Source organism: Archangium violaceum (genome assembly GCF_016859125.1).
Lineage (GTDB): Bacteria > Myxococcota > Myxococcia > Myxococcales > Myxococcaceae > Archangium > Archangium violaceum_A.
Genome location: NZ_CP069338.1, coordinates 6491511 through 6603660, shown reverse-complemented (window position 1 = coordinate 6603660; position 112150 = coordinate 6491511). Strand labels below are relative to the sequence as shown.

The window sequence follows — 112150 nt, the reverse complement described above, 5'->3', positions numbered from 1 at the left end:
CGCGCTTCGTTCCCCTGGTGCACGCCCTCGCGGCGCTCGTCTTCCACGCCGCCCTGGGCTGCGCGCATGCGCCAGGCCCGACCGCATCTCCCCCCGTGGTGGTCCTGGAAGGCGCACACGTGTTCGACGGCGATGCCGTGAGCGGACCGATGACCGTGGTGCTCGAGGGCGAACGCATCCGCGCCGTGGGGCCTCGCGGCTCGCTTCAGGTCCCGGCCGGAGCGCGCGTGGTCGACTACTCCGGCAAGACGCTCATCCCGGGGCTGATCGCGGCGCACTCCCACGTCGGCAACGTCTCGGGCGTGGAAACGGGGCGGCGTTTCTATACCCGTGAGAACATCACCCGGCAGCTGGCCCGGTACGCCGAGTACGGTGTGACGACCGTCAACTCTCTGGGCCTGAACCCGCCCCTGTTCTACTCCCTGAAACGAGAGCTGAACGGCAACGCCAGCGGTGCGGACCTCTACGGCGCGGGGCCGGGAATCGGAGCGCCCCTGGGCACGCCGCCTGCGCGAGGCATGGGCCTCGAGGACGACCAGGTCGCGCGTCCCGAAACGCCCGAGGCCGCGCGCGCCGCGGTCCAGGACATGGCCAGGCAGGGAGCCGACATGGTGAAGCTGTGGGTCGACAGCCTGGGCGGCTCGGTCCCCAAGCTGAGCCCCGACATCTACCGCGCCGCCATCGACGAGGCGCACCGCCAGGGCCTGCGGGTCTTCGCTCACATCCACGACCTCGATGACGCCAAGGCGCTGGTCGAGGCGGGTGTCGATGTGCTCGGCCATGGGGTGAGGGATGCGCCGGTGGATGACGCCTTCGTCCAGGCCATGAAGGCGCGCGGCGTCTGGTACATCGCCACCATCAACCTGGACGAGGCGAACTACCTCTACGCCGAGCACCCGTCCTGGATGGACGAGCCCTTCTTCCGCGCCGCGGTGGACCCAGCCCTGCAACGCCGCTTCGATGACGCCACGTGGCGGCGCGAGACGCTCGCCAGCACGGGCACCGAGAAATCGCGGAAGGCGGTGAAGCTCAACCAGGAGAACCTGCGCACCCTGCACCAGGCCGGTGTGAGGATCGGCTTCGGCACCGACTCGGGCGCCATGCCCCAGCGCATCCCCGGTTTCGCCGAGCACCGCGAGCTCGAGCTGATGACCCAGGCCGGCCTGACTCCCGCCCAGGCCCTGCGTGCGGCGACACGCGACTCGGCCGAGCTGCTGGGCTTGAAGGACCGGGGCGCCATCGCGCCGGGCCTGGTGGCGGATCTCGTGGTGCTGGACGCGGACCCAACCCAGGACATCCGCAACACCCGGGCCATCCATGCCGTCTGGCGGCGCGGCGTCCAGGTGACCCGCCCCGCCGCTCCGCTCGACGGGCAGACCGTCAGACCTCGATGACGACCTTGCCGAAGTGGGCGCCATCCCGGAGGTAGCGCAACGCCTCGCGCGCCTCCTCGAAGGGGAAGGTCCGGTCGATGACGGGCTTCATCCGGTGCTGGAGGATGAGCCGGTTCATGTCCTCGAACATGACGCGGCTGCCCACGAAGATGTTCTCGATCTGGAGATTCTTCGACTCGGCGACGGAAGGGTCGGGCTTGCCGAAACTCCCGCTGAGCAGGCCGATGAGGGCGATGTGCCCACCGGAGCGTGAGGCGCGGATGGACTTCGGGAGCGTCTGCGCGCCGCCCACCTCGATGACGTGGTCCACGCCCTTCCCTCCCGTCAACTCCAGGACCTTCTCCTCCCAGTCGGGGTTCTTCTTGTAGTTGACGGTCCCCTCCGCGCCGAGCGCCCGGGCGCGCTCCAGCTTCTCGTCCTGGCTGGAGGTGATGATGACGCGCGCTCCCAACAGCCGGGCCAACTGGAGCGCGAAGATGGAGACGCCACCCGTGCCCTGGGCCAGCACCGTCTGACCCGCCTGGAGCCGGCCCTGGGGCACCAGCGCGTTCCACGCCGTGACCGCCGCGCAGGGCAACGTGGCTCCGTCCTCGAAGGAGAAGTGCTCCGGCAGGTGCACGAGCCCCTCCGCATCCAGGGCGACATACTCCGCCAGCACGCCGTCGGTGCTCCCCGCGCCGAGCGCCTTGTCCCGCAGATCCGCCGTGGGCTCACCGCTCGTCCAGGTCTGGAAGAAGGTAGGGGCCACGCGGTCGCCGGGCTTCACGCGGGTGACCCCCGCCCCCACCGCGACCACCTCACCGGCCCCGTCCGACACCGGGATGATGGGACGCGAGGTGGGCCCCATGTAGCGCCCCTCCACGATGAGCAGGTCCCGGTAGTTCAGGGACACCGCCCGGATACGGACCAGGGCCTGGCCCGGGCCGGGCCTGGGCTCGGGCCTCTCCACCTTCACCCAAGCGTCGATGCCACCCGTCTTCTGCAGCTCATACGCCTTCATGCGCAGCACTCCTGTCGCGTGAACGAGGTGCCGCGCTGACTAGCGAAGGCTCCCGGGCCCCGCCACAGAATCCCCTCGTCCAGGCATGGAGGGCTCCCACGACAGGGCTCTACCGAACAGGCGGGTGCCAACGGCTTGACGCATGCACCCCCACCGAGCCGACTCCTTCCGCGTTTGGGCCAACAGTGCCCCTGAACTTTGGTATGCCAGCCTCGCTGACTCGCTCGTTGAGTCCTGCGCGGTGCCATTTCCCCCTGGCGAACAGGCCGGAGCCTGATAACGCCATGGCACCTTGGGAGATAGCGTGGCGTCTTTGGGCCTACGAGTCATGTACGTCGAGGATGACCCGGACATCCGCGAGGCACTTCAAGAAGTGCTCGAGGCGGCCGGCTACCACGTCACGGTCGCGGCGACGGCGGGCGAAGGGCTCGAGACGCTTCGCCGCGAGCGGTTCCACCTCGTCATCACCGACTACAACCTCCCGGACTTCGACGGAGCCCGCATGCTGGCCCAGGCCGCCGAGAGCGGCCTGCTCAACTGCGAGTCCCTCGTCCTCACGGGGGCTTCCCACCTCGATGGCACGGCGGGCTACCGCGTCATCCGCAAGCCCATCGACGTGGATAAGTTCCTCTTCAGGATCCATGAAATCCTCGCTCCGGTGCGCGACCGAGAACTGGTTCGGACCAAGGAGAACCTGCAGCGCACCCAACAGAAGGAGGAGGGTGTCCGGGGCGTGAGGGTCGATCTCACGCTCTACATCAGCGAGGCCTCTCCCGCCTCGCTGCGCGCACTCCGCAACCTCGAGAAGCTGCTCGCGAACTATGAGCGGTCGCAGGTCCGGCTCGCCGTCGTGGACCTCTCGAAGGAGCGCCCCCCCTCGTTCGACGAGGACCGGATCGCCTTCACCCCCACGCTCGTCAAGCGCTTTCCCGCGCCACGAGCCTATTACCTGGGAACCCTGGACCAGTTTCAGGCAGTCACCGATCTGCTCAACGACGCGCAGGTCGCACGGAAGAGATGATCACGATGCAGAAGGTTCCAACAGGCGTACCCGGGCTCGACATCATCACGAACGGAGGTCTTCCCCGAGGACGAACCACCCTCCTGACGGGAAAGAGCGGAGCCGCGAAGAGCATCCTCGCCCTCCAACTCGCCAGTCACTTCGCCCGTTCGGGAATCAAGACGATGGTGTTCTCCGTCGAGGAGACCCCGGCGGATCTCACCGACACCGGAAATGGGCTCGGCTTCGGCACCTCGGAGCTCGTGGCGGAAGGCAAGCTCCGCTTCACCGACCTCACCCTCCCGCTCGACGCGAACACCATCATCACGGGTGACTACGACGTCGTCGCCCTGGTGCACCGCATCGAGGCCGCGGTCAGCGAGTTCGGTGCGCAGGCCATCGTCCTGGACTCGGCCACCGCCCTGTTCAGCCCCAGGCCTCCCGAGGATCGGCTCCGGCACCAGTTCTTCGAGCTGATCCGCACCTTCCGGCGGCTCGGGCTGATGGCGCTCGTGACGGCGGAAGCACCGGACGACTACGGCCCCCGGACGACGCTCGGTGTCGAGGACTTCCTGTGTGACGTGGTGCTCGTCCTGCGCAACCTGGTGGACGACGAGCGGCGGCGAAGGACGCTCGAGGTCCACAAGTACCGGCGCAGCGCCCACCAGAAGGGGGAGTACCCCTGCACCATCACCAGCAAGGGGGTGATGGTGTTCCCGTTCGGCCTGCAAGGCATCAACGACGTCCCCCCGGCGGAGAACCGCTTCTCGAGCGGCTTCGAGGGGCTGGACACGATGATGAACGGGGGCTGGCTCCGGGACTCCATCACGCTGGTGCGCGGCCCCTCCGGCAGCGGAAAGACGACGCTGGCCGGCATGTACGCGAGGGCCGGTGCGTCCCGCGGCGAGCGCGTGGCCTACTACGGCTTCGAGGAGACCCGGAACATCCTCCTGCGCAACTTCGCGAGCCTCGGGCTCCCCCTGGACGAGTTCGTGAAGAAGGGGAACCTGCGCGTGGAGTGCAGCTACCCCGAGGCCACCAGCCCCGAGGATCTCCTGGTGGAGCTGCGCAGGAGCCTCGATGAATACAAGCCGTCCCTCATCGTGCTCGACAGCATCTCCTCCATCGCGCACTCGACGTCCGCGCGGGGCTTCCGGCAGTTCATGGTCGGCTTCGCGGCCCTCGTCCGGGAACACAGCCGCAGCGCGCTCCTCTCCCAGACGCTCACGGTCCACGAAGACGACACGGCGGCACCGTTCCTCTCCACCATCCCCGACGCCATCATCTCACTCGATTACGAGCGGCATCAGAGAAAGCTCACCCGCACCATCAGCGTGGTGAAGATGCGAGGCTCGGCGCACGCGGAGGACTCCTACACGATGCACATCCGCCCCGGCGGATTGACCGTGGAGGCGCCCCGTAACTCCAGGGCAGAGGAAGAGAACCGGGCTTGCTGACACCTTCCCCGGAGGCTACGCCGCCCGCTACCCGGTCGCTCACGCCGGATCTCCATGCCTACTTCTTCCGGGCCTCGCGGGGCCCGGCGAAGTGCTCGGCGCCGTAGCGCGTCCTGCTCAGAAATAGCCGCCCAGGGTGGTGTCGATGCTGATCGACACCCCGCTGCCGTCCCCGGCGACGAAGCTCACCCGGGGACCCGCGCCGATGAAGAAGTGGGGCACCAGGTGGAGGAGAACGGGGGCGAAGGCATCGGCCACGAACGCGGTGCCCGACGCGCTTCCGATGCTCGAGTGCTGGATGCCCACGCTCAAGCGAGGCCACAGCGACACCTGCTCGCCGAGGGCGTGGTTGTAACCCATGCGCACGCTCAGCCCCAGGCTGGTGAGGTCAGGGCCCTCGTTGAAGCTCCTCGACAAGAGCACCGCGGCGCCGATCGAGAGGTTCTGTTGCAGGAAGTAGTCGACCGACGGGTTCAGGTTGATGAAGAACGCGTCGGAACCGGCCGTGGAGTACCCGATGCTCGCCGAGGCGTCGGAGCTGATGGCGATCTGCCCCGCCGCTCCGAATCCACTCCCCGCCGCGGGGGTCGTCTCCGCCCGCTGAGCCACCGCCACCGACGGAACCATGAGCCCAACCATCACGGTCCAGCCCGTCCAACCCAGTGCTCGATGCATGATGAAATTCCTCCGTGTCGCGCCCCGGCCAGACTCCTGGAGCGCCGGGCGGTTTATAGAGGAAGCGTCCGGAGAAGTCCGCCCTATACGACTCCTCCAACACCCTGCTCCGGGCTCACCGCGACATCCGGCTCGGCGCTCCGCACGAACGGAATCACTCCAGCGACGAAGCTCAGCCGAGGGGCCTGTCCGAGCGTCTTCAGCCGATCGTGGGCGATGACGATCAGGAGCGCGTAGAACCCGCAGGACACGAAGACGTGCCACCACGCGTGGAACTGGGGATTGGGGATTCCATACGCGGGAAGCGTTTCATTGAGCGTGGAGCAGAGGTGGATGTCGCTCAGCCACAGCACGATCGCGAGCCCATATGAGCCGACGCCGAGCTGGAAGACGCGTCTCGCCATCACGTCCTGGCCGCGGCGATGGATGAGGTAGACGCGTGCGAGGGCGAAGAACTCGAGCAGCGCGAAGCTCGCCTGGAAGAGGAAGAACTGGAGGCGCCCCCGCGTGAAGGCCGAGAGATAGGTCGAGAGCACCGCGTAGCCGAGCAGGGCGAGTGGGAATCCGATCCCGAACCGTCGCTCGGGACGGTTCTCCACCAGGATGTAGACCATCAGGAGGGCCAGGTAGAGCATCGGGAGCTCATCCAGCATCTGATGCTGGAAGAGGAGGGTCGCGTGGAACGCGATGCTCCCCAGCCCGACCACCGACACCATCGCGAACGCGAGCAGGAACCGGCGCTCCAGGACGCGGCGATGGAGGGCGATACCGAGCACGCCCGCGAACACCATGGCCAGGCTGGAGGCCGAATTGAACAGCTCGCAGATGTAGTGGGAGTGCTGGTAGTTCGTCTCGCACCAGTCCACCGTGGCGGTGTTCGCGCCCCAGAATCCCATCTTGAGTGACGACATAGGGACGCGGACGCTACCGACCCGTGGGGGGAGGCCGTCCAGGCGCGAGAAGGCGCACTGTCATCCCGAAGAACGTTCAGATGTCCGTATCGGGAGGTGTCTCGCCCGTCACCTTGCTGATGATGTCGATGCGCTCGGCCACTCCGGTTCCATCGCGCCGGAGCTCGTAGACCAACCGGACCTTGCGTCCGGGCTTGACCGCGCCCAGCTCGACCTCGGAGCCGTTCTCGAGAACGCTCGTCTGGGGCGGCACCCAGACCCGCACCTTCTTCTCCCAGGGCGCCATGGGATCGAACATCCACGCATTCCCCTCCTTGCCGATCCGGGTGAAGACGCCGATCTCCACCATCGGTTCGCCCACGAACACGCCCGCCGCCTGCCTCCGGTTCACCCCACAGGCCAGCCCCAGGGTCGCGGTCAGCACCGTGACGACCAGTACTCGTTTCCTCATGGTTCTTCCTCCTGCCGGATACGCGCGTCCGAATGAGCCTTGAAGAAGAAGCTGGCGTGGCCCAGGGAAGACGGCCACCGTCACGGCTGAACGCGGGACGGGAATGCCTCCTGGCGAACAAGCCCCTCCTGGCCTGATGGCTCGGGGACATCGAACCTGCTCAGAGGTCGGCGAAACACGGGAGCGAGGTCCCGCTTCGGCTCCGGCTCACTCCCCCCGGGACGCCTTGTCCTCGCGCCACCAGTGGCTCATCCGTTCGTGGATCTCCGCCTCGTGGCCCTCCTTGCTCGGCCGGTAGAAGACGGAGCGCTCCAGCGGCTCGGGGAGGTACGTCTGCCCGGGCGCGTAATGGTCCTTGTAGTTCCACGGCGGCTGATAGCCCTGCTTGTACCCCAGCTCCTTCATGAGCTCGGTGGGGGCGTTGCGCAGGTGGAGCGGTGGGGCCGCGTTGGGGTGGGCCTCCACGGCCGCCAGCGCGGCATCCATCGCCAGGTAGGCGCGGTTGCTCTTCTTCGCCGTGGCCAGCGTGAGGGTCGCATGGGCGACGAAGATCCGCCCCTCCGGCATACCGATGGAGTGGAAGCTCTCCTCGCACGAGCGCACGATGGTGATGGCCTCGGGCATCGCCATCCCCACGTCCTCCACGGCAATCACCTTGAGCCGGCGCCACAGCGCCGCGTAGTCCCCCGTCTGGAGCAGCCGCGCCGCCCAGAAGATGGCCCCCTGGGCGTTGGAGCCCCTGCACGACTTCTGGAGGGCGCTCAGGAGATCGAAGTGCGTGTCCCCGTCCTTGTCGTGCCGCGACAGCCGCGTGCCCGTCGCCTGGACGGCGGTCTCCCGGGAGATCTCCGCGCCATCGGCGGTGAGCTGGGCCGCGAGCTCCAGCGCGCCCAACGCCTTGCGCACGTCACCCCCGCTGCCCTCCGCCAGCACGGTGAGGGCCTCGTCACTGGCCGTCAACCGCCGGGCCCCGAGCCCCCGCTTCTCGTCGGAGAGCGCACGCAGGAGCGCGGCCCGGATGTCCGCGGGAGTGAGCTCGCGCAGCTGGAAGACGCGGCACCGGCTGACGAGCGCGGGCCTCACCTCGAAGCTGATGTTCTCGGTCGTCGCCCCGAGGAGGATGAGCAGGCCGCTCTCCACGTGCGGCAGGGCCTGCTCCTGGACGTTCTTCGCCCAGCGGTGGATCTCATCCACGAAGACGACGGTCCGCCGGTGGTACTGGTTGCGCAGGCGCTCGGCCTCGGCCACCACCTCGCGGATGCGGGGGATGCCGTCGGAGACCGCCGAGAGGATGACGAACTCCGCGTCGACGCTCGCCGCCAGCATGCGCGCGAGCGTGGTCTTCCCCACGCCCGGAGGCCCCCAGAACAGGGAGGAGACGATCGCCTTGCGCTCGATGAGCTGGCGCAGGGGAGCGCCAGGGCCGAGCAGGTGGGACTGCCCGATGAACTCCTCGGGCGAGCGCGGGCGCATCCGCTCGGCCAGGGGCGCGAAGCGGTTCACATCGACGGAGACGGAGAACAGGTCGGGTCCTGCGGTCATCGGGGCGTGTGTCGGGTAGAGCCGGAGGGACCCTAACAAACGCCCGGTCCTCCGGCGATGGTCGCGGATCCGTTCTACTCCTTCGCTCCCGGATGGCCCAGAATGCGCGGGATGGGCCTTCGGCCTCCATGAAGGACTGAGCACGCTGCATGCGGACCTCCACTGACTCGCCCGCCGACGCGGTCCTCCACGCCACCCGGCGCTACCTGCGCGCGTACCCCTCGGCTTCGCTGTGCGTGGGCATCACGCACCACGGAGAGCACCACGTGCAGGCCCTCCGCCGCGAGGGGCCGCTCCCCGCCACGAGCTCCCTGTACGAGCTGGGCTTCCTCACCCAGGTCTTCACCGGCACCCTCCTCGCGCTGTTGGTGGACCGGGGCGAGGCGAGGCTCGACATGCCGCTGAAGGACCTGCTCCCCCTGCCGCTCCTCCCGGACAAGCTCGCCGGCCGCATCACGCTCGAGCAACTGGCGACGCACACCTCGGGCATGCCGTACGACCCGCCGAACCTGCGAACCCCGCAACAGAACCCGGCCGACCCCTACGGCCACTACAGCGCGGAGCTGTTCGGGGCCTTCCTGCGCAACTACCACCCCCAGCACCCGCCGCCGCGAAAGTACGTCGAGTCCGTCATCGGCATGGGCGTGCTCGGCCACGTCCTCTCCCGCCGCCTGCGGCTCAACTACGGACATGCCGTGCGGGACTTCCTCTGCACGCCCCTGCAGCTCGGCGACACCACCTTCCGTCCCTCCGAGGAACAGGAGCGGCGCCTGCTTCCCGGCCATTCCGCGCGAGGCAACACGGTGCCGGGCTGGAGCTTCCCGGCACTGCCCGGAGCGGGGGCGCTCCGAGCGACGGTGCCCGACCTGCTGCGCTTCCTCGACGCGAACCTCGGTCATCACGATGCAGGGCTCGGACGGGCCATGCGGCTCGCGCACCTCCCGCGCGTGGAGACCCGAGGCGCACGCGTGGGGCTCGGGTGGAAGGTCTCCGACGTCGGTGGAAGGCCCCTGGTGTGGCGCTCCGCGGTGACGGGCGGCTACGCGGGCTTCATCGGCTTCTCGGCGGAGGCGGACACGGGTGTCGTCCTCCTGTCGGACCACGCATGGTCCTTCCTCGCATCGCTCCGCCAGCGCGTGCCCGTCGAGGAACCCGGGCTCACGCTCCTCACCCACTACCTTCGTCAGCTCTCCCCTCCTTCGAATCCATGACCTCCTCCTTCCAGCCCCTTCGCGAGTCCTTCACGAGCCCCTCCCTCGAGCCACGCCTGCGCTGGTTCCAAGAGCCGAAGCGATGGTCCGTACAGCCGGGACGAGCGGGGCTCGAGCTCACGCCCGATGCATCGACGGACTTCTGGCAGCGCACGCACTATGGCTTCCTGGTGGACAACGGGCACTTCCTCCACACGCAGGTGGAGGGGGACTTCGTGCTCGTCACGCGCGTCCGCTTCCAGCCCGTGCACCAGTACGATCAAGCGGGGCTGATGGTGCGCTTCTCTCCGGACTGCTGGCTGAAGACCTCGGTGGAGTTCGAACCGCATGGCCCCAACCGTCTGGGCTCCGTGGTGACGAACCAGGGTTACTCGGACTGGGCCACCCAGGACCTGCCCCAGGAGGTGGACGAAGTGTCCTTCCGCATCCGCCGGGAGGGGGCGGACTACCTCGTCGAGACGTCCCTGGATGGCACCCGCTGGTCGCAGATCCGCATGGCGCACCTGCACGAGGACGGGCCCCGGGTGATGGCCGCCGCGGGGCTGTATGCGTGCAGCCCCAAGGGGACCGGCTACGTCGCGCGGTTCCACTTCCTGAACCTGGAGCCCGGCCGACTCGGGTGAGTGGTTCGCGGGAAGAGACGCACCCCGCCCCATGTGCGTGTCAATGAATCGCAGGGTGTACTTCCGCACGGAGCCGGGCATGTGCCCAGGTATGTGGCCTGTTCGGGAGGATCGGGGTCCTGTATACAGACTCGTGCCTTCGGCACGCGCACCATGCAGGACTCCCTTTCCGGCCGCGCCACGCAAGGCAGCTTCTTCGAGGGGCTGTTCATCCGCTCGCTCCAGGCGAGTGGGGCCTTCGCGGACGCACTACGGGAGTGTGGCTTCGACCCGCGCAAGCCCAAGGCCATCTACCCCATCGAGGTCTGGAACGCGGCGCTCGAGGTCGCCTGGCGCTACTGCTACCCCGGGAAGGATCGCGAGTCCGCCTACCGCGAGATGGGCCGCAAGCTCGGTGAGGGATTCCTGCAGACGTGGATGGGCAAGGTGGTGGACATGGGCCTGCCCATGCTCGGCCCGGATCGCCTCTTCGCGCGCATCCCCAGCCTCCTGGCGCTCGACACCTACCGTTACGACGTGAAGGTGCTGCCAATCGGCTGGCACCACTACCGCGTCTCCTTCCGCAACGATCCGGACGCCAAGCCCGATCTCATGGCCGGGCTCCTGGAGGCGGGGCTGCGCAGGACGGGCGTCAACCCCACCGCCACGGTGACGATGCGGCGCGAGCGGGACTTCGACCTCGAAGTGACCTGGTGACGCGGTCCAGCCATGGCGTGCCTGGACGGCCGACAGGCACTCCTGGAGCCCTGGCGGGTGCCCGGGCAGGGGCCCGAGCTAGTGTGCGCCCAGCTGAGACTCGTGCGAGACGGAGGGGAGCGCACCCGGCTGGGTCAGCTCGTCCATTCCCCGAAGCAGCTCGTCGCCCAATCGCTCGAGGTGCTCGGCGGAGAGAAGCCGTCGCACCTGGGGAAAGAGCATGGACCGCTCCTCGGCCACGTGCGCTTCGACTGAGGTGCGGAGGCGGATCAGGGCGGGCTCGAATTGCATGTCGCTGACATCGAGGTGAAGCATCTGTGAGATCAGCGCCTTGGCCTCGGCATGGTCGTCATAGGAGTGCTGAACCAGATCACGGGTCTCCGCCAACTTCACCTCCGGGTAGAAGAACCGCTCTTCCAGCTGGGTATGAAGGGTGAGCAGCCAGGCGAGACGGCGGAACAGGACGGTCCGCTCGTCCCCGCTCACCACCGCCACCTGCTGGAACAGTCGCTCCGCTTCTTCGTGCTGCTGCGTCAAGAGTTCGATCGGGTCCATGCGGGGACGCTCCGCATTGGCGCGTCCATGGACAAGCCGCACATCCCTGAATGCCGGGCAGCCGGGCACCCTCGAAGCGAGGCACGGCGCGTGACGCGTTACCGGCCCGCCCAGCGCCTCGTCGTCATGGCGAGCGGCTGACCCGTCTCGAGCAGCGACTTCAGACTCGACAGGATCGCCGGCCAGCCCTGCGAGATGCTCTCGAGCATCTTGCCATCCTCGGCGAGCTCGTCGTGCATCACCGTCAAGCGCACCGCGTTCATGAACGGCTCGATGAGGAACGTGACCTTCGACGGCGGCCCGCCCGCGGGACTCCCCCAGGAGACGACCAGCTTCTTCGGAGGCTCGGCCTCCAGGACCTTCCCCTCGAGATGCACCTCGCCGGTTTCATAGTCCTGATGCGTCCAGCTGGAGCCGACCTTCCAGTCCGAGACGTTCTTGTGCATGCCCCAATACTGCTTCGTCATCTCGGGCTCCTGCAGGGCGGCCCAGACCTTCTCCGGCGTCGTCTGGATGTACGTGACGTAGACGAACTGCGGCTTACGGGTCGTCATCTCCTTCGAGTCCTTTCTTGAGCTCGTGCAGCGCGCGCAATCGCTGACGCTCGAACTTCCCGATCCACCGCTCGTGGATTTCATGCAGCGGCACGGGATTCAGGTAGTGCAGCTTCTCTCGGCCTCGCCACACGATGACGACGAGGTTGGCTTCCTCGAGCACGGTCAGGTGCTTCGTGACCGCCTGGCGAGACATGTCCAGGTGCTCGCAGAGCTCGCCGAGCGTCCGTCCATTCTCCAGGTGCAAGAGGTCCAGGAGTTGGCGACGGCTCTTGTCGGCGAGCGCCTTGAACACGAGATCCATGCTCATCCACCCGGAGAAATATGCAACCTTGGGGTTGCATGTCAAGACGCTGGCCGGTGAGCCGCCCGCGGGGAGAAGAGGTCCGTCTACTCAGCGGACCGAGGCTTCCAGGAGCGCAGAGGAGACCCACATACCGGTGGGCCATGGAGGCGCGGAAGGCGGCGGAACTCGATGAGCGGCAATTGAAACAGATGGGCAACGCGGGCGCATACGCCGCCCTGTCCGGATCACCTTGGGCCTGGGTTATTGTCGGCCCCCCGCATGGCCTCCGACAATACGCACACCACTCCTCCTGCGGTCCCTCCAGCCAGAGATGGAGGCCGCTCTCCTCTGCCCCGGGGAACCGTCATCGCGGGCCGCTTCCGCATCAAGGGCCTGGCGGGCCGTGGCGGTATGGGGTTCGTCTTCCGCGCCAAGGACCTGCACACCGGGCGGACCGTGGCCCTCAAGCAACTGCATGCCATCACCTCGCCAGAGGCGGCCTACCGCTTCAACCGCGAGGCCGTGCTGCTCGCCGAGCTGCGCCACCCCGCCATCGTCTCCTACGTGGCCCATGGTGTCTCCGAGGAAGGTCAGCCCTTCCTCGCCATGGAGTGGCTCGAGGGCGAGGACCTCGCCCGCCGCCTGCTGCGCCAGCCTCTGACCTGGTCCGAGACCCTCGCCCTGCTGCGCCGCGCCGCCGAGGGCCTCGCCACCGCGCACCGCCAGGGCATCGTCCACCGAGACATCAAACCCTCCAACCTCTTCCTGCGCGGCGGCCGCCCCGAGGACGTGGTGCTCCTGGATTTCGGCCTGGCCCGCCATATCGAGCCTGGCCTGCTGGGGGTGACGCGCTCCAACACGGTGGTCGGTACTCCGGGCTACATGGCGCCCGAACAGGCCTCCAGCCAGACGGAGATTCCTCCCAGCGCCGACATCTTCTCCCTGGGCTGCGTGCTGTACGAGTGCCTCGCCGGCCAGGCCCCCTTCAAGGCTCCTCACTTCGCCGCTTCGCTGGCCAAGATCCTCTACACCGAGCCAGAGCCGCTGCGTACCTTGCGCGCCAATCTGCCCTCCGACCTGCAGGCGCTGGTGGACCGGATGCTGGTGAAGGATCCCGAGCGGCGGCTGCCAGATGCCACCCACCTGCTCAATTCCCTCTCGGAGCTCGGGTCGGTTCTGGACCCGCGGGTGTCACCCACCGAGGAGATGACCCTCCCCTCCCGTTCCGCTGAGCCCGAGCAGCAGCTCGTCAGCGTGCTGTTGGTGTCCCGTCCTCCCGGGGCCGGGAGCGAGCAGGGAATGGACATGGAGCAAGAGCACGTGTTCCGCGAGTCGTTGCATACGACGCTCGCCCCCTATGGGGCCCGGGTGAAGTCGCTGGCGGATGGCTCGTGGGTGGTCACTCTGATGCCAGAGCGCGGGACCGCGACCGATCAGGCGGCATTGGCGGCCCGCTGTGCCCTCGCCATCAAGGAGCAGGTGGCCGGAGCCACGGTGGTGTTGGCCACCGGGCTCGGGATCCTCGACGGGCGCCTACCGGTGGGCGAGGCCATGGACAGGGCTGGCCGGCTGTTGCGCCAGGTCGAACAAATGCCCACCCGCTCCGTCGTGATGATGGACGAGGTCACCGCCGGACTCCTCGGGGCCGGCTTCCAATTCTCCCGCTCCAGCTCGGGGAGCTTCCTGCTGCAAGGAGAGCAACTCAGCGCCGACGCGGCCCGCCCCCTGTTGGGCAAGCCCACGCCGTGTGTGGGCCGCGAGCAGGAACTGGCCCTGCTCGAGTTCTCCCTCTCCTCCTGCATCGAGGAACAGACAGCCCAGGCCCTGCTGGTGATAGCGCCCCCGGGCATGGGCAAGTCACGTCTGCGCCACGAGTTCCTGCGCCGCATCGAGCGCCGGGAGCAATCGGTGCTCGTCCTCCTGGGACGCGGGGACCCGATGAGCGCGGGTGCCTCGTCCAGCCTGCTGGGCCAGGCGCTGCGGCGGCTCTGTGACATCGTCGAGAGCGAGGAATTGGAGGAGCGCCGCGCCCGGCTGTCCCGGCGCCTGGCCCCACACCTGCCCACGGACTCGACCCGGGAGACCCTCGAGTTCCTGGGGGAGCTGTGTGCCATCCCCTTCCCGGACGAGGACAGCTCCCGCCTGCGTACGGCACGCGGTGACCCGCGGTTGATGAGGGCCCAGATGAGCCGGGCCCTGGCGACCTTCCTGAAAGCGGAATGCGCCCACCATCCGGTGCTGCTGGTCCTGGAGGATCTGCACTGGTGCGATGCGCTCACCGTCAAGCTGGTGGATGATCTGCTGCGCGCACTGGCCGCTCAACCCTTCATGGTGTTGGCGCTCGCGCGACCGGAAGTGAAGACGCTCTACCCCAGCCTGTGGTCACGGTGCCTGCAGGAGCTGTCGCTGAAGGGATTGAGCCGGAAGGCCAGCGCCCAGCTGGTGCGCGATGTCCTCGGGTCCCAGGTCCCCGACGCCGTCATCCAGCGAGCCGTGGAGCAGTCCGATGGCAACGCGCTCTTCCTCGAGGAGCTCATCCGCATGCTGGCCGAGGGGCGCGGGGAAGCCGTGCCGGAGACGGTGCTGGCGGTGCTCCAGGCCCGTCTGATGCGGATGAAGCCGGGGGCCCGCCAGACACTGATGGCCGCCAGCATCTTCGGCCGCACCTTCTGGTCTGGCGGGGTGAAGGATGTGTTGCTCCGCCAGGGCTCGGGCGAGCCCGTGGACGAGCACCTGCTGCAACTCATGGAGCAGGAGGTCATCGAACCGCAGCCCGACAGCCACTTTCCCTCCGAGACGGAGTACCGCTTCCGCCACGCCCTGGTGCGGGATGCCGCCTACGGCCTCGTTCCCGACAGCCACCGGCTCATGGGCCACCGGTGGGCGGGCGCCTGGCTGGAGGGAATGGACGAGCCCGACCCGCTGGTGCTCGCCACGCACTACCATCGAGGCGAGCATCCCATACGAGCCGTCCATTTCTACATCCAGGCCGCCGAGCGGCTCCTCGAGCGGCATGATCTGCCGGGAGCACTGCGGCAATGCGTGGAGGCGGCGCTGGCCTGCGACATGACGGACCCGCAGCGCATCCGGCTGCGCGCGCTCCAGTCCGTGGTGGCCTTCTGGCTGTATGACTTCTCGAAGATCCTGGAGTTCGGCAGCACGGTGCTGGACGAGCTGGGGGTGGGAAGCCGGCTGTGGTGCTGGCTGGTGGGCGGGCTGATGATCGCCGACGTCTACTCTGGCGCGCAGCAGGGACAGTCGGCCCGGCTGACCCGACTCGTGCTGAGCACCACCCCGGAACCCGAAGCGGGCCTGGCCTACGCCTGGGCCATCGTCAGTATCGGCCTCTCGGCGGTCCTGTCCGGCGCACGCGAGGAAGCTCGGGCCGTGCTCGAACCGATGTGGTCCGTGAGCACCGGCGGCATGGCGCGAGGCTGGGCGAACTACGTCCAGGGCTTCTACCATCACCGCTTCGAAGCCAGACCCTGGCAGGCCTTCCTGCATGCCGAGCAGGGCATCCAGGACTTCCGCGAGCTCGACATGGAGCGGGACGTCCTCATCTTGACGACGCTTTCGGGGATGACCCTGGCCGCGCTGGGGGATGTGCCCGGCACCGCGGAACGGATGCGTTGGGTGTTGCGGGTGGGCCAGCAAGCGGGAGAGCACCTCGTGGTGAGCGCTGCCCAGCACTTCATGTATCAGGCGCTGGCCAACAGTCCCGACCCGGAGCACCGGCGAGAGGCCCATGACCGGGCACTCAAGTGGTTGGGCCAGCCAAACGCCTACGCCTTCGGGGCGGGGATGGGGCACGCCATCGTGGCGAAGGTGATGGCGGCCAGTGGAGCACCGCGCGAGGCCGAGCCGCATGCGCGCAGGGCCTGTGAGCTCCTGGCCACGTACCAGACCGAGTGGCTCTACGCCCACACCATCCTGAGTGCCGTGCTGCTCGCCCAGGGACGCCACGAGGAGGCCCGGCGGGAGGCGGAGCTCGGCGTGCGGCGGTTGGAGCAGATGGGCAACGCGGGCGTGCACGCGGTGTCCACGCGCCTGGTGCTGGCGGAGACCTGCTTCGCGCAGGCGGACACCGGTGCGGGGGAAGCCGCCCTGCGCAAGACCCTCGAGTGCGTTCAGGACCGGGCCAGCGACATCCCCGACCCCGCCCTGCGCGAGCGCTTCCTGAGCCAGGTGCCCGAGAACGCGCGCACCCTCGAGCTGGCCTACCAGCGCTGGGGCGCGCTCCCGGAATAGGAGGATGTGACTCGAAAGAGAAGGTGCCACCGGCTGACTTCCGAGGTAGAACGGAGGCAGGAGGCAGCCCATGGCGGACACGTCACACATGAAGGGCGGAAGAGTGGGGCCCTTCCAGATCGACAGGCGGTACAGGAACAATGACCAGGACGATCTCGGAACGGACCTCGGGAAGATCTACGAAGCCCACAACGTCCAGACGGGGGCTCCTGCCCTGGTGGTCGTAGCCGACCCGGTCGTGGGCTGGGAGCCCGAGGAGCCCTGGCAGGTGCGAGCCTACACACACTCGACGCCCGCCTACGTCGCCGTGGAGGTGGAGTACGCCCCGGCCTCGGGCCGGCTGACGAATATGGCCGAGATGCTCAACCTGCTCACCTGCGCCGTCGAGCGCCTGGAGCACAGAGAGGAAGCCCGTGCCCACCTGACGCGTGGCCCCATGGGACGACTGAAGCGATGGGCAGGACGATGGCGCCGGCTCCTGCGCGCCAGCCAGCGGGGGCTCGCCGTCGCGGCCTTCGCCGTGCTCGGCCTGGGTCTGGCGTTCTGGCTGGGCCCACGGGGAGACCCTCGTGGTCCCCAGGACGAGCGGCACGCGGCCCAGGGGATGGATGGGGACACGGCCCCGCGGAATGCGACCACCCTGGTCCAGACGAACGGCCCGAGCCCCTCGGACATCACCTATCCGCTTCCCGCGAAGCCCTTCGGCAATCAGGCCAAGGCCCCCTGCAAACCCAAGAAGGGCGAGGTGGAAATCAATGGCGGGTGCTGGGTGGAGCTGGCGAAACGCCCGCCCTGCTTCGACGACCAGGCCGAGTACCAGGGCAAGTGCTACCTGCCGGTCGCCGAGCGCAGCCCGCCCGAGCCAACCTCCATCCAACCGTGAGCCTCCGCGGTCGGCGTGCAGGGATTGTCGGAGTCCACCGAGCGCAACGACCCGTCCGTCGAGGCGGCCTTCCAAGCGGCCCCGGCGGAAATGGTGGCGGAGATCATCGACGGACAGCTGCACCTCAGCCCTCACGCAGCACGACCCCGCACCAACGTGGCATCCCGACTGGGCATGCGCATCGGAAGCCCCTTCATGCTCGGCAAGGGTGGACCAGGTGGATGGGTCATCCTCTACGAGCCGGAGATTCACTTCGGCCCCCGACCGGACAAGCTCGTACCAGACCTCGCCGGCTGGAGGCGTGAGCGCCTGCCGGACGCCCTTGGAGGGGACGAGGCGCCAGCACACTACGACCTTGCCCCGGACTGGGTGTGCGAAGTGCTCTCCGAGCGCACGCGGCACATGGACAAGGGCCCAAAGCTGCGCATCTACGCGCGGGAGGGGGTCCGGCATCTGTGGCATGTGGATCCGCTGGCTCGCACGCTCGATGTGTTCCGACTCGAGGGGAACCATTGGATCCTGGTCGAATCCTTCGCCGGAGATCAGCGGATCCGCGCCGAACCATTCGAGGCCATCGAACTCGAGCTGGCGCTGCTCTGGGCCAGATGAGTCCTGCATCCAATACGTCACCGCTTGGAGCGAGGACTCCGACTCGGACGCCTCTTTGGCTTCTGGATGACGATGTCGTACTGGGTCTCGCGAGTGGGGGAGCGGACAAACCCGGTCCCCTCCGTTGCCAGGAATTCATCCAGGAGACGGATGATTGCTTCGAGCGTGCGATCCAAGTCGCACGCGTTGGCTTCGTGGACTTGCTGGCCCCACCAGGTGGAAAGCTGCCGCCACTTTGGGTGCCGCGTGTAGATCCATTCCCTGAATTGCTCGTGCTGGCTTTTCTGCCCTGTATCACCAAGGGCACTCTCATAGCCGTAGATGAACATATGAAGATGATCGAGCGTGAAGTCCGGAGCGAACATCCTTGGGCGCAAACAAATGTGCCGCATGTGCTCGAACAAGCTTCCCGCGTGGAGTTGCACAGGGCTCATGGTAGCTCGCTCACCACCTGCATCGAGATCTGCCCGGGAGATAGAAGGCGCTTCGTATATTCGGTCACAGTCAACCCCGTGGGTCCAGTCATGGAGTCGTAGAAGCTCATGGATTTCAGAGCTGCAGAGGAAGCGAATGACGATGGTCCCATTGCAAGGGCTCGAGCGGCTGTTGGAGGCAATCAGGAAGTACAAGATCCAGGTGCGGACGAGCCCTCCGGCAGCCTGTGCTCGGAATCTCGGAGAGCCACTCCTGGGCCGCCCTTTCGATCCGATGCTCGCCGCCTTCTACAATCGACTGGGCGGGCTCTCGTTCCACCTGGATCTGTACATCGCCACCTGTGATGACCAGATGGATGAATTCCTCTTGGAGAACGAGGGCGTGCAGCCCTATTGGCCCGAGCCGTTCCGCACCCTCCTCGTCTTCGGAGGCCAGGAGGCGTTGGCCTATCGCTACGCCACGGTCCCGAGCTTGGCGGATGCGCAGGGCGTCCAACCAGTCGTCGAGGTCGACCCCTACGAGGACATCTACGCGCTCCCCATTGCATCCAACGTGGACCGCTTCTTCGACGCCTACACCCGCTACCTGGAGTTCATCTACGAAACACCCGAGCTCCGGGATGACCCTGATGCACGCCCCACCTTTCCGCGCGGCGTGCCGGAGATCATCGCCGCCGACCGGACGCTGGTGCGTATGCTGGAGGAAGGGCGCTTCGACCCCCTGCTGTTCCAACCTGAAATCCAGACCGAGGAGACACTCGAGTATCTCCGGGGGTGGGTGGCGAAGCTCCTCCGGGCCGCAGCGGGATAGGGGCGCACTTGAACCCCTCTTCTGGCAACACCGCGCGGGCTCGGGGCCCGGTTATGCTCGGGCACATGACACGAGACCTCTGGTTCCATGGCCGCTCCTGGCGACTGCCGCGATCCCTGTGCCGCGCCCTGCTCGTCCTCGCACTCGGGCCCCTGGGCCTCCAAGCGCGGGCTGCCTCCGCGCCGTCCGAGGTCTCCGCCCCGTCCCGCTCGCCATTCGTCCGCGCCTGCGCCGCGCTCGAATCCGGAAACCTGGACGGCGCGGCGAGCGACATCCTCACGCTGCGCCAGCTCCTTCCCGAGCGCCCCGAGCCGCGCCTGCTGCAGTCACTCCTCGACCTCAGGCGCACCCGGCCCGAGCTCGGCTGGCGCGACGCCTTCCTCCAGGCCTGGAATGACATCGGCCGACCCGACTTCAGGGACTCGCCCCTGCTCGAGGAGGACCCGGAGCCCGCCGCCACGGGCCCCAGCCCCGAGCAGGTCTGGCGGCGAGAGCTTTCGGCCGAGCAGCGCTTCGTGCTCGCCCTCTCCATGAGTCCGGATGCGGAGCGCGCCCGAGCCCTCTTCCAGCAGCTCCCCGAGTCCGCGCCCCCCGAGCTGCTCGTCGCCGCCGTCGAGTACCTCGAGCGCGACAAGCTGCCCGCCCCGCTGCGCGCCCGGTCCCGGAGCGCCCTGCGCGCCCGCCTCGCAACGCTCTCCGCACAGCACCCGGAGCCCATACTGCTTCGCGCCCTGCTCCTGCTGGAAGGGACCGACGCCAAGGCCCCCTTCACGCCCCGGGAGCTCCAGGAGCTCGAGGCCCTCTCGCAGCTCCCCGACTGGCGCCAGACCGGGTTCCTCTCGCTCTACCGGTACGCGCTCGGCCACCTGGAGGCCACCGGGGTTTCCGTCCCGAAGAACCACGCGTACACGCTCGCCGTCATGTCGCTGGTCAGCCCCGTGCCCGTGCTGCTCCAGCGCCGCACCGAGGCCTCGCGCGACGCGCTCACTCCCGCCGAGCGCCAGCGCCTGGCCGAAGCACTCTGGCGCATCGGCTCGCGCATCTCCGAAGAGTCCTCCATCGTCGAGCGATTCGTGGGCCTCTCGCTCATGAAGAAGGCCGCCACCGAGCTGGGGGACGACGCCCGCCTCCTGCAGGCCACGGAGGTGCTCGACGAGGAGCGAGCCGCCTACGCGGCCTTGGAGAGCGCGGCCACCACGCGCTGGCCCCTGCCCTCCCTGCGGCAAGCGATGATCGACTCCTCCATGAGCGATGAGGCTGCGCACATGCACGCGTTCCGAGCCCCCAGGGCTGGCGCGCGATAGGTCTGAGAGGGACGCAGTCGAGGTCGCGCTTGGAACCATGGTCATGGCAGCAGGCGAGGCCTTCGTCCCCACTCGCGCGCACTAATCCGGGCTCGAAAATGAAATACGCTCCCAACTTCGACGTCGACTCCATTCTCGACACCCTGCGCGCCATCAACGCGAAATACCAAGAAGGCTCACCAGAAGACGAATCAATCCGAGTCGCCGCAGTGGCGCTGTTTTACGTCCGTGAGAACCAACAGCTAGATGACTATCGCGAGTTCTTTCGGAAGTTCTACACACCCGCCGTTGACTACATAGTGCCCTCCCAAACGTTTTCGATGAGAGCGGATGCAGACGAATGGCTCTCCAGCGGGAAGGCAAAAGAAGGAGATCTCGTCAGAATCGCTGGAGAGGGTTTTCGTGTCATCCCCCAGCGAACCGGGCAGGGGTTGAGGTTTCGCCCGACGCCTCTTCCGGAAGAACTCATGAAAATGAAGCCTCCCGGTTCAGAGTAGGCGCGGAGGGAGAACTACGATTTCGAACGCAGTTGCATTCCCGCTGTTGTTATCCGAGCCACCTCTACCGTCCCGGATCCCTCTGATGCCCCTGCGCTATCCTCGAATTTGCCCCTACGGAATCAAACCTCAACGAACTTCGTTCCCGTGATGCGCTCCTCCTCCATGACTTGCTTGAGGCGCTCCGAAACGAGGAGGGCCACACTCCAACCCCAAGGACGGAAGATGTGGGAGTCGCCCACCTTGCTCGGTTCGATGCGCATGCCCGCAACGACACGGTACTGCCCCACCCTATCGGGGTCTCCATCCTCCAGACGCCAGTAGCGCACCTCTTCGCAACGCGCATCATCAATGCAACGGATGATGCGAAGCGAATTGAGAATGAAGTACGGCTCGGACTGGCCTTCCACCTGTGCGGGAAGGAACTGCACTTGCTGCTGTAGACCCAGGCGTTCACAAAGGGATACGACCCGGCCATGAACCACCGGAATTGTAAGGGTGGTAAAGCTGAAGTCGAGCGCGCTCCCTGGACGAACCTGGTGCAGTACGAGCTTGCCTTCAGGTTTGAGGAGACGACCCTTGTCGAACTGCCAGGGGTCGACCGCCTGTCCATGCGCATCGACGGGATCCGCGAGGACCCAGCGCCCAGGGAGGCGCATGTTACTGAGCAGATCGTAGTATTTCATGAAGCTCCTCCGTCCTGGCTTCAAGTCTTCGTCAACAAACGGTGGAGTCTGGTTCCGGGAGTGCAGACTTCATCTGAAATCCGTTTCAACTCATCCACCAACCTGGCTCGGCACAGTTGCTGGGTCCTACAGTCTTTGATGGCCTCCCTGAGTCGCCTGTGAACCTCCTCGTGATACTCCTCGGGGTGAGGACCTCCGTGGCCCTTCAGGAAGACCTGGTTCTCATCAGCATCCAGGGTCATTCCCGCTTGAGCGAAGATCGCCGTGAACAAGGGTGTCCAGGGACCACCTCTCAAATCAGATATCTCATTCTTGTTCGTAGCGAGGTGATGCCAGGTGAAGCCTGGCACCCTGAGTGAGCCGTCCTTGCAAGCACTGCGAAATACCTGAGCGGTGGTGCCGGCGGATACACCCGCTATTACCAAGGAGCCATCCGCCATGGCATGGACAGACGTGGCCTGAACGGAGACGACCTCGGTCAGTTCCATCCCACCCACCACGGAAAGGCGCCGCTGCTTGAGCCATGCCCAACCCCCGCCTGGAGGCACCCTCGGAAGCCCCTTTGCCACCCCCCAACTCGCCACCATCACCAATATTCGTAAACCCACACCGCCCATTGCCTTGCCAAACCGCTCTGCTGCGGCCTCGATCTCCTTCAGGGTGCGACGACCCTGGGTGTCCTGGTACAGACCCCAGGCGACAACACCCACATGGGCGATTTCCGCGACGGTGAAGACGGAGGCCAGCAGCACCGTGGCGGCCATGGCAAAGCTCTTGGTGAAAATGGGCTCGGGCGCTACCCAGGCGACGAGGTAGACGATCAACGCAATCGCAACTCCCGCGAGAAAGGCGGGGTCATTGAAGAGCGCTTGGGCGGCCTCACGCACGCCCACGGGCATGAACCGGGTGGACAGGCGCAGGGCCATGAACAAGGCACTGTCCTCCAGGCAATCGGGCAGTGGGACCAACGGAGTGCCGTAGCGGGCGATGAACTGCTCGCGCAGGGATTGCTCCCACTGAGTAGACCCTAGCGGACCTGCGCAGCCAGAGAACGAAATCGTCCGCAGGCTCCTGGGCGGATGACTGACCAGGACCGCCCGGAACCCGCGCAGCGCGCTCCGAGCCTCCTCCATGGACATACGTTGTAGAGCCGGCTCCAAGGATAGCGGCGGGGGGACAAGACGGAGCCTACCATCCGGCAGTTGGCTCACCTGCACATCCGGCCCTTTGAAATGGGAGGGAGCGCCGTCAGGAGAGACAACGGGCATCAAGCAGGCCTGAACCAGCAACAGACCCAAGGCGAGAGTCAGACGAAGAACCCGGTCATTTTCCATGAAACCGTCCACTGTCCGCTGCCCTTGGGAGAATGACAGCTCAGCCGCGCTGCGGCCTACGCCTCCGCATTCCTCTAGAGACCTGAAATGGAATGGAAAAAAACCGGGGCCGCTGGGAGGAGAGCGGCCCCGGTGGGGTACGGCAAGACTGCGGAGACTGACTAGAAGATCTCCTCGAGCCACTCGCGCATGCGGCCCTTGACCTTCTTGTAGACGTTCTCCTCGCGGATGCGGAACATCCGCCGATCCAGGTGCTTGGCCCCGTAGACCACCAGGCCCACGCCCGTCGCGTACATCGGGCTCTTCACCACGTCCACCAGCCCGCCAATCCCTCGCGGCATGCCCCGGCGCACCGGCAACCCAATCACTTCCTCGGCCAGCTCCGGCATTCCCGCCAGCAGCGTCGAGCCACCGGTAATCACCACGCCCGAGGCCAGCAGGTCCTCATAGCCGCACTTCTGGATCTCCCGGTGCACGAGCTGGAAGATCTCCTCCACGCGCGGCTCCAGGATCTCACACAGAATCTGCCGCCCGAGCACCCGCGGCTGCCGCCCACCCACGCTCGGCACCTCGATGGTCTCGTCCTTGTTCACCATGGACGCCAGCGCGCAGCCGAACTTCTGCTTGATGCGCTCGGCCTCGTGCGCCGGGGTGCGCAGGCCAATCGCGATGTCGCTCGTCAGGTTGTTGCCGCCCAGCGCAATCACCGCCGTGTGCACGATGGAGCCGCCCGAGAAGATGGCGATGTCCGTCGTGCCCCCGCCGATGTCCACCAGGCACACGCCCAGCTCCTTCTCGTCCTCTCCCAGCACCGCCTCGGCCGACGCGAGCGGCTGCAGCACGATGTCCGCCACGTTCAGGCCCGTGCGGTTGGCGCACTTCACGATGTTCTGCGCGCTCGACACCGCACCCGTCACGATGTGCACCTTCGCCTCCAGGCGCACGCCCGCCATCCCCAGGGGCTCCTTGATGCCGCCCTGGTCGTCGATGATGAACTCCTGCGGCAGGACGTGGATGACCTCCCGGTCCAGCGGGATCGCCACGGCCTTGGCGGCGTCGATGACGCGGGCGATGTCCGCCTCGCGGACCTCCTTGTCCTTCACCGCCACGATTCCCTGCGAATTGAAGCCCTTGATGTGGCCACCGGCGATGCCGGTGTACACGTGGGAGATCTCCGCACCGGCCATCAGCTCGGCCTCCTCCACCGCGCGGCGGATGGAGGACACGGTCGCCTCGATATTGACCACCACGCCCTTGCGGAGGCCCTTCGATGGGTGCGTACCGATGCCGATGATGTCGATTCCGCTGTCGGTCAGCTCGCCGACGATGGCGCAGATCTTCGTCGTGCCGATGTCGAGGCCGACGATGATCTCCCCGGACTTCTGCTTCGCCATGACAACCCTCCCAGGCCCCCCACTCTCGTGAAAGGGGCGCGTTCCTACTGCGAGGCCCCGTTCCTCTCGGAGACAGGGCTCGAAAGCTTCACCGCCACCCAGCCGGGCCGGGCCCGGTTCTCCAGGTGGATGACCTCCGCGGCCAGGCCGCGGGCTCGCAGCTCCTCGCGCACGCGCGAGAGCCGCTGAAGTTTGGCGTCCGTCTCCCCCTCCCCCATCCGCACCTCCATCCCGTCCGCCATCACCAACACCATCCCCTCCGCCACCATCCGCACCTCGCTCAGCCGCTCGCGCTTGCCGGGCTGCGTGGCCGCGTAGGCGTGCGCCACCGCGAGCGCCTGGCGGTAGCGCTCGCGCGTCTTCGCCTCGTCCGCGATGTAGTCCTCCCGGTCCACCCCCGTGACGAGCGGCAGATCCAGCGTGTCCCCGGGCTGCAGCCGCTTGAAGGGCTCGCCGTCCTCGTCCAGCAGGTACAGGTCTCCGAGCACCGCCAGCGCCGCCGGCGCGTGCTCCACCACTTCCACGGACACGCTGGCCGGGAAGTGCCGCCGCACCGCCACCTCGCGCACCCACGGGTGGGTGGACATGGCGCGCTCGAGCGCCCCCACGTCCAGCGCCCACAGGTTCTGCCCCACCGTCAGCCCGGACAGCTTGAGCAGCTCGCCCGGCGTGGCCCGCTGCAGCCCGCTGAAGGTCGTCTCCTTCAGGAGGAAGGTCGGCGAGCTCAGCGCCCAGCGCCGCAGCTCGATGCCGCCCCACACCAAGGCGACTGTCAGACCCGTCAGTAGGATGGCCTTGAGCAGGCCGGGTCCGTGCGTGCGCACGGCTCCCGTCACCGCCTCCTTCGTCTGGGCGGCGTCCTGGCGACGACGGTTCTTGGACTTACCGAATGCCATGGTGTGCGTCGGCGCATGCTGCGCGCGGTTGGATCTCCACGCCAGTTTTTCGCTACAGCGACGTCGCTGTAGCGCCCGGGTCCCGCTGAAGGGACCGGCAAGCCCTCATGATCCTTCGGGGGGTTTTCTCAAGCCTTGAGACTGGCCCCTAGCAGGAGACGCTCGCAGAGGCCAGGAAAGTCGATGCCCCGGCCCGCGGCGATCTTCGGCAGCAGGCTGGACTCGGTCATTCCCGGCAGCGTGTTGATCTCCAGCAGGAAGATGTCCCCGGACGGCGTCAGGATGACGTCCGAGCGGGAACCTCCACTGCACCCGAGCGCACGATGAGCGGCAAGGCAGAGCTGGTTCACACGCTCATACTGATCCTGCGGGAGGGGTGCGGGGAAGAGGTACTGGGTGGTTCCACCGGACTGGTACTTGGCCTGGTAGTCGTAGAACTCACGCGCGGCCACCACCTCGATGACGCCCAGGGCCTCGTTCTCGAGGACGCCGCCCTGCACCTCGCGGCCCTTGACGTACTGCTCCACGAGGATGGAGCCGGCGAGCGTGGAGGCGGCCTCCACGGCGGCGAGGTACTCCTCGCGCGTCTTGCAGATGGCGACGCCCACGCTGCTGCCCTCGCGGGAGGGCTTGACGACGGCGGGGAGGCCGAAGGGCAGCGAGTCCACGGCGGCCCGGGCCTCGTCGGCGCTCTGGAAGGCGCGGTAGGGCGGAGTGGGAATGCCGTGGGCGACGAAGACCTGCTTGGCGAAGACCTTGTCCATGCCCAGGGACGAGGCCATGACGCCGCTGCCCGTGTAGGGGATGAACATGCACTCGAGCAGACCCTGGATGCAGCCGTCCTCGCCGTAGCGGCCGTGGAGGGCGATGAAGGCCACCTCCACCTTCTCCGCCGTGAGGCGCGCGGGCAGGTCCTTGCCCACGTCGATCTCCACCACGTCGTAGCCGAGTCCCCGCAGGGCCTTGGCCACGGCGGCGCCGGTGCGCAGGGACACCTCGCGCTCGGAGGACAGGCCCCCGAGCAGCACTCCCACCTTCTTCCGCTTCAGCTCGTCCTTGGAGAATCCGCTCATGGCAGGAAGACCCCTACACGCTTGACTTCGGGTTGGAGCTCGACCCCCAGCTCCTCCCGCACGCGCGACCGCATGAGGGTGAGGAGGGAGAGGACATCGTGGGCGGTGGCGCCGCCCAGGTTGACGATCCAGTTGGCGTGCAGGGTGGACACCTGCGCGCGGCCGATGACGTGGCCCTTGAGGCCCACGCTCTCGATGAGGCGCCCGGCGAAGTCGCCCGGCGGGTTCGTGAAGACGCTGCCGAAGTTGGGCTGGCTGAGCGGCTGGCTGCGCTTGCGGTAGGCGAGGTCCTCGTCCATGGCCTTCCTGGAGGCCTCGATGTCGCCCTTGCGCAGCAGGAAGCGCACGCGTGTCACCACGCCGCCCGGGGGCAGCTCCGAGTGCCGGTAGCGGTGCGGAATGTCCGCCTTGGAGAGCCACCCGAGCCCGTCCGCGGTGGCCACCTCCACCGCCTCCACCACGCGGAAGCACTCGCCGTTCTTGGTGCCCGCGTTCATGGTGACGGCGCCGCCCAGCGTGCCGGGGATGCCGGCGAGGAACTCGGCGCCCACCAGCCCGTGGGAGCGCATCTGGTTGCAGAGCCGGACGATGGCCGCGCCCGCGCCGAGGGTGAGCCTCCCCTCCTCCGCGCCCACGTCGGCCAGCTCGGGGAACAGGTCCCCCGGCAGCTTCAGGGTGACGCCCGGAATGCCCCCATCGCCCACCAGGGAGTTGGCCCCGCCGCCGAGCACCGTGAGGGGCACGCCCTCCTCGCGCACGAAGCGCAGCAGGGCCACCAGGGCGTCCGGGGAACGCGGGCGCACGAGCGCCTCGGCCGGGCCGCCCACGCGCACACTGGTGAGGGGCGCGAGCGGCGCCCCCGCCGTCACGTCAATACCGGTCAGGCGCCCCAGCCGCTCGGGCAGAGACGATGTGAGGACCGCCGCCATCCGCTAGTCGCCCTTCACCGTGCCGTGCTGCTTGAGCAGCTCGACGAGCTCGGGGCCCACCTGGGTGATGTCACCGGCGCCCAGGGTGACGACGATGTCCCCCTCGCGCAGCCGGGGCAGCAACGTCCGGGCGATGTCCGTGCGCTTCTCCACGAAGGTGACGTCGCGGTGGCCGTGCGCGCGGACGGCGTCGACCAGCGCGTCGCCCGTGGCGCCGGGGATGGGCTCCTCGCCCGCGGCGTAGACACTGGTGATGAAGACGAGGTCCGCGTCGTTGAAGGAGGTGGCGAACTCCTTCAGCAGATCATGGGTGCGCGTGTAGCGGTGGGGCTGGAAGGCCACCACGAGCCGCTTGCCGAAGGCGCGCCGGGCGCCCGCGAGCGTGGCCTGCACCTCGGTGGGGTGGTGCCCGTAGTCGTCCACCACGGTGACGCCGGCCACCTCGCCGCGCACGGTGAAGCGCCGCTGCACGCCGCCGAACTCGGACAGCGCGCTGCGCACCACGTCCAGGGGGATGTCCATCTCCTCGGCCACGGCGATGACGGCCAGGGCGTTGAGGGCGTTGTGCGCGCCCACCATGCGGACGCGGAACTCACCGAGCGGCTCGTCGCGCCGGAAGGCCTCGAAGCGGGTGGTGAAGCCCTCCAGCCGCACGCCCTCCAGCCGGTAGTCCGCCATGTGCGAGCTGCCGTAGGTGACGAAGCGCTTCTCCAGCCCCGGCAGCAGCGACTGCACGTTGGGGTTGTCCAGGCACAGGACGTTGAGGCCGTAGAAGGGCACGCGGTTGCAGAAGGCCGTGAAGGCCTCCTTCAGGTTGTCCAGCGTGCCGTAGTGGTCCATGTGCTCCGGGTCGATGTTGGTGACCACGGAGATGGAGGGGTGCAGGTGCAGGAAGCTGCCGTCGCTCTCGTCGGCCTCCACCACCATCAGCTCGCTCTTGCCCAGCTTGGCGTTGGAGTCGAGCACGTTCACCTTGCCGCCCACCACGGCCGTCGGGTCCAGGCCCGCGGCGGAGAGCACGGTGGCCACCATGGAGGTGGTGGTCGTCTTGCCGTGGCTGCCCGCGACGGCGACGGCGTACTTGAGCCGCATCAGCTCGGCGAGCATCTCCGCGCGGGGGATGACGGGAATCTTCCGCTGGCGCGCGGTGACGACCTCGGGGTTGTCCTTGCGCACCGCCGAGGAGATGACGACCACGTCCGCCTGCACGAGGTTCTCCGCGCGGTGGCCCTCGAAGATGGTGGCGCCCAGCTTCTGCAGACGGCGGGTGATGTCGCTGGCCTTGAGGTCCGAGCCGGACACCCGGTAGCCCTGGTTGAGCAGCACCTCGGCGATGCCGCTCATGCCGATGCCGCCGATGCCCACGAAGTGGACCTGGGCGGCATGGCGCGTCTTGAAGAGGCTCGCGGGCCTGGCGGGGCGGGTGTTCGTCACGGGTGTCGTTCTCCTCAGACCTGCTTCTCGCTGCTGCCACCGGCCTGCGTCTCGCCGCTGCCGCCGGGCTTCTTCTCGCCGTCGTTGGACTTCTTCGGCTTCTTCGGGTTGGGGTCCTCGCCGCGGGCCTCGGCCCGGCCGTAGGGCCCGTACGTCTTCACCATCAGGTCCACCAGCACGTCCGCCAGCTCCTTGGCGGCCTCGGGGCGGCCCAGCAGGCCCGCCTTCTTCTCCATCTGCCGGCGCGCCTCCGGGTTCTCCTTGAGGCGGCGGATCTCCGCGGCCAGCCTCTCCCCCGTCAGCTCCGACTCGCGGAACATGAGCGCCGCGCCGGCCTTCACCAGCGCCTGGGCATTCACCTCCTGGTGGTTGTCCGTGGCGAAGGGGAAGGGAATGAGGATGCTGGCCTTCTTGGCCACCGTCAGCTCGGAGAGCGTGGTGGCGCCCGCCCGGCAGACGACGAGCTCCGCCCTGGCGTACGCGCTGGACATGTCCTCGATGAACTCCACCACCTGGGCCTGGTCGGCGAAGCCCTTGTCCGCGTAGCCCTTGCGCACCGACTCGAGGTCGTTCTTCCCCGTCTGGTGGACGATGTGGAGCTGCTCCTTGATGTCCTGGAGGTGGTCCAGCGCGTCGATCATCCGCTGGTTGATGCCGCGCGCGCCGAGGCTGCCGCCGAAGACGAGCAGGGAGAACTTCTCGTGCGCCACGCGCGAGCGCAGGAAGTTCTCCATCAGCTTGCGGCGGATGGGGTTGCCGACGAGCTGAACCTTGCGCGAGGGGAAGAAGGCGCCCGCCTCCTCGAAGGCGGTGAAGACGACGCGCACGAACCTGCCGAGCAGCTTGTTGGTGAGGCCGGGCAGCGCGTTCTGCTCCTGCACCGCGGTGGGGATGCCCATCAGCGCCGCCGCGAGCACCACGGGCCCGCTGGCGTAGCCACCCACGCCCACCACCACGTCCGGCTTGTGGCGCTGGAGGATGCGGATGGACGCGATGAAGGCCATGGGCAGCGCGAGCAGGCCCTTGATGAGGCCCACGAAGCCCTTGCCCTTGAGGCCCTGCGCCTGGATGAGCTCCAGGGGGTAGCCCTCGCGGGGCACCACGCGGGACTCCAGGCCCCGCTCCGTCCCCACGAACACCACCTGGTTGGCGTGGTGGCGCGTGACGACCTCTTCGGCCAGGGCGATGCCCGGGTACAGATGTCCGCCCGTACCGCCGCCCGCGATGAGCACCTTCACGCCGCCACCTCCCTCATGTCACCGCCGGAGCGCAGGGTCCGGTTGCCAGCGGGTTCCGCGCTGGCACTGAGCGAGAGCAATACACCGGCCGCCCCCATCAACACCACCAGTGAGGTGCCTCCGTAGGAGACGAAGGGAAGCGTCAGTCCTTTAGTCGGCAACAGCCCCATCGCCACGCACATGTTGACAGTGGCTTGAAAGGCGATGATGGACGTGAGGCCCAGGCCCAGGTACGTGCCGAACGTCTCCGGCGCCGCGAGGCTCGCGCGGATGCCGCGCCAGATGACGATGGCGTAGAGCGACACCAGCAGCACCACCCCGAGCAGGCCCAGCTCCTCGCCGATGATGGCGAAGATGAAGTCCGTGTGGGCCTCGGGGAGGAAGAAGAGCTTCTGCCGTCCGTCTCCCAACCCCAGGCCCGTGAGCCCGCCCGAGCCGATGGACATGAGGGACTCGGCCACCTGGTAGCCGATGTCGTGCCGGTGGGCCCACGGGTCCAGGAAGGCCAGCACGCGCTTCATGCGGTAGGGGCTGCTCGCGATGGCCGCGTACGCCAGGGGCAGCGCCAGCAGCACCGAGCCCACCAGGTAGCTCACCTTGGTGCCCGCGGCGAACAGCAGCGCGAAGAGCAGGAACACCAGCAGCACCGAGCTGCCGAAGTCCGGCTGCAGCATGCAAAGGCCCACCAGCAGGCCGCACAGCAGCAGGTGCGGGAGGAAGCCCACGGAGAAGGTGGCCACCTTCTCGCGCTTCTTGGCCAGCGAGTAGGACAGGTAGACGACCCAGGCGACCTTGGCCACCTCGGCCGGCTGCAGGCCGAAGCCCGGGAAGCGGATCCACCGCCGCGCGCCGCCCGCCGTGGTGCCGATGCCCGGGATGAGCACCAGCACCATCAGCACCAGCGTCACCAGCAGCAGCGGGTACGCGAGCCGCGCCAGCCGGCGCCAGCCCACCCTCATCCCCACCGCCATCGCCACCACGCCCATCCCGGCCGCCATCAGCTGCCGGTTGAGGAAGTAGAGGCTGTCGCCCAGCTTGTCCTGCGCCATGACGGCGCTCGCCGAGTACACCATCACCAGGCCGAGCGACACGAGCGACAGCACGGCGCACAGGAGCAGCGAGTCGAACCGTACCGGGGCCGCGGAGGGAGCAGTGGTCGCCTTCATGGACTCAGAGTTCCCTCACGAGGCGTTTGAACGTGTCGCCCCGGTGCTCGAAGTTCTGGAACTGATCGTAGGACGCACACGCTGGCGACAAAAGTACAGTGTCACCAGACTTTGCCAGGACCCTGGCCCGCCGTACAGCTTCGTCGAGCGTTCCGCAGGCGTACACGGGCGCGCTTCCCTCGTAGGCGCGGGCAATCGTCTCCGCGTCCTGGCCGATGGTGAGCACACCCTTCACCATGCCGCGGCCCTCGTCCACCAAGGGCGCGTAGGGGGCGCCCTTGCCCTTGCCACCGGCGATGAGGAGCACGTCCTTCTGGAAGGCGCGCAGGGCCACCAGCACGGAGTCCACGTTGGTGGCCTTGGAGTCGTTCACCCACTCCACGCCGTCCAGCACGCGCACGCTCTCCAGCCGGTGGGGAAGACCCGGGTAGCTGTCCAGCCCGGCCTGCACCGCCTCGTGCGGCACGCCGGCCAGCCGCGCCAGCAGCGCCGCCGCCATCGCGTTCTGCGCGTTGTGGCCTCCCCGCAGCGCGCGGTTGGTGAGGGTGAAGGACTCGCCCTTCTCCCCCGCCCCCTCGAAGCGGAAGCCGCCCGGCTGCGCCACCGCCATGCCGGCCAGCCTGGGAGCCGCGGCCACCGGACGCCCGGTGAGGCTGAAGCCGTAGACGGGCACCTTCGCGGCCTCGACCAGCCGCATCACGTCCGCGTCGTCCGCGTTCACCACGGTGAAGTCGCCCTGGGCCTGGTTGCGGAAGATGCGGGCCTTGGCCGCGCCATAGGCCGCGTGGCTCTCGTACCGGTCGATGTGGTCCGGCGTGAGGTTGAGGAGGGTGGAGCCGAGCGGCTTCAGCGTGTCGATGCCCTCGAGCTGGAAGCTGGAGAGCTCCACCACCAGTGCCTCCCACTCACCGGGAGACAGGGCCGCCTCGGCCAGCGGACGCCCGAGGTTGCCACCCACGAAGGTGCGCTTGCCGCTGCTCGAGAAGAGCTCCCCGGTGAGCGCCGTGGTGGTGCTCTTGCCGTTGGTGCCGGTGATGCCGATGAGCGGCAGGTGCGAGAGGTAGCGCCAGGCCAGCTCCACCTCGCCCCAGACGGGCACGCCCGCGGCGCGCGCCTTCTGAATCTCCGGCAGCGCCAGCGGCACACCCGGGCTCACCACCACGAGCCGCTGCGACTCCAGCAGCCCCGGCGGCGTGGGCCCGGAGACGAGCGTCACGCCCAGGGCCTTCAGCTCGTGTGCCGTCTCGCCCAGCGCCTCCTCGGTACGGGCGTCCAGCGCCGTCACCCGCGCGCCCTTCGCCCGCAGCAGGCGGATGGCGGCCAGCCCGCTCTTGGCGAGCCCGTACACCACTACCTTCCAGTCCTTCAGGTCGGGCGTCATGCGCACCACCCTCCACGGCCTACCGCAGCTTGAGCGACAGCAGCGCCACGCCTCCGCAGAGGATGGCGACGATCCAGAAGCGGACGATGATCTTCGGCTCGGCGATGCCCTTGAGCTCGAAGTGGTGGTGCACCGGCGCCATCTTGAAGACGCGCTTGCCGGTGAGCTTGAAGGACGTCACCTGGATCATCACGCTGAGGATCTCCGCGAAGAAGACCCCGTGGATGATGGCGGACACCACCTCGTTCTTGGACAGCACCGCCAGTCCACCGAGCGCGCCGCCCAGCGCGAGCGAGCCGATGTCGCCCATGAAGACGGAGGCCGGGTAGGCGTTGAACCAGAGGAAGGAGATGCCCGCGCCCACGATGCTGGCGCAGAAGACGGCCAGCTCCGAGCCGCCGGGCACCTCGGGGACGCCCAGGTAGCTCCACAGGGGCTCACCCACCACGCGCGCCACGCCCTCCACCGTCTCCACGGTGGCGATGCGCGTCGCGGAGCCCGCCGCGTAGCAGAGGATGGTGAAGGTGCTGGCCGCGATGATGGTGGGCATGATGGCCAGGCCGTCCAGGCCGTCCGTGAGGTTGACGGCGTTGGAGGTCCCCACCACCACCACCCACGCGAACACCACGTAGAACCAGCCGAAGTCCGGGTTGAACCGGTGCGTGGGCACGAAGGGCAGCGTCAGCTTCGTGTCGAGGAGCAGGTGCGGCCCGGTGAAGGAACCATCCGGCCCCGTCCACGTACACATGAGCCCGAAGACGGCCAGCAGGTAGAAGACCGTCTGGAGAATCATCTTGTACCGGCCGGCCAGTCCCTTGGAGTTGCGCTTGGACAGCTTCAGCCAGTCGTCCAGGAAGCCGATGAAGCCGTAGCCCAGCGTGAGCAGCAGCGCCGCCCACACCGCGCGGCTCCTCAGGTCCGCGAAGACGAAGGTGCCCACCGCGATGCACAGCAGGATGAGCGCGCCCCCCATGGTGGGCGTGCCCTTCTTCTTCTGGTGGGTGTCCGGCGTGTCCTCGCGCACGTTGCTCTGACCGTGCTGCTTGAGACGCAGCCGCGCGATGAGCCTCGGGCCGATGAACATGCCCAGCAGCAGCGAGGCCACCGCCGCCGCGACGATCCGGAAGGTGGGGTAGCGCAGGAAGTTCAGCAGCCGTCCCGCTTCCGTGTCCTTGATCCACTCGTAGATGAGGAGCAGCACCTAGTGGCTTCCTCCAGGCGCGGCGGCACCGGTGAGGCCCGCCACGACCCGTTCGAGCCGCATGCCACGGCTCCCCTTGACCAACACCACGTCCCCTGCCTTCAGCCGCGGCATCAACCAGGCCAGCAGCGGCTCCACCTCGGTGAAGTGCGCCGCGTTGCCACCCAGCCCCGCCGCCTCATGACCCTTGAGCGAACGCGGCCCGAAGAACGCCACGAGCTGCGCCTTGCCACCGGCGAGCGCGCCGAGCTGCGCGTGCTCCTCCAGCTCACCGGGCCCCAGCTCCAGCATGTCCCCGAGCACCGCCACCGCCCGGCCACCGGGCTGCACCAGCGAGCGCAGCGTGTCCAGCGCGGCGCCCATGGAGGCGGGGTTCGCGTTGTAGCAATCGTCCACCACGGTGGTGCCGTGCAGGCCATCCACCACGTTGAGCCGGCGCGCGTACGGCCTCGCCGCCTCCAGTCCCTTCACGCACTCCTCGGGGGAGTACCCGAGCGCCACCGCCAGCGCGAAGGCGCCCGTGGCGTTGAGGGCGTTGTGCTCGCCGATGAAGGACAGCTTCACCGGCCAGTCCCTGCCCGCGTGGTGCACGGTGATGAGCAGCCCTTCCCTGCCCCGCGGCGTCACCTGCGCGAGCCGCACGTCCGCGCTCGCGGAGCGTCCGAAGGTGAGCTTCTTCGCCCGGCTGCGAGCGGCCTGCCCGGGGATGAGCGCGTCATCCACGTTCACCACCGCCACGGCCTCGGGCGGAAGCTCGCGGAACATCTCGCCCTCGGCCTCGGCCACACCCTCGATGCTGCCCAGGCCCTCCAGGTGCTCGGGCTGCACCACGGTGATGAGGCCCGCGTCCGGACGGACCACCCGGGTGAGCCGGGTGATCTCTCCGGGCTGGTTCATCCCCGTCTCGATGACGGCCGCCACGTGCGAGGACTCCAGGCGGAAGAGCGTGAGGGGAACGCCCACCTCGTTGTTGAGGTTGCCCTCCGTCTTCAGCGCCGGGCCGCGCGTGGCGAGGATGGCCCCCACCATCTCCTTGGTGGTCGTCTTCCCGTTGGAGCCACCCACGGCCCCCACCGGAATCCGGAAGCGCTCGCGGTGCGCGTGCCCCAGGGCGCCGAGCGACGCCAGGGTGTCCTCCACCTCGTAGAGGGCCAGGCCCTCGGGGAGCTGGGGGAGCGCCCGGCCCTTCTTCACCACCGCCCCGGCCGCGCCACCGCTGGCGGCCTGGGCGAGGAAGTCGTGCGCGTCGAAGCGCTCACCCTGGAGCGCCACGAAGAGACACCCGGGCACCAGGGCCCGGGTATCGGTGCAGACGGCCGGGAACTCCGCCGCCGGCTTGCCACCGCGCCGGGTCGCCCCGGTCGCCTGCACCACCTGCTCATCCGTGAATCGTGCGGCCATGGAGGCTCAGCGGTTCTCTCAGGTGCGGATGGCGAGCGCTCGGGCCGCGACCTCGCGGTCATCGAAGGCGCGCTTCTCGGTACCGATGATCTGGTACGTCTCGTGCCCCTTGCCGGCGATGAGGACCACGTCGTCCTCCTTGCCCAGCGAGATGGCCGTCTCGATGGCGGCCTTGCGATCCACGTCCACCAGGTAGCCCTTCTCACCGCTCTTCGCCTTGCCGGCGGAGATGCGGCGCAGGCCCCCCTTCTCCAGGCCCGGGGTCACCTGGGAGATGATCTCCTCCGGGTCCTCGGTGCGCGGGTTGTCGCTCGTCACCACCGCGAGATCCGCGCTCTCGGCCGCCGCGCTGCCCATGAGCGGACGCTTGCCCGCGTCACGCTCACCGCCGCAGCCGAACACCACGATGACACGGCCCTTGGCCATGGTCCGCGCCGCCTCGAGCGCGCGCTTGAGCGCGTCGTCGGTGTGCGCGTAGTCCACGAACACCGCGGGCGCCTGCGCGGGCCCGTGGTTCTCCACCCGCTCCATGCGACCGGGCACGCCGGCCATGCGCTCGATGCCGAGCTGCACGTCCTTGCGCCGCGCGAAGCCCGCGCCCAGCGCCAGACCGGCCGCCGCGAGGATGTTCTCCAGGTTGTGCGCCCCGAGCAGCCGGCTCTTCACCGGGATGTCGCCGGCGGGCGTCTTCAGCACGCCCTTGATTCCCTGCAGGGAGAAGGACACGTCCGCGGAGGAGATCTCCCCGTTGCCCTGGCGGCTGAACTTCCACGCCATGCGCTTCTGGCCACGCAGCTCGTTGTAGATGCGGGTGGCGTAGGTGTCATCACCGTTGACCACCGCCACGCCGCCCTGCGCGAGGTTCTCCACGAAGAGCTTGCGCTTGGCCTGGAAGTACTCCTCCAGGTCCTTGTGGTAGTCGAGGTGATCCCTCGTCAGGTTGGTGAAGGCAGCGGCCTTGAAGGTGATGCCGTGCACACGCTCCTGCAGCAGCGCGTGGCTGGACACCTCCATCACCACCGTCTCCACGCCCGCGTCCACCATCTCCTTGAGGATGCGGTGCAACTCCAGCGGCTCCGGCGTCGTGTGGGCCGTGGGGTGGAACTGACCGCCCACCTTGTAGCCCAGCGTGCCGATGACCCCCGTGGAGGAATAGGCCGCGGTGGCCATCGCCTCGAGCAGATAGGTGGTGGTCGTCTTGCCGTTGGTGCCAGTCACTCCGAGCAGGGTGAGCTTGTCGGCGGGCCGGCCATGGAAGTTGGCCGCGATGATCGCCAGCGCCTTCCGGGCATTGGACACCTTGAAGAAGGGCACCTGTGAGGACAGGGCCTTCTCCGACACCACGGCCACGGCACCACGGGAGACAGCCTCGCCCACGAACTGGGCGCCATCCTCCTTCGTGCCCGGCACGGCGACGAACAGGTCGCCCGGCTTCACCTTACGCGAGTCCTGCGACACCCCCGTCACGTCGACCGGGGTCCGGCCGCCCGAGGTCTGCTCGGCACCACACCCTGCGAGGACATCCGTCAGCTTCATCGTTTCCCCTTCACATGCTTCCGCAAGCGCGAGGCCGAGCTCCGGTGCGGCCTCATTGCCGCGTTGCCAGCTCGAGCGTCACCCGCGCACCCTTCTCCACCAGCGAACCGGCGGCGGGACTCTGCGATACGACGCGTCCACTACCCAACAATTGAGGCTCCAGGGCCGCGGAGAGCAGCTTCGTCACCGCCTCACGACCCGCCTGACCCACGACATCCGGAACGCGGACGGAGCCAGGCTCCACGTTCTCGGTAATGGCTTCCTCCACCACGGACCGGACAGTCTCCGCCTTCGAGGGAGGCTGGGCCGCCGCCACCGGCAGGGCGGTGGACGGCAGCGGGACCTCGCGCGAGGGCGGCACGGCCAGATGGGCCATGGCTGCGGTAGCGATTTCCTTGAAGGCGGGAGCGGCCACCAATCCCCCGTACACGTCCGTCTTGGGCTCGTCCACAATCACGAGAATGACGGCGCGGGGATTTTCGGCTGGCAACACGCCCACGAAGGAGGCGAGCCGCTTGTCGGAGTACCCCCGGGCCACCGGATCCGCCTTCTGGGCGGTGCCCGTCTTGCCGGCCACCCGGTAGTCCTCCATGGCGGCCTTGGGAGCGGTCCCCCCCTTGGCCACCACGCTCTCGAGCATGGAGATGACCTTCCGGGCCGTCGCGGCCGAGACGACCTGGCGCACCTCGGTGGGCCGGTTCTCCAGCAACACCACCCCGTCCGGGTCCACCACCCTGGAGACGAGGTAGGGGCGCATCAGGACGCCGTCATTGGCCAGCGCGCCCCAGGCGGCGGCCATCTGCACCGCGGTGGCCGTCATGCCCTGGCCGAAGGACTGCGTGGCCAGCGACACCTCCGCCTTGGGGAAGGGAATGGAGCCCCGGGCCTCACCGGGCAGCGCCAGCCCGGTGCGCTCGCCGAAGCCGAAGTCATGGTAGGCCTTCACCAGCCGCTCGCGTCCCAGCTGCTGGGCAATCTTGGCCGAGCAGATGTTGGAGGACACCTGCAGCACGCCCTGCGTGGTGAGCCAGCCGTACTGGTGGGTGTCGTGGATGGTGTGCCTGCCGATGTTCCACGCACCGTTCTCGCAGAAGAAGGTGTCCTCCGGCTTGATGGCCTTGTGCTCCAGCGCGGCGGCCACGACGAAGGCCTTCATCGTCGAGCCGGGCTCGAGGGAGTCGAGCGCGGCGCGGTTGCGCATGCTGGCCCGCGCCTCCTTCTCCGGCGTGTTGGGGTTGAAGCGCGGGTGGTTGGCGATGGCCAGGATCTCCCCCGTCTTCGGGTCCAACACGATGGCCATGCCCGCCACCCCCTTGGAATCCTCCACCGCGCGGCTCAGGGCCTTCTCGGTGACGTACTGGAGGTGCCGGTCGATGGTGAGGGTGACGGAGGCGCCCTGGCGCTCCAGGGTGTCCGGGGCCCCGGTGACGAGCAGCTTGCGGCCCTTGGCGTCGCGGAAGCCGGACAGGCGCGAGTTCTGCCCGGACAGCTCGTCCTGGAAGGCCAGCTCCAGGCCCTCCAGGCCATGCCCGTCCAACCCCACCATGCCCACCACGTGCGCGGCCAGTTCCTTCTGCGGGTAGAAGCGCTTGGGCTCCTTGGTGAAGCCGAACCCCGGCAGCCCCAGGGCCTTCACCGCCGCCACCTCGCGGGGCGTCACCTGACGCTTCACCCAGGCGAAGCGCCTGGCGCGCGTGAGCCGGGCCTGCAGGTCCTCCACGTCCAGCCTCAACGCCCGGGCCAGCGCCCGCGAGGCCTGCTTCACGTCCGGCAGCATGGACGGATCCACCCAGATGGAGTCCACCTCCACGCTCTGGGCCAGGGGCGTGCCACGGCGATCGAAGATGTCGCCCCGGCGGGCGGGGATTTCAATCTGACGGACGTACTGATCCTGGGCGAGCCCGCGCAGCTTGTCCCGCTCGAACACCTGCAGGAACACGGCGCGGCCGAACGCGGCCAGCAACAGGGCGACGAAGAAGCAGGCCAGCAGCTTCACCCTCAGCCGCAGCCACTTCCCATTGGGCTCCGGGGCCCGCGCCGTCTTGAAATCCCTCACCGCGCGCCCTCCTCAGCGAGATCCGCCGCGCTCCGCCACGCGCACGGCGCGCGAGTCGCGGGCCTCGGCACGAGCGTTGCGTTTGGCGCCCGGCAGCCGCGGGGGCAGGGCGATGACGACCGGCCCCGAGGGCATGGCCATGCCGAGCTTCTCGCGCGCCAGCTTCTCCAGCCGCGCCGGGCTCTTGAGCGTGGCGAGCTCCAGCTTCAGCCTGTCGTTCTCCCGGGTGAGGGCACGCTCCTCGGCCTCGGCCCTGGAGAGGCGGTAGCCCATGTCCACCACCAGCACGCGGCTCGTCACGTGGAGGATGCCCACGGCGGCGAAGAGGGCGAAGAGGAACACCGCGGGGAGCAGGTGCAGCAGCACCCGGCCCACCGACACTCCACTCCCACCGGCACGAGAGACTGACTTGCTGCGGTTCATCGGACTTTCTCCACCACGCGCAGGTGCGCGCTGCGGGAACGGGGGTTGGCGGCGATCTCCTCGTCCGAGGCCGCGATGGCCTTGCGCGTCACCAGGGCGAAATCCCCCTGGCCGCCACAGGCGCACACCGGAAGCCCGGGAGGGCACTTGCAGGAACCCGCCAGGTCCCGGAAGGCCTCCTTCACCCTCCGGTCCTCGAGCGAGTGGAACGAGATGACGGCGGCGCGGCCCCCCACCTTCAGCAGCCGGGGCAGCGCGGCGAGCAGCGATTCCAGGGACTCCAGCTCCTGGTTCACCGCCATGCGCAGGGCCTGGAAGGTGCGGGTGGCCACGTGAATCTTGTTCGGCCAGGCCTTGCGGGGCACGGCGCGCTTGACGGCCTCGGCGGCCTCCAGGGTGCGCGTGGGCAGCGAGCGCTTGAGCTCCCGGGCGATGGGCCTCGCGAAGGGCTCCTCGCCGTACTCCTTGAGGATGCGGATGAGCTCCGCCTCGTCCTCCTGGGCGATGAGCTCGGCGGCGGTGCGGCCCGTGTCGCCCATGCGCATGTCCAGGGGCCCGTCCTTCTGGAAGGAGAAGCCGCGCTCGGCCACGTCGAGCTGGGGTGAGGACACGCCCAGGTCCACCAGCACGCCATCCACCGGCAGCACGTCCGCGGCCACGTCGAGCAGCTCCCCGAAGTTGCCCTGCCGGGCGCTGAAGGCCGGGTAGCCCGCGAGCCGGGCGCGAGCGGCCCCGAGCGCAACCGGATCCCGGTCCACCCCGAGCACGGTCGCACCCCGGGCGAGGAGCGCCTGCGTGTGGCCACCGCCACCCAGTGTGCCGTCGATGATCACCTTCCCCGCTCCCGGTCGAAGGGCGTCCACCGTTTCGTCGAGGAGGACGGTCTGGTGGCTGAAGTCAGCCAAGGGGCGCCCACATCAAACGAAGGGAGCCCGCGCGAGCGCGAAGGCGGCCCGGGCATCGTTCATATGCGGGTAGAGCTCGAAGACGTCGTGAGCGCCCGCGGCCCGGAAGATGGCGGCCAGGTAGGGGGACAGGCCGGACAGCTTGATGTCACCCCCGGCCTTGCGGAAGGCCTCGGCGCGGGCCACCAGGGGCTTCACCCCGCGGTAGTCCAGGTGGCTCACCTCGCTGAAGTCCAGCACCACGTTGCGCAGGCCCCGCTGCATGCGGCTCCCGAGCTCCTCGCAGACCTGGGTGAGGTCCTTCTCCAGAAGCTCCCCCTCGAGCATGAGGGTCTCCACGCGCCCACTGGATACCGCGCGAACGCCCTGTGCTTCGGCTGCCTGGTTCATGTCGCCACCTTCCCGGCTTTCCTGCTTCGCGTCGAAAATTCGGACTGCTACTGGCGCAACTCGGTGAGCACGCGCATGACATCCGCGCTGGAGGCTTCCTTGCGGGCCTCCTCCTGGGCCTTCGCCCACCCGTCACGGCTCCACAGCTCGATCACCTTCACCATCCCCGCCCACACCACGTCCTTGTCCAACCCCGCGTGGGCGCGCAGCGACGGCGGAATCAGCACGCGCCCCAGCTTGTCCAGCGGACACTCCTGCGCGCTCGCCACGTAGAGCCGCATGAGCGTCTTCACCCCCGGCTCCATCGGGTTGCGTTTGGCGAGAGCCGCCTCGAGCTGCTCCCACTCGCGCACCGGATAGGCGTGGAGACAGGGATCCAACGCCGTCGTGATGATGAGCCGCTCGTCATACGAACCCACGAGCGTCTCGCGCAGCCGTGCCGGGAGGCTGGTGCGCCCCTTCGCGTCGATCTGGTGCTCATAGACGCCTCGGAACACGCGGAGAGGTCCACCCTGTCAGCCCGGCCGATCCACATTACGCCACCCCTTCCCACTCCGATCCACTTGGGCGGCGGAAAATACGCGCGGCCCCCTACCCGGTCAAGAAATGCAACAGGCGCGTACAGACCCGTGTCTCTCAGCGGGAACATGGGCCCGGGGTGGAAGTGGGAAGAAGTGGAACGCCGGACGCGGCATTGACCCTGGAGAAGGGCCTCGGCATAACTCCGCCGCCGAGCGCCCCAGCGGGGCCTCTCACGCCTCGCGTCAAGGCCGGTGGGCGAGGCACTCCCTGGAATCAGAGGTGTACGCATGACCCGCTTCACTCGTCTGACGATGCTCTCCGCGATGACCCTGGGCCTGGCGGCCTGTGGAGGCGCGAAGCTCGGTGGTGGCAAGGAGGGCGCGGCCCAGGCGGCCTTCCAGGCCTCGCAGCCCGCGGGGCGTGGCAGCAAGACCGGGCAGTCCCTGGTGGAGAAGGCCCTGGCCAGCGGCGCCACCAGCCTCACCCTCACCGCCGACTGCGCCCGGGGCGGCACGGCGAGCCTGAAGCTGGACGCGAGCGCCAACCGGCTGGACGGCCTGTTGAGCTACAGCATCACCTACGACGCCTGTAACGAAGACGGGCAGAACGAGTACAACGGCACCATGGCGACCGCGCTGGGCTTCACCCTCGACCCGCGGTCCCCCGCCGGCGCGTTCACCATCTCGATGAAGGGCAAGCTGACCATCGACGGGGAGATCTCCGACTTCATCGACGTCGACGCGAAGCTGAACATGGACTTCGCCGCGACCTCGCTCCACACCGGCAGCGTGAAGCTGGTGGTGGACGGCACCATCGAGACCTCGGATGGCAAGTTCACCTACTCCCACGAGACCGTGGCCATCACCGCCGGCGAGCTGCCGAAGGCCTAGCCGCCCACCCGCTCCGTATTTCCGAGGCCGGACTTCCAGTTTGGAGGCCCGGCCTTGCTTTTGGCTTATGATCCATCCGCCCAGTCCATCCAGGGGAGCACCACAGCCATGAGCCAGACCGCGACGAACCGAGCCCAGGGTGAGGTCCGCCTCAAGGTGGCCTACAAGAAACCAGAGGCGCTGCTGAGCGAGTACACGCGCAGCATCGGCCGGGGAGGCGTGACGCTGCAGACGCGCAAGAGCCTGCCGGTGGGCACGCGCTTCGTCTTCGAGCTGCACAACCCCGGGGTGGCCACGCCCGTGGAGGTGGTGGGCGAGGTGGTGCGGGTGACGCCGCAGCCCGACGGGCGCCACATGATCACCGTGAAGTACGACCCGGGCCAGGACCGTGGCGGACTCGACGCGGTGCTGCAGCGTGTCTTCGACATGCAGGCGTTCGAGAAGCTGCGCCGCTACCCGCGCATCCCGCTGCACCTGCCGGCCATGGAGGAGGACACGCCCTTCGCGCCGCCCTTCTTCGTGCGCGACCTGTCGCGCGGAGGCGTGGGCCTCGAGGTGGAGGCGCCCGTGCTGCCGGCCTCGGTGAAGGTGGGCATGCCCTTCCTCCTGGAGATGGAGCTGACGCTGGGCACGCTCATGCTGCACGGCGATGTGGCGTGGACGTCCGCTGGTGGGCCCGAGGTGCTGCCCACCTTCGGCGTCAACTTCGGCACCCTGCGCCCGGACACGGTGGAGCGGCTGGAGAAGCTGCTGTCGCTGGAGTCCATGCCTCCCCCACCCTGGCGCGCCCGCATCTGCTTCGGCATGGATGCGGTGATGCGGATGCCCTGAGCCCGCTCCTTCGACAGCCTCCAGTTGTGCCACCGCACCGGGCAGGGTATGGCGCGGTGCACCAGGGCGGCCGTCGCGGCAGGCCCGCCCCATCTCAACCGAGTCGGACTCGCGGAGGACGTGACGACATGAAGCTGAGCTGGAACGTGCTGGGAGTGATGGTACTGGGACTGGGGCTCGTGGGCTGTGGCGCGACGGTGGGCGATGCCTGCACCACGGACGAGGACTGCGGAGACAAGGGCTTCTGCATCAACAACCGCGACTACACCCCGGGCGGCTACTGCTCGCAGTCCTGCGTGCCCGGCAAGGATGATACCTGTCCCTCGGGCAGCACCTGCGTGAGCGAGGGAGCCTCCAACGACGTGTCGGCCTGCTTCCGCAAGTGTTCGTCGCCGGACGATTGCCGGACCGGCTACCGCTGCGTGGGCGGCTTCAAGGGCAACCCCAACTCCGTCTGCGTCGCCGAGGGCTGAGCCCTTACCGTCCCGCCGGAGCTCCGGCCACGGAGGGAGCGCGGGGCGTCGGATAGACGAAGCAGAGTGTCTCGAAGAGCGGCTCGCCGGGCGCCACGTACACCCCGCTGAGCGCCCGCGCGGCCTGGGCCAGCTCCATGCCGAAGGACGGCACGAGGCAGATGTCCTCGGACGTGGTGAAGCGGCCCTTCAGCTTCCCGAGCCCCGTGCGCAGCGTGGCGATGTCCTGTCTTCCACCTCGCACGGGAACGGAGGGCCCATTGGCATCGGGCCCCGGCAGCTTCCCCACGCTGGTGGTGAGCTCGAAGCCATCCTGGCGCTGGATGATGCGCAGCTTGCCGGGGGCCACCTCGGCGAGCCAGGCCTGGAAGCCCTGTTCGTCGCGCAGCACCAACGGATAGGCGACCGGCGCATCCGGGTGCCGCAGCCACACCTCGCTCGCGGACTCTCGCAGGACGGCGAGCAACTCGGACGTCTGCGCGAGGAACGTGTCCGCGTCGGGAACGAGCAGCACCCCCTGCCCCTTCACGCGCTCGCGCAGCCGGACCTGGTCCTCGGAGCGCGAGGGCACGAACCGCTCCTCGCCGAGCCGCACGGACTCTCCCGCCAGCTCCACCCGCAGCGCCTTGCCCGGCACGGGCTCGCCGTACACCTCGGCCGGAGCCACCTGGAAGCGCGCGTCCTCCCCCGCGCCACCACCGCCCGTCTCCGCGACGACCCTCGGGAGCGGCGGAGGCGTGAGCGACGAGAGCGGCTCGACCGGTCTGTCCTCCTTCTTACAACCCACGACCAGCACCACGGCCGTCAGCAGAAGCCGTTTCGTTCTCATGCGCATCGCGGCCGGATGATACCCGCACGAGAGGGCACCCGGGACTTCTGGCGGCACGGACCTGTTACGTCCTGTAGCGGAAACACGCCCCCTCTTTCCCTCCAGCCCCCGAGAACCCGCCTGGTCGGATGCTCGAATCCCTGGAGACCGGACATGCTTCGCTGGTAAGTCGTGGCATCCGAAGAGGGTTGATGCTACGACCCTCTCTGCTCTCACGTTCACTGAGGGGGACATGCCAGAAGGCTCCGCGTCACTCCAGCTCGCGGTTGGCGACCGGGTGGTCTACCCCAACCAGGGCGTCTGTCGCGTCTCGGCCATCGATGTGAAGGAGGTGGCTGGACAGAAGCTCACCTTCGTCACCATGCGCCGGGAAGAGGATGGGGCGGTGGTGATGGTGCCCCAGGCCAAGGTGATATCCATCGGCGTCCGCAAGGTCGCGGGCCCCGAGGACGTCACCCAGGTCTTCGACTTCCTGCGCTCCGACAGCGACAAGGCGGACCTGGACTGGAAGCTGCGCGCCCGGACCAACCAGGACCGCATGGCGCAAGGCGGACTGTTGGGTCTGGCCGAGGTCGTCAAGGGACTCCAGGTGCTCAGCGAGCTGCGCCCGCTGCCCACCAAGGAGCGCGAGTTGTACGACAACGCGCGCCACCTGCTGGTGTCCGAGATGGCCGCCGCACTCGGCATCTCCGAGTGCAACGCCGAGGACAGCATCGACCTGGTCCTCTTCCCGCCCGGCCGCGAGCGCCCCAAGCGAACCGCCGCCGAGTTCAAGGCCCGCGACGAGGGCGACGAGGATCTCGGGCTGGACGCCGACCTCATCGGGCTCGACTCCGAGCTGGACCTGCCTCCGGACGAGGAGGAGGCGCCCCCGGAGGAGGAGGAGACCTCCGAGGAGGCCGGTGACGAGGAGGGTGAGGAGGGCGAGCCCAGGGCCCGCAAGAAGGCCGCGGCCATGCCCGCCGAGGGTGGCGCCGACGCCGCGCCCAAGAAGCGGGGCCGTCCGCCCAAGCCCAAGCCCGAGGGTGCCGAGGCCGCTCCCGCCGCGCCCAAGAAGCGGGGCCGTCCGCCCAAGCCCAAGCCCGAGGGCGCCGAGGCCGCTCCCGCCGCGCCCAAGAAGCGCGGCCGTCCACCCAAGCCCAAGCCCGAGGGCGCCGAGGCCGCCGCACCCAAGAAGCGCGGCCGCCCGCCCAAGGCGAAGCCTCCCGAGACCGAGGAGGCCGATATGAATGATGCCGACCTCGATGAGGACATCGGGGCCGATGAGTGACACCCGTCTTCCGAGGTGACGCACCGTGATTCGCGTCGTGACGCTGGACTCCTTCGACGAAAAGCAGATCACGAAGCTCTGCCAGACCCTCTATACGGCGTTCGGCGTGGGCAGCGAGCACTCCGGCCAGAAGGAGGTGCCCGAGGGCATGTCCGAGCCACTGGACGCCGAGAAGCTGATCTCCGAGATCAAGGGCGTGAGGGCCTACGAGGACGACAAGGTCCTCTTCGTCACCTCGCGCAAGCTGAAGGAGCGCGAGCTGGGGAGCGGCAAGGTCCCCACCACCGGTTACGCCCTGTACAACAAGGACCGGGCCATCATCAGCACCCACGGGTACAAGGATCTCGAGGCCGCCTTCAAACCCGTGGCCCGCAACGCGCTGCAGCAGATTGGCCACCTGTGGGGCCTGCACCACTGCCTGGATCCACGCTGCTCCATGTATCCCCCCTGGACGCCGTCGTTCGCCCAGGGTGAGCCCACCTTCTGCACCTTCTGCCGCGAGAAGAGCGAGCAGAAGCTCCGCCTTGCGAAGTCCTAGAACGCTCCCGCGAGCCCTCCCCCTGGTGGAGCTGGGGGGATTGCTGCTCGTCGCGCTCGCCTGCCTCGTCTTCCAGCTCCGACTGCCCGGCCGCTTCCCCTCTGACGCGGACTACCGCACGGTGGTGGAGCGGCTGCGCGCCGAGGCCCGTCCTGGCGACGCGGTGCTCCTCTTCCCCTGGTGGACGGAGAAGGCCCGGCTCCACATGCCGCCGGAGCTGCCGGTGTACGGCTACCTGGGCTCGGACCAGGACGATCTGAGCGCGCATCCCCGGGTATGGGTGCTGGGCCAACCGGAGCTGCCGCGCGCCGATGAATCGGGCTTCCGGGCCGCCTTCCTTCCCAGGCGCACCACCGTGGGCGCCCCGCTCCGCGCGGGAAACCTGGAGCTGACGCTGTACGAGAACGGCCGTTACCGGCCCCGGCGCTTCGTGGCCTCGGAGGCGTACGCGAAGGCCCGCGTCTACCTGGAGTCGCCGGATGGCACCCGGAGCGACTGCCCCTTCGACGGGCGCGTGCACCGTTGCCCCGGGCCGCCGCACCTGTACGTGGCCCCCGAGTGGCGGGAGATCCACTTCCAGCCCCGCCACTGCCTGTGGATGCACCCGCCCGGAGGCAAGCAGCGGCTGGTGGCCGAGTTCGACGGAGTGCCCGCGGGCACGGAGCTGCGGCTCGAGGGCGGCATCATCTTCGAGCACGCCTCGCGTCACGAGCCGCATCTGACCACCGCGCGCTTCGGCGTGGAGGACGCGGCCAGCCACGAGTCCCTGCTGGAGATCGCCCAGCCGCCGGGCCTGGAAGGCGTGCTGAAGGACTCGCGCGTGCTGCCGCCGGGTGAAGCGCGCACGGTGAAGGTGTGGGTGCAGGCGGACAACGCGGACACGCGGCAGGTGTGCCTGGACGTCTTCGCGCTCGGGGACGGGGCCGTCGTCTCCAGGGAGGGCACATGACGGCGGGCCGGGCCGCGACACGCGACGAGCGTTGGCTGGCGTTGGGGCTGTGGGTGCTGGCCTTCGGGGTGTTGTGGGCCACCGAGGCCGCGGTGGGCTTCACGCGCGACGAGAGCGTCTACTTCTACGCGGGCGAGAGCTACGCACGCTGGTTCCAGCAGCTCTTCCGCGACCCGGCGCGCGCGCTGACGGACACGGCCATCGTCCGCGCCTGGGACTTCAACCACGAGCACCCGGTGCTGATGAAGGTGCTCTTCGGGCTGTCGCACCTGCTCTTCCACGACACGCTGGGGTGGATGCGCTCGGCGACGGCCTTCCGGCTGCCGGCCTTCGCCATGGCGGCGCTGGTGCCGGCCCTCACCTTCCTGCTGGGCAGCGCGGTGTATGGCCGTGCCCCGGGCCTCTTCGCCGCGCTCTCCTTCCTGCTGGTGCCGCGTCACTACTTCAACGCGGAGCTGGCCTGCTTCGACATGCCCATCGCGGCCATGTGGCTGCTGGTGGTGTACGCCTTCTGGCGCGCGCTCGAGGACAGGAACTGGGGCGTGCTGTGCGGCGTCTTCTTCGGCCTGGCGCTGTGCACGAAGCACAACGCGCTCTTCCTCCCCTTCCTCCTCGCGCCCTTCTCGCTGTGGCGCGCGTGGGTCTCCAGCGAGGGCCAGCCGGAGGCACGGACAGGCCTGTGGCGCGTGCTGGGGCTCTTCGCCGCCGTGGCGGTGCTGTACGCGCTGCTGGTGGTGAGCCTCGGGCCCGAGGGCTTCCAGCGGAAGTTCTTCCTGCTCAGCCCCCACACGCTGCTCTTCGTGATTCTGGCGGTGGGCTCGCTGGGGATGCTGCACGTGCTCAACCAGAAGCACGCGCCCACGGCGCTCGCCCTGTTGCCGATGGCGACCATGGCGGTGAGCGGGCCGATCATCTTCTACCTGCACTGGCCCTACCTCTGGCACGCGCCAGTGGATCGGACGGCCTGGTACCTGAACTTCCACGCCACCCACAACCACTACGCCTGGTTCTACCTGGGCAAGGTGCTGCGCGAGCCGCCCTTCCCTCTCGCGTACGTGGTGGTGAAGACGGCGCTCACCGTGCCCACCAGCCTCTTCGTTCCGATGGTGACGGGCTGGGGAGTGCTCGCCGGGCGTACGGTGCTGAGCCTCTTCGAGCGCACGCGCTCGCTGGTGCGCGCGCCCTCGATGGCGGAGGTGCTGGTGGGCGTGCACGCGGTGGCCTCCATCCTCATCATCAGCCACCCCAACGTGCCGCACTTCGGCGGGGTGAAGCACTGGCTGCCCTCGATGCCGTTCCTGGGCATCCTCGCGGGAGTGGCGGTGACGCGGGGCTGCGAGGCACTCGTGGAGCGGCTGCGCACGCGCTGGCCCGGGCTGTCCCTGGCGGCGGTGGCGGCGCCCGTCTTCGCGCTGCTGATGCTGCCGGCGCTCATCGGACTGGTGCGCGTGTTCCCGTACGGGACGAGCTTCTACTCGGAGCTGGCGGGAGGCGTGCCGGGCGCGGCGTCGCTGGGGATGCAGCGCCAGTTCTGGTCGAGCAACGTGACGGCGGTGCTGCCGTGGATCAACGAGCACGCGCCGCGCAACGGGCGCGTCTTCCTGCACGAGGTGAACGGCTACTCGTTCCGGGACTACCAGCGCAACGGGATGCTGCGGAGCGATCTCCGGCCGGGCGGGCCGTTCGACTCGGACGTGGCGGCGTACCAGTACCACCAGGAGTTCCGTGAGTTCGAATTCGAGCTCTGGCAGTCCTACGGAACGAGGACGCCGGTCACGGGGCTGTACCTGGACGAGACGCCGCAGGTGGTCGTCTACCAGAGACGCTGAGTCATGCCGCGGTGCGTAGTAAGGAAGAAGACTGTTCAAGCGCGGACGACGACGAGCCCCCCCGGGCGGGAATCCCGGATTCCGGGCTACGCTGGGGAGACGACCGTGGTTGACGTCTCCAGGAGGGACACATGACTCGGTGGCTATGTGCCGTGACGGTGGTCGCGATGGGAGCGATGGGCTGCCAGGAGGAGCAGAAGCCCGTGGTGCCAACGCGCGCGGAGCTCAGGACGGTGAGCGGCTCCACGGTGGAGTTCATCCCGAAGGAGGGGCAGCTCCCCTACTGCCTGCTCTTCACGGTGTCGGAGAAGGGCGTCATCCGGCAGCTGACGATGACGCGCGAGAACCGGTCCATCAAATGTGACGCCGGCAAGCGCATCTACAACTCGAGCTTCCGCGTCCCTCTCGAGGAAGGGAAGGTCCGGGCCTATATCCTCTTCTCGGACCAGCGCATCCAGGCGGGCTCGGTGGCGCAGCAACTGTATGACCTGCGGGACAAGCAGCGGCTGACGGCGATGGACTTCCGGCTGCCGGGCGCGGTGGCGGTGGAGATGCTCGAGTTCACGCCGAAGCCGGGAGGCGAGCCGGTGACGGGCGCGGTGGTGGGCACCACGGACATCACCGAGGGAGGACAGGCCGAGGAGTCGGAGGCCGAGGTGGAGGAGCCCGGGCTGGACCTGGCGCCGCCGAAGGAAACCCCGCCGCCGAGCGGGAGCGGCACGACGGCGGCCGAGGCCCCCACGAAGTAACCCCCTCTCCCTCTCTGGGAGAGGGTCGAGGGAGCCCTCCGTCGGGAACGAGCCCGCCGCCTAGAACGACTCGCGGAGCATCGCGAGCAGCTCCTCCAGGGTGCACGGCCGCGGATTGCCGCGGTGCGAGGCATCCTGGAAGGCCTTCTCGGCGATGCGCTGCAGGTCCTTCTCCTGCACGCCCGCGTCGCGCAGGCGCGAGGGGATGCCGATGGTGGCGTTCAGCTTGCGCACCCGGTCGATGGCATTGCCCGCGAGCACCTCTTCACGTGCGTTCGAGCTGTCGCCCATGGCCTGCGCCACGCGCGCCAGACGCGCGGTGCTGGCGGGGCGGTTGAACTCCATGACCACGGGCAGGACGATGGCGTTGGCCAGACCGTGGTGCACGCCGGAGATGGGCGTGAGCGCGTGCGCCAGCGCGTGGCAGGCGCCCAGGCCCTTCTGGAAGGCCATGGCGCCCTGCATGGCGGCGACCATCATGTCGGTGCGGGCCACCAGGTCGCGCCCATTCTCCATGACCCTGGGTAGCGAGCGCGCCACGCGGGCGATGCCGTCGATGGCCACGGCGTCCGCGAGCGGGTTGAAGCCGTTGGACAGGTAGGCCTCCAGGCAGTGCGTGAAGGCATCCATGCCCGTGGCCGCGGTGGGCCCCGGCGGCAGCCCCAGCGTCAGCTCCGGGTCGCAGATGGCCGCCTTGGGCATGAGGAACGGGCTGAAGATGACCGTCTTGCGGCCCGTGTCCGAGAGCGTCGCCACGCCCGAGCGGCTCACCTCCGAGCCCGTGCCCGCGGTGGTGGGGATGGCGATCAGCGGCGGCATGTTGTCGCGCACGTACTGATCTCCGCCCGTCGCATCGTCGTAGCGCGACAGCGGGGGCTCGTGCGTGGTGAGCACCTGCACCAGCTTCGCCGCATCCAGCGGGCTGCCGCCGCCGAGCGCGATGATGCCGTCGCACGTGTTGGCCCGGTAGGCGTCCAAGCCCGCGAAGGCATCGCGCTCGGTGGGGTCCGGCTTCACCTCCTCGAAGGTCGCGAAGGAGACGCCGGCCTCCTTCAGCACGGCGTACAGGCGCTGGGCCAGTCCGGCCCTCACCACGCCCGCGTCCGTCACCACCAGCGGGCGCTTCATGTTCAGCCGCGCCACCTGGGCGGGGAGCCGCCGCAGGGCACCGGCTCCGAGGACGATCTTCGTGGGCCAGGACATCTCGGTGATGCGTGGCTCGCCCGGCATATCGAACGGTTTCATCGGTGCCTCCTAGATGAGCTCCATGTAGCGCTCGAGCTCCCAGCTCGTGACGGCGCGCTCGTACTGCCGGGCTTCCCAGTCACGCGTGCGCACGTAGTGGTCCACGAACTCCTCGCCCAGGATCTGCCTCGCCCGCTTCGAGTCACTGAGGAGCGACACCGCCTCCTTCAGCGAGCGCGGCAGCGGCGGCGCATCGGCCGAGTACCCGTTGCCAGCGACCGGCGCGGGAGGCTCCACCTCGTTCTCGATTCCCCACAGGCCCGCGGCGAGGCTCGCCGCCATGCCGATGTACGCATTCATGTCCGCACCCGTCTGGCGGTACTCGATGCGCATCGACTTGGGGCTGTCGCCGATGACCCGCACCGCCGTGGTGCGGTTCTCCCGGCCCCACGTGGCCGCCACGGGCGCCCACGTGTTCTCCACGCTGCGCTTGTAGCTGTTCACCGTGGGCCAGTAGAGCGCCGTGAGCTCCGGCATCAGCGCCATCACGCCGCCGATGTAGTGCCGCATCGTCTGGCTCATGCCGTCGCGGGACTCGGGATCGTGGAAGGCGTTCTCGTGGCTCTTGAGCGACCACAGCGACTGGTGGATGTGCCCCGAGCACCCCGGCAGCTTCTCGTTCACCTTGGCCATGAAGCAGGCCGTGAGCCCGTGCCGCGAGCAGATCTCCTTCACCACCGTCTTGAAGAGCGCCGCCTTGTCCGCGGCCTTCTCCAGCTCGTCGTAGCGGATGGCGGCCTCGAAGACACCCGGGCCCGTCTCGGTGTGGAAGCCCTCCAGCTCCAGCCCGAAGTCCCGGCACCCGTCGATGATGGCGTGCACCAGCGGCGCGTTGAGCGACGTGCGCAGCCACGAGTAGCCGAACATTCCCGGCGTCAGCGGCGTCAGGCGCTCGTAGCCCTTCTCCTTCAGCGACTGGGGCGTCTCCTTGAAGATGAAGAACTCGTACTCGGCGCCGAACTTCGGCAGAAAGCCCATCTCCCGCGCCCGCGCGCCCATCTTCTGCAGGAGCTGGCGGGGGCTCGGCTCGAAGGGCGAGCCGTCCGGGTTGACGAAGTCCAGGAGGAAGGCCGCCGTGTCCGGCTCCCAGGGGATGATGCGCCCGGTGGACATGTCCACCCGGGCCTGCCCGTCCGGGTAGCCGGTATGCCAGCCCGTCACGCGCGTGTTGTCGAGCAGCTCGTCCTTGATGTCCCAGCCGAACACCACGTCACAGAAGCCGAGCCCGCCCTTGCACGCGGAGAGGAACTTCTCCAAGGACACGTACTTGCCGCGCCAGACGCCGTCCACGTCCACCCCGCCGATCTTCACCTGGCGGACACCATTCTCGTCGAGCCACTTGTGCAGCACGTCCATGTCCGAGGGCTCGCGCAGCGGCCGGACATTGCCGCGATCCTTCTCCTTCGCGCGCGAGCGCCTGCCCGCGGGCGCCGGCAGGGTGATGACCTTCGCCTTGGAACGGTTCGCCATTGGCCTCCTCCTCCTTCGCCTGACACCCATGACCGCGCCTGGCCCTTTCCTCAGGGGTCCACATGCCGGCCAGCGATGAGCACCTTGAGCGCCGGCGGTTGGGAAGAGAGCGAGCGAGCGTCGGTCATGGAGACACCTCGGAAACCGCGGACGTACCCCGGACGTGCGGGCGTCAACATGAAGCGGCAGCCGAAGCTAGGGACCGGTATTCGCCACGGCAACCCGACCCACCGAGAGGAGCGATGAAGAACGTTCTGCTGTTGAAAGCTGGTGACGCGGCCCACTCCGTGAAACTGAGCGTCGGTGATTACGAGCACTGGTTCGTCGAGTCGCTGGGGCCGGACGGCTGCCGGTTCGACATCCTCCACGTGCACCGGGGTGCCCGGCTACCGGACAGCGCCTCGGGCTACGACGCGGTGATGATGACCGGCTCCCCCGCGTCGGTGACGCAGTGGGAGCCGTGGATGGAGCGCGCCGCGGACTTCATGCTGGGCGCGGCGGCCCGGGGCGTGCCGGTGCTCGGGGTGTGCTTCGGGCACCAACTGCTCGCGCATGCCCACGGGGCGCGTGTGGTGCGCAACACCCAGGGGCGGGAGATCGGCTCCGTCCAGGTCACCCTGAGCGAGGCGGGACGCGAGGATCCGCTCTTTCATGGATTGCCCGAGCGGTTCACCATCCAGGCCACCCACGAGGACAGCGTCCAGGAGTCCCCGCCCCACGCGACCGTGCTCGCGGGCAACGCGCACTCCGCCGTGCAGGCACTCGCCTTCGGGCCCCACATCCGGGGTGTGCAGTTCCACCCCGAGGTCCACCCGGCCGCCATGCGCGCCCTCATTCTCGCCCGATCCGAAAAGTTGGAGGACGAAGCAATCCGCAGGGGCCACGCCCCCGGGGAGAGGGTTCCCCGGCTCCTGGCGGGGATTGCTCCCTCGCCCGCCGGGCAACGCATCCTGCGGAACTTCGTGGAGCGTTTCACCTGAGGCGGGGCTGGGGTAGGTAGTCACCATGGCCTCGCGTTGGGACTACCTCTTCGAGACGAAGCCCGTCCCGCTCATCGATCACCTGCTGGAGGAGGTGGCGAAGCTGCTGGCGAAGGATCTCCAGCAGTGGCCGCCGCCCGTGCAGGAGATCGATCTCGAGGTGGGAGGACAGTTCGCCCCCCTCTTCACCGAGCCGACCCCGCGCCCGGCCCGCGCCGTGTATGACGAGGCGCTGCGGCTGTCGCGCTGGGAGCTGGCCCGGGAGCACGACGCCTACGACGACTACATGCGCAACAAGCGCTACCTGGAGCGGGGCCTGGCACCGACGGACCGGCTCACCCTGCTCTTCCTGAACCGGTGGCTCGTCGACCAGATGCTGGGCCTGGGTGAGTCCACGGAGGGTCGCGTGAACCGCCGGCTCATGTTGCAATGCCTCGACCGACTGGAGGCCCGCATGCGGGTACTCCAGACGCCCTTCTCTTGAGACCGAACGGTCCCTCTGCCATAAGCCGCGCCATGCTCCAGCCCCACGAGCTCGAAATTCCGGCGGAACAACGCCGCAAGCGTCTCTACATCCTCGCGGGGCTATGGCTGACCGTCGCCGTCATCCTGGCCCTGTTCCACTCGGTGCTGCTGCCCTTCGCGAGCGCCGCGCTGATCGCCTACCTGGTGCACCCGCTGGTGACGCGCATCACCCGCGTCCAGGTTCGAGGTAGGAACATCCCGCGCTGGGTGGGCATCCTGCTCATCTACGCCCTCTTCTTCCTGGCGGTGTACCTGTTCTTCATCGCCATGGTGCCGCAGCTCTACAGCGAGCTGGCCCGCATCAGCCGGGATGGGGTGACGTTCCTCAACTCGCTCACGCCCGAGCGCGTGCACGTGCTCGCCGACCGCGCCGAGGACTGGCTGCGCGCCAACGGCATCCCGGTGGCCATCGCCACGTCCGAGGACATCCGCAACGGCGTGCCCACCTCGGGCCTGTCGTTGGATCTGGAGAAGACGATCCAGGACATCGCCGCGAGCCTGACGGCCCTCACGCGCGAGCACATGGGCGACATCGTCACCGTGTCGCGCAACATCATCACGTCGGTGCTCGCCGGCGTGTTCATGATGTTCTTCATCCTGATGGTGGCGGCGTTCTTCTCCATCGATGCGCACGCCATCGTGCGCTACTTCACCAGCCTGGTGCCGGTCGAGTACGGCAACGACGCGCAGCTGCTGCTCGAGCGCATCGACCGCTCGCTGTCCGGCGTGGTGCGCGGCCAGGTGACGATCTGCCTCGTCAACGGCGCGCTCACCTTCGTGGGGCTGCTGCTGTTCGGGGTGAAGTTCGCCTTCCTGCTGGCCACGGTGGCCACGGTCTTCAGCCTCATCCCCATCTTCGGCACCATCCTCAGCTCGGTGCCCATCGTGCTCATCGCGCTGGCGGACGGCTTCCAGAAGGGCTTCGCCATCCTGCTGTGGATCATCGGCATCCACGCGCTGGAGGCGTACTTCCTCAACCCGAAGATCATGGGCTCGGCGGCGCGCATCCACCCGGTCATCGTGGCCTTCAGCCTGATCGCCGGGGAGAAGATGTTCGGCCTGGTGGGCGCGCTCTTCGCGGTGCCGGTGGCCTCCCTCGTGGTGGCCTGCTTCGACTACGCCCGCATCAAGGCCCAGCCCACGCTGGGCGAGGTGAAGCTGGAGCAGCCGAAGTAGGCAGCCGGAGGAGAAGGCGCGGGCTCAGCCCTGGCAGGCGGCCTCGCAGCGCGAGTCCCGGCAGAAGACGTAGCAGCGCCCGCAGTCGAGCCCATTCTGCGGGCAGGTCCCCGGGCACCGCACGGCGCTGCAGTCGGGCCCGTCCTCCACGTGGGTGGGGTTGGTGCCCAGGCCGCAGCAGTCGTTGCCCGTGCAATCCGCGTCCGTGTAGCAGATGCGGTTGGACAACGGTGCCGGGCTGTCACCGAAGTCCGGTTCGACCGGGCCGCACCCGGTGGTCATCGCGAGCACCGCCCCCACGACGAGGGCGGCGAGTGAAGCAGAGCGGGTGCGGCGCATGGGTCGATGCTCCCCTACCGGTCCTACCGGTTCATCGAGCCGAGGAATTCGGCGTTCGACGCGGTCGGACGCATATGCTTGAGCACGAATTCCATCGCGTCGATCGGCGTGAACGGGTGCAGTACCTGACGAAGCGCGGTGATGCGGATGAGGTCCGCCGGGGGCAGCAGCAGCTCCTCCTTGCGCGTACCGGACTTGTTGATGTCGAGCGTCGGGAAGATGCGCTTCTCCATCAACTTGCGGTCCAGGACGATTTCCGAGTTACCGGTGCCCTTGAACTCCTCGAAGATGACCTCGTCCATGCGGCTGCCGGTGTCGATGAGCGCGGTGCCGATGATGGTGAGGCTGCCACCCTCCTCGATGTTGCGCGCGGCGCCGAAGAAGCGCTTGGGCTTGTGCAGCGCGTTGGCGTCCACACCACCGGACAGAATCTTGCCCGAGGCCGGCACCACCGTGTTGTAGGCGCGCGCCAGACGGGTGATGGAGTCCAGGAGGATGCACACGTCGTACTTCTGCTCGACCAGGCGCTTGGCCTTGTCGATGACCATCTCCGCCACCTGCACGTGACGCGTGGCCGGCTCGTCGAAGGTGGAGCTCACCACCTCGCCGCGCACGTTGCGCTCCATGTCCGTCACTTCCTCGGGGCGCTCGTCCACGAGCAGCACGATGAGGTAGACGTCCGGGTGGTTCTTCGAGATGGCGTGCGCGATGTTCTGCAGCAGCACCGTCTTACCGGCCTTCGGAGGCGCCACGATGAGGCAGCGCTGGCCCAGGCCGATGGGGCAGAACAGGTCGATGATGCGCGTCGTCATCTCCGAGCCCTCGTGCTCCAGCTTGAGCTTGCGGGTCGGATAGAGCGGCGTGAGGTTGTCGAAGAGGATGCGCTCGCGCGTGGCCTCGGACAGCGGGTCCGCGAAGTTGACCTTGTCCACCTTCTGCAGCGCGAAGAAGCGCTCGCCCTCGCGCGGCTGGCGGATGGGGCCCGTCACCGTGTCGCCCGGGCGCAGGTTGAAGCGGCGCACCTGCGACGGCGACACGTAGATGTCGTCCGGGCTCGGCTGGTAGTCGCTGTCCGCGCTGCGCAGGAAGCCGAAGCCGTCGCTGAGCAGCTCCATCACGCCCTCGGCGTGCACCTCGAACTTCTTGTCCGCGATGCCCGACAGCAGCGAGAAGATGAGATCCTGCTTCTTCAGGCCCTGGTAGCCCTCGACACCGAAGTCGTGGGCCATCTTCGCCAGGTCGGTGATCTTCATCCGCTTCAGGTCATTGAGCTTGATGACCTGCATGGGAGCGCCATCGCGCGTCACCTCGGTGACCACGGGCGCCTCGGAGGGCTCGGGAGCGGAGGGCTCGGGAGCGGAGGGCTCCTCGTGCGCCTCGTGCGCGCGGACCTCCTGGTACTCTTCATCTCTCACGGGATGAGAGGGGAGCGGCGTCAGCACCGGGCGCGGCGTCTCGGCGACCGAGAGGGACTCGGACTCGGACTCGGTGTCCTCTTCCCGACGGCTCGTCGCCCGGCGGCGCGAAGGCTTCTCGGTGTCGTCCCGGTCCACGACCTTGGCCCGCGTCGTCCGACGCTTGGGCTTCTCTTCAACTTCTACGACTGAATCCAGGAGCTTCTCTTTGGGGGAACGGGCTTTGGCCATGATTGAAGGGGGGAGGTGCTGGTTGGGCGCCGGGGGGGCGCGCACAGGAATGTCGTGGGAGATGTCCGTGGGGTACGCGGGACGCGAACCACCCTCAGGGCGACACCCGGGATCCCTTCTTGCCGGGACCTCGCGGGTGATGGAACCTTGTACTGGGAAGAGATGGCGCGTGAGGGTGCGACAACGGCCCTCATGAGCCGATGCAAGAGGTTATTGACCACCTCCTGAGCTGTCAAGGCATCCTCGCTACCTGCCCAGCCAGGCAACCGACACCCCGAATTTTCCAGTCCAGCCGCCGAGCCCGTATCCGTGAACGCCTCGAAGACCGCCGACGCCACCCGAATCGAGCAGCTCCGCAAGGAGCTGGCCCACCACAACTACCGTTACTACGTGCTCGACTCGCCGGAGGTTAGCGACGCGGAATACGACCGGCTCATGCGGGAGCTGCAGGACCTGGAGTCCCGCCACCCGGACCTCATCACCGTGGACTCGCCGACCCAAAGGGTGGGCGGGGCCGCGGCCGAGAAGTTCGAGAAGGTGGTCCACCGCGTCCCGATGCTCTCGTTGGCAAACGTCTTCAACGACGAAGAGCTTTCCGATTTCGACGAGCGGATCCGCCGCCAGACAGGACTCGCGCAGGTCGCCTATGTGTGCGAGCCCAAGCTCGACGGCCTGGCCATCACCCTGCACTTCGAGCACGGACGCTTCGCCCGGGGCGCCACCCGCGGCGACGGCACCGAGGGCGAGGACGTCAGCGCCAACCTTCGCACCATCCGCAGCCTTCCCATGGAGCTGCTCCCCCAGAACGGGGTGGAAGTGCCCGGCGGCCTCGAGGTGCGGGGCGAGGTCTTCATTTCCAAGAAGGACTTCAAGAAGCTCAACGACAAGCGCGAGGAGGAGGGCGAGCCGCTCTTCGCCAACCCGCGCAACGCCGCCGCCGGCAGCCTGCGGCAGCTGGACCCGCGCATCACCGCCTCGCGCCCGCTCTCCCTCTATCTGTACGAGTGCGTGCCCGGCGAGGGAGTACCCGCCTTCGGCTCGCACACGGAGAAGCTCGAGTACCTCAAGTCGCTCGGGTTGCCGGTGAACCGGTACGTACGCGTGGAGAGCGTGGAGGGGGTGCGCGAGCAGTACCGCAAGTCCGTCGAGGGCCGCCATGCCCTGCCCTTCGAGGTGGACGGCATGGTGGTGAAGGTGGACGAGGAGGACCTGCGCCAGCGGCTGGGGCAGATTTCGAAGAGCCCGCGCTGGGCGGTGGCCTACAAGTTCCCGCCCGAGGAGGAGGCGACGCTCGTCGAGGACATCCAGGTGTACGTGGGCCGTACGGGCGCGCTCACCCCGGTGGCGCACCTCAAGCCGGTGAAGGTGGGCGGCGTCACCGTGAGCCGCGCCACCCTGCACAACGAGGACGAGCTGCGCCGCAAGGACGTGCGCAAGGGCGACACCGTCTTCATCCGCCGCGCCGGTGACGTCATCCCCGAAATCGTGAAGGTGGTGGAGTCCAAGCGGCCGGCGGATGCCCAGCCCTTCGTCTTCCCCACCGAGTGCCCCGTCTGCCACGCGGCCGCCGTGAAGGACGACGAGGGCGCCATCATCCGCTGCACCGGCGCCACCTGCCCCGCGCAGATGGTGGAGAAGGTGCGCCACTTCGCCTCGCGCACGGCCATGGACATCGACGGCCTGGGCGAGAAGCTGGCCGGCCAGCTGGTGGAGACGGGCCTGGTGAAGACCTTCGCGGACCTCTACCACCTCACCCGGGGCAAGCTCCTGGAGCTGGAGCGCATGGGCGAGAAGAGCGCCGACAACCTGCTCGCCAACATCGAGCGCTCCAAGCAGACCACCCAGCCCCGCTTCCTCTACGCGCTCGGCATCCGCCACGTGGGCGAGGCCACCGCCAAGACGCTCGCCGAGGCCTTCCCGGACGTGCGCCAGCTCTACGAGGCCAGCCTCGAGGACATCACCCGCGTCAAGGACGTGGGCCCCACCATGGCCCAGGTCATCCACGCCTTCTTCCACGAGCCGCAGAACCGCGAGGCCATCGACGCGCTGCTCGCCGCGGGAGTCGCGCCGGCCGCGCCCCGCGTCGTGAAGACGGGCGTCTTCGCCGGCAAGACGGTGGTGCTCACCGGGGGCATGAGCGGGATGAGCCGCGACCAGGCGAAGGAGGAAATCGAACGCCGGGGGGGCAAGGTGTCTGGAAGTGTCTCGCGGAAGACTGACATGGTGGTGGCGGGCGAGGACGCCGGTAGCAAGCTGAAGAAGGCCCAGGAACTCGGGGTAAGAATCCTGGACGAGCAGGCCTTCCTGCAGCTGCTCCAGACGGACGCCAGAGGGTAAGGGGACGAGGCACCATGGACAGGCGGCGAGCAAGCCTCCGGATTCGAGGCAAGGTGCAAGGGGTGTTCTACAGGGAGAGCGCCCGCACCGAGGCCCTGCGTCTCGGACTGACGGGATGGGTGCGCAACCTCTCGGACGGTTCCGTGGAGGCGGTGGCCGAGGGCACGGCGGAGGCCCTGGATGCATTCGTGGCCTGGTGCCACCGGGGCCCCACCCAGGCCCGGGTAACGGAAGTGGAGCGCGCCGACTCGGAGGCGCGCGGGGAGTTCAGTACCTTCACCGTGGAGCGCAGCTCATGACTCCCTACGCGCTGGCTTCTCTGCCGGCCATGCTCGGCATCAAGACCGGCAGCAAGGTCTCCGTCATCAACCCACCCCGGGGCTTCGTCCAGAGGCTCAATCCCCTGCCGGATGGGGTGGAGTTCCTCATCACCGCCCAGACGGGGCTGGACGTCATCCTCTTCTTCACCCAGGACGCCCACGAGCTCGTCCAGCGCCTGCCGGCCCTCTCGCGCGCCATGGCCCTGACCGGGGGCATCTGGGTGTGCTGGCCCAGCGGCGAGGGCATCAAGACGGCCCTCTCCGAGGACTTCATCCGCCAGGCCGCGCTCGACATCGGGCTGGTGGACAACAAGATCTGCATCATCGACAGCACCTGGACCGGCCTGCGTCTGGTCCGCCGTCCGAGGGGCGGCCGGCTGGACAAACCGGAGAACCGGAAAAGGGCTCCGACGGCCCAGGCCTAGGCCCTGCAGGCTGACAGACGGCCGACATTTTCCATGTCTCGCCTTTACAGGTCTTATCAGGCGTGAAAACCTTTTGCCGTTTTCTGGGCTCGGGACGTTCCACCAGGGGTGGGGCGTTTGGGGTCCATGGATTCTAGATTTTGAGACGGGTGCGTTCCCGGCATACCAGGGCGCGCCGGCTGCACCGGGCCTCTGTCGCCCCCCCAAGGCGCCCGCGGATGGGCTCCGACCGGGTGTGGAAGGAAGAGGCCGGGCGGTACGAGCGCCAGGGCGGCCTCGAACGCTCGATTGGAAGCAAGTCCCCGCCCGGCAGGGTGCCGGACCATCGCGGGGCGATATGAACTCGGAGGAGCAGGTCGTGGTCCCCTCAACCCTCACCCGCGCGGAGACAGCCGGACCCCTCGGTCATGGGCCGTCCTCCACCTGTGTGCGCGGAAGAGACGGGGCCGCCTCTCCCCTCGCAGCGCGCTCGGAAGCGGGAGACGCCGTCGCCTCCCGTCCGCCGGAGCTCACGCATCCGCGCGCGCGCCCAGGATTCATCAATGAGCAGCATCCTCGTCATCAACGCGGCGGGCCGGGAGACCCGCGTGGCCCTGGTCGAAGGCGGCCACATCGCGGAGTTCTACCTCGAGCGTAAGAAGGACAAGGGGATCGTCGGAAACATCTACAAGGGCCGCGTCGTCCGGGTGCTCCCGGGGATGCAGGCGGCCTTCGTGGACATCGGACTCGAGAAGGCCGCGTTCCTCTACGTCAGTGACGTCGTCTACGACCCGGACTTCGCGCGCGCCCAGTTCGAGCTGACCGAGGGCGAGCACGACGAGGACACCCCGGACGTCCCCGAGGAGTCCGAGGCCGAGGCCGCCGAGGCCGCCCATGAGGCCGACGGTGCCGAGGTGGAGGCGGAGGTCCACGAGCAGCAGGCCCCTGGAGGCGGCGAGACGCCCCACCCCGTCGAGGAGCCCGCGCCACGCGTCGAGGAGCCCCGAGCCGAGCAGCCGGAGCGCCGCGCCGAGGAGCCCGCGCCCCAGGCCGAACAGCCGGAGCGTCGCGCCGAGGAGCCCGCGCCCCAGGCCGAACAACCGGAGCGTCGCGCCGAGGAGCCCGCCCCCACTGTCTCCACCGCAGCCGAGCCGGTGTCGGTGTCCGCCCCGTCCGAGGCGGTGAGCGTCCCCGTGGTGCCGGTGGCGCCCGTGGAGTCCGCTCCCGTGAGCGTGGCGGCCCAGGCGGCGCCGGAAGCCTCCGCGGCGATGCCCTCCACCGAGGGTTCGGTGGCCCTGGCGCTCCCGCCCGAGCCGGCTCCCATCACGCAGAGCGAGCCGGCCCCCGTGGCGCCTCCCGCCCAGGCCGAGGCCGCCCCGCAGCAGCGTCCCGAGACGGCCGCTGGCGAGCGCCGCGCCCCGCGCGAGAACCGCGAGGCCGCCCGTGAGGCCCGCGAGGCCCGCCGCGACCAGAAGGACCGTGGTGAGCGCGAGAAGGATCGGGAGAAGGACAAGTCCCGCAAGCAGCGCGAGGAGCAGCAGCGCAAGCGCGACGAGGACAAATCCAAGCCGCGCAAGACGGCCAAGATCGAGGAGTTGCTGAAGGTGGGCCAGGAGGTCGTGGTCCAGATCTCCAAGGACCCCATCGGCACCAAGGGCGCGCGCCTCACCTCGCACATCTCCATCCCGGGCCGTCACCTGGTCTTCATGCCCACCGTGGACCACGTGGGCATCAGCCGCCGCATCTCCAACGAGAAGGAGCGCAAGCGCCTGCGGGAGATTGTCGACCGGCTGCGCCCGCCCGGGACGGGCTTCATCGTGCGCACGGTGGCCGAGAACGTGCCGCAGGAGAAGCTCGAGAGCGACATCCGCTTCCTCATCGAGGTGTGGAACCAGGTGGTGCGCCGCAACGAGAAGCGCGGTGGCTCCGGCCTGCTGCACCCGGACCTGGACCTCATCCTGCGCGCCACGCGCGACCTCTTCGCCCACGACGTGGAGAAGCTGGTCGTGGATGACCGCGAGGAGTACGAGCGCATCCTCGGCTTCGTGAACGCGCAAGACCCGGCGCTCAAGGACCGGGTGGTGCTGCACGACTCCGATGAACCCATCTTCGACGCCTACGGCATCGAGCACGAGCTGCAGCGCGCCACCCAGCGCAAGGTGTGGCTCAAGAGCGGCGGCTACCTCATCATCGACCAGGCCGAGGCGCTCACCGCCATCGACGTCAACTCGGGCCGCTACGTCGGCAAGAAGAGCCTCGAGGAGACGATCACCAAGATCAACGTCGAGGCGGCCAAGGAGATCGTCTACCAGCTGCGGCTGCGCAACATCGGCGGCATCATCATCTGCGACTTCATCGACATGGAGAAGCCGCAGAACCGGGACAAGGTCTTCAAGTCGCTGCAGGAGGCTCTGGGCCGGGACAAGGCCAAGACGAACGTCCTGAAGATCTCCGAGCTGGGCCTGGTGGAGATGACGCGCAAGCGCGTGCGCGAGTCCATCGGCCGCATCCTCCACGAGGACTGCCCGTACTGCGACGGCAAGGGCTTCGTGAAGACGGCGACCACGGTGGCCTACGAAATCTTCGGGGAGATCCGCCGCGAGGCGCCGGGCTACAAGGACCCCACGCTGGTCATCAACTGCAACGCCGAGGTGGCGCGGCTGCTCCAGGGAGAGGAGCGTCAGGAGCTGCGGCACCTGATGGACCGCTACAACAAGTCCATCCAGGTGAAGGCGCAGCAGAACTACCACCGCGAGCAGTACGACATCTACGGACGCAGCGCGCAGGGCGGAGACCACAAGGTGGCCTCGTCGCCGGGCTCGGGAGATGGCGAGCTGTCGATGCAGCGCCGGCCGGAGAGCGGCGGTGGCGAGCGCGGCTTCCGCTCCGAGGGGGGCGGCCGTGACCGCGACCGGGGCGGCGAGCGGGGTGACCGGGGCGGCCGAGACCGCGAGCGGGGTGGCCGTGACCGCGACCGGGACCGGGACCGGGGCGGCGAGCGGGGCGAACGAGGTGGCCGGGACCGGGGCGGAGAGCGGGGCGAGCGAGGCGACCGGAGCGAGCGAGGCGACCGGGGTGGCCGAGACCGCGACCGCAACCGGGGTGAGCAGCGTCGGCCCGAGCAGCGCGAGGGACGTGGACAGCAGGCCCAGCAACAGCAGGCAACGGCTGGCGAGCAGGCTCCATCGGGAGGCACGCCTCCGACGTCGTCCGGAGGCAACAACGAGTCCGGCGGCAACTCCTGAGCCCCCCTCCCCTCTCCCTCTGGGAGAGGGACGGGGTGAGGGTATCTGACCCATCGTGGATGACCCACCGGGTCGCGAGCACCCTCCCCCACTGGCCGAGGCGCCCTGGCATTGGTTGGCATCCTCCAGAGACTGCGCGCTCGCGCACTCCAATGGGCCCGGAGCACCTGGGCTCCGCTGGAGCGCACCCGGGCGGGCCGCTTCGCGGCGGATACGCTGCTGGCGGTGCGCGGCCTGGCGCGAGGCTTCCTGGGTGAGAACATCCGCCTGAGGGCCGCGGCGCTCACCTACATCAGCGTCTTCTCCCTGGTTCCCCTGCTGACGGTGGTGCTGGCCCTGTTGGGCGCCTACCACCAGCAGACGGTCCAGCAGCGCCTGAGGGAGATCGTCTTCGCGGTGCTGGCCCCTGGCGTGCGTGAGGAGTCAGCGGCCTTCCTCGAGCGGTTCCTGGAACCGGGAAACACGACGGCCATCGGGAGCGCGGGATTCCTCGGTCTGCTCGTCTCGGCGGGCTCGCTGCTGCAGAACATCGACGTCTCGCTGAACGAAATCTGGGGCGTGAAGAACCATCGCCCGTGGGTGGTCCGGGCGCTCATCTACGCGGGGCTGCTGCTGTTGGGGCCCCTGATGCTGGCCATCTCGTTCGCGGGAACGAGCGTGGTGCGCTCCTTCCTGGAGGCCACCCACACGCCGCTCTTCCTGGGCCTCTTCGAGCTGCTGTTCAGTGCCCTGTCCCCGCTCACGGCGGTGGCGGGGCTCTCCCTGCTCTACTACGTGACGCCCAACACCCACCTGCGCTTCCGGTCGGCGCTGGCGGGCGGGATGGTGGCGGGCATGGCCTGGAGCGTGGCGCGGCACGTGTACACGGAGGCCGCCGCGTACAGCTTCCGCAACAACCCGCTCTACGCCTCGCTGGGTGCCCTGCCCATGTTCCTCGCGTGGCTGTATGTGGACTGGCTCCTCATCCTCATCGGAGCCCGCCTCTCCTACGCGGTGGAGCACGCCACCTTCCGGGACTCGCTGTGGGCCTTCGGCGCCCACCCTCGGGCGCGGGAGCTGGTGGCGGCCCGGGTGGCCCAGGAAACCACGCTGGTCTGGTTCGACGGTGGGACGCCGCCCCTGCCCCGGGACCTGGCACTGCGCCTCCGGGTCACCGAGTCGCTCGTCCACGAGGTGGTGGACGACATGGAGCAGGCGGGGCTGATCCAACGACACCGCCGGGGAGGCCTCCTACCGGCCCGTCCCCCGGCGGAGCTGACCCTGGCCGACCTGACGCTCGCCGTCCACGGCGTCTACAACCCCGTAGAGCCCGGTGCTCGGAAGAGCCCGCGTGCCCCCGGTTTCGAAGTCCTGGACGCCTTCTTCCGGGAGTCGGACAGGGCCGGACTCGATGTGCTGCGCCAGACCCGGTGGCTGGACCTGGCCATCCTGGTGCGCCCCGGGCTCGCGGAGGCGCAGGCGACACCCGCCCCGGCCCCAAGCACGACCCAGGCGGAGACTGGAAGCGGAAATCCGTAAGGTTTCCAGGAGGTTGGCGGGCCTCGGGGCTTGCACGCGGGATTCGTTCTGTTATCGTTTCGGGATTCGACCACGGGCCAAGCGCCCTGTTTCCGAGGGGTTACGCGGTTTGCGGGAGCGTGCGATGCTCAAGTCCGATCTGATCAACGTCCTCGTCGCCAAGAAGGGGATGACGCAGAAACAGGCCGAGGCCACGGTCGAGACGATCTTCGAGTCCATGAGGGATGCGCTCTGCCGCGGGGAGAACATCGAGATCCGCGGGCTGGGTGCCTTCCACGTGAAGAACTACCAGGGCTACCAGGGGCGCAATCCGAAGACGGGGCAGATCATCCCCGTGAAGCCCAAGCGGGGCCTGCTCTTCCGCACGGGCAAGGAGCTGCGCGACCGGGTCAACCGGCCGGCACCCCAGACGCCGCAGTCCGACATCTCCTTCGACCCCAAGAGCGGCAGCGGCTCCAACTACTAGCCTCCGCTCAACGCCCCAGGGCCACGGGCGAGAGCCGCCCCAGCGGGCGGATCTGCAGGTTCATGTCCAGTTCGCCGTAGGTGAGCACCGCGACGTCCGGAAAGGAGCCCTCGCACAGCTTGCGCAGGGTCCGCCGGACGTCTGGGGCCGTGAGCAGCACGGTCTGCCCTCCCGTGGCGATGCGCTTCACCCCTTCCAGGATTTCCGCCACCTGCTCGGGCGCGGGTGCTGGCCCGCGAGGTCCACCAGAGCGCAGCGTCTCCTCGATGTCCGGATCCACCAGGTAGGCGAAGAGCGGTCCGGACGGGGCGAATTTGTGGCTGAGGTAGCGGTAGAGCGCCTGACGGCAGCGCTCGGCCAGGGCCGTGGCATCGCCCTCGGTGGTGGGGGCCACCAGGGCCTCGAGGATGGCACGCATGTTCCGGATGCTCACCTGCTCCTCCACGAGCTTGCGCAACACCTCGGTGAGCAGCGGCAACGGGACCTTCTGGAGTGCTTCCTTCACCAACGTGGGAGCCTGGGCCTCGAGCCCGTCCAGCAGTCCCTGCACCTCCTGGATGCCCAGGAACCCCGCCACGCGGGCACGGATGACGCTCCGCAGGTGCTCGGCGATGAGCTCCCCGGCGCTCCGGAGCGGGACCTGCGCCATCTCCAGGCGCGCACGTGCCTCCGCCGACACGCGGCTGATGGGCTTGCCGGTGGACGGGTCCACCACGGGCTCCGCCTTCACCTCCAGGAAGGCCATCTCCTCCGGCTGCGCCAGCGCGTAGAGCGCCCCAGGCACGACCTGTCCCATCCCAGCGGGCACCTCGTCGATCAGGATGCGATAGGTACCCGCCGGCAGGTACGCGGCATCGGTCCGCACCCGCATGCCGGGCACGCGCACACCGAGCTCATAGAAGACCTCGTCCCGCATCCGGTTGAGGACCTGGTGCACGAACGCGCCACCCTGTTCCTTCGCCAGCGGGGTGAGGTCTGGCGCCAGGTCCACCGTCAGCGGGGCGACCCCCACCGGCGCCACCGCGCTTTCTGGTGGCGCGCCCGGCTCCCCCTGCGCCGCCCCACCGGCTTCGGCTTTGCCGTCGGCCCGGTCCCCGGCGGATTCCTCCTCCATCGCGGCGGCCTTCACTTGAGCCAGGGAGTGCGCGAGCGTCCCCATCGCCGCCCCCAGCCCGAGGAACGTCAGGTGAGGCATCCCCGGCATCGCGGCGAGGGCCACGCAGAGCGCGGCCACCACCCAGAGCGCCTTGGCCTCGCCGAAGAGTTGCGAGCCGATCTCCGCACCGAGCGAATCATCCTCCTTCTCCGAGGCCACGCGCGTGACCACGAGACCCGCCGCCACCGCGATGCACAGCGACGGAATCTGCGACACCAGACCGTCACCGATGGCGATGAGGGCGTAGGTGGCGGCCGCGTCGGCCAGTGTCATCCCGTTCTGCAGGATGCCGATGCAGATGCCGCCCAGGAGGTTCACCGCGACGATGACCAGACCGGCGATGACGTCTCCCTTCACGAACTTCATCGCGCCATCCATGGCACCGAACATCTGGGACTCGCGCTCCAGATCGCGCCTCCGGCGGCGCGCCTGCGTCTGGTCGATGGCCCCCGCTCGCAGGTCCGCGTCGATGGACATCTGCTTGCCCGGCATCGCGTCCAGGGTGAAGCGAGCGGAGACCTCGGCCACGCGCTCGGCGCCCTTGGCCACCACGAGGAACTGCACCAGCGTGAGGATGGCGAAGAGGACCGCTCCGACGACGTAGTCGCCCCGCACCACGAACTCGCCAAAGGCCTGGATGACCTCTCCCGCGTGTCCCTCCGCGAGCGCCAGCCGTGTGGATGACACGTTGAGCGCGAGCCGGAAGAGCGTGGTGAACAGGAGCAGCGTCGGGAAGGACGTCACCTTCAACGCGTCCTTGGCATGGAGCGCCGCCACCAGCAGCGCCACCGCCGCCGCCAGGTTGATGGCCAACCCCAGGTCCAGCAGCCAGGGTGGCAGGGGAATGATGAGCGCCCCCAGTACCGCGCCCATCGCCACGGCGAGCACAACGTCCGAGGACTCGCGCGCCCTCGAGAGAATCTTCACCAGTCCATTCATGACATCTGCCTCCGTGGACGAGCGTCCACGTCCTGCGACTCCTGCGCCGCCCGGAGGACCGCCGCGGCGGCCTGATACAGTTCCTCGGGGATCTCCTCCCCGACGTCGTAGTGGATGAGGCCGCGAGCCAGCGGCACGTCCCGAACCACGGGAACTCCGAGCCGCTCGGCCTCGCGTCTCAGTGCGAGAGCGTCCGCCTCGCGCCCCTTGGCGACGAGGTACGGCGCCCCACACTCCTCCGTGGCGTAGCGGAGCGCGACCGCGATGTGCGTGGGATTGACGACCACGACGCTCGCCTTCTGCACTCCACGTGCCGGGCCTCCCGCCGCCAACTGGCGGTGCAACGCCTTGCGCTGCCCCTTGTGGTGCGGGTCGCCCTCGCTCTCCTTGTGCTCACGCTTCACTTCCTCGCGCGTCATCATCAGGTCCTTCACGTGCCGTCGGCGCGCCAGCGCGTAGTCCCCCACCCCCAACGCCACGAGGACGCACGCGAGCCGGAGGGCGAGCGGGCCGAGCCGGCCCACGATGTGCTCCAGGCCCAGCGTTCCCTCCAGCCAGGCCGCACGGAGCACATCCGGACCCGCCTCCACGGCGGCGCTCCAGACGAGCCACACCATCACCGCGGCCACGAGCAGCGCCTTTCCCATCTCGATGAGCGGCCTCACGCTGAAGAGCTTCTTCAGGCCCGCCGCCGGGCTGATGCGATCGAGCTTCGGCATCACGTGTTCCGCGTTCAGCTCGAAACCCACCGTGCCCACGGACACCGCGAGGGACGCCAGCAACGCGCCACCGAGCGCTGGTCCCACCAGGAGGGCCATCATCCACCCCGCCTCCCGCAGCGCGCCCGTGGGCTCCTGGTGCAGCATCAGCCGGGCCGTCCAATCCTTCAGCCGCGCGAAGCCCTCGGGCGCCAACAAGGTGAGTCCCAACAGCCCCCCGAGCGTCACCACGCTGGAAGACAACAGGCGGCTGCGCGGAATCTGTCCCTTGCGGCGCGCCTCGCGCAGGCGCTTCGAGGAAGGTTGTTCCGTCTTCTCACTCACCGAGCCACCTCTCCGAGCCGGAACAGCCCGCCCTCCACGGAGAGGAAGCCCGCGAGCAGCCGCTCACAGAGGAGGCCCACCGCGAGCCACAGCAATGCGCCCCCCGCGAGGATGCGCAGCGGCGCGCCCACCTCCTGGAGGTTCACCTGGGGCGCGGCGCGCGACACCATTCCCAGCAGGCAGTCCACGGCCATCACCGCGGCGGCGACAGGCGCGCCCACCGCGAGCCCCGTGGCCATCGCGCCTCCAGCGAGTCCCACCACATGCATCACCGCCATTTCGGTGGGCACGTAGGCGCCGAGCCGCACCCATCCGAAGCCACGCACCAACCCCGCGAGGACGACGGGCATGAGCCCTCCCGTTACCACCAGCCCGACGAGAAGCGGGTAGAGCGCATCCCCCGTGGCCGACTCGCGCGTCCCGGTCACGGGAAGGCTCGCCTCCGCCGAAGTGCCTCGGAAGAGGTCGATGAAGCGCCCCCCCATCCGCGCCGCGTCGAAGGGTAGTGCCGCCACCAGCCCCACGGACGTGCCGTAGGAGAGCTCCTTCATCGCCAACGCGGCCAGCTGCATCGGCGTCTCCACCGGCGCCGGCAGGGACACTCCCGCCACGTGGTGCAGGAAGAGCGCGAGGCTCAGCACCAGGGCGAGCTTCACCGTCGTCGGAGCCGCCTGTCCCCCCAGCAGCGGGCACAGGAAGGCCACCGGCAGCAGGCGCGCGGCGCACAACGCCACCGCCACCACGCTCGGCCCCAACGAGTCGAGCTGGGCACGAAGGAGCTCGAGGTTCACCCGCCCACCTCCGCGATGACCGTCAGGACCTGATGTGCGAAGAGGGTGAGCTGACCGGCGATCCATGGCCCGGCAACCACCAGCGCCAGCACCGCCGCGCACAGCTTGGGCACCACCGTGAGGGTGCTCTCCTGGAGCTGTGTGGTCGCCTGGAAGAGGCTCATCAGGAACCCCACCACCAGGCTCGCCCCGATGGGTGGCAGGGACGCGAGGACCATCAGCAGCAGCGCCTCGCGGCCGAGCAAGAGCAGGACGTCCTGGCTCATGGCATCACCGGTAGCCGAGGATCAGGCCGCGCGCGAGCAGCGCCCAGCCATCCACGGCGACGAAGAGGAGGATCTTGAAGGGCAGGCTCACCTGGCTCGGTGACAGGGATTGCATCCCGAGCGCGAGCAGCACGTTGGCGATGACCATGTCCAACACCAGGAACGGGAGGAAGACGAGGAAGCCAATCTGGAAGGCCTCCTTCAGCTCGGTGATGACGAAGGCCGGAATGACCACGAAGAGATCGTCCTCGTGGACCTGCTCGGCTTCCTCGGGTGGCCGCAGCTCTCGCGCCAGCTCCATGAAGCGGGCCCTCTCCTCCGGGCTGCCATGCTTCACCAGGAAGACACGCAGCGGTTCGGTCACCTCGCCCGCGGCGCCGAGGATCTGCGCACCGGAGCCGACGTCCTGGTAGACGGCCTGCCCCGCGTCATACATGCGCTCCATCACCGGAGCCATGATGTGGCCCGTCAGCACCGCGGCGAGCCCGGTGAGCACGATGGTGGGCGGCGCCTGCTGTGTTCCCATCGCCGAGCGTGCCAGCGACAGCACCACGGCGATCTTCGAGAAGCTGGTCAGCATCAGCACCGCGAAGGGCAGCAGCGACATCACCGCCAGCATGCCCATCATCGACAGCGGGCTGCCCGCGAAGGACAGCTGCGAGAACGACATCTCCGCCGCCGACGCCAACCCCGGAACGAGGACGCCTGGCACGAGCACCGCGCGGCTCATGACCCGGTCTCCTTCTCGCATCGCACGGGTGTGTGCACCCGGCGGACCTCCGCGAAGGAGTCTCCGAAGGCCACGAGGTACCGGCTTCCATCCACCTCCACCAGCGCCAGTCCACAGCGCTGGGAGAGGCCTGTCCGGGACACCACCCGCATGCGCTCGGTGAGCGAGAACCGGTGCTCGGCCCGGCCACGGCGCACGAGCCACCAGCCCAGGCCCCCCAGGGCCGCGGCGCCCAGCAGCCCCCGGGCCACCGAGGCCGCCGAGGCCCCACCCAGCGGGGCCAGCGCCGCCAGCCCGAGGACGAGCGTGAGCGCCAGGAGCATCCGGGCCCGCGGAGACACGGAATCGAACGAGGTCTTCATCGGAGCGCTCACGGCATGAGGGTGAGGATGCGGGCCCCCACCTCTCCCTCGATATCCACGAGCTCCGCCCGCGCCACCACCCGGTCCCCCACGCGCAGCAGCACCGGCTCGCTCGCGTTGATGCGCAACGGCAGCAGCGCCCCCGGCTTGAGCCCCGCCAACTCGGACAGCGGCAGCATCAGCCGCGTCAGCTCGATTTCCACTTCCACTGGCAGCGGGGGCATCCCCTCGCTTCGCTCGACCACGGTCACCATGTCCGACTCCTGGAGAAGTCCGCGCCTGTGCGCGCGGTTCAACGAGAAACCCTCGGGGGTGAAGTCACCCATCAACTCGAAGCCGCGCAGGACCAGGCGCCCGGAGCCCAACGGCTGCGTGCCTCCCCAGCGCAGCCCCTCGAACAAGACGACGTCCCCCTGCCCGAGCGACGCCAGCGCCTCGCGCGACAACGACGTGCACCCCATGAAGCAGCGGGCCCGCAGCCGAGCCGCCAGCACCTCGGGAGCGATCTCCGCGTCACCATCCGCCGGGAATTCCTTCAGCACCCCTTCGAGCACCACCGAGGGAAGCACCAGCCGCCCACCCGCGGTCGTCTGCCCCACCGTCACCGTCAGCTCCACGCCCAGGTGGCGCTGCCGGGCATCGAGACGCGCCAGCGCCTCCGTGCGCTGCATCGTCACTCCGGTGAGGCGCGGGCCGAATCTCCGTCGTAGCTCCTCCTGCTCACGCAGTGCGTACAGCGCCGACAGGCCCAGAAAGGCGAAGGAGGCTTCCTCCAGACGAGTCAGGTCCGTGATGGGACCGGGCTTCGTCCCCGCCCCCGCCAGGCGCTCCAGCGCGGCGAAGAGCAACGGCGGCTCCAGTTCCAGCACCGCCGTCCCGCCTCTCGCCGACAGGTCCACCAGGGCGAAGGCCGCCGTATGCGCCAGCCCCGTCGCCGGCATCACCACCGCCTCCAGCAACCGGGCCTCCGCCCGGACGACACACCCCAACTCCCGTCCGAGTGCTTCACACACCACAGCGAGCGCCTGCCTCGCGAGCCGCGCCACCTGGGGGCGTTCATTCAGTGCCACGTGGGCTCGAGACAACCGGCGGGTACCGAGCCGGCGCAGCCCCATTGGCTTCAACATCGTGGACTGGGAGGAATCTCCGAGAGGACTCTGCATGGTTGCTCCGTGGCGCGGACGAGCCGCTCCTGTTCACGGCCAATGCCAGAGGCCGCGCATGCGAAAACGAGGGGTTGAAGGTCAGGGGGCGTCCCGAATCGGAACAGGGGTCTCAGCGCGTGGCTTCGCGGATGAGCCGCTCGGCCAGCGAACACACCGCCGGAGTGGCCGCCGCGTCAGGTGGCTCCAGCTGACGCTCCGGAAAGAGACTGCGGTGGTAGGGCGGTAGCCTCCGGAAGATCTCCCGCCGCAATACCTCCGGAGCCGCCTCCATGACGCCCCGCAGCCGCGCCGCGGCATCCGGCCTCACTCCGAACTCCACCGCAACCCGGGCCTGTCGCCTCGCCGACGAGAGCGCGGCGAACCCGGCCAGGTGGTTCTTCGCCTGCCGTGCCTCCGGCCCGCTCAACCCATCGAGCAGTGCTGCCGCCCGCTCCCGCCCGAAGACCAGTGCCACCAACGCGAGCCGCTCCAGGGAGAGCAAAGCCGGAGGCGGAGACTTCACCGGCGCCGGACCCGGGGGCTTCTTCCAGGGCTCGGGCAACGGATTCCCGGGTGCCCGGCTGGCCACTGTCTGCTCTGGTCCCGGAGTCCTCGCTCCAGGACGCTCGATGCGCGTCGCCTCCATGACTCACCTTCCTTCGAGGCTCACGCCACCTTGCGCGCGGCCCCGGGCGTCACCACGGGTCGCGCGGGCGCAGGCGGAAGCACGGGCTTCGCTTCCGCCCTGGCACGATGGTGCCGCAGGCGCAGCGTCACCAGGATCAGCCCCACGGACAGCCCCGTGACGGCCAGGGACAGGATCGCCAGCAACACCCGCAGCCGTGTCAGCGGAGACACTCCCCGCGTGGGCGCCACCACCCGCGTGGACACCTCGTCCACCATGAGCGACACCCCCTCGGGGGAGAGTCCCTCCACGCCTCCCGCGATGAGCGCGCGCAGCATCTCCCGGGTGCCCTTGAGGGTGTCCGCGTAGCCGGGTGCCACGCGCAACATCGCCGAGGCCTTCGCTGGTACCGGCTGCTGTCCGGGCCTCGGTGGCGGTGGCACCACCAGGTGCACGCGCGCGAGGATGACGCCCTCCACCGTCTGCAGCGTCTTCTCCAGGCCCCGCTCCATCACCCGCCCCCGGCAGAGCTGCTCTTCCACCGGCGTCCTCACCAGCCCGCCCCCACCGAAGACGTCACAGCCCTCGTCCTGCACGGGGCGAGGCAGCCCCAGCTCGGCGAGGATCCGCACCGCGTCCGAGGACTGCTCCTCCGTCACCTCGATGGCCCACGTGGGCTTCTTGCCCGTCTCGGGCACCTTGCGCGCGTCGAGCCCCCGCTCGACGAGCACCGTCTGCAGCTCGTTGGCCTGGCGCTCGTCCAGGCCGTGCTGGATGCGCTCCCGGCACCCCGCGGCGCACAGGAGCAGCAGGAAGAGACAGCGTCTGAAGAACATGGGCAACTCCTCACACCTGGGTCTGCAGTACCTGCTTGACGCCGCCGGTCGCCTTCTCGACGACCTTGCCGGCGAGATCGAGCTCCTGGCTCGCCCGGTACACGTGGGCCTGGAGGGCGATCAGCTCGGTCGGCGAGAACGACCTGCCGGACTCGGCCAGTTCCAGGACGCGATCCAACCGCTTCTGCGCCTCGCTCACCCGGTCCAGCACCTGCACCGCCTGCTGAGACCGCGCGGCCCGCACCGAATCCACCCGCCCCCCGGCCTGGACCTCCGAGGTCCCCGCCGGAGCCTTCCCCACTCCCTCCGCCGTGCACGTCCCGCGCGCGGCCTCCGTCCGCTCCGGGGGGGCAGCCGGCGACGGAGCCCCCTCGGTCGCCACCTGGGGCCCCAGCCGCCTCGCCGGCGCCTTCACCCCCTCCAGCACCTTGCCGAAATCCGCCTTCCCCGAGGGATCCAGCGCGGGCGTCGCTCCCGCCCCGCCAATCGCCCCCACCTTGTCGATGGCCATGGCGCGCCCCTAGCGGATGTTGTTGATGGCCGCCTTCGCCGAGTCGTGACGGACCTTCATGATGTTGGAGATGGCGTTGTGCGCCCGGCTCTCCTTCTGCATGTCGTTCTGCAGCGCCATGTATTCCAGGTTCATCTTCGCCCCCTCGGCCTGCATCTCCTTCTGGGCCGCGAGCAGATCCCACTGGTCGCCCTGCCCCGTGGTGCCCGCCGTGCTCCCCGCGCCGCTCGCCGTCGCCCCGGTGCGCTGGATCGACGAGGTCGACGTCGACACCACCGAGCTGACGCTCGCCACCGCCGCGCTCACCATCGGCGAGCCCGGCACCAGCGCCGCAACCACCCCCGCTCCCGTCCTCACCACCTCCTGAGCCGTGTGCGCGAGCACCGTGCCGAAATCGTTCCGCGGCGTCTGCCGCGCCACGGTGGGGGTGATGGACAGATTGCCAATCCGATTGCCGTTCTCCACGTGATGCCTCCTGCGCTCGAGATGCGAGGGGGCTTCTTCAGCCGGCGTGCCAACCGGCGCGTGGAGTCATCTCGGGCACATGGCGGCTCCCCCTCCCGAGGAACCCTCCACACCGTGGAGCGCGCATCCACGCGCGTGGACGGACGGGTGGACGGGGCCCCGGACGAAAAGTTGCGCCCTCCGGGAGCTGCTCCAGACTCGTAGCCCCCTGTCGCACCCCGAGGAGCTCCCATGACGCCGTCCACCGGCCCCCTTCGCATCCACGAGCGCTACCACCCGCGCGTGGAGGCCAATTGGATGGTCAAGGTGCACATCGGCGAGCGCACCGTGCTCGTCAAGGCTCGCGACCTGTCCATGGCCGGCCTGTTCCTGCTCGGCCATCCCGCGGACACCACGCGGCAGCTCACCGTCACGCTCCCACTGCCCGGCATCGGGGACATCACCACCGCGTGCACCATCGTCCGCCGCGAGGCGCACGGCGTGGCGCTCGAGTTCGTGGACCTGGACTGGGATCACTTCCTGCTGCTGGCGCGCTACCTCCACCCGCGCCTGCCCTGAGCCCGCCGCGGCCCCTCAGGCCGCCGTGCGCAGCCGATCCACCAGCGCCATCAGCTCCGCGCCCTTGAAGGGCTTCTGGATGTAGCCGTCCGCTCCCGCCAGCGTGGCGCTCTCCATGTCCGACTTCTTGGACTTGGCCGTGAGCATGTAGACCGGCACCTTCGAGGTGACCGGATCGCTCTTGAGCATCCGGCACACCGAGATGCCGTCGAGCTGCGGCAGCACCACGTCCATCAGCACGAGTTGGAAGGGGCGGCTCTTGGCCAGCTTCAGGCCCTCGATGCCATTGGCGGCGCACACCACCTCCACGGCCCCGTCGCTCAACATGGAACGCACGAGCTCCCGGATGACGGGCTCGTCCTCGACCAGGAGGATGTGGAAGGGATTCTGCAGGTTGGCGGCCATGGGACTCACTCTTAGGCGAGCGCCTCCACCCCGTTCAAGGCGGCGGCACGATGCGCAGGATACAGCCCGGCCAGGATGGCGCACAGGGTGGATGAGATCCCCCTGGCCACCGCCAGACGGGCGGGGAAGATGTAGGTGGTCATGAGCCCTCCTGACAGTCCGATGAAGGCCGCCTCCCCCTCGAAGAGTCGGACGATGTGGGAGCGAGAGCCGGAGCAGCGCGGGCATGACCCGCGCACCTTATCCGCTCCCCGGCTGCCTGGGGGGCTCGGATGAAGGGCAGGCAGGCACGCGGGACGATGGGATGCCCGCGAGGGCCTCGTCGCCGAGGCCATCCCGGCGGCGGTGACCGTCGTCGCTCGGCTGCTCACCCTTCCGGTCCACGATGACTACCCTCAGGGTGCCATGAGCAAGGCCCCCTCGCCCGCCCTCGACGCCTTCGTCCGGCTCCGCGCCTCGTTCTTCGAGCGCTACCTCCAGAGCCAGCCCGAGGAGGCCACCACCCTCGGACTCCATCACCTGGACGACCGGCTCAAGGACCTCTCTCCGTCCGCGCTGGCCGACGAGTACGCCCTGCACCGCGACACCCTCGCGCAACTCGAGCGGCTCGCGCCCGAGGAGTTCCCCCCGGACGCCTGGCTCGATTGGATGGCGATGCTCGGCGTCTGCCGGTTCCACGTCCACGCCCACGAGGACCTGCGCGGACACCGGAGCAATGTCGAGCTGTCGACCTATCCGCACACGATGCTCCAGTACCAGATCGGCCAGGCCGAGACGGCCGAGGACTGGTCCGCCATCGCCAGCCGGGCCGCGCGCATCCCCACCTTCCTCCAACAGCAGGAGCAGCTGCTCGCCGAGGGGCTCGCCTCGGGAGAGGTGCCGGATGTGCACATCGTCCAGGAGTTCGCCGAGGACCAGCTCCCCGTCATCGTCCGGTACTTCGAGCACCTCCCGGCCCTGCCCGAAGCACACCAGGTGACACTCTCCAGCGCCGAGGCCCGTGCGCTCCAGCACGCGGCCCATGACGCCCGCGAGGCCTTCGCCGCCCACCAGCGCTTCCTGCGCGAGCGCGTGCAGCCCCATGCGCACGCCGGCGTGGTCCTCGGCGAGGACGAGTACCGGTGGCGGCTGCGACACATGTTCGGCCTCACCGCCTCTCCCGAGGAGCTGGTGCAGCGGGCCGAGGAGGTGTTGGCGCGGGCCCAGCACTCCATCGTCCAGCTCGCCGCTCAGCTCGCCGCGGAGGTTCCCGGAGCGCCCTCCACCCTCTCCAATCTGGCGGACGCCCGGACCCTGCTCGCGCGGCTCGAGCTGGAGCACCCCGCCCACGACGAGGACGTCATCCCCCTCTACCGGGAGCGCATCGCGCACGCCGAGTCCTTCATCCACGAGCGGGAGCTGTTCAACGTCCCCGAGGGCTGCCGGCTCGGCCTCAAGCCCCTTCCTCCAGGCATGGTGGACGTTCGCGGCACCAACTGGCCCGCGCCGCTGAAGGATCCCCGCAAGGTGGGCTGGTTCGTGCTGGCCCCCATGGCCGCCGCGCACCCCACCGTCTGGGCCACGCTGCTGGCCGTGCACGAGGGCATCCCCGGCCACTTCCTGCAGAGCGTCGCCTGGCAGCGGGCCTTCTCCCACCATCCCGCCCCGGTCCGCTTCCTCCTCGTGACGGACCACGTGGCCATGGCGCGCGGCCACTTCGGCCCCATGCTCAACATCGAGGGCTACGCCACCTACGCCGAGGAGCGGATGCGGCGCGCGGGCTTCTACTCCGCCCCCGAGGAACTCACGGCGCTGGTGGCCCGGGCCCTGCGCGCCGTACGCGTGGTGGTGGACATCGGCCTGCACACCCGGCGCATGGATGACGAGGCCGCGGTGAGCTATCTCATGCGCTCCGCCAGCATGCCCGAGCCCAACGCGCGGCGGGAAATCCTCCGCTACAAGCGCCTGCCCCTGCAGTCCATCACCTACCTGCTCGGCGCGCTCGAGTTCGAACGGCTCGAGGAGGACTGCCGGCGCGAGCGCGGGCGCCACTTCGACGAGGCCCGCTTCCACGACGAGCTCTTCTCGTTCGGCCCAGTGCCTCCCGCGCTCCTGCGACGCTTCATGCTGAGCGCCCCGTGACGTCCGCGAGCCAGCCCACGAAGCGCGTGTCCCCTCCGCTCCTGCCCCGCACGCGGTGGAGCACCCGCTTGAAGAGGGCGTAGACGCGGAAGAAGGTCTCGAGCCCCGTGCGTTCCGCCGCGCTCAGGGGCCGCGCACTGCAGATGACCTTGGGGTCGGCGCAGCCCGCGTCGAGGAAGCCAATCACCCCCACCACCGGTACTCGCAGGCGCTCGCCCCGGCGCAGACGCGGACCGAGCACCACCACGTCCAGGGGATCCCCATCCCCCGAGCTCAACCCGGGAATGCAGCCGTAGTTGTAGGGACACGGCAGCGGCGAGATGAAGTCCACGCCCCCGTCCGCGCGCCGCTTCACCACGGACCAGCGAGGAGACTCGACCAGCACTTCGGGCTCGCTCGGGAGCTCCGGCGGAAGGGAGAACGCTGACACCCGGGCTGTGTAGCACGAAGTAGCACCCACGCACCGTCCGCGAGGGGACGCTCGTGTTACACTTCTGTGAACCCGGGCACGTCCGTTCCACTGGAAAATTCGGCTCCCCCTGGCACCAACCCCGGCGCAACCCCAACTCCCTCCGAAGTGGAAATGGAGGTCGATGATGCGGCGTTGGGCACATCTCGGGCTTCTGGCCCTGGCGGCGTGTTCGGGTGGGGCCGACGACGTGTCGGTGCAGGGGCACAACGAGTGCGGAGACGTGGTCGAGAACGCGCTCCCCGATGAGGCCTTGCGCCAGACCCCGGATGGACGCGAGGCCGTGCTCGTCCGCTACCGCTCCAGCGCTCGGGTGAGCGCGGCCACGGTGCGGCGCCTGGGAGGTCAGGTGACGGCGCAGTACCGCCTCGTCCCGGCGGTGGCCGCGCGTGTGACCCCCGAGGAGCGGGCCCGGCTCGCCGCGGATCCGGACGTGGAGAGCATCGAGCCGGACCTCGAGGTGCACGCGCTCGGCCTGCCCACGACGACCGGCTCGGTGGATGAGTACACGGACGCGCTGAGGCTCGTGCAGGCCCAGCAGGTGTGGGACGCCAACGAGGATGGCGTGCTCGACACGGGAGCGCCGACCGGCGCGGGCATCCGGGTGTGCATCATCGACAGTGGCATCGACCGGCGGCACCCCGAGCTGGCCATTCCCTACGCGGCCGGCCACGACTTCGTGGATGACGATGACGACCCGAGCGACGAGTCGAACGGCGTGAGAGGCCTTGGCCATGGCACACACGTGGCGGGCATCGTCGCGGCCCAGCTCGGCTCGGGAGGCACGACCTGGCCGGCCATGAGCCAGGGCGGCATGGTGGGAGTGGCCCCCGGCGTGGAGCTGCTGATCGCCCGGGTGCTCAACGTGCACGAGAGCGCCAGCATCAGCACCGTGCTCTCGGGACTCGAGTGGTGCAAGCAGCAGGGGGCGCACATCGCCTCGCTGTCGCTCGGGGCGCCGATGGACATGGGAAACACGGCGCGGGAGGCATTCCAGGCCGCGGTGGACGGGGGAATGCTCATCGTCGCGGCGGCGGGAAACGACAGCCGCCCGGGAGACGAGGCGCCCCTCAGCTACCCGTCGGCCTATCCGTCCGTGATGGCGGTGGGCGCCGTGGACGCGAAGGAACAGGTGGCCTCCTTCTCCAACCGCGGCGAGGGGCTGAGCCTGGTGGCGCCTGGCGTGGACGTGCTCTCCTCCATCAGCGTGCAGGGAGCCACCGAGCCGGAGCTCGACGCGGAGGGAGCGCGGTACACCTCGCGTTCGATCTTCTTCGCGCCCGCGGGTGAGTACACGGGAGAGCTGGTCGACTGCGGCATGGGCGACGTCGGCGAGTGCAAGAGCGGCACGTGCGAGGGCTTCGTGGCCTATGTGCGGCTGGCCGGGTTCTACTCCGTCACGGACAGCGCGCGGAATGTGATGAGACAGGGCGCGCGGGCGATCGTCTTCGGCGCCGAGGAATCCGAGAGCCAATCCTGGCAACTGGGTCTGGACGGACCGGGGCGCAAGTGGGTGCCCTCGCTCGCGGTGGGCAGGGAGTCGCGGGCGGCCGTGCTCGCTCACCTGGGCAAGCAGGTGCGCGTGAGCCTGCGCGCAGTGGACTACGCCCGGTTCCCGGGCACCTCGATGGCCACGCCGCACGTGACGGGCGTGGCGGCGCTCGTGTGGAGCGCACGTCCCTCCCTGAAGGCCAACGAGGTGCGCGCGCTGCTGGAGCGCAGCGCGAAGGACCTGGGCGAGCCGGGGCATGACGCACACTACGGCCACGGGCTGGTGCAGGCGAAGGCGGCACTCGACACGCTCCAGCAGATGCCCTGACGGAAGGGGTGAGGGTAGTCTCCCGACTGCCCATGCCCTCCGAGTCCACCCTCCCGCGCTACATGACGCGCTTCCGCTGCATCGCGGAGCGCTGTGAGGACACCTGCTGCTCGGGGCTGAAGGTGCCGGTGAGCGGCTCTCACTGGCAGCGGATGCAGGCGGTGGTCTCGAGCGACCCGGAGGAGTCGGAGCGCCTGCGCCAGTGCGTCTCCCCGAATCCGGGTGGCGCCCCCACGGAGCAGGCCTTCATCCAGATGCGTCCGGACGGGCACTGCCCCTTGCTGGACGCGGAGCGGTTGTGCTCGCTCCAGCGCCGCCACGGGGACGCACTGCTTCCGGACATCTGCGCCACCTTCCCGCGCGTCGTCACACGCTGGGGCGAACGGGTGGAGGTCTCCGGGACCCTGGCCTGTCCCGAGGTGGCTCGCTCGTGCCTGCTGGAGGAGGACGCGCTGGAGCCGGTGCCACTGCCCGCTTCGTCTCCACACGTCACGCGGCCAGAAACGGCGAGGCACATCCCCGTGGACACGGAGGACGCCTATACCTTCCACGCGGAGACGGTGCGCGCGGCCATGCTGCGACTGCTGCACCGGCGGGAATACCCCCTCGCCTCGCGGCTCGCCATGCTCGGGCAACTGGCCTACGGGCTGGACGACTTCTACTTCCGGGGAACGGAAGCCTTCCGCGGGGAAGCGCGCTCTGGAGCCGAGGCCCGTTTGAACAAGGTGCTCCAACGCTTCGAGCGTCCGGACATCCTGGACGCGGTCCACCGGGACTTCACCGGGCTGACGCTCCCGGGTGGGCCCTGCGTGGGCCTGTTCCGCTCGGTGCTGAAGGCACGGATGGCGGCGGGCCGGGGCGAGCGGTTCTCCTCCCTGGTGCGGGGTGTCCTGGATTCCCTCCGGCTCGAGAACGGTGGCGCGAGCGACCTGGACGCGGCCTGGCACACCTACGCGGAGCGGTGGAGCCACCTGGAAGCGCGGTACGGCGAGCGGGTGCACCGCTACTTCCACAACTCCACCGAGCACCAACTCTGGCGTGCGCCCTTCACCGACTCGCCGAGCCTGCTCGCCTACGTGTTCCGCCTGACCCTGCGGGTGGGGCTGCTGCGCCTGACGCTCGCGGGCCATCCCCGGGTAGCGGAGCTCCGCCACAAGCCCTCCCCCACCTCCGAGTCACAGGAGCACCTGGACCGGGCGGCGGTGGAGACCTTCCAGCTCCTGGCGAAGCATGTGGAGCAGTCGCCGGACTACCTCTCGCTCGCCGAGGGCCTCGTGGGCCCGGGCCGCGGCGCGGAAACCCTGGGCAAGGTGCTCGTCTTCGCGACCTTCTGACCCGGGCGAGCACTCTCAGACAGCGAGGTCAGACATCCGGTCGATACGTTCGCGGCGGTCCCACACCATCTGGTGGCCACGCCGGAAGTACCAGACGCGGTGCCAGGGAATCTCCCCGTCGGGCACGAAGGCCGCGAAGGGGACCTCCTCCATCTGCTCGCCACGAGCGTCGTAGCCGATGACGAACGCGTGCGCGTCGAGCCGTGGGTCCCAGCGGATGCGGTGATACACCTCGCGGCTGGTCTGGAATCTGTCCTGTGACATGGCGACGCACCAGACGCGACCCGTGCGCCGGGACTGACAAGCGACGACCCTCACCCCAGCCCTCTCCCAGAGGGAGAGGGGGCGGACACGGGCTCAGGCCGTTTGCTTCAGATCTCCGCCACGCCCTCGCGCTCGGCCCAGCCCTCCAGGCCGTTGGGCAGGCGGATTCGCACGTAGCGCCCCGTCTCCTCCATCACTCGCACCTTCAGGCCGGGGTGCACCTCGAAGGCCACCTTGGCCTCCTCCTTGGGGAACTCCCGCGCACGCAGCGTGGGCGCCACGACCACGGCCTCGTGCAACGTCTCGTGCACCCAGACGTGCGCGGCCAGCAGCGCGCCGGACGGCACCGACGCCACCAGCAACACGCTCCCCACCACCAGCGCCCAGGCGCGCCGGCCCGGACGCAACAGCCGGAAGAGAATCAGGAAGGCGAAGGCGGCCAGCCACGTCCCCAGGAAGAGCCACGCCACCAGGTTGCCGCTCGTGGCGGCCACCACGCGCTGCAGGAAGGGCTCCTCGGGCGCGTTGCCCACCACCTTGTCGAGCTGCCTCGCGCGCGCGAGCGAGAGGTTGGCCTCCAGGTCCGGGCCCTCTCCTCCAGCCTTGCGCGAGCGCTCGAAGGCCAGCACCGCGCGCCCCAGGTCTCCCTCCGCCAGGTACGTGGTGCCCAGGTTGTAGTGGATGTCCGGGCCTCCGAAGCCGTGCGAGATCAACTTCTCGTAGCCCTCGCGCGCGGCGGCGTAGTCCTGCTTCAGGAAGGCCTCGTTGGCCTGCTGGAAGAGGGTCTGGGCCTCCTCCGGCGAGTAGTACGTCTGGCTCAACAGCGTGGCCACGAGGATGGCGGTGATGGCGCTCACTTGTCCCAACCCTCCATGACGGCCGCGGCGTCATCCAGGATGCGCTCGCGGGCAGCCGGCTCGGCGCCGGGGGCGAAGCGGCCCGCGTCACACGCCTCCAACACGAAGCGCACCCGCTGGCGTCGCGCCGCGTCCACTCCGGCCTCGGCCAGCTTCGCCTCCAGCGCGTCCCGGGTGAGGCCTCCCACCGGAGCGTGCAGCCGGGCCTCCAGGAAGTTCAGCACGGCCTTCTCCACCTCACCGTAGAAGGCGCTGGAGCTGCCTCCGCGCAGCTTCTCCGCCTCCGCCAGCCGCTTGCGCGCCGCCTTGGCCCGCTGCCGGTTGCGGCTGCCCTCGTCCTGGTTCGACAACCTCCCGCGCACCAGCCCCGCCAGGCCCAGGACCATCATCAGCCCCACGGGCGTCAGCACCGCCGGCACGAAGAAGGGCCGCTGCCACACGGCCGCCGCGGGCTCCTCGAAGCGGGCCTGGTAGCGCAGCGGGCGCAAGCCGCCCGCGGTGAGGACGTTCTTCTGCTCGGACGCGGCGTCCGCCATCTGCGAGGGCGTGGCCGCTGGCCCGGACGACGCCACCCCACCCGCCCCGGGCTCCACGGAGATCTCCACCGGATCGGTTCGGGACACCTCGTAGCGGCCCGTCTTCGGGTTGAAATAGGGGAACTCGAGCGCCGGCAACGTGAAGGTGCCCGTGCGCTGCGGCATCACCAGGTACTCCTGCACCCGGCGGCCCTGGATCTTCCACTTGTTGGGCGTCACCTTGTCGGTGGTCGTCGGATCGTACACCTTGAACGCGGCGGGGGCCTCCAGGCGGGGCGGCGTGACGTTCTTCACGTTGCCCGAGCCTTCCAGGATGACCCGCACCGTCACGGGCTGGCCCAGCTCCACCTGTGTCTGGGACACATCCAGGGACAGCTTCCAGTCGCCCACGTGGGCGCTCGGCATGCCCTTGGGTCCACCCGGCGGCAGCGGCTTCACCTCCACCTCCAGCGCATTGGAGACGCGGTGCACCCGGTGGCCGGCGAACAGGAAGCCGGTGGTGATGTCCGCCTCGGCGGGGGTGACGGCCAGGGTGCCACTCTTCACCGGGAAGAGCGCACGCCGCCGCAGCAGGTAGGTGCGGTAGGGAATGCCGTTGACGACGCGCTGCTCGCCGGAGAGCTGCGTGGGACTCTCCACGTCCTCGCTCCAGAAACCATCCAGCTTCGGCATGGTCACCGCGTCCACGCTGGAGAGGTCCACGCGCGAGTAGATGTAGAGCGACAGCGTCACCTGCTCGCCCACGTACACCTGCTTCTTGTCGAGGGTGGCGCGCAGGAACAGGTCCGAGTCCCCACGGGGAATCCGGATGTCCTCCTGCATCCGCCTACCCGGATCCTCCTCTTCCTCCTCGTCGGCGAACGGATCCTGCATGCCGCCGAAGCCAGGGAAGTTGCGGAAGGGATCCGGCATTCGCTGGCGCTGGGCCTGCGCGGACCCACCCACGTGCCCCTTGCGCACCGTCATCTTGATGGGCTCGGTGCGCCAGGTACGGCCTCCGGCGGTGAGCACGGCCGGGGGGATGGTGAGATTGCCCGTGCGGTTGGCTCGCATCATCAGCACGTGCTTGCGCACCGTCTGGATGACGGGCGGCCCGTTCCCACTCATCGCGATGGAGCTCTGGGTGCTCTGCGAGGACGACAGCACCTCGAAGTCCTCGGGCGCGGGGAACTGCACCCGGGCGTTGTCCGGCGGATCCACCACCACCACGGTGAGCTGGAAGAGGTCCTCCGTGCCCACCTCGGTGCGATCCACCGTCTGGTAGAATTCGATGTCCGCCCATGCTGGCATCGCCACCAGCAACAGGGCGAGCGCGGCCAGCGCCGCGTGGCCGCTACCAGTCCTTCTCATTGGGATTCCTCGGCCGCTTCTTCTGCTGGAAACGCCACTGCTGGAGATTCTTCTCGTTCTGCTTCATCGCATCCAGCAGGCGCTCGGCCTCCTGGCGATCGATGTCCTCCGGGTTGACACCTCCATCCACCTCCTCGGCCTCACCCTCGGTGCCTCCGTCGGATTCCTGGCCCTGCTCGTCCTCGCCCTGGCCCGCGTCGCCCTCGCCTCCATCCCCCTGGCCTCCGTCCGCCTGGCCTCCGTCGCCCTCGCCCCCATCCGGGCCCGCGTCGGAGCCGCCATCTCCCTGGCCTCCGTCGCCCTCGCCCCCATCCTGCTGGCCCGCGTCACCCTGGCCACCGTCCTGGCCTCCATCCATCCCCCCATCCATGCCGGCATCCGAGCCGCCGTCCGTGCCACCATCCGTGCCCGAATCCGCCGACGTGCCCCCATCCTGCTGACCCGCATCCGGGGAGCCGCCATCCTGGCCTCCGTCCTGGCCTCCGTCCTGGCCTCCGTCCGTGCCGCCATCCGAGCCACCCTTCTGCGGCGGAGGCAGGTTCTTGAGCAGCACCTCGTAGTTGTGCCGGGCCTGGGCGTCCGAGGGGTTCATGGTGAGCGCGCGGCGGTACGCCTTGAGCGCCTCGCGCGTGTCGCCCGTCGCCGCGTAGACGTTGCCCAGGTTGTAGGTGGCCTTCTGACGCAGCTCCTGCTGGTTGGAGTCCGCCACGCTCTGGAAGGCCTGCCTCGCCTCGTCGTAGCGGCCCAGCTTCATCAGCGCGTCGCCGCGGTTGAACTCCACCGCCGGATCATTCGGACGCTCCTTCTTCGCCTGCTCGAAGGCCGAGAGCGCATCCTCGTAGCGGCCCGCGTCGTACGCCTGACGCCCCTGCTGGATGAGCGGGTGCTCCTTCTCCAACAGGCCCGCGGCCCGGGCCCCCGACGGCAGCACCAGCCCCACGGCGAGGAGCACCACCCCCACACGCATGTCCAGGATCCGCCTGCTCACGACGACCTCCGGCGCGAGGACGGCAGCAGCAACATGCCCACCACCAGCATCACGAGCCCCGGCAGGGCGAATGTCTGGAAGCGCTCGTCGTAGCGGACGGTGACGCGGCTCTCCAGCTCGCTCTTCTGCATCTTCTCGATGCGCTCCAGCACCTGGGCCATGGCCACACCGCGCGGCTGGTAGAAGAAGGCGCCGCCGGTGTTCTCGGCGATGGCGGTGAGGCCCGCGCGGTCCATGCGCGTAATCACCGTCTCACCGCTGCTGTCCTTCTTGTAGTCCACGAACTCGCCGCGGCGGTTGTAGACGGGGATGGGCTCGCCCTGCTCGGAGCCCACGCCCACGGTGAGCACCTGGACGTTGGCCTCCTTGAGCGCGGCCACGGCCTTGTCCACCTCGCCCACCAGGTCCTCGCCGTCCGACAGCAGCACCACCACACGCTCCTTGGCGCCGCGGTCCGCGTTCTCCAGCACCTGCCTGGCGAGCATCAACGCCTCGCCAATGTTGCTGCCGCCCTGGGGCATCTGCTCCGGCTCCACCGCGCGCAGGAAGAGCTTCACCGCCGAGTAGTCCGAGGTGAGGGGCGACTGCACGAATGCGTCACCCGCGAAGGCCACCAGGCCCACCCGGTCTCCCTTCAACTCGTCCAGCAGCGTGGTGAGCTCCAGCTTCGCGCGCTCCAGGCGGCTGGGCTGCACGTCGCGCGCGAGCATGGACTTGGAGGCGTCCAGCACCACCACCACGTCGATGCCGCGGCGCTTCGTCAGCTCGCTCTTGGTGCCGCACTGGGGCTGGGCCAGCGCCAGCCCGAAGAGGAGCAGCCCCAACCCGTAGAAGCCGCCCTGCACCGCCGGGCGCCAGCGCGAGGCACCGGGGGCGAGCTTGTCCACGAGCCGCTCGTTCAACAGCGCGCGCACGCGGGAGCGGCGACGCAGCGCGGACACGAGGGCCAGGGTGCCCACCAGTCCGCCCAGCACGCACAGCGCGAGGAAGGCGGGCTTCGCGAGCCCCACCTGATAGCCGAGAACGGTGAAGCGCCAGGGGTCCGTCAGCGTCACGGGAACACCCTCAGGAAGGTGGCGCGCAGGAGCAGCTCCAGCGCGGCGAGTCCGAAGGCCAGCAGCAGGTACGGGTGGTAGTCCTCGCGGTAGTTGGCCGCGGCCCCACCCTCCATCAACTTGGAGCGCTCCAGCGAGTCCAGCACCTGCTGGAGGCCCTGCTTGAGACCCTCCGGGTCGGTGGCGCGGTAGTACTCGCCCCCGGTGGTGTCGGCGATGTCCTGCAGCAGCTCGGGGTTGATGGGAATCTCCGTCTCGCGCCAGACGGTGTTGCCGAACAGGTCCGTGCCCTGGGGGAAGGGCACCTTGCCGCCCTTGCCCACGAGGATGGTGTAGATGGGGATGTTCAGCGACTTCGCCATGCTGGCCGAGTCCCGCGGGGAGATCTTCCCCGCGTTGTTGTCACCGTCGGTGATGAGCACCACCACGCGGCTCTTGGCCTCCGAGTCGCGCAGGCGGTTGAGCGCGGTGGCGAGCGCGTCGCCGATGGCGGTGCCATCCTCGAGCACCCGGGTGCGCAGCTGCCGCAGCACCTCCTTGAGCACGCCATAGTCGAGCGTCAGCGGCGCCTGTGTGTAGGCCGCGCCGGCGAACACCACCAGGCCGATGCGGTCGTTGACGCGGTTGGAGATGAACTCGGCGAGCACCTCCTTGGCCACGTGGAGGCGGTTCTGCGGACGGAAGTCGCCGGCCTCCATGGAGGTGGACAGGTCGAGCGCCACGACGATGTCGATGCCCTCCACGCTCATGTCCCTCACGCGCGCGTCACGCGACTGGGGCCGGGCGAGCGCGACCACGGCGGCGGCCACCGCGAAGGCGCGCATGAAGGGCAGCATGGGCAGCATGTACGTGCGCACACCGCGGCCCTGCCGGGCGAGCACGTGCGCCGCGGAGAAGCGCAGCGCGGCACGGGAGCGCCGCTCACGCCAGGCCCACGCGAGGAGAACCGGCACGAGCAGCAATCCCCACAGGAACTGGGGGCTATGAAACGCGAGGTCCGGAAGCATGGGACACGGGGGCCGCCTCGGGAGGCGGTGGAGGGGGCCAGGTCTTCGCCAGCAGCTCGTAACCGAAGGACAGCGACTCGCTGCACATCTCCGGGGAGGACTCGGCCCGGGCGTACTTCACCAGGTCCGACTCGGAGACGAAGCGCATGAGCCCGTCCTCGGGCAGCCCGGGAGGATTCATGCGCCGCAGCTTCGCCATCAGCTCCGAACTCGTGCACTCGAGGGCATCGAAGCCATAACGCTCGCCCAGGTAGCCGCGGACGATCTCCGACAGCCGGAAGTAGAAGTCCTTCACCTTGCCCTCGGCGGGCAGGTTCTCGGACATGAGGGCGTCCAACGCCCGGCGGGTGCGCACATCCAGGGGCTGGAGCGGCTGGACCGCGGCCCCGGGGCGGTCGCGGTACTTCTGGAAGAGCCGCCACGCCACCACCCCCACCAACACCGCGGCCAGCAACCCCAGGAGACTCCACAGGAGCGTCCAGGAGCGGATGGCCACCTCGGTGGGCGGCTGGATGTCGTGCAGCTCCGCGCCCTGCGACTGGGCGTCGTCGGGCAGCGTGGAGCCCACCTCGAGGGTGCGGCCCGGGGCCACGAAGCGCTTGGGGCCCTCCGGCGTCGAGACGACGAAGGGAATGCCGGGCAGCGTGAGCATGCCCAGGTTGAAGGCGGACATCTTCAGCTGGAACGTGGTGACCGCCGGCTCCGTGCCCGCCCGAGGCGGCGTGCGCGACTGGGACAGCACCTCGAAGTCACCCAGGTCCGAAGGCAGCGCCAGCTCGTAGCGCTGCTCGGACGGATGGGTGAGGACCAGCTCGTAGACGAAGGGCTCGCCCAGGACGACACGCTCGGGCTGCACGCTGGCCTGGAAGCGCTCGGGCTCCACCTCCGGCAGATTCGCGAGGGCCGGGGCCAGCGCGGGAGCCGGAGCCTGCGCCAGGGCGGGAGACACGAGGAGGAACGCGCAGAGAGCCAGCCACCTCATGCCGCCATCCTCCGGGAGCGGGCACGGAAGAAGCGCACCAGGGCCATGCCATGGTCATCGCCCGTGCTCAGCTCCACGTGGTCCAACTCCAGCTTCTTGAAGAGCTTGCGCCGCTCCTCGCGCTGCGCCTGCATGGCTCGGGCGAAGCGGCCCCGGACGAGCGGGTCGCTCGTGTCCACCACGAAGCGCTCGCCCGTCTCCGGGTCCTCCATCTCCACCAGGCCCAGCCGGGGGAACTCCTGCTCCAGCGGATCCGTGATGACCACGGGCACCAGGTCGTGCTTGCGGCCCACCAGGCGCAGCGGCTGCTCATAGCCCTGGGTGAGGAAGTCCGAGATGAGGAACGTCACCGTCTTCCGGCGCGCCAGGCGGCTCAGGTAGTTGAGGCCCACCGCCAGATCCGTCCCCTTCCCCTTCGGCTGGAAGGTGAGGATGTCGCTCACCAGCCGCATCACGTGCGTGCGGCCCTTGCGCGGCGGCACCACCTTCTCCACCCGGTCCGAGAAGAGGATGAGCCCCACCCGGTCGTTGTTGGCGATGGCGCTGAAGGCGATCTGAGCGGCCACCTCGGCGGCCACCTCCGACTTGGAGCGCTCGCGCGAGCCGAACTCCTTCGAGGCGGAGACGTCCACCAGGAGCATCACCGAGAGCTCGCGCTCCTCGGTGAAGACCTTGACGTAGGCCTCGTCCATGCGGGCGGTGACGTTCCAGTCGATGATGCGGATTTCATCACCGGGCTGGTACTGCCGCACCTCGGAGAAGGCCATGCCCCGGCCCTTGAAGACCGATTGGTACTGGCCCGCGAGCATGTCCGACACCACCTTGCGGGTGCGGATCTCCAGCTTGCGGATGCGGCGGATGATGTCCTTGGCGAGCACGACGCGCTCCCTGGCCTCTCCCCTGCGTGAAACCGGTTACGGAACCTCGACGCGATCGAAGACGCGCTGGATGAGCTTCTCGGTGGTGAGCTCCTCGGCCTCGGCCTCGTAGGTGAGGGCGATGCGGTGGCGGAGCACATCGAAGGCCACGGCCTTGACGTCCTCGGGGGTGACGAAGCCGCGGTGGCGCAGGAAGGCGTGTGCGCGAGAGGCCTGGCTCAGCGCGATGGTGGCGCGCGGGCTCGCCCCGAACTGGATGTAGTCCGCCTGATCCTTGAGGCCGTAGCGCCCCGGCTCGCGCGTGGCGAAGACCACGTTGAGGATGTAGTCCTTCACCTTCTCGTCCATGTAGATCTGCGTGACGAGCTCGCGGGCGCGCACGAGGTGCTGCAGGTCGATGACCTTCTGGGCCTGCGGGGGCTTCCCGCCGCTCATGCGGTCCATGATGACCTTCTCTTCCTCGCGCGTGGGGTAGCCCACCCGCACCTTGAGCATGAAGCGGTCCACCTGCGCCTCGGGCAGCGGGTAGGTGCCCTCCTGCTCGATGGGGTTCTGGGTGGCCAGCACCAGGAAGGGCGAGGGCAGCGGGAAGGACTGGTCGCCGATGGTGACCTGGCGCTCGGCCATGGCCTCGAGCAGCGCCGACTGCACCTTGGCGGGGGCGCGGTTGATTTCGTCCGCCAGCAGCACGTTGGCGAAGACGGGACCCTTGCGGACCGTGAAGCTCGCCGTCTGCTGGTTGTAGATCATCGTGCCCACCACGTCCGCGGGAAGCAGGTCCGGGGTGAACTGGATGCGCGTGAAGGTCGCGCTGATGCTGTCGGCGATGGTGCGCACCGTGAGCGTCTTGGCCAGGCCCGGTACGCCCTCGAGGAGGACGTGGCCGTTGCACAAGAGGCCGATGAGGATGCGCTCCAGCATGTAGCGCTGGCCGACGATGACCTTGCCGACCTCCTGGTTGAGGAGCTCGACGAAGCTGCTCTCCTGCTGGACGCGCTCGGTGAGTGCTCGGATGTCCGTGTTCATATGTGCCGTCTCGACCCTGAGGAGGCGGGCAGCCTAGGGTGATGTAGGTACGCCGCTCAACAGCCCATTTCGCCGGACATTCCAGTAATTTAGGGGGCCCACCCCCCCTGGAGAGACCTGGAAATGCCCGGCCGGAGCATCCAAAACCACATCGAGGCGATGAAAGCCAACCTTCCCGCGAAGACGGGCCGCACCTTCGAGCAGTGGGTAACCCTGGCCCGGAAGGGGCCCGGGGAGGTGAAGGGGCTGGTGGCCTGGCTGAAGGGCGAGCACGGACTGGGGACGGTGACAGCGACGCTGGTCGCCCACCAGGTGCACGGGGGCTACATGGTGGAACATGAGGACCCGGACGCCCTGCTGGAGGGCAACTTCGCGGGCGGGAAGGCGACGTTGCGCCCGGTGTACGACGCGCTGATCAAGGCCGCCCGGAAGGCCAGCAAGGAGATCTCGGTCCATCCCTGCAAGACGTACATCACCCTCAAGCGGGGGACGCAGTTCGGCGTGGTGAAGGTGGCCCGGGAGCGGATCGACCTGGGTCTCATGCTGCCGGGCATCGAGCCGGAGGGTCGGCTGGAGAAGGCGCGGAACCTCGGCAACGACCGCGTCACCCACAAGGTGGTCCTCACGGCGAAGAAGGACGTGGACGCCGAGGTCGTGCGCTGGCTGAAGACGGCCAGCGACCAGAAGGCGCAGCCCAAGGTCAAGGCGAAGACTACGGCCAAGGCCAAAACCACCCCCAAGACGAAGACCACGGCCAAGGCGAAGACCAGGACCTCAGCAGCCCGGTGACCCTCGGCTGCAATGATTAGCACCTCGTCCACGCGTCCCAGGACGATGCGTCAATAGACGATGCAGTCGAACTTCCCGATGAAAGCCTTGAGCGCTTCCGGGGTGGTCTCATACCGCGTTCTCTCGGCCGGGGTACTGGGATCTGTCCGGCGATCCATCAGATGCTCGAGGCCCCGGGCTAGGACCCTGACGTACTGTCACGCCTCCGAGCCAGACGCATTCTCCCCGAGCGCGTCGGCGGATTTCTCGCGGGCTCCAAGATCCACACCGTTGCGGAGCGTCAGGTAGAGGCCGACCAGCAGCAGGTGAACCAGGGCGAGGGCGGGAAACACGCCGATACCCAACATCAGGACTCCCAGAAGGAGCAGTGGAGCGGAGATGAGGCAGACGAGCAGGAACCAACGGAGCTGTCCCCGGGTGATGACCCTGGCAATCCGGAACGCGACCAGTGGACCCGCCGTGTCATTGCATGCCAGTTCCATCATCGCCACACTCAGCAGGAAGCTCATCCGGAACAGTGCGTAGCCCGACAACAGGATGACCACCAAGCTCAGACCGCCCCCCAGGAGCATGCCCAACCAACTCAGCCCCGCCCGTTCGAGGCTCACGGCGAGGCCCATGAACATGGGAATGAGCATGTTCATGAAGCCAGCGTAGAGCACGGTCGCGAGCGCCACCAGAGAGCCCAGCATGCCCAGCACGACATAGGAGAGTGTCTTCCTCCACTGCCCCAGGAAGTCAGGAAAGGTAGCCGTGCCGCCTCGCAACACCGCCCAGGACACCCGGTGCACACCCAGTTGCATCACGCCCTGGATGACCAGGATGAAGGGAGTGGCGAGCAGCACCAGCACCACAGCCACCGCCATTCCCTCCTCTCCCGCCGCGCCCCCCAGGGCTCCGCTGACGAGGCTCACCCCCAGACTGAACACGGGACCGACAGCGGCGAGCAGCAACATCCCAAGACTCAGCAGAAGCCACTCGCGCCGGAACACATCCCAGCAGAGAGTCCAGAGCGCACCGAAGCGCCAGTCCGTCCGCGAGAGCGGAAACGGAGCGGGGTCCGCCACTCGCTCCCGGCATGTCGGACAACGGTCCTCGCGGCCTCCAGCGCCGCACTCGCCACACATGAAGTTGCCACAACGCACACACGTGGCGCTCGCCGGCTGCCCACCATGCCGCGCACAGAAGGCACCCGCATCCATGGACTGAAGGCCCTGCGTCATCCGATCTCCTCCCGAGAAAAAGGCTTTCACCTTCCCTCAGAAGGAATGGCGGCCGCACGTTACAGCGGCACGTGTGACATTTCGTTGACGCGCGGAAGACAGGCAGGTGTCCACCCGATGGCCGTCAGGAGTCCGCGTCCATAACGTCCATGAGCACCTCGTACTCCCCACCCGGAGGCACTCATGGCCCGCGGACACAGGACTCCCGAGCAGGACCCGACGGAAGCAACGGCCCGTCCCCGTGGCTACGAGCAGGTGGACCGGCTGTCCGTTCCCCTGCCCCACGGCACCGAGGTGACGACGCGCGTGGAGCGCGTGGCCGGCGACCGGCGCATCCCCCAGGGCGTGGTGGGCCGCGTCGTCCGCGCCCGTGGCGGTGGCTTCGACGTCCAGATCGTCGGCGTGGGCGAGCTCTGGTACGCCCGTGACGAGCTCGTGCCTCGCAAGCCGGGCCAGCTCCAGTTCGCGCTCCGGCGAGCCGCCACCTGGGACGCCCTGCGCCCCTGCGTGGTGCTGGAGACCGTGGTGGGCTCGCAGGCCTGGGGCCTCGCCAACGAGGCCTCCGACGTCGACATGCGCGGCGTCTTCGGCCTCCCCCTGCCCTGGCACTTCGGCCTCGCCGACAAGGCTCGCGACCTCGTCAGCGCCGATGGCAGCCATACCTTCTGGGAGATCTCCAAGGCGGTGGAACAGGCCCTCCGGGCCGACCCCAACACCCTGGAGATGCTCTTCGTCCCCAGCGCCCGCGCCTCGGACGAGCTGGGAGAGTGGTTGCTCGCCGAGCGCGAGGCCTTCGTGTCCAGGGCCATCTTCGGCAGCTTCGGCCGATACGCCATGAGCCAGCTCGACAAGCTCACGCGCAGCCAGCGGCTCGCCGAGCACCGGGACCTGGTGCTCGAGTGGCTGTGCGAGGAGCCCACTCCGAGTCTGGACGAGGTGGCCCGGCGGCTCGCGGCCATCTCCCCGCGCTCCGCGCCCACGCCCGAGGACGCGCTGCTCGCGGCCAAGACGTACCTCAAGCAGCTCTACCGCTCGCTGTGGGACCAGGGCCTCATCGAGGCCAACGACTTCGCCGCCCTCACCCGCTATGCGCGTGGCGGCGGTCAGCGGCCTCCCAGCGCTCGCGAGCTGCGGCCGAAGAACGCCTACAACCTGCTGCGCCTGGTGGTGCTCGCCACCGGGTGGCTGCGGGACGGGGTGCCCACCTTCGAAGTCACCGGCACCTACAAGGCGCGCATGTTGGACATCAAGGCCGGACGCGTCCCGCTGGAGGAGGTGCTGCGGGACGCCGAGGCCCTCGCACCGGAACTGGAAGAGGCCCACCGCACCAGCAAGTTGCCGCAGCTCCCGGACTACGGGCGCGCGGACCGGCTGCTGCGGCGCGTGGGCGAGGAACTCGCGCGGCGCTGGGTGCTGAAGGAGCCCGGGCCGCTCGGCCGTGATGCCCCCGCGCCTCCGGCCGTCGAATGGAAGGAAGAAGAGTCATGACGGACCATCTGATGACGGAACACCAGCGGCGCGTGGCCGACCGCGCGCTCGACGAGGAGTCCTCGCGGCGCGAGCACCTCGTCGTGTCCCTCTCGGGCGCCCACGCGTACGGCTTCCCCTCACCCGACAGCGACCTGGACCTCAAGTGCGTCCACGTCACCCCCACCGCGCATTTGCTCCGGCTGGAGCAGCGCGGCTCCGCCACCGCCGAGCGGCTGGAGGTCGTGGACGGCGTCGAGGTGGATTACTCGTCCAACGAGGTCGGCCCCGTGCTGTTCGGCGTCCTCCAGGGCAACGGCAACTACGTGGAGCGGCTGCTCGGAGCGCATACCCTGCGCGGCTCGGCCGAGCTGGAGTCCCTGCGTCCGCTCGTGCGCCGGGTGCTGTCGCGGCGTCTGCACAGGCATTACCGCGGCTTCGCCCACAGTCAGTTGCGCGAGTGGGAGAAGACGGACTTCCGTTCCACCAAGAAGCTCCTGTACGTGCTGCGCACGGCGCTCACCGGTACTCACGCGCTGCTCACCGGCGAAGTGGAGACGGACCTCACCGCGCTGATGGACCGCTATGGCTTCCGGGAGGCGCGCGAGCTCGTCGAGTGGAAGCGGCGTGGCGAGCGCAGTGAGTTGCCCGAATCCCTCTCCGAGCACTGGCGCGGACAGGTGGGACGCGCCTTCGAGCGGCTTGACTCGGCCTGCGAGCACTCCGTGCTCCCCGAGGAGCCCGTGGGCGCCGAAGAGTTGGAGGCGTGGTTGCTCGAGTTCCGGCGCTCACGGTTCTGAGTCACGGGTGGGAGCACGGGAATGCATACCCTCACCCCGACCCTCTCCCAGAGGGAGAGGGAGAGAGGGTCATGTAATGTTTGCGTCTGGCTGGCGGGAACTTCTCGATGGCGTAGCGCAACATGGTCCTCGGCATCTCTCCGGCATGGCGGTCGAGGAAGGTTTCCTCGGTCGCCATGTTCCTGTTCCCTACCTCGCGCAGCATCCACCCCACCGCCTTGTGGATGAGATCGTGCTCGTCGTGGAGCAGGAGTTCCGCCAGCTTCAACGTGTGTGTGAAGTCTCCCGCCCGGATGAAGGCGAAGGTCGCCATGATGGCGATGCGCCGCTCCCACAGCACTGGCGAGCGTGCGAAGTCGTAGAGCTGCGGCACGTGCTCGGGATGCTCGAGCAGGTATGCGCCGATCAGTCGCGGCGCCACCGTGTCCACCAGGTCCCAGTTGTTCATCCCCGCCAGGTGCTCCCGGCAGAAGGTGAAGAGGCGTTCGCGTCCGGCCTCGTCCGCCCGCTCGAACTGCTCCACGAGGATGACGAAGCCGGTGAACCGGTGCTCGTGCAGCTTGCTCCGTAACAGCTCACGCACCTGCTCCAGGGGGAGGTTCTTGTGGCGCCGGGCGATCCGCCGCTGCTCCGGGACGGTCACGCCCAGGAACACGTCCCCTTCGGCGTATCCCCCCGGGCCCGTCTTGAAGAACTTCGGAAAGAAGGCGGCCTTCTCGGGATCGGCCGCTCGTGCCAGCTCGTCCTGGACGCTCTTCGCGGAGGGAGTGCTCACAACAGGGAGTCTGGCCGGGACAGGGGTCGGGGCGCTAGCCTCCACCGCCGTGTCCCTTGATCCGCTTGATTTCGCCGCCACGCCCGAACGCATCCGCGCGCTCGCCGATGCCGGTGTCCTGACGCCCTCGGGCATGGAGCAGGCCCTGCGGCTCGCCGTGGCCTCTCCAGCGCGGCCCGCCTGGCGGCGCTTCCTGTCCGCCGTGCTGCTCGGCTTCGGCTCGTTGCTCGTGCTCTCCGGCGTCATCTACTTCTTCGCCTACAACTGGGCGGCCCTCCACCGCTTCGGGAAGATGGGGCTGCTGCTGGCGGCCATCCTCGCGGCGTCCCTCGCGGCCTGGCGTCTGGGTGAGGGGCTCGCTGGACAGTTCGCCCTCCTCTTCGCGGCGGTGCTCGTGGGCCCGCTACTCGCCGTCTACGGGCAGGCGTACCAGACGGGCGCCGATCCCTATGAGCTGTTCATCGGGTGGAGCCTGCTCGTCCTGCCCTGGGTGGCGCTCGCGCGCTTTGGCCCCTTGTGGCTGTTGCTGCTGCTCCTCGTGGACACGGGTATCTGCCTTTATTGGGAGCAGGTCGCCCTCGGAGAGGGTTCCACGCTGCTCCTGGTGCTCGGGCTGGTGAACGGCGGGGCCTGGGCCGCGCACGAGCTCCTCGCGGGGCGTGGCATTCCCTGGCTTCAGGGCCGGTGGCTGCCCCGGGTGCTCGCGATGATGACACTGGCACCGCTGCTCGCGCTGGCGACCTACATGGTGGCGGAGCCTCGCGAGGCGGACACCGCGAGCCGCGTGGCGTTCGGCCTGCTCCTGGGAGTGATGGTCGCGGCGTATCTCTTCCACCGCTTCGTCCGCTCCGAGCTCTTCCTTCTCACCCTGGACGCGATGAGCGCGATGACGCTGGTCACCACCTTGATTGGCCGCGCCCTGTTCAATGAGAACCGCTTCGAGCCGGACGTCTTCTTCGTGATGGCCCTGGTCATCATCGGCGAGGTGGGACTCTCGGTCTGGTGGCTGCGCGCCGAGGCGCGTGGCTCGGAGGAGGTGTAGCCATGGCGCTCAAACCCTCGCTCCGGGAGGTTCTGCCCGCCGAGTTCCAGGAACAGGCGCGCGCCGCGCTCGCAGCCTCCCGGCAGGCCACCGCGGCCATGCCCTGGTTCGTGCGCGTCCTCATCGGATTCGGAGCCTGGTTCTCCTCCCTGTTCCTGATGGCGTTCCTCTCCCTGGGAGTGGTGATCGGCGAGGAGGTGGGCGCCATCATCCTGGGCCTGCTGCTCACCGGAGGTGCCGTCTTCCTGCGCCGTCTGGGGGACAACGTGTTCCTCACCCAGCTCGCCCTGTCCACCGGACTGGCCGGGCAGGGCCTCTTCATCGGTGGCGTCGCGGTCCTCTCCGAGAGCGCGGAGGCGGCGGCCATCGCCACCATCGCTATCCAGGGGGTACTTCTCTTCGTCTACCCGGATGCCATCCAGCGTTTCCTGTCCGCGCTGTTCGCCAGCTTCGCGTTGATGCTCCTGCTGCGCCTCACCGCGCCCGGCGTGCTGGTGGACGTGGCGCTCGTGGGCCTCACCCTTCTCGCGCACCACCTCCTGCTCCAACAGGGACGGCTCCAGAGTGGGCCCTGGGGTGCGATGGTGACGCCCGCGGCCTTCGGGCTCGTCACCACGCTCCTGTCGTCATTGGTGATGCGCAGCTGGTTCCATGACATCTACCGCGAACTCTTCCGCCACGGCGCGGTGGAACTGCCACCCGGCGTGCTGACCCTGGGACTCGCAGTGGTGACGCTGTACTCGGCCTGGCGCGTGCTGGAGGAGACGGGCTCCGAGCCCGGTGGAATCGCGGGCGTGACGGCCTTCGCCTCGCTCGGGCTTCTGGCGCTCCTCACGCTCCAGACCCCCGGAGTCATCGCCGCCACCGGCGTGCTCCTGCTCGGTTTCCATCGGCGCAGCGTGGTGATGCTCGGCATGGCCGTGCTCTTCGTGCTCGGCTTCGGCGTGGGCTACTACTACGACCTCCAGCTCACGCTGTTGGCCAAGTCGCTCGCGCTGCTCGGCGGCGGCCTGGTGCTGCTCGGCCTGCGTCTCTTCATCCTGCGCCGCTTCCCCGCTACCGAGGAGGTGCGCTGATGCGCGCCCGCGTCATATTTGGCGGACTCGCCCTGATCGTGCTCGTCCTGGTGGTGCTGGTCGTACGCAAGGAGCTCGTCCTCGCCCACGGCACGCCCGTGCTGCTGGAGCTCGCACCCGTGGATCCGCGTTCGCTCATGCAGGGCGATTACATGGTGCTCGACTACGCCATCAGCCGCGAGGTCCGCGATCCCGACCCGTTCGCGGACTCGGACCCGAACACGGAGGACGGGCGCCTCGTGCTCCGCCTCGACGAGAACGGCGTGGGGCGCTTCGTCCGCCGTGATGCGCCCGGCACCCCGCTCGCCCCAGGCGAGCTGCTGCTGCGCTACAGGGTACGCAAGGGTCGCGTGCGCCTGGGTGCGGAGTCCTTCTTCTTCCAGGAGGGCCACGCGGACCAGTACGCCGACGCGAAGTATGGCGAGCTGCGCGTGGCCGATGATGGCTCCAGCGTGCTCGTGGGTCTGCGGGACGCTGAACGACAGCCGCTCGGCGCACAGAGCAGGTAGATACCCTCACCCCGACCCTCTCCCGGAGGGAGAGGGAGTCTTGGTCTTCACGGGTTGCAGCACGAAGATGCTGTCGAGCCTGATTTCTCTCCGCTTCCGTGGCGCATCCACCTGGTAGTCGAAGTCGTAGACCGCCAACACCTGGAGTCCCGCACGGCGGAACAGCCGCCGGATCTGCGGCAGATCGTATGTGCGGAAGTACCAGTGCGTCTCGATGAGCAGGTCCTTCCCCGGCCCTGTTATCCGCAGCCGGTTCCGCATGGCCGAGCGTCTCAGGCGGGGATCCGGCAACCCCTCGTGGGTGTTGCACACCACCGTGTCCTTCCCGAGCCGCTCCACCCACCGCTCGTGCTCCGCCTTGTCCCGCTCATAGTCCGTCAGGTGGAAGCCGAGCACGTACACGCCCTCGGGATTCAGCAGCCGCCGCGTCCCCTCCAGGTGCGCGAGCGCCGCCTTCTCGCTGTCCAGGTAGCGGAACGTGGACACCAGGTTGAAGGCCAGGTCCACCTTCCCCTCCAGCTCCGGCTGGTAGAACTCCTCCATGCGGGCCTGATGGAGGCGAACCCTCCGGCGCATGGCCGGAGTGAGGCGTCGGCGGGCGTGGGCCAGCATCTTCTCGGAGATGTCGTAGCCCACCACCTGGTAGCCCCGGCGCGCGGCCTCGGCGACGAGCCGGCCCGCCCCACACGCGGGCTCGAGCAACCTCTTGCCCCCCGTGCCGTAACGGCGGCTCACCTCCAGCAGGAAGTCCATCTCCCGCTCGGTGTCCGTGCCGAAGATGGCCTCGTAATACTCGGGATGGTCGTACCAGTCGGAGAGTCGTTCCATGGATGAAGTGCCGCGCTCGTGGCGGCATGCATCCTCGGCGCCGCGCCATGAAAAGCAAGTGCGCTCGTCACCCTCCTGGTGACTTCCGCGGTCAGTGCCGGTCTTCCTGTTTCAGAAGGCGGCCCGCGAGGCGGATGAGGTCCGTCTCCGTGAGGATTCCCACCAGCCGGCCCCCGTCCTCCACCACCGGAACACACCCGAACTTGCGGTCGAGCATCTTGTGGATGGCCTCCTGCACCGAGCTCTTCGGCTTCAACGTCTCCGGTGAGCGCGTCATGACGTCCCGCACCTGCATCGGTGGCGCTCCTGGCGCCCTGTCCTGACGGGCCAGGGCCCGAATCAGGTCCCGGTGACTCACCAGCCCCACGAGCTTTCCATCCTTCACCACCGGCAGGTGACGGATGTCATGTTGGGCCAGCAGATCGTCCCCCCGGACGATGTCATCGTCCTCGTTCAGGGTGACCAGCTCCCGGGTCATCAGTTCCTCGACGGTGAGCATGTCCTCCTCCGGATCGCTCGACACACCACCCCACAGGATGGGTCTTCGGAGCGTCCCCTGCATCCGACAGGGGCTCAACCGTCCCGGCACTGCTCTGGTCGGTTGCTTACAATGCGGCCGTCCTCAGTGGTGACCCGGCAGCTCCGTCATCTGCGCGAGCGCCAGCATCAGCAGCAGGCCCGCCGCCAGCGCCACCAGGTTGCGCCCCCGGTTGTCCTTGCCGTGCCGGTTCACGTGCGGCAGCAGGTCCGACACCGCCACGTAGAGGAAGGTGCCCGCCGAGAAGGCCAGCGCCCTCGGAGCCAGCGCCTCGAAGCGCAGCACCGCGTCGAAGGCGAAGTACAGCACCGCCCCCACCGGCACCATCAGCCCGTACAGCACCGAGAAGAGCAGGATGCGCCTCGAGCTCTTCCCCTCCGCCTTCAGGATGGAGGCCAGCGACAGCGACGAGGGCACCTTGTGCGAGGTGATCGCCATCAACGCCATCAGCCCCACGCCCTCCTTCACCGCCGAGCCCAGCGCGATTCCGTCGAACAGCGTGTGCGCCGACAGCCCCAGGAACGCCGTCAGCCCCAGCGTGTGGCCATGCACGTGCTCCTCGCACTCCGGCGGCTCCTCGCACGCGTGCGTCAACACGTACCGCTCCAGCACCATCAGGAACACGAACCCCGCCGGCACCAGCGCGAACGCCCAGAATCCGCCCCCGTGGTACGCCTCGGGCAGCATGTGGAAGAAGGCCGCCCCGAACATCACCCCCGCCGCGAACGCCAGGAACGTCACCAGCTTCGTCGGTGTGCGGGTGAGCACCACCACCAGCGCCCCCACGACGGCGCCTAGCAGGATGACCAAGGAGTAGGAGGAGAGGGCTACAGCGAAAGGCATGGGGGACCCGACGGGGGGGCCCGACACCTAGCACAGATCGCTCGGGGTGCAACCCGGGGGGCGCGTTACCCTCACCCCGGCCCTCTCCCGGAGGGCGAGGGAGGGGGCGCTCAGTAGTAGCTGCGCACCACGACGACGTGCACCCGGCCCGGTTTCACCTCCACCTCCCGGGCGGTACGCAATCCCGCGGCGTCCACGTGCACCGTGTGGTGGCCCGCCGGCAGCCGGAAGCGGGCCAGTTGGAACTCCGCCGGCAGTGACAGCCAGGAGCGCAGGTCCGGCTGGTTCATCGCGTTCAGGACCACGAAGGTCAGCGCCCCCAGCTCCTTGCTCTTCGTCAGCGCCCCCGCCCCCGCCGCGAGCCCCGCCTTCAACGCCACCCCGGCCACCTGTTTCGCCAGCATCCGGCCAATGCGCTCGTTCAGGTGCACCTTCGCCACGTCCGCCAGTGACGTCACCGTCACCGTTCGCTGCTTCGCGCCATCCTCCACCCACACCTTGGCCTGCGAAGGGTTCCCCCGGTCCCGGTACACCGGCACCTGGATGATGTCTTGCGTGTCCATCCGCCGGTCCGCGGGCTCCTTCTCCGGCGACAACCCCGCTTCCACCACCACGATGACCTGGCCCTCGTCCGGCCCCAGTGGCGCGTGCTCCACGTCCGGGAAGCGCTGACGCAGCTGCTCGTATTCGTCCAGCCGCCCCGTCTTCTTCGCCAGCCGCAGCAGCGGCTCCGCCAGCCCGCCCAGTCGCGGCTCCAGCTCGAGCGCCTTCGCGTAGTCGATGTACGCCGAGTCCCACTCCCGCTGGTCCTCGTAGAGCACGCCGCCGATGTAGCGCGCGATGGCGAGCTGCTCGTAGGGCTTCTTCTCGTCGGAGATCATCTTCGCCAGACGCTCGTTCACGCGGCGGACCTCGACGAGCGCTTCCTCGTCCTGGCCCAGCTGCGCGTAGTTGAGCGCCTGGAGCACGGAGATCATCAGCTTCTCGAAGTCCTCGCCCCGGTAGGCGCGCTGCCGCTCGTTGGTGACGAGCGCCCCGGCCTCCTCGCTCACGGAGACGACGTCCAGTTCCGCCGACAACCGGTCCGCCTCCGCCAGCACCTGGATGCTGTCCCGCCACCGTCCCGCCGCGTGCAGCACCATGCCGCGGTCCAGCAGCACCAGCAGCGTGTCCTTGCCGGAGTCATGCTTCGCCACCGACTCCAGCTCGGCCAGCGCGAGCTCGTACGACTCCGACTCGTACGCGGTGCGCAGGCCCCGCGTGCGCGCGATGTAGTCCCCCGCGCAGCCGGACAGCAGCATCAAGCCCGCGAGCGCGAGCACCGCCCACGGGCTCGCGCGGTGACAGCGGAAGAGGCTCATGGTCGCGCTACCAGGAGACGGGCTTCTTCTCGAACTTCTTGCGGATTTCCTTCTCGTCCGTCCACTCCACGAGGCCCGTGCGCACGTTGTTCAGCTTCGCGGTCATCTTGTAATAGACGAGCTTGTCGTTGCCGACCTGCTGGATGATGGAGGAGATCTCCCCCGTGAGCAGGTAGTCCGCGCTGGCCTGCTCGCCCGGGGCCTTGGCCGCGTCCGGGCGCACGTAGCCCGACTGCTGGTACTCGTACTCCTCGGCGAGGTCCTCGCGCGCCGCCTTGTCCAGCAGGGCGAACCGGCCCGTCTGGGCCAGGCCCGTCTGGATCTTGTCGCCCAGCGAGGCCATGTCGATGTGCTCGGACGTCTTGTTCTTGAGTCGGCCCACCAGCACCACCGGCAGCTGCTGCGAGGGCTGGGAGAAGCGCGGCGCGCCAGCCAGCGAGTTCACCATCTTCTTGGCGATGAGCTGCAGATCGTTCTCGTTGAACTGATCCGACAGCATCTCGATGGTGTTCGGGTCCTCGTAGGTGCCGCGGGTGAAGGCGCGCGGCCCTCCGCAGGCGGCGAGGAGCCCGGCGAGGGAAACGGTGACGATGAGACGGGTCTTCATGATGGAGTGCACTCCTAGTTCCATTCGCATTCGAAGCGGCTGCCCTGGAAGTTCCACTTGTAGGCGAGCACCGCGTCACGCCGGTACCCGGCCGTCAGCCTGCACAGGCTCTGCAGGGACGCACGCGGGTACTCGAAGGTGTAGAGCTGGGCCTTGGCCCGCTCGGTCTCGGTGAGCTGGGAGGGATGGGTGAGCGTCGGGTTGGCGCTGGCCGCCACCATCACCCGATGCGTACCGTATGTCTTGAGCGGCACCTGCCCGGCCAGCTGGATGCGGCGCACCGTGCGGGCCCGGAGGATGTCGCTGCGGTCCACCATCGTCTCGTGCTCGTTCTGGCGCGAGAGCAGCTCCGGCAGGTTGGCGGAGAACACGCGCGTCAGCTCCCCGTCCTCCACGAAGAAGTAGAGGAAGGCCTCGCGCGCCGTGCGGCTCTCTCCGGTGAAGTCCAGCGTCACCAGCAGATCCAACCCCCGGTTGGGCTTGAGCGCGTGGGTGGACACCGCGTCCAGCACGCCCTTGGGCACTCCCGCCTGCTTGAGACGGATGAGCCCATCCGCGCTCGCGTCGCAGGCGCAGCGGCGCTGCTCGATCATCTTCACGAGCTGCGCCTCGTCGAAGCCCGCCTGGGCCAGCTTCGCCACCTCCTCGTCGGTGAGCGGCAGCTGATCCGTGCGCTCGTAGATGCGCGGCAGCTGGTTCGGATCCCACTGGATGATGTTGTAGGTCTGCGTCTGGCCCGGGAAGGGCAGCACGGGCTGGCCGCTGGCGGTGGAGGTCCGGGGCGACTCCGCACGGACCTGACCGGTGGCGAGCGACAGGGCGGCAACGAGAGCGTGGACGAGCATGGCGTTAGAACCTGTAGCCGACGTTCATGAACACGCGGTTGGTGATGCCGTGGTCCGCGAAGGGGATGTCCAGGGCGTAGCCCAGGCCGAGCACCACCCGCTCGCTGGCCAGCAGCATGTCCACGCCCACCTGGGGCGAGATGCCGAAGCGGAAGCCCTCGTCGGGGATGACGAAGGCGCCGGCCTTCAGGCCCGCGTTGAAGCTCAGCGGGAAGCCGTAGGTGCGGAAGCGCGGACCCACCAGCACGTTCAACTGCTCGTTCTGCAGCACATAGGCACCACTGATGTCGAACTGGTACCAGTCAGCACCCCAGAACGAGGCGGTGGCACCGACGAACAGCGGCGGCCGGCCCCGATCCATGCGCGACAGCTCCGCGGCGAACGCCGCGCCCCAGTTCAGCTCCAGGGAGAAACGGTTCTCCGACACCCGGGAGTAGCCACCCTTCCCGTACTCGGATCCCTCGGGACCATCGGTGCGGCCCCGACCCTGGGCATGCGCCGACAGAGGGACCACCATCGCGGCCGCCAGCGGGGCGGCCCTCCACAACCTGGCAAGACGCTTCATCACAGGCTCCACGAACGTGCAGCTGACCCGCCCCTCGGACGCGGAGGGGGGCGGGATATTCAGCGCGACTCGGGGAGGAGGGCAAGAACTCCGGCGCCCTCAGGCCCGGGGAGTGGCGGGCGGAGGGGGCTGCGCCTGCTCGCCGACTGGCGGCTGGATCGGAGGGGTACGGGGCTCGGTACGGGTGGTGGGCAGCCAATCGGGCCGCGCTCGCAGGTACGCCATCATCTTCTCGCGCACCAGGCAGCGCAGGTCGAAGAGGTTCCCCGGATCGGCGCTCACCAGCACGCGCACCTGCAGCGTCCGATCCAACACGTCCTCCACCACGACGGTGGACACACGCCCATCCCACATCGCATTGCCCTCGTTCTCCAGGATGCGCCGCAGCTCCACCCTCAGCGCCTCCATGTCCGTGGTGAAGTCCACCAGCAGCCGCACCGGGCCCAGCATGCTCTTCCCGCCCTTGCTCCAGTTCTGGAAGGGCTTGTCGAGGAACTGGGGGATGGGGATGACCAGCCGCCGCTCGTCCCACACACGCACCACCACGTACGTGAGGGTGATCTCCTCCACCGTGCCGAACTCGTTCTCCACCACCACCTGGTCGCCAATGCGGATGGGCTGGGTGATGGAGAGCTGGATGCCGGCCAGCAGCGAGGAGATGGACTTCTGCGCGGCCAGACCGATGACGAGGCCCGCGATACCGGCCGAGGCCAACAGCGACACGCCCACGTTGCGCACCGTCTCGAACTGCATGAGCAGCAACGCGGCCGCGATGATGTAGGTGGCCGCCTCGAAGACGGAGCGCAGCACCACCAGCTGGGTGTGCAGCCCCCGGGCCCGTGAGGCGTCCTTCGCATCCTTCGTCACCGACTGCTGGACGACCTGCGCCGTCACCCGCAGGAAGCGCAGGACGAACCACGCCACCGACACGATGAGGAGCGAGGTGAAGAGGTGGGTCGCCACGTACTTGGCAGTGGGAGGTAGCAACAGCAGCGCCGTCCCCAGTGCGCCGAGCAGCGAGAAGTACAAGAGCCGCAGCGGCCCCTTGATGGAGGACACCAGCGCGTCGTCCCAGGTGATGCGCGTCCAGCGCGCAAGCCGCCCCAGGAGCGCCAGCGAGAGCTTCTCCAGCACCACGCTCAACACGACCGCGAGCACTCCCGTCGCCAGAAGGCCCAGCCACTGCCACAGCTCCAGCCCCAGCACCGGCTTGTCGAAGAACACCGGCGGCAGCACATCTCCCACCAGCGGGCCGAACTCCTCGTAGAGCGGATCGATGGCCCGGACCGTTGCCTCACTGAACACCCACACCAGCGTACCTTCATTGACGCGCACACGGGCGAGCCGGATGGGGTAGGAGGCATCGCCCACCGAGAGGGAGTCGATCTGATCGAACCGGGGATTCTCCGGATCGCCCTCCGGCGCCTTGCTCAGGTTGGTGATGGCCCCCAGAGGCAGCTTGTGGTCCAGGACGTACTTGAGGCGCTGGGCCAGCCGGGCGCCCTCCGCCTTCTGTTGGGCCAGGGGGAGGTAGTCCAGGTCCAGGTAGTGGGCGGCCAGCTCGTAGTTCCCCTTGTGGACGGCATCGGAGAACCCCTTGGCCGCCGCGTAGGGCGTCTGCCGGTCCACCGAGGGGGGAGGATCCCCCAGACCGTTGTTGAGGGCCCAGGCCCCCGGCGGCAGGAGGACGGACAGCAGGAGGCACAGTCCAGTCAGGGCGCGGCTCATGGCCGCCTCTTACTGCCCACCGCGACCCCGACCCGCAACATCAATAATGTTCTGGATGCTCGCCCGGCTTCCAGGGTAGCGGACGACACCTCCCCCCTGGATTCCAGCCTGACGAGAAACCCTTGGAGCCATCAACAGCCCTGGGCTAGAAAAGGCCGCCCAGGAAGAGGTCGCCGTGCAAGAGAAGCGCAAAATCCTCCTCATCGACGACAGCGAGATCACCCTCGCCATGGAGAAGGCCGTGCTGGAGGCGCGCGGCTACGAGGTCGTCGCCACATCCACGTTGATGGAGTTCGAGAAGACCCTGCAGACGTGGAAGCCGGACCTCATCCTCACGGACATCCACATGCCCGAGGCCAAGGGCACGGACATCTGCCGCACGCTCAAGAACGAGTACGGCACCCAGGACATCCCCATCATCCTCTTCTCCAGCCTCCCGGACGACGAGCTGAGCAAGCTGGCCGAGCAGGTCGGTGCCGACGGCAGCCTGTCCAAGGTGAACGGACTGGAGAAGATGGGTGAGAAGATCGACGAGCTGGTGCAGAGCATCATCTGGTGACGCCGTGAGGCGGCTCGTCACCAGCATGGCCTTGTTGGCGGCGCTCTCGGGGTGCTCGCGCAAGGAGTCGCGCCCCGCCGAGGCGGAAGCGGCCCCGCGCGTGGACACCCCGGCGAAGACGGAGGCCCGAGGGGCCATCCTGTTCTTCTCCGCCGACGTGCGCGGCTACCTGGGCCCCTGCGGCTGCAGCGAGAACATGCGCGGAGGCATCGCGCGCGCGGCTTCGCAGGTGAAGGAGGCCGGAAAGGGCGCCCTGCCCGTCTTCTACGTGGACGGCGGTGACAGCCTCTTCGGGCACTCCACCCTGAAGCCGGAGCAGGTGCCCCAGGAGGAGCGCAAGGCGAAGGCGCTCGCCGAGGCCATGAAGCACATGGGCCTGAAGGTGCGCGCGGTGGGCGAGCTGGACGACACGCGCGGCGCCGACTTCCGCCAGGGGCTGGGACTGCCCGAGCTCGCGCCCGGCGGGGAGAAGGTGATTGCCGCGGGGGCTCGCAAGGTGGGTGTGGTGAGTGCCTCGGACGCGGCCGGGTTGAAGCAGGCCGGTGCCAGGGCCCGGGCCGGGGGCGCCTCCTTCGTGGTGGGCCTCTTCCACGGCACCATGGAGGACGCGCAGCGGGCCGCCGCCACGCCGGAGCTCGGCGTGGACCTGGTGCTGGCCACCCACACCGCCTCCGAGTTCGACGGCGAGCAGAACAAGCTGACGCGCGACGCGGTGCCCGTGGTCGCGCTGCAGAGCAAGGGCCGCTCGCTGCTGCGCGTGGACCTGTCCTACGGCGCGAAGCCGGGCCGCTTCACCCCGCAGAAGACGGCGGAGGACGCCGAGAAGGAGGCCGCCTCCATCGACCGGCGCATGGAGCTGCTGGACAGGGAGATCAACCTCCCTGGCGTCGACCCCCAACTCAAGCGCCTCAAGCAGCAGAAGCGCGAGGAGCTGGTCGCGCGCCGGCAGGCCCTGCTCACCGCGCCGGTGGCCGCGGCCGGGGACACCGACAGCTTCACCCTGCGCTTCGTCCCCCTCGAGTCCACCCTCCCCTCGGATCCGGACACCCTGGCGGTGGTGAACGCCTATGACGCGGACGTGGGGAAGATGAACCTGGAGTGGGCCCGGGAGCACGGTCAGGACTGCCCGGCCCCCCAGAAGGGACAGGCCGCCTTCGTGGGCAGCGCCGCCTGTGCCGAGTGCCACGCGGACACCTTCCCGGTGTGGGAGGCCTCCAAGCACACCCGGGCCTGGAAGACGCTGGAGGAGGTGGGCAAGCAGTTCCACCTCAACTGCACCAGCTGCCACGTCACCGGCTGGGAGCAGCCCGGCGGAGTGTGCCGCCTGGACAAGGTGGCCGGCCGCGAGAACGTGGGGTGCGAGAGCTGCCACGGCCCGGGCTCCCTCCACGTCGAGGACCCCTCCACCGACAACATCACCGCCCACCCGGGGCAGGCCGTGTGCGTCACCTGCCACAACCCGGAGAACTCGCCTCACTTCGACTTCGCCACCTACGTGCCGAAGATCCTCGGCCCCGGCCATGGCAAGCCACTGGAAGTGAAGCGCAAGCCGTGAAACACATCCAGGCGGTACGATTCTTCCCGCTTAAAGCGTCCGGAGGGAAGATGGCCCGCCTGGATGCTTGTTTGAGCGGATTGAAAAGCATCGAACACTTGAGACCCCAATCAACCCGGCCCACCCGGCAGCCGGCCTCCAGGTGACCATGCCGCCCTTCAGCCTGCTCCTCCTGGTTCTCGCCTCCGTCCCGCCGTCCAGGGACGCGGTGCCGACGCCCTCGGTCCCCCCCGCCATGCGGGCGCCCGGCGCCGAAGACAAGCCGATGCGCGTAGCGGGCGCCGCCCAGGAGCCCGCGGTCCCCATCCAATCCGCCGAGGAGATCCTCAAGGATCTGGCGAACGAGCCCACCGAGGACGCCGGGGCCGCCGAGGAGGACGAGGCCTCGGAGGAGTCCACCGAGCTCGAGGAGCTGCGGGCCCTGGAGGGGGCCACGTTGGATCCCGGCGCCCGGCCCAACGCCGAGGTGCTCCAGTCGCTGCGCCGCCTGGGCATGGCCAACCCGCTGCGCCTGCGCATGCTGGACGCGCTGGAGGAGCCCACCTTCCGCGAGGACGAGGAGACCGGCGAGCTGCCGCTCATGACGGACCTCTCCAACTTCGACGTCTCGCGGGTGCAGGCCCGCTACGACATCCCGGTGGAGATGCAGCCGCTGGTGGCCCAGTACATCCAGTTCTTCCAGGGGCCGGGCCGCAAGTGGTTCAGCAAGTGGGTGAGCCGTTCCACGCGCTACCTGCCGGTGATGCAGCCCATCCTCGAGGCCCACGGGCTGCCTCGTGACACGGTGTACCTGGCGATGATCGAGAGCGGCTTCTCCCCCACCGCCTACTCGTGGGCGCACGCCTCCGGACCCTGGCAGTTCATCGCCAGCACCGGCCGCCAGTACGGGCTGCGCCAGGACTTCTGGGTGGACGAGCGCAGGGATCCCATCAAGGCCACCTACGCCGCCGCGCGCTACCTGAAGGACCTCTACGCCGAGCTGGGCCACTGGTACCTGGCGTGGGCGGGCTACAACACGGGCAGCGGCCGGGTGCGGCGGTTGATGGAGCGGCTGGGCACGAACGACTTCTGGGCCATCTCCTCCCCCGCGGAGAAGGGACTGGCGCTGGAGACGCGGCACTACGTGCCCAAGCTCATCGCCGCGGCGCTCATCGCCAAGCACCCCGCGGCCTTCGGCTTCTCCGAGCAGGAGTTCGTCTACGAGCAGCCCCTCACCTTCGACGAGGTGAAGCTCACCGACGCCACCGACCTGGATGTCATCGCCCGGGCGGCCGGCGTGTCCGTGGCGCAGATCCAGGACCTCAACCCCGAGCTGCGGCGCTGGTGCACCCCGCCCGCGACCGCGAAGAACCCCTACGTCCTGCGCCTGCCCAAGGGCTCGGCCCAGCAGTTCGCGGAGAACTTCGCGCGCCTGTCACCCAAGGAGCGGCTCACCTTCCGCGTCCACAAGGTGAAGCGAGGCGACACGCTGTCGCAGATCGCCCTCACCTACGGCACGGCCCCCGAGGCCATCCTGCAGATGAACCGGCTCAAGAGCGTGCGAACGCTGAGGGTGAACGCGGAGCTGGTGATTCCCGTGCCAGCCGTGCGCGGTGGAGGCAAACCGGCCGGTGGAGCGAGCGCGCTGGCCCGCAAGGTGGCGCAGGCGCGGCGCAGCGGCGTGTCGGTGCTGCGCCCCGAGGACGAGGTGCCTGCGGGGACGCCGCGCGGTCCGGTGGCCACCGGCCCCATCAAGACGGAGACCATCAACGGCCGCAAGCGCGTCACCTACGGCGTGCAGTCGGGTGACAGCCTGTGGGCCATCGCCCAGCGCTTCCAGGTGAACGTGGACGACATCCGGAAGTGGAACAACCTGACGGTGCGCGCCAGCAAGAAGGCCCTGAAGGTGGGCTCCGTGCTCTACTTGTGGCCGGACAACGCCCCCAAGCAGGTGGAGGAGCGCGCGGGCACCGTCATCGCCCAGCGCGCCCCCGCCGGCAACGCGGGCCGCCCCAGCGGCGTGCACGAGCTGGCCGCGGGAGAGTCGCTGTGGAGCGTCGCCCAGCGCTACGGCGTGTCCGTCGAGGACATCAAGCGCTGGAACAACATCAAGGACACGACTCGCTTGCCCACCGGCCTGCGGCTGGTGGTGAAGGCGCCGTAGGCTCGTCCACCAAGAGCCGGGCTCGATTGTCGCCTGTCAGACAACCGATTACGCTCCCCTGAAACGGCAAAAGGGGATGCACCATGGCAGGAACACGAGCGCCCGCCGTCTCTTTCTCGGTCAAACCGCACGAGCCAGGGCAACTGGTCGTCAGCCGTTTCATGGGAACGGAGGCGCTGAGCCGCCCGTACGAGTTCCGAGTGGACTTCCACCCCCTGGCGCCCGAGCCGCTGGAAGCCCAGGAGATGCTCGGAAGCGAGGCGCTGCTGAAGGTGGAGCTGCCTGATGGCGGCGCTCGCTACGTGCACGGGCTGGTGCGCGCGGTGGACTCGCTGGGCCAGGAAGCCGGGCTCTGGCGCTACCGCGTGTGGGTCGTCCCCAGGGTGTGGTGGCTGAGCCAGGTGAAGCGCAGCCGCATCTTCCAGGGCAGGACGGTGCCGCAAATCGTCAAAGCGGTGCTGGAGGAGGGTGGCGTGCAGGTGAAGCTGTCGCTGAGCGGCAGCTACGAGGCGCGCGAGTACTGCACCCAGTACCGGGAGACGGACTTCGCCTTCGTCAGCCGGCTGATGGAGTGGGAGGGCCTCTTCTACTTCTTCGAGCACACCGAGGGCGGGCACGTGATGGTGGTGGGCGACAAGCCCAACGTGCACGAGGCGCTTCCAGGCGGAGCGAAGCTGCCTCTGCGCGACAACGACCGGCGGGCGGCGACCGGGGAGTTCGTGTCCTCGCTGCAGCGGGTGCACCGGATGAGGCCGGGCAAGGTGCACCTCAAGGACTTCGATTTCGAGAAGCCCGCGCTGGACGTGTCGGGCAGGACGCAGGATTCCAGCAACGGCCAGGACGCGCTGGAGGTGTACGACTACCCGGGCGAGTACGTGGCGCCCGCGGTGGGCAAGGGCGCGGCGAAGGTCCGCCTGGAGGAGGCGGTGCAGGCGGCACGTACGCTGGAGGGCGAGGGAGTCTGCCCCCGGCTGACGGCGGGCTACCGCTTCGAGGTGGAGGACGAAGGCACCTACGCCGGCGAGTACGTGGCGGTGGAGGTGGTGCACTGGGGCCGGCAGCCGGAGACCCCCGGACACAGCGAGGCGCCAGGCAGCCTGTACCGCAACCACTTCAAGTGCATGCCATCCAGCGTCCCCTTCCGGCCGAGGCGGACGACCGCCGTGCCGCACCTCATGGGTTTGCAGACGGCCACGGTGGTGGGGCCCTCGGGAGAGGAAATCCACACGGACGAGCACGGGCGCATCAAGGTGCAGTTCCACTGGGACCGGGAGGGCCAGCGGGACGACAAGGCCTCGTGCTGGGTGCGCGTGAGCCAGACATGGGGGGGCCCGGCGTGGGGCGCGGTGTACCTGCCGCGCATCGGCCAGGAAGTGGTGGTGCGCTTCCTCGAGGGCAACCCGGACAGGCCCCTCATCGCCGGCACCGTCTACAACGGGGGCAACCCCACGCCCTACGCGCTGCCGGACGACAAGACGAAGTCCACGCTCAAGAGCGCCTCCAGCCTGGGCAGCGACGGCTTCAACGAGTTCCGGATTGAAGACGCGGCGGGTGAGGAGGAGATCTTCACCCATGCCCAGAAGGACGAGGACCTCGTCACCGAGAACGACAAGTCCCAGCACGTCGTCGGCTACGAGGACCTCCTGGTGAAGAAGGAGCGCCAGCGCACCATCGAGGGAAATCAGACGCTGAACGTCCAGCTGGACGACACGGGCCTCATCGAGGGCAATCAGTCCCTCCTGGTGAAGGGCAACCGCACCACCTCGGTGTCGGGCAGCCACTCCGAGGACGTGGAGGGCAATCAGTCCATCACCGTGGCCCAGGAGCTCCAGGTGGACGTCCTCCAGACGTCTTCGGAGAGCGTGGGCGCGGCCAAGGCCACCACCATCGGCGCTGGCTCCATCGTCAATGTGGCGCTCGCCTACAACGAGGCCGTGGGCGCGGCGTTCCTCGAGCAGATCGGCGCCGCCCACACCGAGCTCGTCCTCGGCAGCCGGCAGGAGACGGTCGCCAAGGACAAGGAGACGAAGGTGGGGGGTGATTTCCAGATAGAAGTCACCGGGGTCTGCACGCTCACCGTCGGCAAGGACTCCAAGACCCAGACGGGGCTCGACACCGAGGTGACCGTCGTCGAGCCCTCGAGCTGGCTGGCCAAGACATTCAGCCTGTCGGCGGACAAGTTCTCCGTCATCGTCGGCGACAAGCTGTACCTCTGCGTCGAGAAGTCGGGAGCCATCACGCTGGCCGGCAAGACCATCACCCTCGACGGCTCCGCCGTCACGGCGAAGGGTGGCAAGGTCAAGCTGCTCGGGGCCGGCTCGGTGTCGGGCAGGTCCGTCAAGAACAAGGACATCGAGGAGCTCCCCGACGCCGACCCGAAGAAGCCCCACATGGAGTTCGAGCTCAAGGACGAGGAGGGCAAACCCCTCAAGGACGTGGAGTTCGAGATCGAGCTGGAGGACGGCACGAAGAAGAGCGGCAAGGTCGACGCCAACGGCCGCGCGCGCGTCGAGAACGTACCGCCCGGCAAGTATTGGATTTCCTTCCCCAAGCTGGATGGAAACCTCGGCCGGGGCTGATGACAGGAAGACCGTCCCATGCCCAAGACACACAAGGTTCAGCAGGGCGATACCCTGACCAGCATCGCGGAGAAGTACGGGTTCGTCGACGACTGGCAGGCCCTCTACCAGGCCCCCGAGAACGCGGCGCTCCGCAAGAAGCGCCCCAACCCGATGCTCATCTACCCGGGCGACGAGGTGGCCATCCCCGCGCGCCCGCCCACCCGCGTCCAGGGAGTCACCGGCGGCCCGCAGAAGTTCCAGCGCCAGCCGGCCGATGGCCTCGGCCTCATCAAACGCGCCCGGCAGCTCAGTGCCGAGTACATCCGGCTGCGCGACAAGTACATGACCTGGGTGTCCGACAAGGAGCGCGCGAGCTGGTTCTCCATCGCGGAGTGGACCCGGTCCCTGGTCAGCCAGGACGCGGATGCCTACGGCAGCCGTGCCAACAAGGCCCGGCTCGAGAAGTTCCAGGAGGACTACGAGAAGGAGGCCCAGCCCCAACGCGAGGCCTACGAGTCCAAGTGCCGCGAGCTGGTGAACCTGATGCTCATCCAGTCCTTCAAGCGCCAGTTCGACACGCTCGCGGACGAGGATCGGGCCCAGTGCTACGCGGACCTCACCGAGGCCTTCAACGAGTCCAACGTGGGCCGCACCTTCATCCTCCAGGAGCTCAAGAAGGCGGA

Annotated in this window: 109 protein-coding genes (2 of these 109 only partly in view); 44 read left to right on the top strand and 65 right to left on the bottom strand. The window is 68.8% G+C overall.

Annotated elements, in window-relative coordinates; genetic code table 11:
- A protein-coding gene (locus JQX13_RS28290; RefSeq protein ID WP_239013906.1) for an amidohydrolase family protein crosses the window boundary here: on the top strand, positions 1-1394 show its 3' portion. The gene continues 7 nt to the left of window position 1, outside the view; 1394 of the gene's 1401 nt are visible here — the last part of the coding sequence; its start codon lies off the left edge, out of view; its stop codon occupies positions 1392-1394.
- Here the strand turns inward: JQX13_RS28290 and JQX13_RS28285 are convergent.
- A complete protein-coding gene (locus tag JQX13_RS28285) occupies positions 1381-2394 on the bottom strand; it encodes a zinc-dependent alcohol dehydrogenase family protein (RefSeq protein ID WP_203402594.1) in 1014 nt (337 codons plus the stop codon). The two genes, JQX13_RS28290 and JQX13_RS28285, sit on opposite strands and share 14 nt — an antisense overlap.
- A 328-nt stretch (positions 2395-2722) precedes the next feature.
- Between JQX13_RS28285 and JQX13_RS28280 the strand changes: the two genes are divergently transcribed.
- Positions 2723-3415, top strand: coding sequence for a response regulator (locus tag JQX13_RS28280; protein WP_203402593.1), 693 nt, complete (start codon positions 2723-2725; stop codon positions 3413-3415).
- A 5-nt stretch (positions 3416-3420) separates the two neighbouring features.
- On the top strand, positions 3421-4851 hold the full coding sequence (gene kaiC / locus JQX13_RS28275; RefSeq protein ID WP_203402592.1) for a circadian clock protein KaiC: 1431 nt from the start codon (positions 3421-3423) through the stop codon (positions 4849-4851).
- A 117-nt stretch (positions 4852-4968) separates the two neighbouring features.
- Here the strand turns inward: kaiC and JQX13_RS28270 are convergent, their stop codons facing one another.
- From JQX13_RS28270 to JQX13_RS28255, 4 genes are all read right to left on the bottom strand, one after another.
- The gene (locus JQX13_RS28270) at positions 4969-5526 is read right to left on the bottom strand and encodes a hypothetical protein (protein WP_203402591.1); all 558 of its coding nucleotides are present in this window, start codon (positions 5524-5526) and stop codon (positions 4969-4971) included.
- A gap of 83 nt (positions 5527-5609) precedes the next feature.
- Positions 5610-6437: a ceramidase gene (locus JQX13_RS28265; protein WP_203402590.1), complete on the bottom strand. Its 828-nt coding sequence runs from the start codon at positions 6435-6437 to the stop codon at positions 5610-5612.
- 76 nt (positions 6438-6513) lie between these two features.
- Positions 6514-6888: a hypothetical protein gene (locus JQX13_RS28260; RefSeq protein ID WP_203402589.1), complete on the bottom strand. Its 375-nt coding sequence runs from the start codon at positions 6886-6888 to the stop codon at positions 6514-6516.
- A gap of 207 nt (positions 6889-7095) precedes the next feature.
- Complete coding sequence (locus JQX13_RS28255; protein ID WP_203402588.1) at positions 7096-8430, bottom strand: replication-associated recombination protein A; 1335 nt, start codon at positions 8428-8430, stop codon at positions 7096-7098.
- A 149-nt stretch (positions 8431-8579) separates the two neighbouring features.
- Here JQX13_RS28255 and JQX13_RS28250 point away from each other — a divergent pair, with 149 nt between their 5' ends.
- The 3 genes from JQX13_RS28250 to JQX13_RS28240 all read left to right on the top strand — a co-directional run bounded on the left by JQX13_RS28250 (position 8580) and on the right by JQX13_RS28240 (position 10960).
- On the top strand, positions 8580-9641 hold the full coding sequence (locus tag JQX13_RS28250; protein ID WP_203402587.1) for a serine hydrolase domain-containing protein: 1062 nt from the start codon (positions 8580-8582) through the stop codon (positions 9639-9641).
- On the top strand, positions 9638-10264 hold the full coding sequence (locus JQX13_RS28245; protein ID WP_203402586.1) for a DUF1349 domain-containing protein: 627 nt from the start codon (positions 9638-9640) through the stop codon (positions 10262-10264). The genes JQX13_RS28250 and JQX13_RS28245 overlap by 4 nt, the downstream gene beginning before the upstream one ends.
- Before the next feature lie 153 nt (positions 10265-10417).
- Positions 10418-10960 carry a DUF2378 family protein gene (locus JQX13_RS28240; protein WP_203402585.1) on the top strand — a complete coding sequence of 181 codons (543 nt, stop codon included), beginning with the start codon at positions 10418-10420 and terminating at the stop codon, positions 10958-10960.
- A gap of 78 nt (positions 10961-11038) precedes the next feature.
- Here the strand turns inward: JQX13_RS28240 and JQX13_RS28235 are convergent, their stop codons facing one another.
- The 3 genes from JQX13_RS28235 to JQX13_RS28225 all read right to left on the bottom strand — a co-directional run bounded on the left by JQX13_RS28235 (position 11039) and on the right by JQX13_RS28225 (position 12373).
- Entirely contained in the window at positions 11039-11515 is a 477-nt protein-coding gene (locus JQX13_RS28235) for a hemerythrin domain-containing protein (protein WP_203402584.1), read from the bottom strand.
- A 98-nt stretch (positions 11516-11613) separates the two neighbouring features.
- The gene (locus JQX13_RS28230) at positions 11614-12069 is read right to left on the bottom strand and encodes an SRPBCC family protein (protein ID WP_203402583.1); all 456 of its coding nucleotides are present in this window, start codon (positions 12067-12069) and stop codon (positions 11614-11616) included.
- Positions 12056-12373, bottom strand: coding sequence for an ArsR/SmtB family transcription factor (locus JQX13_RS28225; RefSeq protein ID WP_239013905.1), 318 nt, complete (start codon positions 12371-12373; stop codon positions 12056-12058). The genes JQX13_RS28230 and JQX13_RS28225 overlap by 14 nt, the downstream gene beginning before the upstream one ends.
- Positions 12374-12634: 261 nt before the next feature.
- Here JQX13_RS28225 and JQX13_RS28220 point away from each other — a divergent pair, with 261 nt between their 5' ends.
- From JQX13_RS28220 to JQX13_RS28210, 3 genes are all read left to right on the top strand, one after another.
- Positions 12635-16603 (top strand): serine/threonine-protein kinase PknK, encoded by a 3969-nt coding sequence (locus JQX13_RS28220; RefSeq protein WP_203402581.1) that lies wholly within the window; start codon positions 12635-12637, stop codon positions 16601-16603.
- 70 nt (positions 16604-16673) lie between these two features.
- Positions 16674-17486: a hypothetical protein gene (locus JQX13_RS28215; RefSeq protein WP_203402580.1), complete on the top strand. Its 813-nt coding sequence runs from the start codon at positions 16674-16676 to the stop codon at positions 17484-17486.
- Between the two features lie 24 nt (positions 17487-17510).
- Positions 17511-18095, top strand: a complete 585-nt coding sequence (locus JQX13_RS28210; RefSeq protein WP_430384219.1) for a Uma2 family endonuclease — start codon at positions 17511-17513, stop codon at positions 18093-18095.
- A 17-nt stretch (positions 18096-18112) separates the two neighbouring features.
- On the opposite strand, the gene JQX13_RS28205 is transcribed toward JQX13_RS28210, so the two are convergent.
- Entirely contained in the window at positions 18113-18529 is a 417-nt protein-coding gene (locus JQX13_RS28205) for a hypothetical protein (RefSeq protein WP_203402579.1), read from the bottom strand.
- Positions 18530-18671: 142 nt separating this feature from the next.
- Between JQX13_RS28205 and JQX13_RS28200 the strand changes: the two genes are divergently transcribed.
- The 3 genes from JQX13_RS28200 (at position 18672) to JQX13_RS28190 (ending at position 21141) form a co-directional block, all read left to right on the top strand.
- A complete protein-coding gene (locus JQX13_RS28200) occupies positions 18672-19340 on the top strand; it encodes a hypothetical protein (protein WP_203402578.1) in 669 nt (222 codons plus the stop codon).
- A gap of 65 nt (positions 19341-19405) precedes the next feature.
- Complete coding sequence (locus tag JQX13_RS28195) at positions 19406-20644, top strand: hypothetical protein (RefSeq protein WP_203402577.1); 1239 nt, start codon at positions 19406-19408, stop codon at positions 20642-20644.
- A 98-nt stretch (positions 20645-20742) separates the two neighbouring features.
- The gene (locus tag JQX13_RS28190; RefSeq protein ID WP_203402576.1) at positions 20743-21141 is read left to right on the top strand and encodes a hypothetical protein; all 399 of its coding nucleotides are present in this window, start codon (positions 20743-20745) and stop codon (positions 21139-21141) included.
- A 122-nt stretch (positions 21142-21263) separates the two neighbouring features.
- Here JQX13_RS28190 and JQX13_RS28185 read toward each other — a convergent pair whose 3' ends face one another.
- The 18 genes from JQX13_RS28185 to mraZ form a co-directional block, all read right to left on the bottom strand.
- Entirely contained in the window at positions 21264-21827 is a 564-nt protein-coding gene (locus JQX13_RS28185) for an imm11 family protein (RefSeq protein ID WP_239013904.1), read from the bottom strand.
- Positions 21828-21847: 20 nt separating this feature from the next.
- A complete protein-coding gene (locus tag JQX13_RS28180) occupies positions 21848-22753 on the bottom strand; it encodes an AHH domain-containing protein (protein ID WP_239015368.1) in 906 nt (301 codons plus the stop codon).
- A gap of 569 nt (positions 22754-23322) precedes the next feature.
- Positions 23323-24555: a cell division protein FtsA gene (gene ftsA / locus JQX13_RS28175; RefSeq protein WP_203402574.1), complete on the bottom strand. Its 1233-nt coding sequence runs from the start codon at positions 24553-24555 to the stop codon at positions 23323-23325.
- 44 nt (positions 24556-24599) lie between these two features.
- Positions 24600-25451, bottom strand: coding sequence for a cell division protein FtsQ/DivIB (locus tag JQX13_RS28170; RefSeq protein WP_203402573.1), 852 nt, complete (start codon positions 25449-25451; stop codon positions 24600-24602).
- 128 nt (positions 25452-25579) lie between these two features.
- Positions 25580-26524 carry a D-alanine--D-alanine ligase gene (locus JQX13_RS28165; RefSeq protein ID WP_203402572.1) on the bottom strand — a complete coding sequence of 315 codons (945 nt, stop codon included), beginning with the start codon at positions 26522-26524 and terminating at the stop codon, positions 25580-25582.
- On the bottom strand, positions 26521-27453 hold the full coding sequence (gene murB / locus JQX13_RS28160; RefSeq protein WP_203402571.1) for a UDP-N-acetylmuramate dehydrogenase: 933 nt from the start codon (positions 27451-27453) through the stop codon (positions 26521-26523). Before murB ends, JQX13_RS28165 begins: the two co-directional genes overlap by 4 nt.
- Positions 27454-27456: 3 nt before the next feature.
- Entirely contained in the window at positions 27457-28887 is a 1431-nt protein-coding gene (murC, locus tag JQX13_RS28155; RefSeq protein WP_203402570.1) for a UDP-N-acetylmuramate--L-alanine ligase, read from the bottom strand.
- Between the two features lie 14 nt (positions 28888-28901).
- Positions 28902-30125, bottom strand: coding sequence for an undecaprenyldiphospho-muramoylpentapeptide beta-N-acetylglucosaminyltransferase (gene murG / locus JQX13_RS28150; protein ID WP_203402569.1), 1224 nt, complete (start codon positions 30123-30125; stop codon positions 28902-28904).
- Positions 30122-31291: a putative lipid II flippase FtsW gene (ftsW, locus tag JQX13_RS28145; RefSeq protein ID WP_203402568.1), complete on the bottom strand. Its 1170-nt coding sequence runs from the start codon at positions 31289-31291 to the stop codon at positions 30122-30124. The genes murG and ftsW overlap by 4 nt, the downstream gene beginning before the upstream one ends.
- Before the next feature lie 4 nt (positions 31292-31295).
- Complete coding sequence (gene murD / locus JQX13_RS28140) at positions 31296-32672, bottom strand: UDP-N-acetylmuramoyl-L-alanine--D-glutamate ligase (protein ID WP_203402567.1); 1377 nt, start codon at positions 32670-32672, stop codon at positions 31296-31298.
- A 19-nt stretch (positions 32673-32691) separates the two neighbouring features.
- Positions 32692-33873 (bottom strand): phospho-N-acetylmuramoyl-pentapeptide-transferase, encoded by a 1182-nt coding sequence (mraY, locus tag JQX13_RS28135; protein WP_203402566.1) that lies wholly within the window; start codon positions 33871-33873, stop codon positions 32692-32694.
- Entirely contained in the window at positions 33874-35274 is a 1401-nt protein-coding gene (locus tag JQX13_RS28130) for a UDP-N-acetylmuramoyl-tripeptide--D-alanyl-D-alanine ligase (protein WP_203402565.1), read from the bottom strand. It abuts the gene before it with no gap.
- A gap of 18 nt (positions 35275-35292) precedes the next feature.
- Complete coding sequence (locus JQX13_RS28125) at positions 35293-36810, bottom strand: UDP-N-acetylmuramoyl-L-alanyl-D-glutamate--2,6-diaminopimelate ligase (RefSeq protein WP_203402564.1); 1518 nt, start codon at positions 36808-36810, stop codon at positions 35293-35295.
- Between the two features lie 52 nt (positions 36811-36862).
- Complete coding sequence (locus JQX13_RS28120; RefSeq protein ID WP_203402563.1) at positions 36863-38866, bottom strand: penicillin-binding protein; 2004 nt, start codon at positions 38864-38866, stop codon at positions 36863-36865.
- Positions 38867-38878: 12 nt separating this feature from the next.
- Positions 38879-39289: a cell division protein FtsL gene (ftsL, locus tag JQX13_RS28115; RefSeq protein WP_203402562.1), complete on the bottom strand. Its 411-nt coding sequence runs from the start codon at positions 39287-39289 to the stop codon at positions 38879-38881.
- The gene (gene rsmH / locus JQX13_RS28110) at positions 39286-40194 is read right to left on the bottom strand and encodes a 16S rRNA (cytosine(1402)-N(4))-methyltransferase RsmH (protein ID WP_203402561.1); all 909 of its coding nucleotides are present in this window, start codon (positions 40192-40194) and stop codon (positions 39286-39288) included. The genes ftsL and rsmH overlap by 4 nt, the downstream gene beginning before the upstream one ends.
- A 12-nt stretch (positions 40195-40206) precedes the next feature.
- Positions 40207-40584 carry an STAS domain-containing protein gene (locus JQX13_RS28105; RefSeq protein WP_203402560.1) on the bottom strand — a complete coding sequence of 126 codons (378 nt, stop codon included), beginning with the start codon at positions 40582-40584 and terminating at the stop codon, positions 40207-40209.
- A 47-nt stretch (positions 40585-40631) separates the two neighbouring features.
- The gene (gene mraZ, locus JQX13_RS28100; protein ID WP_203402559.1) at positions 40632-41081 is read right to left on the bottom strand and encodes a division/cell wall cluster transcriptional repressor MraZ; all 450 of its coding nucleotides are present in this window, start codon (positions 41079-41081) and stop codon (positions 40632-40634) included.
- A 312-nt stretch (positions 41082-41393) separates the two neighbouring features.
- On the opposite strand from mraZ, the gene JQX13_RS28095 reads away from it, so the two are divergent.
- From JQX13_RS28095 to JQX13_RS28085, 3 genes are all read left to right on the top strand, one after another.
- Positions 41394-41996 (top strand): hypothetical protein, encoded by a 603-nt coding sequence (locus JQX13_RS28095; protein ID WP_203402558.1) that lies wholly within the window; start codon positions 41394-41396, stop codon positions 41994-41996.
- A gap of 108 nt (positions 41997-42104) precedes the next feature.
- Positions 42105-42827, top strand: coding sequence for a PilZ domain-containing protein (locus tag JQX13_RS28090; RefSeq protein WP_203402557.1), 723 nt, complete (start codon positions 42105-42107; stop codon positions 42825-42827).
- A 128-nt stretch (positions 42828-42955) separates the two neighbouring features.
- Positions 42956-43300: a hypothetical protein gene (locus JQX13_RS28085; RefSeq protein ID WP_203402556.1), complete on the top strand. Its 345-nt coding sequence runs from the start codon at positions 42956-42958 to the stop codon at positions 43298-43300.
- A 4-nt stretch (positions 43301-43304) separates the two neighbouring features.
- Here the strand turns inward: JQX13_RS28085 and JQX13_RS28080 are convergent, their stop codons facing one another.
- A complete protein-coding gene (locus JQX13_RS28080; RefSeq protein ID WP_203402555.1) occupies positions 43305-44129 on the bottom strand; it encodes a hypothetical protein in 825 nt (274 codons plus the stop codon).
- A gap of 232 nt (positions 44130-44361) precedes the next feature.
- Here JQX13_RS28080 and JQX13_RS28075 point away from each other — a divergent pair, with 232 nt between their 5' ends.
- From JQX13_RS28075 to JQX13_RS28055, 5 genes are all read left to right on the top strand, one after another.
- The gene (locus JQX13_RS28075; protein ID WP_203402554.1) at positions 44362-45399 is read left to right on the top strand and encodes a CarD family transcriptional regulator; all 1038 of its coding nucleotides are present in this window, start codon (positions 44362-44364) and stop codon (positions 45397-45399) included.
- A 25-nt stretch (positions 45400-45424) separates the two neighbouring features.
- Positions 45425-45937 carry a hypothetical protein gene (locus JQX13_RS28070; protein ID WP_203402553.1) on the top strand — a complete coding sequence of 171 codons (513 nt, stop codon included), beginning with the start codon at positions 45425-45427 and terminating at the stop codon, positions 45935-45937.
- Positions 45924-46886, top strand: coding sequence for a hypothetical protein (locus JQX13_RS28065; protein WP_203402552.1), 963 nt, complete (start codon positions 45924-45926; stop codon positions 46884-46886). The genes JQX13_RS28070 and JQX13_RS28065 overlap by 14 nt, the downstream gene beginning before the upstream one ends.
- The gene (locus JQX13_RS28060) at positions 46883-48715 is read left to right on the top strand and encodes an ArnT family glycosyltransferase (protein ID WP_203402551.1); all 1833 of its coding nucleotides are present in this window, start codon (positions 46883-46885) and stop codon (positions 48713-48715) included. The genes JQX13_RS28065 and JQX13_RS28060 overlap by 4 nt, the downstream gene beginning before the upstream one ends.
- Positions 48716-48846: 131 nt before the next feature.
- Entirely contained in the window at positions 48847-49464 is a 618-nt protein-coding gene (locus JQX13_RS28055) for a hypothetical protein (RefSeq protein WP_239013903.1), read from the top strand.
- Between the two features lie 60 nt (positions 49465-49524).
- Here the strand turns inward: JQX13_RS28055 and JQX13_RS28050 are convergent, their stop codons facing one another.
- Together JQX13_RS28050 and JQX13_RS28045 are read right to left on the bottom strand one after the other, a co-directional pair.
- Positions 49525-50709, bottom strand: a complete 1185-nt coding sequence (locus JQX13_RS28050) for an iron-containing alcohol dehydrogenase (RefSeq protein WP_203402550.1) — start codon at positions 50707-50709, stop codon at positions 49525-49527.
- A gap of 9 nt (positions 50710-50718) precedes the next feature.
- Positions 50719-52179: a glutamine synthetase family protein gene (locus JQX13_RS28045; protein ID WP_203402549.1), complete on the bottom strand. Its 1461-nt coding sequence runs from the start codon at positions 52177-52179 to the stop codon at positions 50719-50721.
- A gap of 242 nt (positions 52180-52421) precedes the next feature.
- On the opposite strand from JQX13_RS28045, the gene JQX13_RS28040 reads away from it, so the two are divergent.
- Genes JQX13_RS28040 through JQX13_RS28030 form a run of 3 tightly spaced genes read left to right on the top strand, consistent with a single transcriptional unit; the run spans position 52422 to position 54860 of the window.
- Positions 52422-53159, top strand: a complete 738-nt coding sequence (locus JQX13_RS28040; RefSeq protein ID WP_203402548.1) for a glutamine amidotransferase — start codon at positions 52422-52424, stop codon at positions 53157-53159.
- 25 nt (positions 53160-53184) lie between these two features.
- Positions 53185-53643: a hypothetical protein gene (locus JQX13_RS28035; protein ID WP_203402547.1), complete on the top strand. Its 459-nt coding sequence runs from the start codon at positions 53185-53187 to the stop codon at positions 53641-53643.
- 32 nt (positions 53644-53675) lie between these two features.
- Complete coding sequence (locus tag JQX13_RS28030; protein WP_203402546.1) at positions 53676-54860, top strand: AI-2E family transporter; 1185 nt, start codon at positions 53676-53678, stop codon at positions 54858-54860.
- 24 nt (positions 54861-54884) lie between these two features.
- Here JQX13_RS28030 and JQX13_RS28025 read toward each other — a convergent pair whose 3' ends face one another.
- Both JQX13_RS28025 and rho read right to left on the bottom strand, forming a co-directional pair.
- Positions 54885-55199: a hypothetical protein gene (locus JQX13_RS28025; RefSeq protein WP_203402545.1), complete on the bottom strand. Its 315-nt coding sequence runs from the start codon at positions 55197-55199 to the stop codon at positions 54885-54887.
- A gap of 23 nt (positions 55200-55222) precedes the next feature.
- Entirely contained in the window at positions 55223-56845 is a 1623-nt protein-coding gene (rho, locus tag JQX13_RS28020) for a transcription termination factor Rho (RefSeq protein ID WP_203402544.1), read from the bottom strand.
- 309 nt (positions 56846-57154) lie between these two features.
- Between rho and ligA the strand changes: the two genes are divergently transcribed.
- The 6 genes from ligA to JQX13_RS27990 all read left to right on the top strand — a co-directional run bounded on the left by ligA (position 57155) and on the right by JQX13_RS27990 (position 65135).
- On the top strand, positions 57155-59182 hold the full coding sequence (ligA, locus tag JQX13_RS28015; protein ID WP_203402543.1) for an NAD-dependent DNA ligase LigA: 2028 nt from the start codon (positions 57155-57157) through the stop codon (positions 59180-59182).
- Between the two features lie 14 nt (positions 59183-59196).
- Positions 59197-59481 carry an acylphosphatase gene (locus JQX13_RS28010; RefSeq protein ID WP_203402542.1) on the top strand — a complete coding sequence of 95 codons (285 nt, stop codon included), beginning with the start codon at positions 59197-59199 and terminating at the stop codon, positions 59479-59481.
- Positions 59478-59927 (top strand): DUF3052 family protein, encoded by a 450-nt coding sequence (locus JQX13_RS28005; RefSeq protein WP_203402541.1) that lies wholly within the window; start codon positions 59478-59480, stop codon positions 59925-59927. Before JQX13_RS28010 ends, JQX13_RS28005 begins: the two co-directional genes overlap by 4 nt.
- Positions 59928-60469: 542 nt before the next feature.
- Entirely contained in the window at positions 60470-63151 is a 2682-nt protein-coding gene (locus JQX13_RS28000; protein WP_203402540.1) for an Rne/Rng family ribonuclease, read from the top strand.
- A gap of 111 nt (positions 63152-63262) precedes the next feature.
- A complete protein-coding gene (locus JQX13_RS27995; RefSeq protein WP_239013902.1) occupies positions 63263-64669 on the top strand; it encodes a YhjD/YihY/BrkB family envelope integrity protein in 1407 nt (468 codons plus the stop codon).
- 124 nt (positions 64670-64793) lie between these two features.
- Positions 64794-65135 (top strand): HU family DNA-binding protein, encoded by a 342-nt coding sequence (locus tag JQX13_RS27990; protein ID WP_203402539.1) that lies wholly within the window; start codon positions 64794-64796, stop codon positions 65133-65135.
- Positions 65136-65142: 7 nt separating this feature from the next.
- On the opposite strand, the gene sctV is transcribed toward JQX13_RS27990, so the two are convergent.
- From sctV to JQX13_RS27935, 11 genes are all read right to left on the bottom strand, one after another.
- The gene (gene sctV / locus JQX13_RS27985) at positions 65143-67230 is read right to left on the bottom strand and encodes a type III secretion system export apparatus subunit SctV (RefSeq protein ID WP_203402538.1); all 2088 of its coding nucleotides are present in this window, start codon (positions 67228-67230) and stop codon (positions 65143-65145) included.
- On the bottom strand, positions 67227-68273 hold the full coding sequence (locus tag JQX13_RS27980) for an EscU/YscU/HrcU family type III secretion system export apparatus switch protein (RefSeq protein WP_203402537.1): 1047 nt from the start codon (positions 68271-68273) through the stop codon (positions 67227-67229). Before JQX13_RS27980 ends, sctV begins: the two co-directional genes overlap by 4 nt.
- On the bottom strand, positions 68270-69064 hold the full coding sequence (locus JQX13_RS27975) for an EscT/YscT/HrcT family type III secretion system export apparatus protein (RefSeq protein ID WP_203402536.1): 795 nt from the start codon (positions 69062-69064) through the stop codon (positions 68270-68272). Before JQX13_RS27975 ends, JQX13_RS27980 begins: the two co-directional genes overlap by 4 nt.
- Positions 69061-69330: a flagellar biosynthetic protein FliQ gene (locus JQX13_RS27970; protein ID WP_203402535.1), complete on the bottom strand. Its 270-nt coding sequence runs from the start codon at positions 69328-69330 to the stop codon at positions 69061-69063. The genes JQX13_RS27975 and JQX13_RS27970 overlap by 4 nt, the downstream gene beginning before the upstream one ends.
- A 4-nt stretch (positions 69331-69334) precedes the next feature.
- The gene (sctR, locus tag JQX13_RS27965; RefSeq protein ID WP_203402534.1) at positions 69335-70060 is read right to left on the bottom strand and encodes a type III secretion system export apparatus subunit SctR; all 726 of its coding nucleotides are present in this window, start codon (positions 70058-70060) and stop codon (positions 69335-69337) included.
- On the bottom strand, positions 70057-70422 hold the full coding sequence (locus tag JQX13_RS27960) for a flagellar biosynthetic protein FliO (RefSeq protein WP_203402533.1): 366 nt from the start codon (positions 70420-70422) through the stop codon (positions 70057-70059). The genes sctR and JQX13_RS27960 overlap by 4 nt, the downstream gene beginning before the upstream one ends.
- 8 nt (positions 70423-70430) lie before the next feature.
- Entirely contained in the window at positions 70431-71585 is a 1155-nt protein-coding gene (locus tag JQX13_RS27955) for a FliM/FliN family flagellar motor switch protein (protein WP_239013901.1), read from the bottom strand.
- A gap of 112 nt (positions 71586-71697) precedes the next feature.
- A complete protein-coding gene (locus JQX13_RS27950) occupies positions 71698-72213 on the bottom strand; it encodes a hypothetical protein (protein WP_239013900.1) in 516 nt (171 codons plus the stop codon).
- 20 nt (positions 72214-72233) lie between these two features.
- The gene (locus tag JQX13_RS27945) at positions 72234-73028 is read right to left on the bottom strand and encodes a flagellar M-ring protein FliF (protein WP_203402532.1); all 795 of its coding nucleotides are present in this window, start codon (positions 73026-73028) and stop codon (positions 72234-72236) included.
- 10 nt (positions 73029-73038) lie between these two features.
- Positions 73039-73539 carry an ATP-dependent helicase HrpB gene (locus JQX13_RS27940; protein ID WP_203402531.1) on the bottom strand — a complete coding sequence of 167 codons (501 nt, stop codon included), beginning with the start codon at positions 73537-73539 and terminating at the stop codon, positions 73039-73041.
- 9 nt (positions 73540-73548) lie between these two features.
- Positions 73549-74004, bottom strand: coding sequence for a hypothetical protein (locus JQX13_RS27935; RefSeq protein ID WP_203402530.1), 456 nt, complete (start codon positions 74002-74004; stop codon positions 73549-73551).
- A gap of 231 nt (positions 74005-74235) precedes the next feature.
- Here JQX13_RS27935 and JQX13_RS27930 point away from each other — a divergent pair, with 231 nt between their 5' ends.
- Positions 74236-74562, top strand: a complete 327-nt coding sequence (locus JQX13_RS27930; protein ID WP_203402529.1) for a PilZ domain-containing protein — start codon at positions 74236-74238, stop codon at positions 74560-74562.
- A 15-nt stretch (positions 74563-74577) separates the two neighbouring features.
- On the opposite strand, the gene JQX13_RS27925 is transcribed toward JQX13_RS27930, so the two are convergent.
- Entirely contained in the window at positions 74578-74967 is a 390-nt protein-coding gene (locus JQX13_RS27925; protein ID WP_203402528.1) for a response regulator, read from the bottom strand.
- An 11-nt stretch (positions 74968-74978) separates the two neighbouring features.
- Entirely contained in the window at positions 74979-75110 is a 132-nt protein-coding gene (locus JQX13_RS55550) for a hypothetical protein (protein WP_275424868.1), read from the bottom strand.
- Between the two features lie 262 nt (positions 75111-75372).
- Here JQX13_RS55550 and JQX13_RS27920 point away from each other — a divergent pair, with 262 nt between their 5' ends.
- On the top strand, positions 75373-77088 hold the full coding sequence (locus JQX13_RS27920; RefSeq protein ID WP_203402527.1) for a DUF885 domain-containing protein: 1716 nt from the start codon (positions 75373-75375) through the stop codon (positions 77086-77088).
- On the opposite strand, the gene JQX13_RS27915 is transcribed toward JQX13_RS27920, so the two are convergent.
- On the bottom strand, positions 77069-77473 hold the full coding sequence (locus JQX13_RS27915; protein WP_239013899.1) for an inorganic diphosphatase: 405 nt from the start codon (positions 77471-77473) through the stop codon (positions 77069-77071). The two genes, JQX13_RS27920 and JQX13_RS27915, sit on opposite strands and share 20 nt — an antisense overlap.
- A 208-nt stretch (positions 77474-77681) precedes the next feature.
- Between JQX13_RS27915 and JQX13_RS27910 the strand changes: the two genes are divergently transcribed.
- Positions 77682-79376 (top strand): S8 family serine peptidase, encoded by a 1695-nt coding sequence (locus JQX13_RS27910; protein WP_239013898.1) that lies wholly within the window; start codon positions 77682-77684, stop codon positions 79374-79376.
- 32 nt (positions 79377-79408) lie between these two features.
- Complete coding sequence (gene fliB, locus JQX13_RS27905; protein ID WP_203402525.1) at positions 79409-80710, top strand: flagellin lysine-N-methylase; 1302 nt, start codon at positions 79409-79411, stop codon at positions 80708-80710.
- A gap of 15 nt (positions 80711-80725) precedes the next feature.
- On the opposite strand, the gene JQX13_RS27900 is transcribed toward fliB, so the two are convergent.
- From JQX13_RS27900 to JQX13_RS27860, 9 genes are all read right to left on the bottom strand, one after another.
- Entirely contained in the window at positions 80726-80974 is a 249-nt protein-coding gene (locus JQX13_RS27900; RefSeq protein WP_203402524.1) for a DUF504 domain-containing protein, read from the bottom strand.
- A 107-nt stretch (positions 80975-81081) separates the two neighbouring features.
- Positions 81082-81831: an SH3 domain-containing protein gene (locus JQX13_RS27895; protein ID WP_203402523.1), complete on the bottom strand. Its 750-nt coding sequence runs from the start codon at positions 81829-81831 to the stop codon at positions 81082-81084.
- Positions 81828-83717 (bottom strand): BatD family protein, encoded by a 1890-nt coding sequence (locus JQX13_RS27890; protein WP_203402522.1) that lies wholly within the window; start codon positions 83715-83717, stop codon positions 81828-81830. Before JQX13_RS27890 ends, JQX13_RS27895 begins: the two co-directional genes overlap by 4 nt.
- Positions 83701-84684 (bottom strand): tetratricopeptide repeat protein, encoded by a 984-nt coding sequence (locus JQX13_RS27885; protein ID WP_203412240.1) that lies wholly within the window; start codon positions 84682-84684, stop codon positions 83701-83703. Before JQX13_RS27885 ends, JQX13_RS27890 begins: the two co-directional genes overlap by 17 nt.
- A 17-nt stretch (positions 84685-84701) precedes the next feature.
- Positions 84702-85760 carry a VWA domain-containing protein gene (locus tag JQX13_RS27880; RefSeq protein ID WP_203402521.1) on the bottom strand — a complete coding sequence of 353 codons (1059 nt, stop codon included), beginning with the start codon at positions 85758-85760 and terminating at the stop codon, positions 84702-84704.
- Positions 85757-86767: a vWA domain-containing protein gene (locus JQX13_RS27875; RefSeq protein ID WP_203402520.1), complete on the bottom strand. Its 1011-nt coding sequence runs from the start codon at positions 86765-86767 to the stop codon at positions 85757-85759. The genes JQX13_RS27880 and JQX13_RS27875 overlap by 4 nt, the downstream gene beginning before the upstream one ends.
- Positions 86742-87749 (bottom strand): hypothetical protein, encoded by a 1008-nt coding sequence (locus tag JQX13_RS27870; protein ID WP_203402519.1) that lies wholly within the window; start codon positions 87747-87749, stop codon positions 86742-86744. The genes JQX13_RS27875 and JQX13_RS27870 overlap by 26 nt, the downstream gene beginning before the upstream one ends.
- On the bottom strand, positions 87746-88627 hold the full coding sequence (locus JQX13_RS27865; RefSeq protein ID WP_203402518.1) for a DUF58 domain-containing protein: 882 nt from the start codon (positions 88625-88627) through the stop codon (positions 87746-87748). Before JQX13_RS27865 ends, JQX13_RS27870 begins: the two co-directional genes overlap by 4 nt.
- A 36-nt stretch (positions 88628-88663) precedes the next feature.
- Positions 88664-89653 (bottom strand): AAA family ATPase, encoded by a 990-nt coding sequence (locus JQX13_RS27860; RefSeq protein WP_203402517.1) that lies wholly within the window; start codon positions 89651-89653, stop codon positions 88664-88666.
- A 159-nt stretch (positions 89654-89812) separates the two neighbouring features.
- Here JQX13_RS27860 and JQX13_RS27855 point away from each other — a divergent pair, with 159 nt between their 5' ends.
- Entirely contained in the window at positions 89813-90442 is a 630-nt protein-coding gene (locus JQX13_RS27855) for a DUF5655 domain-containing protein (RefSeq protein WP_203402516.1), read from the top strand.
- Positions 90443-90639: 197 nt separating this feature from the next.
- Here the strand turns inward: JQX13_RS27855 and JQX13_RS27850 are convergent, their stop codons facing one another.
- Positions 90640-91665 (bottom strand): B-box zinc finger protein, encoded by a 1026-nt coding sequence (locus JQX13_RS27850; RefSeq protein WP_203402515.1) that lies wholly within the window; start codon positions 91663-91665, stop codon positions 90640-90642.
- A 183-nt stretch (positions 91666-91848) separates the two neighbouring features.
- Between JQX13_RS27850 and JQX13_RS27845 the strand changes: the two genes are divergently transcribed.
- Entirely contained in the window at positions 91849-93153 is a 1305-nt protein-coding gene (locus JQX13_RS27845) for a DNA polymerase beta superfamily protein (RefSeq protein ID WP_203402514.1), read from the top strand.
- Positions 93150-93932 (top strand): nucleotidyltransferase domain-containing protein, encoded by a 783-nt coding sequence (locus JQX13_RS27840; protein ID WP_203402513.1) that lies wholly within the window; start codon positions 93150-93152, stop codon positions 93930-93932. The genes JQX13_RS27845 and JQX13_RS27840 overlap by 4 nt, the downstream gene beginning before the upstream one ends.
- A gap of 31 nt (positions 93933-93963) precedes the next feature.
- Here the strand turns inward: JQX13_RS27840 and JQX13_RS27835 are convergent, their stop codons facing one another.
- Positions 93964-94707 carry a DNA alkylation repair protein gene (locus JQX13_RS27835; RefSeq protein WP_239013897.1) on the bottom strand — a complete coding sequence of 248 codons (744 nt, stop codon included), beginning with the start codon at positions 94705-94707 and terminating at the stop codon, positions 93964-93966.
- Positions 94708-94756: 49 nt separating this feature from the next.
- Between JQX13_RS27835 and JQX13_RS27830 the strand changes: the two genes are divergently transcribed.
- The 3 genes from JQX13_RS27830 to JQX13_RS27820 are packed head-to-tail and all read left to right on the top strand — an operon-like array spanning position 94757 to position 97334.
- Positions 94757-95749, top strand: coding sequence for a DUF2157 domain-containing protein (locus JQX13_RS27830; RefSeq protein ID WP_203402511.1), 993 nt, complete (start codon positions 94757-94759; stop codon positions 95747-95749).
- Between the two features lie 2 nt (positions 95750-95751).
- Positions 95752-96825 (top strand): DUF4401 domain-containing protein, encoded by a 1074-nt coding sequence (locus tag JQX13_RS27825; RefSeq protein ID WP_203402510.1) that lies wholly within the window; start codon positions 95752-95754, stop codon positions 96823-96825.
- Positions 96822-97334, top strand: coding sequence for a GDYXXLXY domain-containing protein (locus tag JQX13_RS27820; RefSeq protein ID WP_203412239.1), 513 nt, complete (start codon positions 96822-96824; stop codon positions 97332-97334). Before JQX13_RS27825 ends, JQX13_RS27820 begins: the two co-directional genes overlap by 4 nt.
- 6 nt (positions 97335-97340) lie before the next feature.
- On the opposite strand, the gene JQX13_RS27815 is transcribed toward JQX13_RS27820, so the two are convergent.
- From JQX13_RS27815 to JQX13_RS27780, 8 genes are all read right to left on the bottom strand, one after another.
- Positions 97341-98162, bottom strand: coding sequence for a class I SAM-dependent methyltransferase (locus JQX13_RS27815; protein ID WP_203402509.1), 822 nt, complete (start codon positions 98160-98162; stop codon positions 97341-97343).
- A 91-nt stretch (positions 98163-98253) separates the two neighbouring features.
- Positions 98254-98661, bottom strand: a complete 408-nt coding sequence (locus tag JQX13_RS27810) for a CBS domain-containing protein (protein WP_203402508.1) — start codon at positions 98659-98661, stop codon at positions 98254-98256.
- Between the two features lie 123 nt (positions 98662-98784).
- Positions 98785-99543 (bottom strand): ZIP family metal transporter, encoded by a 759-nt coding sequence (locus JQX13_RS27805; RefSeq protein ID WP_203402507.1) that lies wholly within the window; start codon positions 99541-99543, stop codon positions 98785-98787.
- A 110-nt stretch (positions 99544-99653) separates the two neighbouring features.
- On the bottom strand, positions 99654-100904 hold the full coding sequence (locus JQX13_RS27800; protein WP_203402506.1) for a COG3014 family protein: 1251 nt from the start codon (positions 100902-100904) through the stop codon (positions 99654-99656).
- Positions 100905-100911: 7 nt separating this feature from the next.
- Positions 100912-101511 (bottom strand): penicillin-binding protein activator LpoB, encoded by a 600-nt coding sequence (lpoB, locus tag JQX13_RS27795; protein WP_203402505.1) that lies wholly within the window; start codon positions 101509-101511, stop codon positions 100912-100914.
- A gap of 14 nt (positions 101512-101525) precedes the next feature.
- On the bottom strand, positions 101526-102356 hold the full coding sequence (locus JQX13_RS27790; protein ID WP_203402504.1) for a hypothetical protein: 831 nt from the start codon (positions 102354-102356) through the stop codon (positions 101526-101528).
- A gap of 4 nt (positions 102357-102360) precedes the next feature.
- Complete coding sequence (locus tag JQX13_RS27785) at positions 102361-102921, bottom strand: hypothetical protein (protein WP_203402503.1); 561 nt, start codon at positions 102919-102921, stop codon at positions 102361-102363.
- 99 nt (positions 102922-103020) lie between these two features.
- Positions 103021-104649 (bottom strand): mechanosensitive ion channel family protein, encoded by a 1629-nt coding sequence (locus JQX13_RS27780; protein WP_203402502.1) that lies wholly within the window; start codon positions 104647-104649, stop codon positions 103021-103023.
- Between the two features lie 175 nt (positions 104650-104824).
- Between JQX13_RS27780 and JQX13_RS27775 the strand changes: the two genes are divergently transcribed.
- The 5 genes from JQX13_RS27775 to JQX13_RS27755 form a co-directional block, all read left to right on the top strand.
- On the top strand, positions 104825-105208 hold the full coding sequence (locus JQX13_RS27775) for a response regulator (RefSeq protein ID WP_203402501.1): 384 nt from the start codon (positions 104825-104827) through the stop codon (positions 105206-105208).
- Positions 105209-105233: 25 nt separating this feature from the next.
- Positions 105234-106763: a multiheme c-type cytochrome gene (locus JQX13_RS27770; protein ID WP_203412238.1), complete on the top strand. Its 1530-nt coding sequence runs from the start codon at positions 105234-105236 to the stop codon at positions 106761-106763.
- 148 nt (positions 106764-106911) lie between these two features.
- Positions 106912-108906, top strand: coding sequence for a LysM peptidoglycan-binding domain-containing protein (locus tag JQX13_RS27765; protein ID WP_203402500.1), 1995 nt, complete (start codon positions 106912-106914; stop codon positions 108904-108906).
- 83 nt (positions 108907-108989) lie between these two features.
- A complete protein-coding gene (gene tssI / locus JQX13_RS27760) occupies positions 108990-111485 on the top strand; it encodes a type VI secretion system tip protein TssI/VgrG (protein ID WP_203402499.1) in 2496 nt (831 codons plus the stop codon).
- A gap of 18 nt (positions 111486-111503) precedes the next feature.
- On the top strand, positions 111504-112150 hold the start of the coding sequence (locus tag JQX13_RS27755) for a LysM peptidoglycan-binding domain-containing protein (RefSeq protein ID WP_203402498.1). The gene runs 1252 nt beyond the window's last position; only the first 647 of its 1899 coding nucleotides appear in the window; its start codon is at positions 111504-111506; its stop codon lies beyond the right edge, outside the window.

Bases quoted from the DNA above. Each gene is read 5' to 3' on its own strand.
- ftsW (WP_203402568.1), bottom strand. From the start codon at position 31,291: ATGAAGGCGACCACTGCTCCCTCCGCGGCCCCGGTACGGTTCGACTCG.
- JQX13_RS27920 (WP_203402527.1), top strand. From the start codon at position 75,373: ATGAGCAAGGCCCCCTCGCCCGCCCTCGACGCCTTCGTCCGGCTCCGC.
- JQX13_RS27780 (WP_203402502.1), bottom strand. From the start codon at position 104,649: ATGAGCCGCGCCCTGACTGGACTGTGCCTCCTGCTGTCCGTCCTCCTG.
- JQX13_RS28165 (WP_203402572.1), bottom strand. From the start codon at position 26,524: ATGAGCGGATTCTCCAAGGACGAGCTGAAGCGGAAGAAGGTGGGAGTG.
- JQX13_RS27910 (WP_239013898.1), top strand. From the start codon at position 77,682: ATGATGCGGCGTTGGGCACATCTCGGGCTTCTGGCCCTGGCGGCGTGT.
- JQX13_RS27770 (WP_203412238.1), top strand. From the start codon at position 105,234: ATGGCCTTGTTGGCGGCGCTCTCGGGGTGCTCGCGCAAGGAGTCGCGC.
- JQX13_RS28000 (WP_203402540.1), top strand. From the start codon at position 60,470: ATGAGCAGCATCCTCGTCATCAACGCGGCGGGCCGGGAGACCCGCGTG.
- JQX13_RS28195 (WP_203402577.1), top strand. From the start codon at position 19,406: ATGACACGAGACCTCTGGTTCCATGGCCGCTCCTGGCGACTGCCGCGA.
- JQX13_RS28190 (WP_203402576.1), top strand. From the start codon at position 20,743: ATGAAATACGCTCCCAACTTCGACGTCGACTCCATTCTCGACACCCTG.
- JQX13_RS27875 (WP_203402520.1), bottom strand. From the start codon at position 86,767: ATGCTTCCGGACCTCGCGTTTCATAGCCCCCAGTTCCTGTGGGGATTG.
- rho (WP_203402544.1), bottom strand. From the start codon at position 56,845: ATGGCCAAAGCCCGTTCCCCCAAAGAGAAGCTCCTGGATTCAGTCGTA.
- JQX13_RS28235 (WP_203402584.1), bottom strand. From the start codon at position 11,515: ATGGACCCGATCGAACTCTTGACGCAGCAGCACGAAGAAGCGGAGCGA.
- JQX13_RS27950 (WP_239013900.1), bottom strand. From the start codon at position 72,213: ATGGAGGCGACGCGCATCGAGCGTCCTGGAGCGAGGACTCCGGGACCA.
- JQX13_RS28030 (WP_203402546.1), top strand. From the start codon at position 53,676: ATGCTCCAGCCCCACGAGCTCGAAATTCCGGCGGAACAACGCCGCAAG.
- JQX13_RS27885 (WP_203412240.1), bottom strand. From the start codon at position 84,684: ATGCGTGTGGGGGTGGTGCTCCTCGCCGTGGGGCTGGTGCTGCCGTCG.
- JQX13_RS28185 (WP_239013904.1), bottom strand. From the start codon at position 21,827: ATGAAATACTACGATCTGCTCAGTAACATGCGCCTCCCTGGGCGCTGG.
- JQX13_RS28040 (WP_203402548.1), top strand. From the start codon at position 52,422: ATGAAGAACGTTCTGCTGTTGAAAGCTGGTGACGCGGCCCACTCCGTG.
- murB (WP_203402571.1), bottom strand. From the start codon at position 27,453: ATGGCGGCGGTCCTCACATCGTCTCTGCCCGAGCGGCTGGGGCGCCTG.
- JQX13_RS27765 (WP_203402500.1), top strand. From the start codon at position 106,912: ATGCCGCCCTTCAGCCTGCTCCTCCTGGTTCTCGCCTCCGTCCCGCCG.
- JQX13_RS28200 (WP_203402578.1), top strand. From the start codon at position 18,672: ATGGTCCCATTGCAAGGGCTCGAGCGGCTGTTGGAGGCAATCAGGAAG.
- JQX13_RS28225 (WP_239013905.1), bottom strand. From the start codon at position 12,373: ATGGATCTCGTGTTCAAGGCGCTCGCCGACAAGAGCCGTCGCCAACTC.
- JQX13_RS28060 (WP_203402551.1), top strand. From the start codon at position 46,883: ATGACGGCGGGCCGGGCCGCGACACGCGACGAGCGTTGGCTGGCGTTG.
- JQX13_RS28045 (WP_203402549.1), bottom strand. From the start codon at position 52,179: ATGGCGAACCGTTCCAAGGCGAAGGTCATCACCCTGCCGGCGCCCGCG.
- JQX13_RS55550 (WP_275424868.1), bottom strand. From the start codon at position 75,110: ATGACCACCTACATCTTCCCCGCCCGTCTGGCGGTGGCCAGGGGGATC.
- tssI (WP_203402499.1), top strand. From the start codon at position 108,990: ATGGCAGGAACACGAGCGCCCGCCGTCTCTTTCTCGGTCAAACCGCAC.
- JQX13_RS27860 (WP_203402517.1), bottom strand. From the start codon at position 89,653: ATGAACACGGACATCCGAGCACTCACCGAGCGCGTCCAGCAGGAGAGC.
- JQX13_RS28180 (WP_239015368.1), bottom strand. From the start codon at position 22,753: ATGGCCCTGCGCCTGTCCACCCGGTTCATGCCCGTGGGCGTGCGTGAG.
- JQX13_RS28005 (WP_203402541.1), top strand. From the start codon at position 59,478: ATGACTCCCTACGCGCTGGCTTCTCTGCCGGCCATGCTCGGCATCAAG.
- JQX13_RS28240 (WP_203402585.1), top strand. From the start codon at position 10,418: ATGCAGGACTCCCTTTCCGGCCGCGCCACGCAAGGCAGCTTCTTCGAG.
- JQX13_RS27945 (WP_203402532.1), bottom strand. From the start codon at position 73,028: ATGTTCTTCAGACGCTGTCTCTTCCTGCTGCTCCTGTGCGCCGCGGGG.
- JQX13_RS28035 (WP_203402547.1), top strand. From the start codon at position 53,185: ATGGCCTCGCGTTGGGACTACCTCTTCGAGACGAAGCCCGTCCCGCTC.
- JQX13_RS28025 (WP_203402545.1), bottom strand. From the start codon at position 55,199: ATGCGCCGCACCCGCTCTGCTTCACTCGCCGCCCTCGTCGTGGGGGCG.
- JQX13_RS27855 (WP_203402516.1), top strand. From the start codon at position 89,813: ATGAAAGCCAACCTTCCCGCGAAGACGGGCCGCACCTTCGAGCAGTGG.
- JQX13_RS27800 (WP_203402506.1), bottom strand. From the start codon at position 100,904: ATGAGCCTCTTCCGCTGTCACCGCGCGAGCCCGTGGGCGGTGCTCGCG.
- JQX13_RS28170 (WP_203402573.1), bottom strand. From the start codon at position 25,451: ATGGCATTCGGTAAGTCCAAGAACCGTCGTCGCCAGGACGCCGCCCAG.
- JQX13_RS28245 (WP_203402586.1), top strand. From the start codon at position 9,638: ATGACCTCCTCCTTCCAGCCCCTTCGCGAGTCCTTCACGAGCCCCTCC.
- ftsA (WP_203402574.1), bottom strand. From the start codon at position 24,555: ATGGCGAAGCAGAAGTCCGGGGAGATCATCGTCGGCCTCGACATCGGC.
- JQX13_RS27890 (WP_203402522.1), bottom strand. From the start codon at position 83,717: ATGAGAAGGACTGGTAGCGGCCACGCGGCGCTGGCCGCGCTCGCCCTG.
- JQX13_RS28255 (WP_203402588.1), bottom strand. From the start codon at position 8,430: ATGACCGCAGGACCCGACCTGTTCTCCGTCTCCGTCGATGTGAACCGC.
- sctR (WP_203402534.1), bottom strand. From the start codon at position 70,060: ATGAGCCGCGCGGTGCTCGTGCCAGGCGTCCTCGTTCCGGGGTTGGCG.
- JQX13_RS27805 (WP_203402507.1), bottom strand. From the start codon at position 99,543: ATGCCTTTCGCTGTAGCCCTCTCCTCCTACTCCTTGGTCATCCTGCTA.
- JQX13_RS28280 (WP_203402593.1), top strand. From the start codon at position 2,723: ATGTACGTCGAGGATGACCCGGACATCCGCGAGGCACTTCAAGAAGTG.
- JQX13_RS28105 (WP_203402560.1), bottom strand. From the start codon at position 40,584: ATGAACCAGGCAGCCGAAGCACAGGGCGTTCGCGCGGTATCCAGTGGG.
- JQX13_RS27790 (WP_203402504.1), bottom strand. From the start codon at position 102,356: ATGCTCGTCCACGCTCTCGTTGCCGCCCTGTCGCTCGCCACCGGTCAG.
- murD (WP_203402567.1), bottom strand. From the start codon at position 32,672: ATGACGCCCGACCTGAAGGACTGGAAGGTAGTGGTGTACGGGCTCGCC.
- JQX13_RS28260 (WP_203402589.1), bottom strand. From the start codon at position 6,888: ATGAGGAAACGAGTACTGGTCGTCACGGTGCTGACCGCGACCCTGGGG.
- lpoB (WP_203402505.1), bottom strand. From the start codon at position 101,511: ATGAAGACCCGTCTCATCGTCACCGTTTCCCTCGCCGGGCTCCTCGCC.
- JQX13_RS27930 (WP_203402529.1), top strand. From the start codon at position 74,236: ATGACGCCGTCCACCGGCCCCCTTCGCATCCACGAGCGCTACCACCCG.
- JQX13_RS27960 (WP_203402533.1), bottom strand. From the start codon at position 70,422: ATGAAGACCTCGTTCGATTCCGTGTCTCCGCGGGCCCGGATGCTCCTG.
- JQX13_RS27825 (WP_203402510.1), top strand. From the start codon at position 95,752: ATGGCGCTCAAACCCTCGCTCCGGGAGGTTCTGCCCGCCGAGTTCCAG.
- JQX13_RS27870 (WP_203402519.1), bottom strand. From the start codon at position 87,749: ATGAGGTGGCTGGCTCTCTGCGCGTTCCTCCTCGTGTCTCCCGCCCTG.
- JQX13_RS28075 (WP_203402554.1), top strand. From the start codon at position 44,362: ATGCCAGAAGGCTCCGCGTCACTCCAGCTCGCGGTTGGCGACCGGGTG.
- JQX13_RS27840 (WP_203402513.1), top strand. From the start codon at position 93,150: ATGACGGACCATCTGATGACGGAACACCAGCGGCGCGTGGCCGACCGC.
- JQX13_RS27925 (WP_203402528.1), bottom strand. From the start codon at position 74,967: ATGGCCGCCAACCTGCAGAATCCCTTCCACATCCTCCTGGTCGAGGAC.
- JQX13_RS27940 (WP_203402531.1), bottom strand. From the start codon at position 73,539: ATGGCCATCGACAAGGTGGGGGCGATTGGCGGGGCGGGAGCGACGCCC.
- JQX13_RS28055 (WP_239013903.1), top strand. From the start codon at position 48,847: ATGACTCGGTGGCTATGTGCCGTGACGGTGGTCGCGATGGGAGCGATG.
- JQX13_RS28085 (WP_203402556.1), top strand. From the start codon at position 42,956: ATGAAGCTGAGCTGGAACGTGCTGGGAGTGATGGTACTGGGACTGGGG.
- JQX13_RS27970 (WP_203402535.1), bottom strand. From the start codon at position 69,330: ATGAGCCAGGACGTCCTGCTCTTGCTCGGCCGCGAGGCGCTGCTGCTG.
- JQX13_RS27785 (WP_203402503.1), bottom strand. From the start codon at position 102,921: ATGAAGCGTCTTGCCAGGTTGTGGAGGGCCGCCCCGCTGGCGGCCGCG.
- JQX13_RS28010 (WP_203402542.1), top strand. From the start codon at position 59,197: ATGGACAGGCGGCGAGCAAGCCTCCGGATTCGAGGCAAGGTGCAAGGG.
- JQX13_RS28125 (WP_203402564.1), bottom strand. From the start codon at position 36,810: ATGAAGCTGACGGATGTCCTCGCAGGGTGTGGTGCCGAGCAGACCTCG.
- JQX13_RS28285 (WP_203402594.1), bottom strand. From the start codon at position 2,394: ATGAAGGCGTATGAGCTGCAGAAGACGGGTGGCATCGACGCTTGGGTG.
- JQX13_RS28215 (WP_203402580.1), top strand. From the start codon at position 16,674: ATGGCGGACACGTCACACATGAAGGGCGGAAGAGTGGGGCCCTTCCAG.
- kaiC (WP_203402592.1), top strand. From the start codon at position 3,421: ATGCAGAAGGTTCCAACAGGCGTACCCGGGCTCGACATCATCACGAAC.
- JQX13_RS28265 (WP_203402590.1), bottom strand. From the start codon at position 6,437: ATGTCGTCACTCAAGATGGGATTCTGGGGCGCGAACACCGCCACGGTG.
- JQX13_RS27815 (WP_203402509.1), bottom strand. From the start codon at position 98,162: ATGGAACGACTCTCCGACTGGTACGACCATCCCGAGTATTACGAGGCC.
- sctV (WP_203402538.1), bottom strand. From the start codon at position 67,230: ATGAATGGACTGGTGAAGATTCTCTCGAGGGCGCGCGAGTCCTCGGAC.
- JQX13_RS27955 (WP_239013901.1), bottom strand. From the start codon at position 71,585: ATGCAGAGTCCTCTCGGAGATTCCTCCCAGTCCACGATGTTGAAGCCA.
- JQX13_RS27900 (WP_203402524.1), bottom strand. From the start codon at position 80,974: ATGTCACAGGACAGATTCCAGACCAGCCGCGAGGTGTATCACCGCATC.
- JQX13_RS27850 (WP_203402515.1), bottom strand. From the start codon at position 91,665: ATGACGCAGGGCCTTCAGTCCATGGATGCGGGTGCCTTCTGTGCGCGG.
- JQX13_RS28080 (WP_203402555.1), bottom strand. From the start codon at position 44,129: ATGAGAACGAAACGGCTTCTGCTGACGGCCGTGGTGCTGGTCGTGGGT.
- ftsL (WP_203402562.1), bottom strand. From the start codon at position 39,289: ATGAACCGCAGCAAGTCAGTCTCTCGTGCCGGTGGGAGTGGAGTGTCG.
- JQX13_RS28130 (WP_203402565.1), bottom strand. From the start codon at position 35,274: ATGGCCGCACGATTCACGGATGAGCAGGTGGTGCAGGCGACCGGGGCG.
- fliB (WP_203402525.1), top strand. From the start codon at position 79,409: ATGCCCTCCGAGTCCACCCTCCCGCGCTACATGACGCGCTTCCGCTGC.
- JQX13_RS28230 (WP_203402583.1), bottom strand. From the start codon at position 12,069: ATGACGACCCGTAAGCCGCAGTTCGTCTACGTCACGTACATCCAGACG.
- JQX13_RS28090 (WP_203402557.1), top strand. From the start codon at position 42,105: ATGAGCCAGACCGCGACGAACCGAGCCCAGGGTGAGGTCCGCCTCAAG.
- JQX13_RS27990 (WP_203402539.1), top strand. From the start codon at position 64,794: ATGCTCAAGTCCGATCTGATCAACGTCCTCGTCGCCAAGAAGGGGATG.
- JQX13_RS27810 (WP_203402508.1), bottom strand. From the start codon at position 98,661: ATGCTCACCGTCGAGGAACTGATGACCCGGGAGCTGGTCACCCTGAAC.
- JQX13_RS28050 (WP_203402550.1), bottom strand. From the start codon at position 50,709: ATGAAACCGTTCGATATGCCGGGCGAGCCACGCATCACCGAGATGTCC.
- JQX13_RS28205 (WP_203402579.1), bottom strand. From the start codon at position 18,529: ATGAGCCCTGTGCAACTCCACGCGGGAAGCTTGTTCGAGCACATGCGG.
- JQX13_RS28250 (WP_203402587.1), top strand. From the start codon at position 8,580: ATGCGGACCTCCACTGACTCGCCCGCCGACGCGGTCCTCCACGCCACC.
- JQX13_RS28095 (WP_203402558.1), top strand. From the start codon at position 41,394: ATGACCCGCTTCACTCGTCTGACGATGCTCTCCGCGATGACCCTGGGC.
- JQX13_RS28220 (WP_203402581.1), top strand. From the start codon at position 12,635: ATGGCCTCCGACAATACGCACACCACTCCTCCTGCGGTCCCTCCAGCC.
- JQX13_RS27845 (WP_203402514.1), top strand. From the start codon at position 91,849: ATGGCCCGCGGACACAGGACTCCCGAGCAGGACCCGACGGAAGCAACG.
- JQX13_RS28270 (WP_203402591.1), bottom strand. From the start codon at position 5,526: ATGCATCGAGCACTGGGTTGGACGGGCTGGACCGTGATGGTTGGGCTC.